The organism is uncultured Pseudokineococcus sp., assembly GCF_947499845.1.
In the GTDB taxonomy this organism is placed as follows: Bacteria; Actinomycetota; Actinomycetes; order Actinomycetales; family Quadrisphaeraceae; genus Pseudokineococcus.
Genome location: NZ_CANMPM010000009.1, coordinates 57,672 through 172,440, shown reverse-complemented (window position 1 = coordinate 172,440; position 114,769 = coordinate 57,672). Strand labels below are relative to the sequence as shown.

Here is a 114,769-nt window from a genome sequence, read left to right as displayed (position 1 = left end):
GGCTCGTCCTCGCCCCCCCCCGGCCCCCCCCCCCCCCCGAGGGCCCCCCGTGGCCCCCCCCCCCCCCCCCCCCCCCCCCCCCCCCCCCCCCCCCCCCCCCCCCCCCGCCCCCCCCCCCCCCCCCCCCCCCCCCCCCCCCCCCACCACTCTCGCTCCGTCCACAGGGCTGCGAGCGCGACGGCCGCGCGCTCGGCACCCTCCTGACGTGCGCCGCCTCCCCCTCCCCCGGGAGCTCGAGCACCTGGCCGACGCCCAGGCCCGCTGCGTCTCGCGCGAGCAGCTGCGCGAGCACGGCCTGGACGCCGACCTCGTCGCCCGGCGCGTCACCTCCGGCGCCTGGCGCGCCGTCGGCCCGCTCGCCGTCGTCCTCCACACGGGGCCGCTCGCCGCGGCGGAGCGGCGCTGGTGCGCCGTCCTCGGCACCGAGGGCGTCCTCGGAGGTCTCGCCGCGCTCGAGGTCCACGGCCTGCGCGCGTGGGAGCACGAGGAGGTCGACGTCGTCGTGCCCCGCTCGGCCGGTCGCACCGGGCCTGCGTGGGCCCGGCTGCGGACGTCGACCCGTCGGGCGGACCACGACGTCACGCGACGGGGCGGGCTGCCGGTCCACCGGGTCGAGCGGGCCGCCCTCGACGCGGCGTCGTGGTCCTCGTCGCCCCGGACGGCGGGGGGCCTCGTCGCCGCGGTGGTGCAGCAGCGGCTCACGACGGCGGAGCGCCTGCTCGCCGCCGTGGAGGAGGTGAGGACCGGACGCCACAGGAGGGAGGTGGTCGCCGTCCTCCGGGACGTCGCCGGCGGGTCCCAGGCCCTCAGCGAGGTCGACCTCGTCCGCCTCTGCCGCCGCTACCGGCTTCCCCTCCCGGTGCGGCAGGCGCGTCGCGAGGACGCCGTCGGCCGCACCCGCTACCTCGACGCCGAGTGGCTGCGCCCGGACGGGTCGCGCGTGCTGCTCGAGGTCGACGGCGTCGGGCACCTCGACGAGTCGCGCTGGTACGACGACCTGCTGAGAGCCGCCGAGGTCACCCGCACCGACGAGGTGCTCGTCCGCCTGCCGGCACGGGCGCTGAGAGCGGAACCGGAGCGCGTCGCCGCCCTGCTGCGCCGGCTGCTCGACCCGTCGGCCGGAGCTGTGCGCCGAGGTCGCGGTGCACCGCGTCCTCGGCGCACAGCTCTGCCTCTCGGCGGTCGCGACTAGCCGCGGAGCTCGATGGCGTGCCGCGCCGCGGCGCGGGCGCGGCGGCGGTCGCCGGCGGCGTCGTAGGCCAGGGAGAGGCGGTACCAGGCGGCCCAGTCCTCGGGGCGCTCCTCCACCTCGGCGCGGTAGCGGGTGAAGAGACGCTCGGCGTCCTCGCGGACCACGCGGCCCGAGGGGCGCCGCCTCAGGTCGTCCACGGGCAGCGCGCCGGCCGCCGCCAGCTCGTCGGCGAGCCGCTCGCTCGCGCGGCCGAAGAGCAGCTCGCGCACCACCGCCCAGCCGCACAGCACCGGGACGAGCAGGACGGCGAGGCCGAGGAGCACGCCCACGACCTCGCCCGTGAGCAGGAGCCGCACGCCCTGCTGCACGAGCAGCGCCAGGTACAGCGCCGAGAGCAGCAGCAGGACGACGACCACCGCCTTCGCGGGCACGCGCCGGGGGCGCCGCGCGGGCCCCCCGCCGCCGCCCGAGGGGCTGCCGGCGGGGTCCGGCGCTGCCGAGGAGCCCGGCATCAGCCGTCGAGGTCCATGAGGTGCTCCAGCCCCACGAGGAGCCCCGGGTGGTCGGCCACCCGGCGCACGGCCAGCAGCACTCCCGGCATGAAGGACTCGCGGTCGAAGGAGTCGTGCCGGATCGTCAGCTGCTCCCCCGGCCCCCCGAGGAGGACCTCCTCGTGGGCCACGAGCCCGCGCAGCCGCACGCTGTGGACGCGCACGCCGTCGACGTCGGCGCCGCGCGCGCCGTCGAGGGCGCTCGTCGTCGCGTCGGGCGACGGCCCGAACCCGGCGGCGCGGCGGGCCTCGGCGACGACGCGGGCCGTGCGCGCCGCCGTCCCCGACGGCGCGTCGACCTTGTCGGGGTGGTGGAGCTCGACGACCTCCACCGACTCGTAGAAGCGCGCCGCCTGCGCGGCGAAGCGCATGGCCAGCACGGCCCCGACGGCGAAGTTCGGCGCCACGAGGACGCCCGTCGACGGGTCCGGCCCGAGCGCCTCGCGCACGGCGTCGAGGCGCTCGTCGCTCCAGCCCGTGGTGCCGACGACGGCGTGGACGCCGTGGCGCACGCACCAGTCGACCTGCGCCGGCGCGGCGTCCGGCACCGACAGCACGACGGCGACGTCGGCGCCCGCCGCGGCGTCCATGGCGTCGCCGCGGTGCACGCGCGCGACGAGCTCGAGGTCGTCGGCCGCCTCGACCGCCCGGCAGGCGGCCGTGCCCATCCGCCCCCCGGCGCCGACGACGGCGACCCGCAGCGGCGCGCTCACGCGTGCGCCCCGGCGACGGCGCCCGGCGGCGTGCTGCGGTGCGCGGCGGCCGCGCCGGAGCGCGGGGCGACGTCGTCGAGGACGAGCGCCGTCGCGAGCGCGGCCTCGACGGCCTCGCGGCCCTTGTCCTCGCGGCTGCCCTCGAGCCCGGCGCGGTCGAGGGCCTGCTCCACGGTGTCGACGGTGAGCACGCCGAAGCCGACGGGGGTCCCGGTGCCCACGGCGACCTGCGTGAGCGCCTGCGTGGCCGACTGGCAGACGTACTCGAAGTGCGGCGTCCCGCCGCGCACGACGACGCCGAGCGCCACGAGGGCGTCGACGCGCGGGGCGAGGCGAGCGGCGGCGACGCCCAGCTCGATGGTGCCCGGCACGCGCACCTCGAGGACGTCGCGCACCCCCGCGTCGGCGAGCGCGGCGCGCGCGCCCGCGAGGAGACCGCCCATGACCTGCTCGTGCCACGACGCCGCGACGAGCCCGACGCGCAGGCGCGCCGCCCCCTGCAGCGACGGCGTCGGCGACCCCTCGCCGCTCACCGGGCCACCCCCGTGCCGGTCGTGCCGGCCCCCTGGGTCCCGTCCGTGGCCGACAGGGGCAGCAGGTGCCCCATCCGGTCCCGCTTGACCTCCAGGTAGCGGCGCGACTCCGGCACCGCCGCCACCACGAGGGGCTCCCTGCCGCTGACGACGACGCCGTGCTCGGCCACGCCCTCCTCCTTCTCCGGGTTGTTGGTGAGCAGCCGCGCGCTGCGCACGCCCAGCGCGCGCAGCACCGCCGCCGCCGCGCCGTAGTCGCGCGCGTCGACGGGCAGCCCGAGGCGCTCGTTCGCCTCGACCGTGTCCGCGCCGCGGTCCTGCTCGGCGTAGGCGGCCATCTTGGCGGCCAGCCCGATGCCGCGGCCCTCGTGGCCGCGGACGTAGACGACCACGCCGGCGCCCGCCGCGGCCACCGCCGCCAGCGACGCCCGCAGCTGCGGCCCGCAGTCGCACTTCAGCGACCCGAGCGCGTCGCCGGTGAGGCACTCCGAGTGCACGCGCACGAGCACGTCCTCCTCGGGCAGCTCGGCGCCCTCGGGCACCAGCGCCAGGTGCTCGGTGCCCGTCGCCGGCTCCGTGAAGGCGTGGGCGGTGAAGCGCCCCGCCGCCGTCGGCAGCGAGGCCACCGCCCCCGCGACGACGCGCCCGCGCTCCACGGGCGGCGCCTGCGGTGCGCCCGTCGCGCGCAGGTGCGCCGCGAGCTGGGCGATCGACACGAGCGGCAGCCCGTGCGCGTCGGCGAAGGCGCGGCACCCGTCGCGGCGCAGCATGCCGCCCTCGGGGTCGGTGTCGTCGACGAGCTCGGCGATGAGCGCCGCCGGCCGCAGCCCGGCCAGGCGGCACAGGTCGACGGCGGCCTCGGTGTGGCCGGGCCTCTCGCGGACGCCGCCGCCGGCGGCCCGCAGCGGCAGCACGTGCCCCGGCCTCCGCAGGTCGTCCGGCGCGGACGCCGGGTCGGCGAGCGCCCGCAGCGTGCGGGCGCGGTCGGCGGCGCTGATGCCCGTCGTCGTCCCGACCGCCGCGTCGACGGTGATCGTGTAGGCCGTCCCGTGCGCGTCGCCCCGGTTGCGCCGCGACCCCGCGCCCATGAGCGGCAGCTCGAGCCGGTCGGCGTCCTCGGCCGCGAGCGGCGCGCACAGCAGCCCGCTCGTCCAGCGGACGACGAAGGCGACGGTGGCCGGCTCCGCCAGCTCGGCCGCGAGCACGAGGTCGCCCTCGTCCTCCCGGTCGGCGCCGTCGAGGACGACGACGGGCCGCCCCGCGGCGAGCGCCGCGAGCGCGTCCTCCAGCGGGTCCAGCGCGACGCCGGAGTCGCCGTCGACGGCCGGCGCCGCGAGCGGCTGGTCCACGTCCTCGCCGTCGCGCGGGGGGACCACCGACGGCGTGCCCGTGGTCGCGCTCACCGGGGCCCGCCGGGGAGCGCACCGGAGGCCAGCAGCCGCTCGACGTGCTTGGCGAGGACGTCGACCTCGAGGTTGACCGGGTCACCGACCGCCCGCTCGCCGAGCGTCGTCGCGGCGAGGGTCGTCGGGATGAGCCCGACCTCGAGCCACGAGCGCTCGCCCTGCAGGTCGAGGCCGCCGGGCCCCTCGGCCGGGCCGTCGTCCCCGACGGCCGTGACCGTCAGCGAGACGCCGTCGACGGTGATGGACCCCTTCTCCGCGACGTAGCGCGCCAGGTCGGTCGGCACCGACACGCGCACCGTCTCCCAGCGCTCGAACGGGGTGCGCGCCACCACGTGGCCGACCCCGTCGACGTGCCCCTGGACGACGTGGCCGCCGAGGCGGGCGTCGGCCCGCAGGGCCCGCTCGAGGTTCACCGGGTCGCCCGGCGAGCGCGTGCCCAGGCTCGTGCGACGCAGCGTCTCGCCCATCACGTCGACGGCGAAGACGCCGTCCTCCGGCTCCCCCGTGACGGTGAGGCACACGCCGTCGACGGCGATCGAGTCGCCCTCGCGCGCGTCGCCCACCACGAGCGGACCCCTCACGCTCAGCCGCGCGTCGTCGCCCGCCACCTCGATCGCGACGACCTCGCCGCGCTCCTCCACGATGCCCGTGAACACCCGCTCCTCCTCCTGGCGTCAGCCGACGGGCCGGGGCGTCGGCGACCGGCGCGGGCCGCGGGAGGACGTGCGGGGGCAGCTCCGCCGTCGCCGGCGGTCGGTGGGAGGGGTGCGCGGACGACGCCGACCGGCGCGGGGGTGCCCGCGGCGGACGACGGCGCTGCGCGCCCCCGGGCCACCGCGTGCTGCCTCCCCTCCGGACTCTCACCGTCGGTCCCGGACTTCCACCGGGTCGGCCGCGCCGACCGGCCGCGCCTGGAGGGCGCGGGGCCGCCGCGGTTCGCGGACTGTCACCGCCGGTTCGGACTTGCACCGACCCCGGGAGCACGCGCTGGACGGGGCGCTGGCCACGTCGAGCGCCCCCATGGTGCCACTCCTGCGCCCGAGCACGCCCACCGACGACCCGCGCGGGTGACGGGGCGGCGCCGCTCGCTCCCCCGTCCACGGCGGTCGAGCCGGTGACGACCGCCGGCGGAACGGTCTCGCGGGGGCCGAGGCGCACGGCCGGGTCCGCGTCCGACGGCGCGGCGCTCCGGGCACTGGCTCGGCGCGCCGTGGTCACCCCGCGCTCGGTGCGGGGCGCCGGCCTGACGTGCCTCTCCGCGCCGCCCCGCCGGACGCTCGGGTGGCTACTCGCGCAGCCCGCCGGAGCGGGACGCCGCTCGGGGTGCCGGTAGCGGCCGCTTCCGGAGGTGAGCAGGTGGGGATGCCGGAGCCGAAGGCTCAGCACGAGCGTCCGGGGCGGTGCGGCGGAGAGGCACGTCAGGCCGGCGCCCGGACCCCCACGGCAGCCGGCCCCAGCGCGCCGAGCCAGTGCCCGGAGCCGTGCCGACCCGGACGCGGACCCGACCGAGCGCCCGCACGCCGACCCGTCAGGGCCCACGAGACCGACGAAGGGCGGGCACCCGGTGCCGGGTGCCCGCCCTCTGTCGGTCTCGCGAGCGGTCAGGGCGCGACGGCCACCGGGTCGTCGTCGAAGGGCCCGACGACGACGAGCGAGCGCGGGGCGTCGAGCAGCTCCCCCGCGAGCGCGACGACGTCGTCCGCGGTGACGGCCGCGATGCGCCCCAGCGCCTCGTCGACGCCGGTCCAGCGGCCGTGGACGAGCTCGGTGCGCGCCAGGCGCGTCATGCGGGCGCCGGAGTCCTCCATGCCGAGGACGAGGGAGCCGGACAGCTGGCCGCGGCCGCGGCGCAGCTCGTCCTCCCCCAGGCCGTCGCGGGCCAGGAGCGCCCACTGCTCGGCGAGGAGCTCGACGACGACGGGGACGCGGGCGGGCGTGCACCCGGCGTAGAGGCCGAAGAGCCCGTCGTCGGCGTAGCCGGCGTCGAAGGCGTACGTCGAGTAGGCCAGGCCCCGCTTCTCGCGGACCTCCTGGAAGAGCCGCGAGCTCATGCCGCCGCCGAGGACGGCCACGAGGACGCCCATCACCCAGCGGCGCTCGTCGGTCGCCGTGAGGCCCGGGCCCCCGAGCAGGACGTGCGCCTGCTCGGTGTCGCGCTCGACCGTGACGACGCCGCCGGGGCCGCGGCGGCTCGGGACCGGCTCGCCCGCCGTCGCGGCGCGGCGCGGCAGCGGGTCGGGGGCGTCGCCGACGGGCCAGCCCGCCTCGGCGAGGGCCCCGCTGACGAGGTCGCAGACGGCGTCGTGCTCGAGACCGCCCGCCGCGGTGACGACGAGGCCCTCGGGCACGTAGTGGCGGCGGTAGTGGTCGGCGACGGCGTCGCGCGTCGCGCGCCGGATGTCGTCCGGGGTGCCGCCGATGGGGCGCCCCAGCGGGGTGTCGCCGTGGACGGCGAGGGCGAAGCGCTCCTGCGCGACGTCCTCGTCGTCGTCCTCGGCCGCGGCCAGCTCCTCGAGGATGACGCCGCGCTCGCCGTCGACGTCCTCCGGCCGCAGCACGGCGGAGGTGACCATGTCGCAGACGACGTCCACGGCCACGGGCAGGTCGGCGTCGAGCACCCGGGCGTAGTAGGAGGTGGTCTCCTTGCCCGTGGCGGCGTTGGCGTCGCCGCCGACCTCGTCGAGGGCGACGGCGATGTCCATGGCCGAGCGGCGGCGCGTGCCCTTGAAGAGCAGGTGCTCGAGGAAGTGCGTCGAGCCCCGCTCGTGGTCGGCCTCGTCACGGCTGCCCACGCCGACCCAGGCGCCGAGCGTCGCGGAGCGCGCGCCCGGCACCTGCTCGGTGAGGACCCGGACGCCGCCGGGCAGGCGGGTGCGGCGCACGCGCGCACCCGCCCGCCCGGCGGCGTCGTGCTCGAGCCACCCGTCGGGGCCCTCGAGCGTGGTCAGCTCGACCGGCATCAGATGTTGGCGGCCTCCGCCTGCTGGCCCTGGGCGTCGCCGGAGGCGTCGCCCTCGCCCTCGGCGAGCACGGGCTCGAGGGAGAGCTTGCCGCGCGGGTCGATCTCGGCGATCTGGACCTGGACCTTCTGGCCGACGCCGAGGACGTCGTCGACCGAGTCGATCCGCTTGCCGCCGACCATCTTCCGGATCTGGGAGATGTGGAGCAGGCCGTCCTTGCCCGGGGTGAGCGAGATGAAGGCGCCGAACGTCGTCGTCTTGACGACGGTGCCGACGAAGCGCTCGCCGACCTCCGGCATCTGCGGGTTGGCGATGGCGTTGACCATCGACCGCGCCGCCTCGGCGGACGGGCCGTCCGTCGCGCCGATGTAGACCGTGCCGTCGTCCTCGATGGAGATGTCGGCGCCGGTCTCGTCCTGGATCTGGTTGATCATCTTGCCCTTGGGGCCGATGACCTCGCCGATCTTGTCGACCGGCACCTGGACGGCGATGACGCGCGGCGCGTTCGGGCTCATCTCGTCGGGCGCGTCGATGGCCTCGGCCATGACGTCGAGGATGTGCAGGCGCGCGTCGCGGGCCTGCGTCAGCGCGCCGGCGAGCACCGAGGCGGGGATGCCGTCGAGCTTGGTGTCGAGCTGGATCGCCGTCACGAACTCCTTGGTGCCGGCGACCTTGAAGTCCATGTCACCGAAGGCGTCCTCGGCGCCGAGGATGTCCGTGAGCGCCGCGTAGCGGGTCTCGCCGTCCACCGTGTCGGAGATGAGGCCCATGGCGATGCCGGCGACCGGGGCGCGCAGCGGCACACCGGCGTTGAGCAGCGACAGGGTCGAGGCGCAGACCGAGCCCATCGACGTCGAGCCGTTGGAGCCCAGCGCCTCGGAGACCTGGCGGATCGCGTAGGGGAACTCCTCGCGGCTCGGCAGGACCGGGACGAGCGCGCGCTCGGCGAGGGCGCCGTGGCCGATCTCGCGACGCTTGGGCGAGCCCACGCGGCCGGTCTCGCCCGTGGAGAACGGCGGGAAGTTGTAGTTGTGCATGTAGCGCTTGCGCGTCTCGGGGCCGAGCGAGTCGATCTGCTGCTCCATGCGGAGCATGTTCAGCGTCGTGACGCCGAGGATCTGGGTCTCGCCGCGCTCGAAGAGCGCCGAGCCGTGGACGCGCGGGAGCACCTCGACCTCGGCGCCGAGCGTGCGGATGTCGGCCGGGCCGCGGCCGTCGATGCGGACGCCGTCGCGCAGGACGCGCTGGCGCACGAGGGCCTTGGTCAGCGAGCGGAACGCCGCCGAGACCTCCTTGTCGCGCCCCTCGAAGCGGTCGGCGAGCTCCGAGCGCACGGCGCCCTTGACCTCGTCGAGGGCGGACTCGCGCTCCTGCTTGCCGGCGATGGTGAGGGCCTGCGCGAGGCGCTCCGAGCCCGCCTCCTCGACCGCCGCGTAGACGTCGTCGGAGTAGTCCAGGAAGCGCGGGAACTCCTGCGTCTCCTTGGCGGCCGCGTCGGCGACCTGCTGCTGCGCGGCGCACAGCTGCGCGATGAAGGGCTTGGCGGCCTCGAGCCCGGCGGCCACGACCTCCTCGGTGGGCTTCTGGGCGCCCTCGGAGACCAGCGTCCACGCGTCCTCGGTGGCCTCGGCCTCGACCATCATGATCGCGACGTCGGCGTCGTCACCGGAGCCGACGACGCGGCCGGCGACGACCATGTCGAAGACGGCGCGCTCCATCTGGCTGTGCTTGGGGAAGGCGACCCACTGGCCGTCGACGAGCGCCACGCGGACGCCGCCGACCGGGCCCGAGAAGGGCAGGCCGGAGAGCTGCGTCGAGAGCGACGCGGCGTTGATGGCGAGGACGTCGTAGGCGTCGTCGGGGTGCAGCGCCATCACCGTGATGACGACCTGGACCTCGTTGCGCAGGCCCGAGACGAACGACGGGCGCAGCGGCCGGTCGATGAGGCGGCAGGTGAGGATCGCGTCGGTGCCGGGGCGGCCCTCGCGGCGGAAGAACGAGCCGGGGATGCGGCCCGCGGCGTACATGCGCTCCTCGACGTCCACCGTGAGGGGGAAGAAGTCGAAGTGGTCCTTGGGGTTCTTGCCGGCCGTCGTGGCCGACAGGAGCATCGACTCGCCGTCGAGGTAGGCGGCGACGGAGCCGGCGGCCTGCTTGGCCAGGCGGCCCGTCTCGAAGCGGATGGTGCGGGAGCCGTGCGAGCCGTTGTCGATGACGGTCTCGACGGCGGTGGGGGTGGTCTCCACGAGGAGGTCTCCGTTCGTCGGGTCTGCCGCACCGGTCCTCCGGTGCAGCGGGGCGACGACGGGCCGGTGCCCAGGTGTGGGCGTCGGGGTGCGAGGCCAGTTCCCGATCGAGGCCCACGGGCCGGCGCGCTGCGCGCCTCCCGGGGGCCACCACCGAGGACCGGCTCTCCGGCTCGTCGCTGCCCGTGGGCGCGGTGCTCGGCGGGGCCGGGTCGCGCTCGGGACTGCGGTGGTGCGGTGCGGCGGTCGTGCCGCGGGTGGTGCGGCGCCCGGGCGGGCCCGGACGCACCGACGCCGCCCCCTCACCTGAGGGGGCGGCGTCCGGGGGTCAGCGGCGGATGCCGAGCCGGCCGATCAGCTCGCGGTAGCGGTTGACGTCCTGCTTGGCGACGTACTTGAGGAGCCGACGGCGCTGGCCGACCAGCAGCAGCAGCCCGCGGCGGCTGTGGTGGTCGTGCTTGTGCTCCTTGAGGTGCTCGGTCAGGTCGGTGATGCGCTTCGTGAGCATCGCGACCTGCACCTCGGGCGAGCCGGTGTCGCCCTCGTGCGTCGCGTACTCGGTCATGATCTGCTGCTTGGTGGCGGCGTCGAGGGGCACTGCTCTCCTTGGGTCCGTTGCGCGGTGCGCCGGGGCACGTCCACCCGGGCTCTCTGGGTCCGCGGCCGATCAGACGGCCCCGCCAGGGTAGCAGCGGGCGCGCCGGGGCCCGACGGCTCACCCCGGGCCGCCCCGGCCGCCGCGGTCAGGGGCGGAGTGGTCAGGCACGGAGCGGTCGGCGCCCCTCGGCGGACGCCGCGGCGGCCAGCACGTGGCGGGCCCGGTCGACGTCGCGCGCCATCTGCGCGCAGAGGGCCTCCACGCCGTCGAAGCGCAGGGTCTCGCGCAGCCGCTCGACGAGCTCGACGCGGACCCGGACGCCGTAGAGGTCGAGCGGGCTGCCGTCCGGGACGTCGAGGACGTAGGCCTCCACCCGCCGCTCGAGGCCGTCGAAGGTCGGGTTCGTGCCGATGGAGACGGCGGCGGGACGGCGCTCGCCCGGGCGGACGCCGCCGCCCGGGGCGCCGCCGTCCAGCGCGGTGAGCCAGCCGGCGTAGACGCCGTCGGCGGGCACGAGCCCCTCGGCGCCCGCGGAGAGGTTCGCCGTCGGGTACCCGAGCTCGCGGCCCCGGTGGTCGCCGTGGACGACCTCCCCGACGACGCGGTGCGGGCGGCCGAGGACGTCGGCGGCCCCGCGGGCGTCACCGGCGGCGAGCAGCTCGCGCACCCAGGAGGACGACCAGCGCCGGCCGGCGGAGACGGCGTCGTCGAGCACGACGACGTCGACGTCGAGCTCGGCCGTCAGCTCGCGCAGCACCGCGAGGTCGCCGGCGTTGCCCGCGCCGAAGCGCACGTCGTGCCCGACGACGAGCACCCGCGCGTCCAGGTCGCGGACGAGGTCCTCCGCCACCCACTCGCGCGGCGTCCGGGCTGCGAGCGCGCGCGTGAAGGGCAGGACGACGACCCCGTCGAGGCCCGTCCCGCCGAGCAGCTCGAGCCGCTCGGGCAGGCCCGTGAGGAGCGCGGGCGCGCGGTCGGGGTGCAGGACGTGGAGGGGGTGGGGGTCGAAGGTGACGGCGAGCGCCCGCAGCCCGCGCTCGCGGGCGACACGCACGACCTCCTCGAGCAGGACGCGGTGGCCGCGGTGCACGCCGTCGAAGTTGCCGACGGCGACGACCGAGCCGCGCGGCGCCGACGGCACCTGCTCCGCTCCGTACCAGCGCTCCACGCGGGGCCGCCCCTCTCACCTCCGGGCCCGTCCCGGTCGCTCCCACTGTGCCAGGCCGGGTCGGCGCGGCCCCGGCCGGTCTCCCCCGGGCGCGCCCGCCGGCGCCCGGCCCGCGCGGGGACGGCCGCCGGGCCGGAGGCGACGCCGGTCAGGTGCCGGCTCGGGCGGGCGCCGACTGCTTGTCCGTGCCCATGTCCTCGAGCTCGACGCCGTTGGTCTCGACGACCTTGGTCTTGACGAAGAGGAAGGACAGGGCCGCGAAGACGGTGTAGATGAGGTACGTCGCCCACAGCGAGACGTCCTGGGAGAGCACCGGGAACGTCACCGTCACGACGAAGTTGGCGATCCACTGCGCGGCGGCCGCGACCGCGAGGGCGGCGGCGCGGATCCGGTTGGGGAACATCTCGCCGAGCAGGACCCAGACCACGGGGCCCCAGGAGGCGCCGAAGGCGATGACGAAGAGGTTGGCGCCCACGAGGGCCACGGGGCCCCACCCGGTCGGCAGCGAGACGTCGTCCTGGCCGGGCACGACGGCGGCTTGCGTGAAGGCGAGGGTGACGGCCCCGAGCCCGAGCACCATGCCGGCGGAGCCCGCCATGAGCAGCTTGCGGCGCCCGACCTTGTCGACGAAGGCGACGGCGACGAAGGTCACGAGGACGTTGAGCACGGCCGTGAAGACGGAGATCGTGAAGGAGTCCGACTCGTCGAAGCCGACGGACTGCCACAGCGTCGTCGAGTAGTAGAAGATCACGTTGATCCCGACGAACTGCTGCAGGACCGACAGGATGATCCCGGTCCAGACGATCGGCTGGAGCCCGAGGCGCGGCCCGCGCAGGTCGCGCATCGAGGGCTCGTCCTCGCGCTGCAGGCTCTTGCGCACGGCCTGCACGAGCGCGTCCGCGTTGCGGGCGTGCAGCGAGTCGCGGAAGACGGCGACGGCCTTCTGCGTCTGCCCCTTGGCCACGAGGTAGCGCGGCGACTCGGGGATGAGCAGCGCGAGGATGCCGAAGACCACGGCCGGCACGGCCTCGGCCAGGAGCATCCAGCGCCAGGTGTCGAGACCGGCGAAGGTGCCGCCCGCCCCGCCGTCGGCCGCCCCGGCGAAGAAGGCGTCCGACAGGAGCGCCGCGAAGATGCCGAGCGTGATGGCGAGCTGCTGGAAGGACGCCAGCCGGCCGCGGATCTTGCTCGGGGAGATCTCCGCGATGTAGGCGGGCGCGATGACCGAGGCGATGCCGATGGCGACGCCGCCGACGACGCGCCAGAAGGTCAGGTCCCACGGGGTGAAGGCGAAGGCCGAGCCCACCGCCGACGCGAGGAAGAGGATCGCGGAGACGAGCATGACCCGCGTGCGCCCGATGCGGTCCGCGAGGGTCCCGGCGAACCACGCGCCGACCGCGGAGCCCAGGAGCGCCACGGCGACGACGAAGCCGATGATGAAGGGCGTCAGCTCGAACTGGCCCTGGATCGCTGAGACCGCGCCGTTGATGACGGAGGAGTCGAAGCCGAAGAGGAACCCGCCGACCGCGGCCGCCAGGGCCAGGGCCACCGCCTTGCGGTTGCTGTCGCGACGGGCCGGCGGCGCCGCGCCCCCGCTCTGCTCGCTGCTGCTCATGCCGGTCTCCGTCCGCGCACCGCGGCGCGCAGGGTGCGGCGCCGCGGCGACCGTTGTACGCCCCGCGGGCTCCCGGCGCAGCGCGAAGATCGCCGGGCGCCCGGCGGGGGCGGCGCCGTCGCTCAGCCCGCGGCGGCGCCGGGGGTCCGGCCCGGGCGGCGCGCGAGGACGAGGTCGCGGTGCACGGCCTGGTCGACCCGGTGCGCGAGGGCGCCGTCCTCCCCCGCGGCGAGCACCTCGAGCCCGTGGCGCTCGAGCAGCGCGACGAGCTCCGGGCGCGGCAGGACGTGCGTGTTCCAGGACATCGCGAGGACGCCGCCGCGCCGCAGCAGCGGCACCCAGACGGGCAGGGCCCGCTCGAGCAGGTCGTGCGGCCCCCTGTCCCTGCCGGTGGCACCGTCCCGACCAGCACCGTCCCGGCCCGCACCGCCGCTGGGTCCCCCGGCCCTGCCGCCGCGCCCGCCGGGACGGGCGCTGCCGTGCTGGACGCCGTAGGGCGCGTCGGTGACGAGGAGGTCGAACGAGCCGGCGGCCAGGACGGGGCCGACGGCGGCGGTGTCGGCGCGCAGCACCTCGAGGACCTGGACGTCGCCGGCCCGGGCGGCCTCCCTGGACGGCGAGACCTGCACCCGCAGGCGGTCGCCCAGCCGGGTCCCCGCCACCGTGAGGCGACCGGCGTCCACGGAGTGCTTGAGGCGCTTGGTGCGCAGCCACCGCACGAGGAAGGCGCGGTGGGCGTCGACCTCCCCGGCGTCCACCTCCACGCCGGTGGCGTCCATGCCGGCCATGAGGGCGAGGTGCAGCGTCGTGCCGCGCCCCGCGAGCGGGTCGAGCAGGCGCAGGCGGCGTCGGGCGGCCGGCGCTCCCCCCGCCGCACCCGCCGGGCCGTCCTCGAGCGCCGCGACGGCGAGGTCCAGCAGCAGGCGCGTGACGTGCTCGTTGGTCTTCCCCGGGTACTTGGGGATGGTCAGGAGGTCGTCGTCGTAGAGGTTGACGGCGGGCAGCGGCACCGGCACGAGGGCCTCGGCGCCGTCGGGCAGGGTGCGGCGCTCGAAGAGGGCGTGCGCGGTCGACGCCGCGGCGACGGCCCGCCGGCTCCGGTCGTCGAGGTCCCCGGGGCTCGTGAGGACGACGTAGGGCAGGCCGGCGACGTGCTCCACCGCGACGTCGGCGGGCGCCCCGCCCGCGCCCAGGACGAGGGCGAGCTCGGCGGCGAGCAGCCGGGGGGCGTCCCCGGCGTAGACGCGGTTGGCCACGGGCGTCACGAGCACCGCCCAGCGGCGCACGCCCGTCGTCCTGTCCGCCCGGCCCGCCCCGTCCGCCCGGCCCGCCCCGTCGGACGGACCCGCCCCGTCGGACGCGCCCACGCCGTTGGGGGCGCTCACGCCGGCCGCAGGACGAGCGTCGGCCGGGTCCGGCCGTCCTCGTCGCGGACGAGGGCGACGAGCTCGCCCGCCGGGTCGAGCGCGGCGACGGGACGCTCGGGCGTGCCCGTCGGGCCGTCCTCGGCCGGGGCGATGCGCCGCCCGTGGGCGAGGTCCGCGGCCTCGGCGTCGTCGACGTGGCGCACGCCGAAGGCGGCCGCGGCGGCGCGCGCCAGCGGCAGGAGCCCCGGCAGCGCGTCGGGCGTCCGCCCGGCGTCGCCGCGCGCGTCCACCGCGGCGGCCAGATCCGCCAGGGGGGCCGCCCCGGCGATGTCGTAGGGGCCGACGCGCGTGCGGCGCAGCGCGGTGAGGTGCCCCCCGGTCCCCAGGGCCGCGCCGAGGTCGCGGGCCAGGGCCCGCACGTAGGTGCCCGAGCTGACGACGGCCCGGACGTCGAGGTCGAGGACGGGCCGACCGCTCGCCCCGGTGCCCCGGGACGTCCCGCGCACCTCCAGCGCGCTGACGACGACGGGCCGGGCCGCGAGGGCGACCTCCTCGCCGTCGCGGGCCCGGGCGTACGCGCGCCGCCCGTCGACCTTGATGGCCGAGACGGCGCTGGGCACCTGGGAGATCGGCCCGCGCAGCGCGGCGAGGGCGTCCGCCAGCGCCGAGCCGTCGGGGTCGACGCCGCGCGCGCCCGCCGCCGTCCCGACGTCCGGCAGCAGCTCGCCCTCGGCGTCGTCGGTCGTCGTCGCCTCGCCGAGGCGCACGACCGCCTCGTAGGCCTTGTCCGCGCCGACGAGGTGCGTGAGCAGGCGCGTCGCGCGCCCCACGCCGAGGAGCAGCACGCCCGTCGCCATCGGGTCGAGCGTCCCCGCGTGACCGACGCGGCGGGTGCCCGCGAGCCGGCGCACGCGGGCCACGACGTCGTGGCTCGTCATCCCGCCCGGCTTGTCGACCACGAGGAGCCCGCCCGCGGGCTCGGGGCCGCTCCCCCGGCGGCTCACCGGCGGCGGGCGCGGACGTCCGGGTCGAGGACGTCGTCGCCGAGCCGGTCCGCCCCGGGCCGGGCGTCGGGGTCGTGCTCGACGTCCTCCACCTCGTCGTCGTCGAGGTCGTCCTCGTCGTCGTCCTCGTCGAGGAGGGCGGGGTCGTGCCGGTAGGGGTCGGCCTCGCCGGCCGGCTGCGCGGAGGCGGCGAGGACGGCGACCGCCGCGTCCTGCTCGCGGGCCGTGCGCAGCAGGTCCTCGATGGCCTGGGCGTTCTCCGGGACGGCGTCCTCGAGGAACTCCAGCGTCGGGGTCAGCCGGACGCCGGTGCGCCGCCCGACCTCCGAGCGCAGCACGCCCCGGGCGCTGGCCAGGGCGGCGGCGGTGGCCTGCTTCTCCACGTCGTCGCCGAAGACGGTGTAGAAGACCGTCGCGTGCTGCAGGTCGCCCGTGACCCGCGCGGCGGTGATGGTGGTGAAGCCCAGCCGCGGGTCCTTGATGCGGCGCTCCAGCGTCTCGGCGACCACCACCTTGATGCGGTCGGCGAGCTTGCGGGCCCTCGCGGGGTCGGCCATCGGTCCTCCTCGGCTGGCGGGGCGGCTCGCCCCGGTCGTGCGTCCGTGCGGTCGTGCTGGTCCGGCGGCGGCCGGCCCTAGTCGTCGGTGTCCGAGCGCAGCAGCCGGTGGGCGCCGAGCAGCTGCAGCTCCGGCCGGGCCGCGACGAGACGCTCGCAGCGGTCCAGGAGCTCGTGGCACCGGTCCGCCGTCGCGGCGACCACGGCCGCGGAGACCTCCGCGCGCCGGTGCAGGTCGAGCGAGCCCGTCTCGGCGACGGCCACCTCGAGGCGCCGCAGCTCCGCGACGAGCGGGCGGACGACCGACCGCTTGCCCTTGAGCGAGCCCACGTCGGGCGGGAGCAGCAGGTCGCAGACGAGGACGCCGACGAACACCTCGCCCCTCCTCCCCCGGACCTCCCGTGGGGTCCCGGCCGTGCCCTTCTGGTCGTGCTCGTCGAGCGGGTCGTGCGAGCGCACCGCCGGGCGCCCCCGCGGAGGGGGCGCCCGGCGGTGCCGCCGTGCGCGTCAGGCGCGCGGCTTCTCGCGCATCTCGTACGTCTCGATGACGTCGTCGACCCGGATGTCGTTGAACGACCCGAGGCCGATACCGCACTCGAAGCCCTCGCGGACCTCGGTGGCGTCGTCCTTGAACCGGCGCAGCGAGTGGATCGCGAGGTCGTTGCCGTGCACGACGCCGTCGCGCAGCAGCCGCGCCCGCGAGTTGCGCCGCACCTCGCCGGTCCGCACGAGGCAGCCGGCGATGTTGCCGAACTTCGAGGAGCGGAAGACCTCGCGCACCTCGGCGGTGCCGAGCTGCACCTCCTCGAACTCCGGCTTGAGCATGCCCTTGAGCGACTGCTCGACCTCGTCGATCACCGCGTAGATGACCGAGTAGAACCGCAGGTCGACGCCCTCGCGCTCGGCCAGCTCCGCGACCCGCGGGGCGGGGCGCACGTTGAAGCCGACGATGATCGCGTTGTCGACCGTCGCGAGGTTGACGTCGTTCTGCGTGATGGCGCCGACGCCGCGGTGGATGATCCGCAGTGCGACCTCGTCGCCGACGTCGATCTTGAGCAGCGCCTCCTCCAGCGCCTCGACCGAGCCGGACCCGTCGCCCTTGATGATGAGGTTGAGGTTGTCGACCTTGCCCTCCGCCAGGGCGGCGGTGAGGTCCTCGAGGCTGATGCGCTTGCGGCGCTTGGCCAGGAGGGCGGCGCGCTCGGACGCCTCGCGGCGCTCGGCGATCTGCCGGGCCGTGCGGTCGTCGGACGCGACGATGAACGTGTCGCCGGCACCGGGGACCTGCGTGAGGCCCAGCACCTGCACCGGGCGGGACGGGCCCGCCTCGGAGACGTTCTCGCCGCGCTCGTCGAGCATGGCGCGCACGCGGCCGTGGGCGCCGCCGGCGACGATCGCGTCGCCGACCCGCAGCGTCCCCGACTGCACGAGCACCGTCGCCACGGAGCCGCGGCCCTTGTCGAGGTGGCCCTCGATGGCGACGCCGCGCGCGTCCTTGTCCGGGTTGGCCCGCAGGTCCAGCGCCGCGTCCGCCGTCAGGAGGACCGCGTCGAGGAGCCCGTCGATGTTCTGGTTCTCCCGGGCGGAGACGTTGACGAACATCGTGTCGCCGCCGTAGTCCTCGGCGACGAGGTTGTACTCGGTCAGCTGCTGCTTGACCTTGTCCGGGTTGGCGCCGTCCTTGTCGATCTTGTTGACCGCGACGACGATCGGGACGCCGGCCGCCTGGGCGTGGTTGAGCGCCTCGACGGTCTGCGGCATGACGCCGTCGTCGGCCGCCACGACGAGCACGACGATGTCGGTGACGTCGGCGCCGCGGGCGCGCATGGCGGTGAACGCCTCGTGGCCCGGGGTGTCGATGAAGGTGATGGCGCGGTCCTCGCCCTCGTGCTCCTTCACCACCTGGTAGGCGCCGATGGCCTGCGTGATGCCGCCGGCCTCGCCCGAGACGACGTCCGCCGAGCGGATGGCGTCGAGCAGGCGCGTCTTGCCGTGGTCGACGTGGCCCATGACGGTCACGACCGGCGGGCGCGCCTCCAGGACGTCGTCGCCCTCGCCCTCGAGCTCGCCCGCGAGGTCGATGTCGAAGTCGGCGAAGAGCTCGCGCTCCTCCTCCTCCGGCGAGACGAGCTGGATGTCGTAGCCCAGCTCGGAGCCGAGGAGCTTGAAGGTGTCCTCGTCGAGGGACTGCGTGGCCGTGGCCATCTCGCCGAGGTGGAAGAGCACCGTGACGAGGCTCGCGGGGTTGGCGTCGATGCGCTCCGCGAAGTCCGTCAGGGTCGCGCCCTGGCGGATGCGGATGACCGTCGAGCCGTCGCCGCGGGGGACGCTGACGCCGCCGACCGACGGCGCCTGCATCGCCTCGTACTCCTGGCGCTTCGCGCGCTTGCTCTTGCGCCCGCGGACGGGACGGCCGCCGCTGCGGCCGAAGGCGCCCGCGGTGTTGCCGCGACCGCCGCCGCGGCCGCGGAAGCCGCCGCCGCCGGGGGGGCCACCGGGGCCGCCGCCGCCGGGACGACCGCCCGCACCGGGACGACCGCCCGCGCCGGGACGACCGCGCGCCGGGGCGCCGGGGCGCCCGACCGTGGAGCGTCCGGGCATCATGCCCGGGTTCGGGCGGGGGCCGCCGGGGCCCGCCGCGCCACCGGGGCGCGGCGCCGGACGGGGGCCGCCGGGACGGTCGCCCGCACCGGCCGCCGCGCCGGCGCCGGCCGCGCCGCCGGGGCGGGGACCGCCGCCGCGGGGCATGCCCTGGCTCGTGGCGAAGGGGTTGTTGCCGGGGCGCGGGGCGCCCGGACGGGGACCACCGGCGCTGCCGCGGTCACCGCCGGGACGCGCGCCGGCCTCGGGGCGCTCGCCCTGGCCGGGGCGGCCGCCGGGACGCGGCATGCCCTGGCTCGTGGCGAAGGGGTTGTTGCCGGGCCGCGTGGGGCCGCCCGGGCGGGCGCCGGGCGCGGGACGACCGGTCCCCCGGTCGCCGCCGCGGTCGGACGGGCGCTCGCCGGAGCGGGCCGCCGGCGCCTGGGGCGCCTGCGGGGCCGGGCGGGCGGGGCCGGGGCGGGCGCCCGGCGTCGGGGCACCGCCCTCGGGGCGCTGGCCGGCGCGGGCCGCGGGCGCCTCGGGGACCTGCGGGGCCGGCGCGGCGGGGGCCTGCGGCCCGGGGCGCGCGGGGGCCTGCGGGCCCGGGGACGGCGCGGACGCCGCGGGGCGCTGGGTCTGCGGACCCGGCGTGGGGGCGGGGCCGGACGGGCGCGGCGCCGCGGGGGCGTCGTCACGGCCGGCGGACGCGCCGGAGGTCGCCGGGGAGGCGGCCGGGCGCGCGGGGCCCGGACGGGCCGCGGTGCTGCGGCTCCCGCCCGAGGGCTTCTGGCTGGTGCTGGGGGCGCTCGCGCCGTCAGCGGCGGGGAACGCGTCCTTCAGGCGTCGGACGACGGGAGCCTCGACGGTCGACGACGCCGACCGGACGAACTCGCCCATCTCCTGGAGCTTGGCCAGGACGACCTTGCTCTCCACGCCGAGATCCTTCGCGATCTCGTGGACCCGGGGCTTTGCCACATCTCTCCTGTCCTGGCCCGGGCCTCAGGCAGGCACGAGCCGATCTACGTACGGGGGGTGCTCATCGCTGGGAGCTCATCGGGTGCCCATCAGATGCCGACCCGCTCTCGATCTCGTCCGTCGTCCCGGTGGTGCTGCTCCGTCGCCTCGACGGGGGTCTCGCGCGTCGTCCGGGGTTCCGACGCACCCGACCATGGTGCCACCTCCGCGGGGCGGCGCCGCACAGCAGTGCCGTGGACGGCTCCGCCACCGGGCGGGAGGGGGCGACGAGCGCACGCAGGCGACCCGCCGCGAGGTGCAGCGCCGCCCGGGCCCGCCTTCTTCCCGCCGCCACGGGACGAGCCGCCGGACAGGGGCCGACGCGGGTCGGCGCTCGACGGCGGTCAGCGCTCGACGGGTCAGCGGTCCGACGGCGACGGGGGGCCGACGGCGAGGTGCGCCTCGACGGCCGAGGCGTCCACCGGCGCGCCGGTGCGCAGGGCCCGCGGCAGCGCCCGGCGCCGCAGGGCGAGGGCGAGGCACGCCGGGTCGGGGTGCAGCCACGCGCCCCGACCGCCGAGCCGGCGCCGCGGGTCGGGGACGACGGCGACGGCGACGGCGACGGCGACGGGCGGTCCCGCGCGTCGAGGTCCCGCGTCCGGCGCCGCGTCCGCGCCCGTGCGCGTGCCGGTGCCGGTGCCCGGGTCCGCGTCGGGGCCACCGCCCGGGCTCGCCGTCTCCCCGTGCTCCGCGGGCGGCCGGGCGACGGCGAGCCGCAGGAGGTCGTCGGCGGACGTCGTCGTGCGGCAGCCCACGCACGTCCGCTGCGGACGGGCGGCGGGGGCCGGCCCGGCGTCGACCGGCCGCGTCACCCGCGCGGGTCGCGCGGCGGCCGGCCGCCCCCGTCGCGCGGGCCCGCGCCGCGGGGTCCGCCGTCGCGGGGGGCTCCGGTGCGGGGAGCGCCCGTCCGGGGCGCACCGGTGCGGGGGCCACCCGTGCGCGGCCCCCCCGGTCGCCCGGCCCCACCGCGCGGGTCGCGGTCGGGCGTGCGCGGGCCGCCCCGCAGCGGCTCGCGGCGCACCGACGGGTCGACCGGCGGCGGCTCGGGCGCGGTGTCGCTGCGGATGTCGATGCGCCAGCCCGTCAGCCGGGCGGCGAGGCGGGCGTTCTGGCCCTCCTTGCCGATGGCGAGCGACAGCTGGTAGTCCGGCACGACGACGCGGCAGGCGCGCGCCTCCCGGTCGACGACCTCGACGCTCGAGACCCGCGCCGGCGACAGGGCGGCGGCCACGAACCGGGCCGGGTCGTCGTCCCAGTCGACGATGTCGATCTTCTCCTCGCGCAGCTCGGCCATGACCGCGCGCACCCGCTGACCCATGGGCCCGATGCACGCGCCCTTGGGGTTGAGGCCCGCGACGTGGCTGCGGACGGCCACCTTCGTGCGGTGACCGGCCTCGCGGGCCAGCGCCACGATCTCGACGTGCCCGTCGGCGATCTCCGGGACCTCCAGGGCGAAGAGCTTCCGGACGAGGTCGGGGTGGGTGCGCGAGAGCGTGATCGACGGGCCCTTCGTGCCGCGCCGCACCGACACGACGAGGGCCCGCACGCGCGAGCCGTGCGGGTAGGACTCCCCCGGCACCTGCTCGGCCGGCGGCATGACGCCCTCGACCGCGCCGAGGTCGACGTGGACGACGGAGCGGTCGCGCCCCTGCTGCACGAGGCCCGAGATGACGTCGCCCTCGCGGCCCTGGAACTCCCCCAGCACGGCGGCGTCCTCGGCCTCCCGCAGGCGCTGGAAGATCACCTGGCGCGCCGTCGAGGTGGCGACGCGGCCGAAGCCGGTGGGGGTGTCGTCGTACTCGCGCGCGGGCGGGGGCGGGGGCGGCGGCTCCTCGCCGTCGGCCACCTCGGGCGCCGGGGGCTGCGGCTCGCGCGCCCACACGGTCACCCGCCCGGACTTCCGGTCCAGCTCGACCCGTGCCCGCGCCGCCGAGCCGGGGGTGCGCTGGTAGGCCAGCAGCAGGGCGTTCTCGATGGCGCCCACGAGGACGTCGAGGGGGATCTCCCGCTCGCGCTCCAGCGCCCGCAGCGCCGCCATGTCGATGTCCATCAGGCCCGGTCCTCGTCCTGCTCGTCGTCCGTCTCGTCCAGGTCGTCGTCGTCGCTGTCGTCGTCGACGACGTCGTCCGCGTCACCGTCGTCGTCCGCGTCGTCGTCGGGATGCCCCTCGGGGCGGCGGAACTCCACCTGCACCGCGCCCGTCCCGAGGCGCTCCCAGGGCACCGTCGTGCGCTCGCCGTCCACGTCGAGGACGACGCCGTCGTCGCCCGCCTCGACGACGCGCCCGGTGGTCCGGCGCGCCGCGCCGTCCTCGCCGGTGACGTCGACGGCGACGAGCCGCGTCCGCGCGCGCCGCCAGTGGCGGCGCTCGGTGAGGGGGCGGTCGACGCCGGGGCTGCCCACCTCGAGCAGGTACGGCTGCTCCCCGAAGGCGCCGGCGTCGTCGAGGGCGGTCGAGACCGAGCGGCTCACCTCGGCGACGCGGTCGTGGGGCACGGCGCCGACGGCGTCCTCCGGCAGGTCCACGGTGACCCGGACGACGCGGCGGCGACCCGCCGGCGTGACGCTCACGCCCTCGAGGTGCAGCCCGGCCCGCGCGACGACGGGCTCCAGGACCTCGGTCAGCTCGGCCGGCCTGCTGGGGGCGCTGCTCGCCACGTCGTCCTCCGTGTCCAGTTGTGCGTCTCGTCGGCCGGGGGCGCGCACCGCGCGCCCGGTGCACCGGCCGGGGGACGAGCGTAGCCGCCGCGCCCGCGGCGCCCGTCCCCCGCGTGGCAGCATCGCGGGCGTGCCGAGCCGACCCCCCGCCCGGCGCACGGCGCGGCCCCCCGAGCAGCCCACGGCGCGGACCACGGCGCCGTGGGCGAGCCGGCGCGCCGTCCTCCGGGCGGCCGGGCTCGTGGCGCTCGCGGCGCCGCTCGCCGGCTGCGGCGCGCTCCCCGAGATGGGGGACGTGCGCGTCGACCCGGACTGGCCGGGCACCCCGGCGCCGCCGGTCCCCGACGCCGACGAGCGGGCCCGTCGCGCGGCGGCCGCGGGCGCCCGGGACCTCGCCGCCCGTGCCCTCGGCGCCGCACCCGCCGACCTCCCCGCCGAGGACGCCCGGTCGCGCGCGCTGGCGGCGGTCGTCGCGGCCTGCGCCGTCCACCTCGAGCAGCTGGACGGAGCCCCCACCGCCCCGACCCGGCCGCCGTCGGCGCCCGGCACGGCTGCGGGTCCCGGCGCGGCGAGCGGGACCGGCGGTGACGCCGGAGCGCTGGTCGACGCCCTCGCCGCCGCGGCCCGGGGGGCGGGCGAGGACCTCGCCGGGACCTCGCCGGGCCTCGCCCGGCTGCTCGCGTCGGTCGCGGCCTCGCGCGCGCTGCTCGCGCGGCAGCTGGCCGCGGCCGTCGGTGCGCCGGAGCCCGCGCTCCCCCCGCTGCCCGACGTCGAGGGGGACGCGCGCACGACCGACGGCGAGGAGCCGGCCGCCCAGGATCCTCAGGACACCGAGGACGCGGGCGGCGGCGACGCCTCACCCGCCGAGCCCGCCGACCCCGCGGACGCGGAGGGCGCCGGCCTCGTCCGCGTGGCCGCCGGCGCGCTGGCGGCCTCGCGCGCCGCGGAGGTGGCCGCGGCGCCCCTCGACGGCGGGCCGCGCGAGCGGGCTCTGCAGCTGCGGGACGGCCTGGCGCGCGAGGCCGCGGCCCTCGGCCCGGCGATCGCGGCGTCCGGGGCCGAGCCGCCGGTCCCGGAGGCCGGCTACGCGCTGGCCTCGCCGCTGGGCGGCCCGCAGGACGCGGCGGCGCTCGTCGTCCTCGTGCTCGACCGGCTGGCCGCCACGGCGCTGGGCGCCGTCGCGGACCTGCCCGGCGACCGGCGCCCGCTGGCGGCCGACGTCCTCCTCCGGTCGGCGGCCGCCGCCGGGGCGTGGCGGCCGTCGCCCGACCCGGCGGCCCTGGCGCTGCCCGGCACCTCGACCCCCTGACGACGGACCCGCCGCTCCCCCGGCGTCCGGCGAGCGGGCGACGACGTCGCCTCCGAGGGCGAGCAGGCGACGACTCGCCCCGGGAGACGGCCTCACCGGGGCGAACAGGCGACGACTCGCCCCGAGATGCGGCCTCACCGGGGCGGACGGGCGACGGCTCACCCCGCGCGCCTCTCGGCGTCCCTAGGCGAGGCCGAGCACGTCGGCGCCCAGGCGCAGCACCAGCGCGGAGACGACGACGAGGAAGACGACGCGCACGAAGCGGCTGCCCCGCGCGACGGCGGTGCGGGCGCCGACGTAGCCCCCGAGGACGTTGGCGGCGGCCATGAGGAGCCCCAGCCCCCAGACCACGTGGCCCTGCGGCGCGAAGACGAGCAGGGCGCCGAGGTTGGTGGCGACGTTGACGACCTTCGCCGTCGCCGTCGCCCGCAGGAAGGCGAGGCCGAGCACGCCGACGAGCGCGAAGACGAGGAACGTGCCCGTGCCCGGGCCCAGCAGGCCGTCGTAGGCGCCGAGGACGGCGCCGAGCGCCGCGGCCGCGGCGACCTCGCGGGCGCCGTGGAGGCGCTGGGTCGTCGTCTCCCCGAGCCGCGGCCGGGCGACCACGACGACGAGCACGACGAGGAGCGCGGCCAGCACGAGCGGCTCGAGCGCCGCCCCCGGCAGGGACGACGCCAGGGCCGCTCCCCCGGCCGCCCCCGCCAGCGCCAGCAGCGCCATGGGCACGGCGGTGCGCACCGAGGGCCGCGAGCCCGGTGGCGCGTGCCGCAGGTACGTCGCGGCGCTGACGCTCGTGCCGGCGATGCCGGCGAGCTTGTTCGTCGCCAGCGCCTGCACGGGCGCGATGCCGGGCACCAGGAGCAGCGCCGGGAGCTGGACGAGCCCGCCGCCGCCGACGACGGCGTCGACCCACCCCGCCGTGGCGGCCGCGAGGACGAGCAGGAGCACCGTCCCCAGCGCGAGGTCGGTGACCCGCAGCGGACCGCCCGCCGCGACCGACGCCGGGGCGCTCGCGAGGAGGCCCGGCAGGGCGACGACCGACGGGAGAGGGCCCGCGAGCGCGCTCAGGACCCGTCGCCGGCGGCGGCGGCCCCGTGGGTGGCCAGCCCCTCCCCGCGGACGGCCGCGAGGACCGCGCCGGTCGTCGAGCCGCCGACGGGGACCTCGGCGACCTCGCCGGTGCGCCGGTCCTCGAGCTCGACGACGCCGTCGGCGAGGCGCCGGCCCACGCGGACGACATACGGCATGCCGAGGAGCTCGGCGTCCTTGAACTTCACGCCCGGGGAGACCTTCGGGCGGTCGTCGAGGAGGACGTCGAGGCCCGCGGCCACGAGGTCCGAGGACAGCTGCTCGGCGTACGCGAGGACGTCCTCGCCCTTGCCGGCCGCGACGACGTGCACCTGGGCGGGCGCGACGGCCGCCGGCCACACGAGGCCCTTGTCGTCGGCGCCGGCCTCCGCGACGGCGGCGAGGGCGCGGCTGACCCCGATGCCGTAGGAGCCCATCGTCACGACGACCTGCTTGCCGTTCTCGTCGAGGACGGTCAGGCCGAGCGCCTCGGCGTAGCGGCGGCCCAGGGCGAAGATGTGGCCCATCTCCATGCCGCGGGCCAGCTCCAGGGGGCCGGAGCCGTCGGGCGCCGGGTCGCCGGCGCGCACCTCCGCGGCCTCGACGACGCCGTCGGCCGTGAAGTCCCGGCCCGCCACGAGGTCGAGGACGTGGTGGCCGCCCGAGTCCGCGCCGGTGACCCACCGGGTGCCGTCGACCACGCGCGGGTCGAGCAGGTAGCGGATCGTCGAGGGCGCCCGCTCGCCGTCCCCGCCCAGCGGCGCGTTCGGCCCGAGGACGCCGGGGCCGAGGTAGCCCTTGACCACCTCGGGGTGCGCGGCGAAGTCGGCGGCCTCGAAGGGCGCGACGGTCGCCGGGGCGAGCGCGGCCTCGAGGCGCGTCGTGTCGAGCTCGCGGTCGCCGGGCAGGCCGACGGCGAGGGGCTCGCGGCGCCCGTCGGGGTGCACGACGACGACCAGGACGTTCTTCAGCGTGTCGGCGCCCGTCCACGGACGGTCCTCGCGGGGGTGCTCCGCCTGAAGGTGGGCCACGAGCGTCTCGATCGTCGGCGTCCCCGGGGTGTCCTCGACGTGCGCGGCGGGCAGCCCCTCGAGCGGCGCGGCGTCGGGCACGGGGGTCGTGACGGCCTCGACGTTGGCGGCGTAGCCGCCCGGCGAGCGCACGAAGGTGTCCTCGCCCACCGGCGTCGGGTGGAGGAACTCCTCCGACATCGAGCCGCCCATGGCCCCGGACATCGCCTTGACGGCGACGACCTCGAGCCCGAGGCGGGCGAAGACGCGCAGGTAGGCCTCGCGCTGGCGGGCGTAGCTGCGCTCGAGCCCGGCGTCGTCGACGTCGAAGGAGTAGGCGTCCTTCATGACGAACTCGCGCCCGCGCAGCAGCCCGGCCCGGGGCCGCGCCTCGTCGCGGTACTTCGTCTGCACCTGGTAGGCCATGAGCGGCAGGTCCTTGTACGAGGAGTACAGGTCCTTCACCAGGAGCGTGAAGACCTCCTCGTGCGTCGGGGCCAGCAGGTAGTCGCCCTGCTTGCGGTCCTTGAGCCGGAAGATGCCGTCGCCGTACTCGGTCCAGCGGCCCGTCGCCTCGTAGGGCTCGCGCGGCAGCAGCGCCGGGAAGAGGACCTCCTGGCCGCCGATGGCGTCCATCTCCTCGCGGACGACCCGCTCGACGTTGCGCAGCACCCGCAGGCCCAGCGGCAGCCACGTGTAGATGCCGGGCGCGGCCCGGCGGATGTAGCCCGCCCTCACGAGGAGCCGGTGGCTCGCGACCTCGGCCTCGGCCGGGTCCTCGCGCAGGGTCCGGACGAACAGGGACGACATCCGCAGCAGCACGGGGCGAGGCTACTGGGCCGGACGGGCGGGACGTCCCGGTGCGGCTCGTCGACGGCCCGGTCCTCGCTACCGTGCCGCGGTGCGCATCACCCACGTCGTCGCGACCGACCAGTTCGCCGGCCTCGAGCGCTACGTGGTGGACGTCGCGGGCGAGCAGTCCCGCCGCGGCGACGACGTGGTGGTCGTCGGCGGGCTGGGTGACGTGGTCCGCCCCCTCCTGTCGGGGACGGGCGCCCGCCACGTCCCGGGCGCCGGCCTCGGCGACGTCGTCCGCGCGCTCCGGTCGGGAGGTCGGCGGGACGTGGTCCACAGCCACCTGACGCGCGCCGACTACGCCGCCCTGCTCGCGGCCCCGACCACCCGGGGGAGGCGCGTGTCGACGCGGCACATCACCGCCCCGCGCGGTCACGGCCGCGGTGCCCGGGCGGTCGCACCGCTCGTGCGGAGGGCCCTCGCCGTGGAGGTCGCCGTCTCGGCCTGGACGAGCGAGCAGCTCGAGCGGCCCTCGGACGTCGTGCTGCTCAACGGGGTGCGCGAGCAGCCGGACGTCACGGCGCCCCGCGCGCGCACCGTCGTGATGGCTCACCGCCTCGTGCCGGAGAAGGACACCCCGACCGGCCTGCGCGCCTGGGCCGCCTCGGGGCTCGCGGACCGCGGGTGGCGGCTCGTCGTCGCGGGCGCGGGCGAGGACCGCGCGGACCTCGAGCGGCTCAGCCGGTCGCTGGGCGGTGCCGGTGCGGTCGAGTTCACGGGCTGGCACCCCGACCCGGGCGCCCTCTTCCGCGAGGCCTCGGCCCTGCTCGCCCCGGCGCCGACGGAGCCCTGCGGCCTCACCGTCCTCGAGGCGATGGCGCTCGGGACCCCCGTGGTGGCCGCCGGCGCCGCCGGCCACCTCGAGACGGTCGGGCAGCACCCCGGCGCCGCGCTCTTCCCGCCCGGCGACCACGAGGCCGCGGCGGCGCACCTGCGCCGCCTCGCGGACGACGACGACGCCCGGCGGGCCTACGGCGACGAGCTGCGGGACCTCCAGCGCCGCGAGCTGAGCCTCGACGTCCACGTGGACCGCCTGCAGCGCGTCTACGAGGACGCCCTCGCGGGCGGGCGGGGCCGCTGACCGTGGAGGTCGTCGCCGGGACCGCGCACCTCTTCGCCCTCGCCGACGAGGCGACCTCCCGGCGCCTGCTCGAGGCGGCCTGGGACGCCGGCGTCCGCCGCTTCGACACCGCCCCCCTCTACGGCGGCGGTCGCTCGGAGCTGGCGCTGGGCGCCCTCCTCGCCGACCGGGACGGCGTCCTGTCGGTGACGACGAAGACGGGCCTGGAGCCGCGGACGGGGCGTCGCAGCGCCCGGCAGCTCGCCACGGGCGTCGCGCGGCGCCTGCTGCCCACCGGACCGGCCGGCGCCCTGGACGCGGCCCTCGACCGCCGCGCCACCCGCGCGACCGGTCGCTTCCGCCCCGCGGACGTCCGCACGTCCGTCGAGCGGTCGCTGCGGCGCCTCGGCGGACGGGTCGACCGCCTGCTGCTGCACGAGGTCTCGCCCCACGACGTCGACGAGGACCTCCTCGGCGTGCTCCGCGGGCTCGTCGACGCCGGTGACGTCGGCGCCGTCGGCGTGGCCACGGCCAACCGGCTGACCGCGGCGGCGGTGGGACGCGGGCACGGCCTGCTCACCGTCGTCCACCACGAGGTCGGACCGCTCGCACCGCCCGTCGACCTCCCGCCGTCCGTCCTCGTGCGCGTCGGCCACGGCCTGCTGGGGGGCGGCGGGTCGCACCTCGCGGCGCTGCACCGGGCCCTCGAGGCCGACGTCCGCCTCGCCGGGCGCTGGAGGGACGCCGTGCGCGGCACTCCCTTCGACGCACCGGGCGGCCTGGCCGAGGCGCTGCTCGCGCGCGCGGCCCTCCTGCCCGTCGACGAGGTGCTCGTCGCGACGACGCAGCCGTCGCGCCTGCCCCGCACGGTGACGCTGGCGCGCGGCGACGTCGCCGTCCCCGCGCCCGTGGTGCAGGTGCTCGACGAGGCCGTGGCCGCCGCCCGCGCCTGACCCGGGCGTCGCCGGGGCGCCGCAGTCGGCCGCGCGTCAGGCGGCGCGGACCGCCTCGCGCCCCTCGAGCCGAGCGGCCAGCCGCAGCGCCAGCGCGACGATCGTCAGGGTCGGGTTGGCGTACCCCGAGGTGGGGAAGACGCTGCCGCCGACGACCGACAGGCCCCGGACCCCGTGCACCTCGAGGTCGGTGCCGACGACGCCGTCCGCCGGGTCGAGCGCCATCCGCGTCGTGCCGGCCGGGTGCGCCGCGTCGGTGACGGTGGACCGCCACGCGGCGTCGTCCGCCATGGACGGCAGCTCGCGCACCTCGGCGACGCCGAGGCGGCGCAGGTCGTCCGCCACCCAGCGGGTGAGCCGCCGCGTCGTCTCGAGCTCGAGGTCGTCGCAGGTCCACGTGACCCGTGCCTGGGGCAGCCCGTGCGCGTCGACCTCCTCGGCCAGCCGCACCCGGCGGTCCGGCTGCGGGGCCTGCTCCACCCACAGCTGCAGCCACACGTGGGAGGGCCGCTCGCCGATGGCCATGCCCTTCGCGAGGCGGCGGTAGGCGGTGCGGGCGACGGCCGGAGCGGCCGTGGCCGCCGTCGCCACCTCCCGCAGCAGGTGCGGCGGCGCGGTGCGGCGCCGCGCCGCCTGCAGCAGCCGGCGGCTGGCCTCGAGGCCGGGGTGGGCGTGCTCGTGGACGAACACGGCGGTCGCGTCGAGCAGGCCGTGCTCCTCCTGCGCCCGCGGCGCCAGCCGCACCTTGGGGAAGAGCCGGCGGCCGTCGCGGCGGAGCACGACGTAGCGGTCCTGCAGCACCCGGTAGTCGCGCGGGAGCACCTCGGCGGTGCGGATGATGGGGTGGTCCTGCAGGTGCCGGCCGGTGTGCTCGCGGCCCTCCCCGAGACCGACGCCTTCGGCGTCGCTCAGCTGCAGCAGCCGGGCGTTCTCGATCGAGCCCGCCGCCAGGACGACCTCGCGCGCGGCCAGCTCCCGGCGCGTGCCGTCGGGCAGCACGACCTCCAGCCCCGTCGCCGCGCCGTCGGACGTGCGCACCCGGGCGACGGTCGCGTGCAGCAGCACCTCGACGTGCGAGGAGGCGGCGAGCGCGTCGCGGTGCTCGGTCCCGAGGTACGGCTGGCGCATGTACTCGGTGAAGTCGTGCAGGAGGTGCTCGCCGTCCCACGCCAGCGGAGGCAGTCCGGGGTGCTCGGACCAGCGGTCCGGCCCGTAGCCCCGCCCCGAGACGCCGAGCCACTCCTCGGCGCGGTCGTACCAGGGGCCCAGCTCGGCCAGGGGCAGGGGCCACCCGCTGCGGGCCACCCACGGCCGGGGCGCCACGTCGATGTCGTGCAGGCGCATGCACTGGCCGTGCCAGAGCTGCGTCGTCCCGCCGAGGACCCGTGCCCGGCCCTCGCCGAGCCCGTTGAAGGGCAGCGCGTCGGCCACCCCGCCGTTGAGGACGTCGCCGCGCCCGATCGCCGTGGTGTCGGCGACGTCGCCGCCCGACTCCAGCAGCAGCACGCGGCGCCCGGAGGCTCCGAGCGCGGTGGCGAGGGCGATGCCGGCGGCCCCCGACCCGACCACGACCACCGCGTCGCCGGCGTCGGCGGGGAGGGGGGCGGTGCGCAGGTCGGTGAGCACGGGAGCACCTCGGCATGTCCGGTGGTCCGGTCGACCACGGCGTGGACGGGGCGTTCCCGGCCGCGGGCCCCGCGGCGGGCCCCCCGGCGGGCCCCGCGATGCTACGACCCGGGGAGCCGCGGGAGGGTGCCCGCAGGACGCGGGGGCGCCGACGCCCCCCGTCCGGGCGACGCGGGCCCGCCGCGGCGCCGCCGTCGCCCGGCCTGCACCAGACTGCCGCCCATGGCTCCCCCCGCACCCTCCGTCGCCCTCGTCCACGAGCGGTTCACCGAGTGGGCCGGCTCCGAGATGGTCGTCGAGCAGCTCGCGCACGAGTGGCCGTCGGCGCTCGTGCACGCGCCCGTCGTGCAGGAGGGCGTCGTCCCGGCGGACCTGCGGCCCCGGCTGCGGCCGGGACGGCTCTCGCCGCTCGCGCGGCCGGGCGGCGGCTACGCCCACCTGCTGCCCGCGCTGCCGCTGGCCCACGCCCGCACCCGGCTGCCCGACGCCGACGTCGTCGTCGCCAGCCACCACGCCTTCGCGACGCAGGTGGTGCACGCGACGAGCGCCCCGGTCGTCGCCTACGTCCACAGCCCGGCCCGCTGGGTCTGGGACGCGGACATGCGGCGCGGCGAGGTCGGCGGCCGCGCTGGCGAGGCGCTGCTCGGGGCCTTCTCGGCCGCGTTCCGCCCCGCTGACCGTCGGGCGGCGCAGCGCGTGCGCACGCTCGTCGCCAACTCCTCCGCCGTCGCCGAGCGGATCCAGCGCTGGTGGGGGCGCGAGTCCGTCGTCGTCCACCCGCCGGTCGACGTCGACGCCTACACGCCCGACCCGTCCGTCGAGCGCGAGGACTTCTTCCTGCTCGCCGGGCGCCTCGTGCCCTACAAGCGCCCCGAGCTGGCCGTGCGCGCGGCCACCCTGGCCGGCGTCCCCCTCGTCGTCGCCGGGGACGGGCGGGCGCGCGCCGACTGCGAGCGGGTCGCCGGCCCGACCGTGCGCTTCGTCGGCCGCACGACCGACGCCGAGCAGCTCGACCTCTACCGCCGGTGCCGCGCCCTCCTCATGCCGGGCGTCGAGGACTTCGGCATCGTCCCCGTCGAGGCGCAGGCCACGGGGGCGCCCGTGGTGGCGGCGGGGGCGGGCGGGGCCCTCGACACCGTGCTGCCCGGTCGCACGGGCGCGCTCGTCCGCGAGGAGCCCGACGGGGCCGTGGAGCGCTGGGCCGACGCCCTGCGCGCCTTCGACGCCGACCTCGACCCGGCGGCGGTGCGCGCCCACGCCGAGGGCTTCTCGCGCGCCCGCTTCCGGTCGCGGATGCGGGAGGTCGTCGACGCCGTCGCCTGACGCGTCGCCGTGGCCGCCGCCCGAGGACGAGGTGGCACCGCGCCGCCCGACCGCTCGTCCGGTCGGGTGCTGCGCGGCTGAGGCTCCCGCCGGCAGGTCATCCGACCGGACGAAGGTCCTACGGCGAGCGGGTGAGCCCCTCCGGTGCAGGCGGGTGAGGGACCCGACCGCTCCTCCAGCGGCGCGACGGCGCCCCCCGATGACGCGGCATGACCACCGCGACGCGTCCCACCGACCGCCATCCCCGCCGCGCGCGGAGCCTCGTCGCCGCGACCGCCCTGGGCCTCGCCGTCGGCCTCCTGCCCGCGGTGGCCCCCACCGCCGGCGCCGCCGCCGCGACCACCGCCGCGGCGACGACCGCCAGCCCGTCCGTGGGCGCCGGGTACTCCATCACCTCCGCCGGCAAGGGGCTCTACGGCACCACGCAGCCGGCGAGGGCGGTCACCGTCCTCGTCACCTCCCCGCAGGCCATCACCGGCGCCCGGATGCTCGACGGCAGCGGCCGCGCCCTCGGGACGCTGACGTCGCTCGGCCGGGACACGCGCGGCCAGCACACCGCCACCGGCACGGTCGACCTCTCCCCCGTGGCCGGCCAGCGCCTCCACCTCGTGGCCCGCCTGCTGCTGCCCTCCGGCGGCACGCACGGCATCAGCACGAACCTGCGGGTCGCGGCCGCCCCTTCGCCCACCACGGCCCCGCCCTTCCCGACGGCCAGCCCCACCCCCGTCGCCACCCCGACCCCCGTCGCCACCCCGACCCCCGTCGCCACCCCGACCCCCGTCGCCACCCCGGCCCCCGCGCCCGTCCCGGCACCCGTGAGCACCCCCACCCCCGCGACGACCTCTCCCGCACCCGCCCCCACGAGCGCCCCCACCGCGGCGCCGACGCCCACGGACCCCGGGCTGGCCCTGGCGGCCAGCGGCACGCCGCTCACCGCCTTCGGCGCGGTCGGCGACGGGCGGACCGACGACACCGCCGCCCTGCAGCGAGCCCTGGACACCGCGGCCCCGGGCACGACGCTGGTGCTGCCCGCCGGCAAGGTCTTCCGCCACACGCAGGTGCTGCGCCTGCGCCGCCCGGACCTGACGCTCGCCGGCACGGGCACCCTCCTCGCGACCGACCCGCGCCGCTCGGCCCTCCTGGTCCAGGGGGACCGCACGACGATCCGGGACATCACGCTGGCGATGCCCACGGCGACCGAGCGCCTCGGCACCTGGGACGACATGAAGCTCACGGTGCTCGGCGCGAGCGACGTCAGCGTCGAGCGCGTCCGCGTGGAGGGGTCCGCGGCGGCCGGCATCTACTTCTGGGGCGCGAAGCGCTTCTCCCTCGTCGACGCGCGCGTCAGCGGGACCCGGGCCGACGGGATCCACATCACCGGGCCCTCCTCCGACGGCGAGGTCGTCCGGCCGGTGGTCCGGGACTCCGGGGACGACGGCGTCGCCGTCGTCTCCTACGCCCAGGACGGCCAGCCCGTCCGCCGCGTCACCGTGACCTCGCCGACGGTGCTCGGCACGTCCTGGGGCCGCGGCGTCACCGTCGTCGGCGGCGAGGACATCACCTACACCGACATCCGGGTGGAGCGGTCGAACGCCGCCGCCGTCTACATCGCCAAGGAGCCGGGCTGGCGGACCTTCGCCCCGGTGCGCGTCCGCGTGTCCGGCGGCGTGGTCGTCGACGCCAACCAGTCCACGACGGTCGACCACGGCGCCGTCCTCGTCTGGGACGGCTGGGTGGACGGCAGCCGCCCCCTCGAGGACGTGGTCGTCGAGGGCCTGCGCATCTCCGGCACCCGGAGCTCGGCGAGCCGCCAGGTCGGCTTCCTGCGGGCGGCCGGCTCGACCGCCCGCGGCGTCCACCTCAACGGCTTCACCCTCCTCGGCGGCCCGGGCACCCTCCTCGTCACCCAGGCGCCCCTCGGCGACTACGAGGCCAAGGGCTGGGTCCGCGACGGCAACCCCGTCTGCGTCGAGCGCTGAGGCCGCCGCCGTCCGGGAGGGCGCGCCCCCGCGGGGTGTCCCCCTCCCGGGTGAGACGGGCCGTCGCGGGCGCGGCCGAGGGCCGCCCCCGCCGCGGGTGGGCCTACTGTGTCGGAGCCCGCACCCGGGCACCGCGACGTCGCGACCGAACCCGCCGCCGGACGCGCGCGCGTCGGCGCGCGCCACCCCGACCAGGACGGAGCCGCCGTGCCAGGGCCCAGCGCCGAGCAGGGACCGGGCGCTCCCGACCCCGGGGCGCCCCGCGCCGCCGTCGGGGAGGGGCTCGAGGACCCGGCGTCACCGCCGGGCGGCTCCTACGGCGGCGGCAGCCGCAGCCGCGTCTTCCGCGGGGGGATCTGGAACGCGGCCAGCGCCGTCCTCCCGATGGGCTCGACCCTGGCGCTGTCCATCGTCATCAGCCGCCTCCTCGGCGCCGAGGTCCTCGGCGAGCAGAGCCTCGTGGCCTACGTCTCGTCGCTGCTCGTGTCGGTCGTCATCGTCTCCTTCACCACGGCCAGCGTCCGGCTCATCGCCGCCGCGGGCGGGGCGCGCGAGGAGGCGCGACTGGCCCACCTGGCCCGCTGGAGCGGGTGGGCCCACCTCGCGGGCGGCGCCACCAGCGCCGCCGTCCTCGTGGCGGTGGGCCTCGGCCGCGACTCCTACCAGGCGCTGTGGTTCGTCGCCGCCGCGACGACCGTGGTCGACAGCCTGTGCTGGGGGAGCTCGAGCCGGCACATCGCGCGCCACGGCTGGGGACCGACGTCGGTCCGCCGGCTCGTCGCCACGGGAGCCACGCCGCTGCTCGGCATCGCGGCGATCCTCCTCGGGGCGGGCATCACCGGCGTCTTCGTCGCCCAGCTCGTGTCGGCCTCCGTGCTGCTCGTCGTGCTGCGCCGGATGGACCGGGCCAGCCCCTACCCCTCGACGCGGGACCTGCCCGCCCCGGCCTGGCCGCCCGTCCTGCGGGTGTGGGCGCTCTTCGCCCTCAGCTCGCTGCTCACCCAGGTCGTCGACCGGCGGGTCGAGCTCGTCTTCCTCGACGCCTACCGCAGCGCCGAGGAGGTGGCCCACTTCTCGGTGGCCTTCAACGTCGTCGGCATCGCCCTCGTGCTCTCCACGGCGCTCATCAGCGCCGCGATGCCGGCGATCGCCGCCGCCCACGGCGCCGGCGAGGTCGAGCGCGTCGACCAGGCGCTCGGACGGGTGCTGCGGATCGTCGTCACCCTCGCTCTCCTGCTCGCCGGGGGCGCCGTCTCCGTGGCGCCCCTCGTCGTCACCGCCGCCTGGGGCCCCGCCTTCGCGGAGTCCGGCGACCTCGTGCGGTGGCTGTCCGTGACGCTGCTGCTGTCCCCCCTCGCCGCCCTCTGCAGCGCCTACTGGACGGGCACGGGGCGCCTACGGCCCGTGCTCGCGGCCGGGGGCGCCGGCGCGACGGCCGACGTCGCCCTGGCCTGGCTGCTCGTGCCGCCGCTGGGGGTCGACGGCGCCGTCGTCGCGAGCGTCGCCGGCTCGGGCACCGCCGCGGCCGTGCTCGTCGTCGTGACGCTGCGCAGCGGGGTGCACCTCGGCCCGGCGCCGGTCGGCGTCGCGAGGGCGGCGGCCACCGCGCTCGCCGCGACGGCGGCGGCCCTCGGCGCCGACGCCCTCGTCGACGGCCCCCTCGCGCTCGTGGCGGCCCTCGTCGCCTTCCTCGCCGTCACCGCGCTGGCGGGTCGGGCCGTGGGGCTCTTCTCGCGCGAGGACACCGCGTGGTTCGCCGACACGGTCCCGGGGCCGGCGCGGCGCGCCCTGCTCGCCGTGTCCCCCGCGCGCTGGCGGGAGGGCGCGTGAGGGTCCTCGTCGTCGGCCACACCGCTCCCGGCGGGGTCTTCACCGTCGGGAGCCACCACCTGGCGCGCGAGCTCCACGCGCGTGGCCACCGGGTGGCGCACCTGTCCACCCCGGTGTCGCTGGCCCACGCCGCGCGGTGGCGCGACCCCGAGGTCCGCCGCCGCGCCGCGATGGCGCTGCGGCCGCGGACGAGCGACGACGGCGTCCCCGGGCTCGTGCCCCTGACGCTCCTGCCCACGTCCGCCGGGCCGCTGCACCTCGGCCCCCTCTCGCTGCGGACGGCCGTGCCGTCGCTGCGCCGGCGCCTGCGGGCCCTGGGGCTCGACGAGGTCGACGTCCTCCTCGTCGACCAGCCCCTCGCCGCCGGGGTCGAGCGGCTCGTGCGCGCCCGGGCGGTCGTCTACCGCTCGACCGACATCGTCGAGTCCCCGGCCAAGGTGCGCGCCGAGCAGCGGCTGCTGGGCCGCGTCGACGCCCTCGTCGCGACGTCCTCGGTCGTCCTCGAGCGGCTCCGCGCGGTCCGGCCCGACGTGCCCTCGCTGGTCCTCGACAACGGGGTGGACTTCGACCGCTTCGCCTCGCCCGACGGGACGGGCGAGCGGCGGGGGGCCGTCTACGTCGGGGCCGTCGACGACCGCTTCGACTGGGACGCCCTCACGGCCATGGCCCGCGGCCGGCCCGACCTGCCCGTCGACGTCTACGGCCCCACGACCGTGCCCGTGCCCCCGCTGCCGGCGAACGTCGTGGTGCACGGCGGGGTCGCCTACGAGCGCACCCCCGGTCTCATGCGGCGGGCGCTCGTCGGCCTCCTGCCCCTGCGGCGGACCGACGTCAACCGCGGCCGGAGCCCCATGAAGCTCTTCGAGTACCTGGCCTCGGGCCTCCAGGTCGTGTCCACGCTGCCCCCCTCGGTGCGTCCCGCCCCGCCCGGCGTCCACGTCGCCGTGGCGCCGGGCGAGGAGGACGCCGCTCTGGCGCGGGCGGTCCTCGCCGGCGTCAACCACGAGGGGGTCCGGGCCGCGCGCGGGATGGACTGGGCCGACCGGGCCGCGCGCCTGGAGGCGTTCCTCGAGGGCGTCCTCGACGGGCCGCGCCCGTGAGCGACGGGGCGGCGCCGCCGCCCCGGCCCGGGGGCGGCGAGCGCGAGGTCGTCCGGAGCGGGCTCTGGCGGGTCGCCGCCACGGTGCTGCCCATGGTCTCGGCCCTCGCCCTGTCGGTCGTGGTGAGCCGGGTCCTCGGCGCCGAGGGGCTCGGGCTGCAGAGCCTCCTCTCCTACGTGCAGGCGCTCGTCCTCAACACCTTCGTCCTGTCCCTCACGCAGGCCGGCATCCAGCTCCTGTCGGCCGCCCGGGGCGCCGGGGACGACCGCGCGCTGCACTGGCTGCGCGTGTGGTCGCTGCGGGCGCACGTCGTCACGGGCGTCGTGCTGGCCGCGGGCCTAATGGGCCTCGGCGCCCTGCGCGACGAGCCGCTCCTGCTGTGGGGCGTCATCGCGGGCACCGCCTTCGTGGACGCCCTCGCCTACGCGCTGACCGTCCGCGTCGTCGCCTTCGACGGCTGGTCGCGGGTCAGCCAGCGCCGCCTGGTGAGCCAGGGGGCCGGGCCGCTGCTCGGCGTCGTGGCCGTCCTCGCCGGCCTCGGGGTGACGGGCGTCTTCGTCGGCCAGGCCGTGGGCTCCCTCTACCTGCTCGGCGCGCTGCTCGTCCTGCAGCGTCGCGTCCCCGGCACCAAGCGCACCGGCCCGCCCGTGCCGCTGCGTCCGGTCGCCCGGCTCTGGGTCGGTTTCGTCGCCAGCCTCGCGCTGGCCCAGGTCGTCGAGCGGCGCGTGGAGCTCGTCTTCATCGACCTCTTCGGCACCGCCCGCGAGGTCGGCCTCTTCGCCGCCTGCTTCACGCTCGTCTCCGTCGCGGTCGCCGTCATGGCGGCGGTCACGGGCGCGGCCATGCCCGCCGTCGCCCGCACGCACGCCGCGGGCGGCGCCGAGCGGCTCTCCGCCGTCGTCGGTCGCGCCCTGCGCGTGCTGCTCGCCGTCGGCGTCGTGCTCGTCGCGGGCTTCCTCGCCCTGGGGCCCTCCCTGCTGGTCGCGCTCTACGGCGCCTCCTTCGGCGAGGCCGCACCGCTGCTGCGGGGCCTCTGCCTGCTGCTGCTGCCCGCCACGACGGCGGGGGCGCTGGCCGCCTACTGGCTCGGGACCGGGCGGGTGGGCGTCGCCGTCCGCGCCGCCGCCCTCGCCGCGCTCGTCGACGTGGGCGCCTGCCTGGCGCTCGTCCCGGGGCTGGGTGCCGCGGGAGCCGTCGTCGCGGCCGTGTCCGCCCAGGTCGCCTACGCCGCAGCGCTCCTGCTGGCCTCGCGCGAGCTCCCCGCGGTGCGGGACCTGCGGCCCGGCGTCCTGCTCCGCCCGGCCGTGGCCGCCGGTGCCGCCGGGCTCGTCGCCGGCGCCGTCGCGGCGACGACTCCCCCCTGGGTCGCGGTCCCGCTGGGCGCGGCCGCCTTCGGGGTCGTCCTCCTCCTGCTCGCGCCGAGGGTCGGGGTCCTCGGGCGCGACGACGCCGACTGGCTCGCCGGCGTCCTGCCCGCGCGCACGGGCGTGCTGGCGCTGCGGCTGGCGCGACGCGCACCGGGTGCCTAGCCGGCCGGCTTGCCCCGAGCGGCCCGGACGGCGGCGACCGTCTCCGCAGCCACGTCGTCCCACGTCCGCGGCGACCGTCCCGGCGCCCCGGCGTCGTGCGCGGCCCGTCCGCGGCGCAGCGCCTCCACGGTCGCCGCCACCCAGGGCCGGGGGTCGTCGCCCGGCAGGTGGCGGGCGAGGTCGCCCGTCGCCTCGACGAGCGCCGCGTCGAGCGAGGTGACGACCGGGGCGCCGAGGTCGAGCCCTTCGAGGGCGGGCAGACCGAAGCCCTCGGCGAGGCTCGGGCACAGGACCACGGCCGCCTGCTCGTAGCACCAGCGCAGCGGCGCGTCCGGCAGGCCGGTGAGGCGCAGGAGGCTGCCGGCCTCGACGAGCTCGGCGAAGCGACGGCCGTGGACCGTCTCGCCCCAGCTGTCCGGCCCCACGACGACGAGCACGGCGTCGGGCACCTGCTCGACCACCTGCGGCCAGGCGTCGACGAGCAGGGGCAGGTTCTTGCGCGGGCTGGGGTCGCCGACGACGAGGGCGAAGGGGCGCCCCCGCAGCTGCGGAACCGGCTCGGGGACGGCCCCGAGCAGCGTGGGGGACGTCGCGAGCGGCACGACGGCGGTCCGCGCGGGCGCCGACGGCACCCAGCGGGCCAGGTGCCCCGCGGTGGCCCGGCTGACGGGCGCCAGCACGTCCGCCTGGCGCAGGCTCGAGAGGTAGGGACGGCGCAGCAGCGTGCGCTTCGCCCGGTCGAAGTCCTGCGGGCGGTCCAGCAGGATCATGTCGTGCACGGTGAGCACCGACGTCGCCCCTCCGGTGCGCCGGCGCAGGGGCAGCAGGTGCTTGGTGCCCTGCACCACGTCCATGCCGCCGCGGGCCAGCGGACCGCCGCCGAGCCTCTCGACGAGAGCGGCTGCGGTCCTCGGCAGGCGCGGGGCGGCGTGGACGCGCTCGGGCGCCATCCACGTGCCGAACCACGGCCCCGCCTCGCCCGCGAGCACGTGGAGCTCGACGTCGTCCCGGCGCTCCAGGGCCCCGGCGAGCTGCGTCGTGTACCGGACGATGCCGCCGCCCTGGCCGTCCGGGCCCACGTGCGTGGCCATGACGAGCCAGCGCAAGGGCTCCCGGGCGAGCAGGGGCCCCGGACCGCTCACGACGGGCTCCCCACGACGGAGCCGGCGGGGACCGCCGGGCCGAGGTCGCCGGGCGGACGGTCCGCGCGCGAGCGGGCGCGGAGGGCGTAGAGGCTGACAGCGGCGATGCACAGCACGGCGGGCAGGACCCTTCCCTGGCTCCAGTAGACGTAGCGGGGCAGCTCGAAGACCCCCGTCGCGGCGACGGGGTAGAGCAGCAGACCGACGAGCCGGCCCTCGACGAAGGCCTGGTACGCGAGGCCGACGAGGACGCCCGCGACGAGGAGGTAGAGCAGGCCGCCCACCACCCCGAGGTCCACGACGGGGACGAGCAGCCCGCCCGGGTTGTTGAACTCCGGGTTGCCGAAGCGCTCGAGGAGGTCCTGCGACGCCAGCGGAGGGCTGGCGGACCACCGGTCGTACAGACCCAGCGAGGAGACGCCGGGGGCGTCCCAGACCATCTGCACGCTCTCGTAGGGCAGCCGCCCGGGGTAGGTGCCCTCCTCGACGCGGATGGCGCCGTTGTTGAAGGCCGTCGCGTAGTAGCCCGCCACCCGGGCGAGGACGAAGCCGACGAAGGACTGGTCCGTGCGGTCCTGGAAGAACTGCCAGCTGCGCGAGTACTCGAACGCGCCGAACACGGCGACGACGAGCGGCAGGAGGACGGCGGGGGCGAGCACGACGGCCCGGCGGGTGACGGCGCCACCGCGCCGGCGCAGCGCCACCGCCAGGACGACCACGAGGGGCACGAGCAGCTCCAGGAGGGCGAGCCGCTCGGTGTTGACGAAGGAGCGCACCAGTGCGAGCAGCAGCACGACGCCGAGCCGACGCGCCGTCCGCCCGTCCCACCGGTGGACGAGGAGGACGGACGCCATCACCACGTAGGCCAGGCCGCACTGGGTGAGGGTCGTCACGCCCGGGACCGGCGCGAGCTGGTCGCGGAACTCCGACCCGTAGTTGTCCTGGTCGACGACCGACCGGACGAGGGCCGACAGGGACAGGCCGCGCGCGGCCGCGGCGACGGCGAAGGCCGCGTACCCCACGGCCGTCAGCCAGAAGACGACGCCCGACCCGCGCTCGAGGCGCGCCAGGACGTCGGTGCCGAGCCCCGGCCAGGGGCGGACGGCCCGGCGTCGCGCGAGCGCCCGCACCGTCGCGGCACCCACCACGAAGGCCAGCGCCGCCGCGGCGGCCAGCGCCGTCGTCGTCGGTCCCAGCACCTTGGGGGTGCGCCACAGCAGGCGGTACGTGTCGTCGCCGAGGCTCGCCGCGTACCACAGGGAGGCGGGGACGACGAGCGCCAGCGCCCCCACGGGCGAGACCCACCAGAGCCCGCCGGGCAGGTGCGACCTCCGCGTCCCGACGCGCTCCGTGACCCGGGTGCCCGTCGGGGCCTCAGGCACCCGGGACCCCCGGGCGGGCGCGCACCCGCGGCGCCGAGGTCCCGGCGAGCGCGGCCCGCTCGCGCAGCGCGCGCGGCGGCCTGTCGACGAGGCCCGCCGCCAGTCCCCGCAGGTAGGCCGCGTCGGCGCGGGCGACGACGGGGCGCCCCTGGGCGGTGCGCACGGCGACGCCCGCGACCTTGCGGGCGGCGTAGTACGCGAGCTGGGAGCGCGAGAGCCCGTGCAGGCGCCACAGGTGCCCCATGCCGCAGCCGTAGCTGAGCATCTTCGCGACGAAGCGCTCGTCCGGGGCCTCGCGTGGCTCCTCCTGCAGCACCACGAGCGCGGGGTCGTAGCGGACCCGCCCGCCGGCCGCCAGCACGCGCAGCACGAGGTCGGACTCCTCCCCCGCGCCGTACCAGCCGAAGGAGCCGACCCCCATGGTCTCGTCGAAGTGACCGACGGCGTCCATGTGCTCGCGGGCGAAGAACATCGTCGACATGATCGACGTGTGGAGGAAGTTGCGCCGGGTCACCGGCCCGGCGGCCGCCTTCCAGCGGAGCATCGACGGGCGCCCCTCCTCCGTCAGCTGGCGACCGGAGAGGCCGGCGAGCCCCCCGTCGTCGGCGAAGGCCTCGACGACCGCCCGCAGGGCGCCCTCGGGGTACCAGCAGTTGTCGTCGGGGAAGCCGACGACCGGGGCGGTGGCGAGGCCGAGCCCCGTGTTGCGCCCGTGGGAGGCCCCGCGCCCGGACGTCGTCCGCGCGGTGCGCAGGAGCCGCCCGGGGGACGACGGGGGTGCGAGGCGGTCGAGCACCGCCGCGCAGGACTGGTCAGCGCTCTGGTCCACGAGGACCAGCTCCACCTGGTCGGCGAGGTCCGAGGCGATCACCGAGCGCAGCAGCCGCTCGAACTCCTGCGGGCGCCCGACGGTCGTGACGACCAGCGAGAGGGCCGGCGAGCTCACCGCTCACCGCCGCTGCCGGCGCACGCCCGGTCGTCGGCGCCGTCCCGCAGGCCGAGGTCGGCGCCGAGCGTGGGCCGCTCCTGCTCCGAAGGGTGGACGCGCCCGTCGGCGCCCGGGACCGGCGCCCGACCGCCGGCGCGGGCGGCCGGCGCGTCGTCGGTCGTGCCGCCGTGGCGGGCGGAGCGCCGCCGGGGCCCGGGGTCGGTGAGGACGACGGCCGGGGACCGGCCGTCGCGCTCGAGCGCGCGCACGCCGACGGCGACGTCCTCGCGGGCGGTCGAGCCGAGGCCGACGACGAGCGCGACGGCGTCCACCTGGCTCGCCAGGCGGGAGGCGGCGCCGGAGCGCTCCAGGGGCGGGACGTCGAGGACGACGTCGTGGCCCGTCGCGCGCAGCGCGGCCACGAGGCCGCGGTCGACGAGGTGCTCGAGGTCGCTGGCCGATCCGCCGCCGGGACCTGCGGTGACGACGAGAAGGTCCTCGACGCCGGTGCGCTGGGCCACGGCCAGGACCTCCTCCGGCGCCACGGGTGCCCGGCCGCCGGCGCGCAGGTCGAGCAGGCCGGCGGCGCCCCGGTCCACGCCGGGGAGGTGGGACCCGGCCGAGCCGGCGCCGTCGGCGGCGACGGCGTCAGCGGCGCACACGAGGAGCACGGGCGCGCGGCGGGCCAGGGCGGCTGCGTGGTGGGCGGCGACGGTGCTCGTCCCCGCACCGTCCCCCGCGCCGACGACGGCGAGGACGAAGGCGGCGTCGCCCCGCCCCGCCACGAGCTGGGCGGACTGGCGAGCGGCCGCACCGGCGAGCGGGGACGCCGCCCCGACCGCGAGGTCGTCCCCGGACGAGCGCGGCAGCCGCGGGGCGAGGACGCCGCCGACCCCGGCGAGGTCCGAGGCGTCCTGCACGGTCGTCGAGCGCCGGCGCCACAGGACGGCCGCGCCGGCGCCGACCAGCGCGCCGAGCAGCCCGCCGAGGACGGCGCCGAGGACGCCCGCGGGGACGCCGTCGGGCTCGACGAGGACGGGGGGCTGGATCACCGTCGCCCCCTGGTCGGCCGACTGGCGGGCCAGGGCGACGCTGCTCGCGAGCGTGAGGAGGCTCTCGTAGCGCCCCTGCAGCGCCGTGACCTGCCCGCCGTTCGGCGGCAGGACGGCGCCGTCGGAGGCGCTGGCGATCTGCTGGAGCACGACCTCGAGCTCGGACTGCACCGCCTGCGCCTGCGCGTCGAGCCGGTCGGCGGCCTGCTGCGTGCGCCGGTCGACGTAGCTGGAGGACGCCGCCTCGGCGGCGGCCAGGGCGGTGTCGGGCGAGCCGGCCGTCGCCGACAGCTGGACGACGTTCGACTGCTGGACCCGCGTCGCCTCGAGGTCGACGTCCTCGCCGCCGGAGGCCGCCTCGACCGCCGAGGTGAAGCGGTCGCTGCCGAGGTACACCAGCTCGGTCTGGAGGAAGGCGTCGGAGACGTCGGCCGCCGGGTCGAGCGTCGCGTCCGCGTTGGCGCTGACGGAGCTGTCGGGCTGCAGCGCCAGGAGGACCGTCGCCGTGCTGCTCGTGGGACGCGTGGCGCCGAGGACGCCGCCCACCACCGCGCCCAGCAGAGCGCCGATGAGGACGAGCGCGAGCGCCACGAGCGGGGCCCCGGGTCGGGGAGCGGTCGGTCGGCGCACGGGTGGGTCCTTCCGGTGGGGGGCCCGGCGTCCGTCGGGACGGCGGGGCTGGAGTGAGGTGCGGCACGGCGGCGGTGCGGGGAAGGGGTACGGCGGCTCCCGGCTGGCGGCTCGCCGCTTGAGAGGGTAGACGGGGCGCCGGGGCGCTGACCGCCCCGCGGGAGGGCGTCCCCGGTCGTGACGCCCGGTCGGCCCAGCGACGGGACGGCGCGCGGGGCCGTTCAGCCGGACGTGGGGTCGACGTCCTCGCCGTCGAGGGTCCAGCCCCGGACGACGAGGCCCTCGGCGGCCGGGGCCGACAGCAGGTCGGCGGGCCCGCCCTCGAGCCGGAGGTCCACGAGCTCGACGCCGGTCACCGGCTGGTCGCCGATGACGCCGACCTGGCGGCTCGCGGTCGACCGCGTGCCGCGGACGTCGAGGTCGCGCACCTCCACCGCGGAGAGGTCCGCCTCGTCGCTGCCGTCGAAGAGCAGGACCGCTCCGTGGTCGATGTCCTCGTCGGTGTTGGCGTCGACGACCCGGCCGCCCTCGACCACCACCCCGTCGGTGGAGGTCGTGAAGTACGGGTCGCCCTCCGTCGCGACGTAGACGCCGGCCGCGCCCGTGCCCTCGACGTCGACGTCGGTGATCACCACGTCCTCGCCGCCGACGACCGAGACGCCGCGCGCCGCCGAGCCGCGCACGACCGGCGACTCGATCCTCACGGCGCGGCTGGGAGCCCCGTCCTGGGCGTAGGAGACGACGGCCACGCCGTCGTCACCGGTGTCCTGCGTCGAGGCGTCCACGACCCGTCCGTCGGAGGAGCCCTGCGTGATGTGGATGCCGTCCGCGCGGGTCCCCTCCACGCGCACGCCGTCGAGGAGGAAGCCGGTGGACGCTCCGGCGACGAAGACGCCCGCCGCGGCGGACCCCCGCACCGTGACGTCGTGGAGCTCGACCCCGCTGGTGCCCCGCAGCAGGAGGCGCTGCTGGTCCTCGCTCGACCAGCGCCGCGTCGTGCCGGGCGTCGACAGCACGAGGTCCCGCAGCACCACGTCGTCGGACTCGACGCGGAAGGACGAGCGCTCCTCGTCCGTCGCCACCAGCTCGGCGGGCCCGCGGACCTCGACGTCGTCGACCGACAGGACGAGAACGTCGGAGGTGGCGTAGGTGGCGCCGTCCGCCAGCCGCAGCTGCTGGCCGGGGCGCAGCGCGTCCATCGCCTCCTGCAGCGCCGCCGTGTCGTCGGCGCGGCCGTCCCCGACCGCGCCGAAGTCCTCCGGCCGCACGACCTCCGGCCGGGTCAGCACCCAGGCGACCGCTCCGGCGACCGCGAGGGCGACCACCACAGCGGCGACCGCGAGCACGGGCCCCCGGCGTCGCCGTCGGGCGTCGCCTGCGGCGGGGGGCGCCGGGGCCTCAGCGGCCGTGCTCACCCGCCACCGCCGCGGAGGACCTCGCGGAGGGTGAGCAGGACGATCTTCGCGTCCAGCCAGAGCGACCAGTTGGCGATGTAGTAGTTGTCGTAGCGCGCCCGGTCCTGGATGGAGGTGTCCCCCCGCAGCCCGTTGACCTGCGACCAGCCGGTGAGGCCCACGGGCACGCGGTGGCGGGCCCAGTAGCGGTCGTGGTCGCGCGTGAACTGCTCCACGAAGACCGGCCGCTCGGGCCGCGGGCCGACGAGGCTCATGTCCCCGCGCAGGATGTTGAAGAGCTGGGGCAGCTCGTCCAGGGAGGTCTTGCGCAGGAAGCGGCCGATGGGGCTGACCCGCGAGTCCTGGGCGATGTTCCAATTCGTGGCGCTCTCCTCCTCGGTCGCCGGCCGCATGGAGCGGAACTTGAGGACCGTGATGGGGCGCGACCACAGACCGACGCGCTCCTGGCGGAAGAGGACCGGGAAGCCCGAGTCGACGACCACCGCGAGCGCCACGAGCGCGAGGACGGGGGCGAGCAGGACGACCGCGAGCGCGGCGGCCGTCCGGTCGACGAGGGTCTTGACCGCCCACGCCGGCGAGGACATGACGTCCGTGCGCAGCCGGACGAGGGGCGTCCCGCGCAGGCTCTCGACGTCGGGCCCGTCGTGCGTCAGCTCGAAGAGACGGGGGACGACGAGCACCTCGCAGCCGTGGGAGGCCGCGACGATGACGCTGTCGACGACCTCGGCCTCGGGCTGGGCGCTGTAGGCGACGACCACCGTCTCGACGCGGTGCTGGTCGAGCACCTCGTGCAGGCGCGACTCGTCCTCGAGGAGGACGGGCACCTCGCGCTGGTCACCGCGGGCCCCGCTGTGGCCGTCGATGAAGCCGACGGGCTCGAGGCCCTGCTCGGGGTGGCGTCGCATCGCGGCCACCAGGTCGCGCCCCACCGCGCCCGCGCCGAGGACGAGCGTGCGGCGCCGCGCCGACGGGTCGCGCCGCAGCCGACGGCGCAGGCCGGCGTAGAGGGCGACGCGCACGACCGAGCTGAGGACGAGGAAGAGCGCCAGGAAGAGGGTCGTCGGCGCGAGCAACTGGCTGCTGCCCCACAGGACCACCGACAGGCTCGCCACACCGAGCGTGAGGACCGTGCTCTGGACGACCCGCGGCATCTCGTCGAGGACGCTGAGGCCCAGCCGGCGGCGGTAGAGGCCCATGGTCGTCCGGGCGAAGAGCAGCAGCGCCGCGGTGAGCACGACCATGAGGCTGTGGAGCTCGACGACGACGCCGGCGGCCACGACCACGAGGAGGTCGGCGACGACGGCGACGACGACGCGGCGGTCGAGGCCCTGGCGGCGGCGCGAGCCGGTGGCCGCCGCGGCCGCCAGCACGCCCTCGGCGTCCGGGAAGCGGCCCCCGCCCGCGGGCGGGCGTCCCGCGGCGCGCTCGGCGACGGTCGCCAGGCGTGCGGCCGCGCGCGTCAGGGGCGCCGGGACGCCCTCGTGGGGCGCCGAGGACGACCGCTGGACCGCGGGTCGGCTCGACGTCCTCGTGCTCGTGGTGCTCGTGGCCTCGGCCATGGCGGAAGGACCCTCCGTGGGAGACGTGCTCGGGGTGGGCGGCTCCGTCGACGCCACGAGATGACTGATCGTGACACGGGCGCGCCAGGCGGACCGGCGGATGAGGAAGTTCCACCCCGTTCGGGTCATCGACAGCGCCCCCCAGGCCCCTGCGCTCGCCCACCGCTCACTGACCGTGCTCGCCGGACGTCTGATGGTCACAACTGCATCTCGTTCGGAGCAGTGCGCAGGGTGGTTTGGGGGTGCCCGGGCCGCCTCGCGCGACACGGCCGCCCCCGGCTCCGCCCGAGCGGCCGGGGCGAGGTGCTGCGGGCGGCCTCGGCGGGCCGCAGCCGGCGGGCGCCGCGGGCGCCGCGGGCGCCGCGGGCGCCGCGGGCGCCGACCCCCTCAGAACAGGACGGTCGCCAGCGTCCCGGCGCGGGAGAAGCCGGCGCGGCGGTAGGCCGCCACCGCCGCGGTGTTGAAGTCGTTGACGTACAGGCTCACCGCCACCGGCGAGGCCTCGCGGGCGAGGGCGACGACGGCGGCGGTCCCCGGCGCCGCCAGGCCCTTCCCGCGCAGCGCCGGGTCGACGTACACGCCCTGCACCTGCACGGCGCGCGAGGACACGGCGCCGAGCTCCGCCTTGAAGGCCGTCCGCACCCGCCGAGGCGTCGGCAGCGGCTCACCGTCGACGACCGGGTGCAGAGCGCTCCCCTCGCCGGCGTCCAGGCGCAGGAAGGAGCGCCCGGCGGTCACGAGCTCGGCGACCCGCGCGCGGTACGCACGACCGCCGTCCCACGCGACCGGCGAGTAGCCGACCTCCTCGGTGAACATCGCCACGCAGGCCGGGACGAGGACGTCGAGGTCCTCGGACCGCGAGCGCCGCACCAGCGGGTCGGGCGCGACGGCGGGCGGCCCGTCGAGGACGAGCAGCGGCTGGCAGCGCCGGACCTCCCGCGCGCGCCCCCAGGACGGCGTCAGCCGCTCCCACAGCCCGAGCGCCGCGTCCGCGGGCCCGACGATCGACGAGCACCGCCGTCCCTGCTGGCGGGCCCGAGCGGCGAAGGCGTCGACCGCGCGCTCGTCGGCCTCGACCGGGACGAGGTTGGCGCCCGACCAGCAGGCCGCCTCGAGCCGTCCGGGGGACCCGAGGCCCCAGACCTCCCCGCCGAGGCGCCGCGGGGAGAGCCCCGCCGCCTCGACGCGCCCGGCGACGAAGACGTTGGCCACCGGGTCGCGGTCGCACAGCTCGAGCAGCTCGTCCCGGTCGGCGTCGTCGAGCACCCTCGCCCCGGTCCGCAGCACGGCCTCATCCCACCACCTCGCCGGGGCCAGCGCAGGACACCCGGCCGGGACGCGCAGGACGTCGGGCCGCGCACGGGGCGGGGCGCCGGACGCGCAGCGCCGGTCGCGGTCGGCGCGGACCTCAGGCCAGCGGGCCCCCGCGCTCGGCCACGGACGCCAGCAGACGGTCGAGCACGGCGCCGCCGCTGGCCCGCAGGCCGTCGTGCTGCCACTCGTTGGTGACCCAGACGTCGCACCGCCCGAGCGCCCGGGCGGTGGCCAGGGAGATGTCGACGTCGACGTAGAGGTCGTCGTGGTAGGCCAGCGCCGCCACCGGCACCTCGTTCGCGGCCAGCACCTCGGGCTCGTAGAGCGGGCCCCAGTCGTCGGCCGCGTGGAGCAGCTCGGTCGCGCCGCGGAAGGGCCGCAGGGCCGCGGTCTCCTCCACCTGCCACGGGTAGGTCATCTCCCCCAGCAGGCCGAGGTGGCGCGCGGACGGCTCCAGCTCGGGCGGCAGCAGCCGCTGCGCCGCCCACGCGGTCGGCCCCTGCCCGAGCAGCGGCCCCTGCGCGTAGATCGACTCGTGCAGCACGACGTACAGGGGCCCGTCGGCGTGGCTCGTGCGCTCCTCGACGGCCGCGAGGAAGGACGGCGCCAGCGGCCCGTCCGGCGCGGCGCCGGGCCCGTCGCGGAACGCCTCGTCGAGCAGCCAGTGCAGGTCGTCCGACCCGTCCCCGCGCCCGAGCGCGATGCCGAGCGACTGCAGGCGGCGCGTCGTCAGCCGGTCGCCCGACGGCAGGCGCACGTCCTCGGCGTCCAGCCGGTCGGCGAGCGCGTCGAGCAGGTCCGCGTCCCCGGGGAAGCGGGCCAGGTGGCGCGCGTTCCGGTCGAGCACGCGCGGGTAGGTGGCCGCGTAGACGTCGTCCGCCGTCGCCGTCAGGCCCGCCAGGCCCCCGGTGACGTAGCAGGCGGCCAGGCCGTGCGGCGCCCGCGACAGGTAGGTCAGCGTGACGAAGCCGCCGTAGCTCTGGCCCAGGCTCTCCCAGCGCCGGCCGCCGTAGACGGCGTGGCGCACGTGCTCGGCGTCGGCGACGACGGCGTCGGCCCGGTGGTGGCGCAGGTGCTCGGCGAGCGCGGCGTCGCCCTCGGGCGTGCCCGCGCCGAGCTCGGCCGCCCGCGAGGCGTCGACGCGCGTGCTCCGCCCCGTCCCCCGCTGGTCGAGCAGGACGACGCGGTGCGTCCGCGTCGCGCGCGCCAGCCACCCCTGGCCGGGCACGGGCCGCGGGCTCTTGCCCCCGGGGCCGCCCTGCAGGAAGAGCAGCAGCGGCAGGTCCTCGCCCTCGCGGCGGACGTCGACCACCTCGCGGGCCAGCACCTGCAGCGTCGGCCCCGGGTCGTCGGCGGGCACGGGGCCCGACGGCGGGACGGGGCGGCCGGGGCCGCCCCGCTCCCCCAGGTCCCACCGCAGCGGGACGTCGACGACGTGGTCGGTGACGGCGAGGCCCCGCAGGAGCGTGCGGGTGGACGAGCGCAGCGGCACGCTCAGCCCACGCTGACGGTCGGCGCCCCGGCGGCGGCCGGCCCGGCGGCCTCGCCCGCGGGCTCGCCCATCTGCTCCGCCAGGCGCTCGGCCTCGGCGATGAGCGTCTCGACGATCTGGTCCTCCGGCACGGTCTTGATGACCTCGCCCTTGACGAAGATCTGCCCCTTGCCGTTGCCGGACGCCACGCCGAGGTCGGCCTCGCGGGCCTCGCCCGGCCCGTTGACGACGCAGCCCATGACGGCGACGCGCAGCGGCACGGTCATGCCCTCGAGCCCGGCCGTCACCTGGTCGGCCAGCGTGTAGACGTCCACCTGGGCGCGCCCGCACGACGGGCACGACACGATCTCGAGCTTGCGGGGCCGCAGGTTCAGCGACTCGAGGATCTGGGCGCCGACCTTGACCTCCTCGACCGGGGGCGCGGACAGCGACACCCGGATCGTGTCGCCGATGCCCTGCGACAGCAGCGCCCCGAACGCCGTCGCCGACTTGATGGTGCCCTGGAACGCCGGGCCGGCCTCGGTGACCCCGAGGTGCAGCGGCCAGTCGCCCCGCTCGGCGAGCAGCTGGTAGGCGCGCACCATGACGACGGGGTCGTTGTGCTTGACGGAGATCTTGAAGTCGTGGAAGTCGTGCTCCTCGAACAGCGACGCCTCCCACACGGCCGACTCGACGAGCGCCTCGGGCGTCGCCTTGCCGTGCTTCTCCATGATCCGCTTGTCGAGCGACCCGGCGTTGACGCCGATGCGGATGCTCACGCCGGCGTCCTTCGCCGCCTTGGCGATGGAGCCCACCTGGTCGTCGAACTTGCGGATGTTGCCGGGGTTCACCCGGACCGCCGCGCAGCCCGCGTCGATCGCGGCGTAGACGTACTTCGGCTGGAAGTGGATGTCCGCGATCACCGGGATCTGCGACTTCTGGGCGATCGCCGGCAGCGCGTCCGCGTCGTCCTGGCTCGGGCACGCGACCCGCACGATGTCGCAGCCCGTCGCGGTCAGCTCGGCGATCTGCTGCAGCGTCGCGTTGATGTCGGTCGTCGGCGTCGTCGTCATCGACTGCACGCTCACGGGCGCGTCCCCGCCGACGTCGACCGTCCCCACCTTGATCTTGCGGCTCTTGCGCCGCGGCGCCAGCACCGGCGGCGGAGGGGCGGGCATGCCGAGGGACACGGGCACCGAGGGGCTCATGTCCCGAGTATCCCCCCGGCCGCGGACCGCTCGCGAGGGCGTGCCCGCCTCCTCGGGGTCGATGTCGGGCGGTTGGGTCCGCGCCGACCGCCGGGGTCTCGACGGGCACTGGCGACGCGCCCGGTGGTCGCCCGCCGCGGTGGTCCGGGCGCTGCCTGACGTGCCCGCCGAGCCCCCACCGCTCGACGCTCGCACGCTCGTCCACCCGGCCAGGGCGCCGGTCACGGGGATGCGGTGACGCACACGGGGTGCGGGCCGGGTGGCTCCGCGGGCACGTCAGGCGAGCAGCGTGGCCGGGGCGTGAGCCCCGGCCGCGCGCGCAGCCAGTGCCCGTGGAGGCACCCGGGTCGCGCCCTCCCGACCACGCGACGACCACGGACCACCCCGGCACCTCACCCAGCAGCCCGCGCGCGCGACCACCGCCCCCGGCGAGGAGCCGCGCGGACGGTCCGGAGGTCGGGCTCAGCCCAGCAGCGAGATGGGCCGGACGACGTCGGCGTAGAGCAGGAGCAGCGACATGACGACGAGCGCGCCGGAGACGACGTAGACGACCGGCATGGCGCGGGCGACGTCGACGGGGCCGGGGTCGGCGCGGTGGCGCAGGCGCGCCACCTGGCGGCGCAAGCCCTCCCAGAGGGCGCCGGCGACGTGGCCGCCGTCGAGGGGCAGCAGCGGGACGAGGTTGAAGACGAAGAGGGCGACGTTGAGCCCGCCGAGGACGCCGAGGAGCCCGGCGACGCGGTCGGTGACGTCGAACTGGTCGATGGCGGCGAACTCCCCCGACAGGCGGCCGACGCCGACGATGCCGATGGGGCCCTCGGGGTCGCGCGGCGCGCTGCCGAAGGCCGCCTGCGCGACCTCGACCATGCGCAGCGGCAGCGTGAGGACGACGCGGCCGACGGCGACGACCTGGTCGGCGACGACGCCGGGGACCGCGGTCACGGGCTGGGCGGCGCGCTCCTGCACGGGCGTGATGCCGACGAAGCCGGCCTCCTCGGTGAGCACCGCGCCGCCGTCGCCGACGACGGGGGCGCCGCCCGCGTCCAGCTGCGGCACCTGCGTGGCGATCGGCGTGATGGTGAGGTCGACCTGCCGGCCGTCGCGCTCGACGACGAGCGGGACGGCGCGGCCGGCAGCGTCGCGGATGTCGGCGCGCAGCGCGTCCCAGCCGTCGACGGGGCGGCCGTCGAAGGCGACGACCTCGTCGCCGGGCAGCACGCCCGCCGCGGCGGCGGGGGTCGGCGGCGCGTCGGCGGGGCAGGCGGTCGCGGTCGACGTCGCGGGCAGCACGCACTCGCTGACGGCGCCGACGCGCGTCGTGGGGGCGAAGGCCGTGCCGATGGTCGTGGTCAGCACGCCGAGGAGCACGACGGCGATGAGGAGGTTCATCGCCGGGCCGCCGAGCATGATGACGACGCGCTTCGCCACGGGCAGGCGCCAGAACGCGCGGTGGGCGTCCTCGGGGCCGACCTCCTCGGCGGAGAGGCGGCGGGCGTCGTCGGCGAGGGTCTGGAAGATGCCCGTGGAGGACTCGCGGACGACCGAGGGGTCCTCGCCGCGGCGCGGGGGGAACATGCCGACCATGCGGATGTAGCCACCGAGCGGGAGCGCCTTGACGCCGTACTCGGTCTCCCCGCGCCGGCGCGACCAGACGGTGGGGCCGAAGCCGACCATGTACTGGGTCACCTTGACGCCGAACCGCTTGGCGGGCAGCAGGTGGCCGACCTCGTGCAGGGCGATGGACGCGGCGAGCCCGAGGGCGAAGACGAGGACGCCGAGGACCACGAGGGCGACGGCGCCCGGGCCCCAGGTGATGGTGAGCCCGGAGCCCTCGGCGGCGGACGCCAGGACCGGCAGGGCGCTCACCGGCGCGCCCCCGCCGCGTCCGGCGCGAGCACCTCGCGAGCGCGGGCGCGGGCCCAGCGCTCGGCGGCCAGGACGTCGTCGAGGGCGAGCTCGTCGGCGGTCGTGCCGCCCGCCACGTCGGGCGCCGCGGCGGACTCCTCGACGACCCGGGCGACGGTGTCGACGATGCTCGTGAAGCGGGTGCGGCCGGCGAGGAAGGCCTCGACGCACTCCTCGTTGGCGGCGTTGTAGACCGCGGGCGCGGTGCCGCCCGCGGACCCGACGGCGCGGGCGAGGCGGACGGCGGGGAAGGCGTCGTCGTCGAGGGGCTCGAAGTCCCAGGACTGCGCCCGGGTCCAGTCGCAGCCGGGCCCGGCGTCGACGACGCGGTCGGGCCACCCGAGGCCGAGGGCGATGGGGATGAGCATGCTCGGCGGGGAGGCCTGGGCCAGCGTGGCGCCGTCGACGAACTCCACCATCGAGTGCACGAGCTGCTGGGGGTGGACGACGACGTCGACCCGCTCCATGGGGACGCCGAAGAGCAGGTGCGCCTCGACGACCTCGAGGCCCTTGTTGACGAGCGTGGCGGAGTTCGTCGTGATGACGCGGCCCATGGCGAAGTTCGGGTGCGCCAGGGCCTGCTCGGGCGTCACCCCCTCGAGGCGCTCGCGGCTCCAGCCGCGGAAGGGCCCGCCGCTGGCGGTGAGGACGAGTCGGCGCACCTCGTCGGCGCGCCCTCCGCGCAGGCACTGGGCGATCGCCGAGTGCTCGGAGTCGACGGGCACGACGGCCCGCGCCATCCCGCCGGCCCGGGCGGCGGCCGCGAGCACGAGCGGCCCCCCGACGACGAGGGACTCCTTGTTGGCGAGGGCGAGGACGGCGCCCTCGGCGGGGCCACCGGGGGCCGCGGCCTCGAGCGCGGCGAGGGAGGGCGCCAGGCCGACGCTGCCCGTGATGCCGTTGAGGACGACGTCGGCGGGCAGCGCCGCGGCCCGCTCGACCGCACCCTCGCCCGCGTCGAGGGAGGGGGCCCAGCCGCCGAGGCCCGCGGCCCGGGCGGCGTCGGCGAGGTGCTCGCGCAGCGCGGGCAGGGCGCGCTCGTCCGCGACGGCCACGTGCTCGACCCGGGCGGCCACGGCCTGGCGGGCCAGCAGTGCCGGGTCCGAGCCGCCGGCCGCCAGGGCGACGACCCGGAAGCGCTCGGGCGCGGAGGCCACGACCTCGAGCGCCTGGACGCCGATCGAGCCGGTGGAGCCGAGGACGACGACGCGTCGCGGCCCGCTGGTCGGCGGTGACGTCGGGGAGCTCACGCCGCGATGGTGCCACCGCCGTCTGACGGCTCCCCGCGAGCACGCTGGGCGGACGTCGCGACGCCGGGCGACGGCCGCGGACGGGTCACTCGATCGGGTGACGGCGTGATCGTTCCGTGACCTGGGGTTCCGGCCGGGACGTCCTCGACCTAGCGTCGACGGCCCAGCGGCGCTCCCGCGCGGCGGCCGGGTCCGGACGACCCGGCGGTCGGGGCCGCCCCTCAGCGAGCACGTCGGAAGGGCCTCTCCCATGACGCAGCGCACCTCCTCCCCCCGCCGGTCCCGGGCAGCGGTCGGCGCGGGCCTCGCGGCCCTGCTCCTCGGCGCCCCGGTCTCCGCCGCGGCCGTGACCGGCGCGCCCGCGGCCCCGGTGGCGGGGGCCGCCGCGACGGGCGTCGACACGGCCGACCAGCGCCGGGCCGTGGCCGACTACTGGACGCCGGAGCGCATGGAGGGGGCGACGCCGGGCTCCTCGCTGGTCGAGCGGGCCGACGCCCGGCGCCACCTCGAGAGCGCGGCCGGCGCGGCGGGCGACGTGCTCGCCGGGACGCCGGAGGTGGTCGACGGGCTGACCGGCGCGGCGGGCCGCGCCGCCGGCGGGCTGCTCGCCGCCCCGACGGCCGACGCGACCGGCGTCCCCTGGGCGGGTGGGGGCCAGGTCGTCGACACGACCGGCAAGGTCTTCTTCACCCTCGGCGGGGCGGACTACGTGTGCTCCGCGAGCTCCGTCGCCGCGGACAACCTGTCCGCCGTCCTCACGGCCGGCCACTGCGTCCACGGCGAGGGCGAGTACGCGACGAACTTCGTCTTCGTCCCCGGCTACGACGAGGGGGCCGCCCCGCACGGCGTCTGGACGGCCCGGGCGCTCGTGACGACGCCGCAGTACGAGGCGTCGGAGGACCTGGACTTCGACGTGGCCTTCGCGGTGCTGTCCCCCGTCGCGGGGCGGCCGCTGGCCGACGTCGTCGGCGCCCAGGGCATCGCCTTCGGCCAGCCGCGCGGCGAGCGCACGCACGCCTTCGGCTACCCGGCCGCGGCGCCCTACGACGGCGAGAGCCTGCAGTTCTGCAGCGGCACGGCGCGCCCCGACACCCTGGGCGGCAGCGCCGACCAGGGCCTCACGTGCGCGATGACGGGCGGCTCGAGCGGCGGGCCCTGGTACTCGGGCTTCGACGAGGCCACGGGGACGGGGACCGCGACCTCGCTCAACAGCTTCGGCTACGTCGTCGACCCGACGACGATGTACGGCCCCTACTTCGGCGCGCAGGCGCGGGAGACGTACGAGGTGGCCTCGGCGTCCTGACACCGGGGCCCTGCGCACGGGCGTCCTAGGCACCTCGCGCCGGAGGTCCGTGCCGCGGCAGGCTCTGCCCCGTGGCACGGACCTCCTGCACGAGCACCGCGTCGTGAGCGACCCTGCCGACGAGCCGCCCGCAGGACCGGTGCGTCCCTCGCGCGCCCGGGTGGCTGAGGGGGGCGCGCCGTGGACGCCCGAGCGCCGGGCGGCCGCCCGCCCGAGGTCGGTGGCGCGAGAGGTGCCCGGCCCCGAGGGCGGCGACGCCCTCGTCCGCGACGCCACCGTCGAGGACGCCGCGGCCTGCGCCGCCCTGTACGCCCCGTACGTGCTCACCACGGCGGCGACCTTCGAGACCGAGCCGCCGGACGCCGCCGAGACGGCGCGGCGCATCGTGGCGTCGCAGCACGAGCACGCCTGGCTGGTGCTCGTGGACGGCGACGAGGTCGTCGGCGAGGCCCACGCCACGCCCTTCCGGCCCCGCCCGGCCTACCGGTGGACGTGCGAGACGACCGTCTACCTCGCGCCGGGGGCCACCGGCCGGGGCCTCGGCCGGCTCCTCTACGGCGCGCTGCTCGAGCGACTCGCCGGGCGGGGGCTGCTCACGGCGACGGCCGTCGTCGCCCTGCCCAACCCGGCCAGCCAGGCGCTGCACGCGACCCTCGGCTTCGCCCCCGTCGGCACCTTCGCCCGCGCGGGCTGGAAGCTCGGGGCCTGGCGCGACGTCGCCTGGTACCAGCGCCCGCTCGGGGAGGGCCCGCGCGTGGGGGTCCACCCGGTCGAGCCCTCCTGAGGCGCGGGGTCGGCCACGGGATCGGCCGGGACGCGCCTCAGGCCCGGGGCACGGGTGCGACGGCACCGTCCCGCGGACGGCGCAGGGCCGGGGGCGGTGCCGGCGCACCGGGCGGCTCGGCCGGCGCCAAGCCGTCCCGGCCCGCCGCCTTGGCGCGGTAGAGGGCCGCGTCCGCCGCGCGGTACAGGTCCGGCAGGTCTTGCGCGTGCTCGGGCGCGTGGGCGACGCCCACGCTGACGGTCGCCGCGACGCGCGCGCCCGTCGACGGTCCCGTGACGAGGGGGTTGTCCCGCACCCGCCCGACGACCTCCCGGGCGCACCGCAGGGCGTCTCGCGCACTCGTCCCGGGGAGCAGGACGGCCAGCTCGTCGCCGCCGAGCCGGCTGACGACGGCCGACGCGGGCACCACCTCGTGGACCAGCCGCCCGAGGTGCACGAGCAGGGCGTCGCCCACCGGGTGGCCGTGCGTGTCGTTGACCGCCTTGAAGCGGTCGACGTCGACGAGCACGAGGGCCGTGCCCGCGTCGGCGTCCGCCGACGTCAGCGCGCAGGCCGCCGCGTCGTCGAGCACGCGGCGGGTGACGAGGCCCGTGAGGGGGTCGACGGCCGCCTGGCGGCGGAGCTCCTCGACGAGGGCGTCGGTCCGGTGGTGCGCACGGGCGAGGACCCCGGTGAGCGCGACCGCGACGGCCGCCAGGTAGGCGCTGTCGGTGAGCGCCTCCTCGAGCGGCAGGAGGGACGCGGTCGTGACGACCTCCCCCACCACGGCGGCCGCCGTGACGACCCACGCCCCGGCCGGGCGCAGGTGGGTCGCCGCGACGAGCACGGGGAGCAGGAAGAACACCTGCCCGGCCGTCGTGGCGTCGCGGGTGAGCAGGTCGAGGCCCGCCACGAGGCCGACGGAGGCCAGCGGCACCGCGCCGTGGACCCACCGGGGCACCCGGTGCGGGGCGACGGCCAGCGCCGCCGACCCGGCGAGCAGCACCAGGACCACCCCGGCGACGGCCCACAGGGTCCACCCCGGCGGAGGGCGCAGGGCCGTGTAGGCGCCGAGCACCACGGCGGCGAGGACCAGGACGGCCCGCAGGGCGCGCAGCGACGCCCGCTCGTCGCGGGGGGAGAAGACGGTCACCCCCTCGCCATCGACCGCACGCGCGGCCGCTGCAGGGGTCGGCGGGCGGAGCACCCGACCAGGCCCCTCGCCGCCGGGGCGCGAGCCCGCGGAGGTGCCCGCGTGGCAGTCTCGGCCCGGAGCGGTCGGACGGTCCGGCCCGAGGGCGGGAGGCGCTGGTGAGCGCGGTCTTCACGGCGATGTTCGCGGTCGGGGCGGTGCCCTGGGCCCGGTCCGGCCGCCAGGGCGTCGACCTGCTCGACGAGCGTCTCGGCCCCGACGCCGGCGCGAGCGGAAGCGCGCCGCGCGCGCTCGACCTCGGCTGCGGCACCGGTGCGGACGCGACCGAGCTGGCCCGGCGCGGCTGGGCCGTCACGGGGGTCGACGACGTCCCCCGCGCGCTGGCCGCCGCCCGGCGGCGGGCGCGCGACGCCGGCGTCGAGGTGCGCCTCGTCCGGGGCGACGTCGGCGACCTCACGGGGCTCGACCTCGTCGGGCCGGCGCCGGCCGGCCAGGAGGACTTCCGGGCCGTCCTCGACGTCGGCTGCCTCCACGGGCTCGGCGCCGCCCACCGCGCCGCGGTGGCGCGGGGGCTCGACGCCGTCACGGAGCCGGGCGCCCTGCTGGCGGTCCTCGCCTGGGCGCCCGCCCGGCGCCTCCCCCCGCTGCCGCGCGGGCTCGACGCCGGGGACCTCCGGGCGTCGCTGCCGGGATGGTCGCTCGAGCACGTCGAGCCCGCCCGCGACGACCTCGTGCCGCGCTGGCTGCACCGCACCCGGCCGACCTGGCACGTCCTCGCGCGCCGCTGAGGAGCTCGCGGCAGCGGGGCGGCTCGGGGCCGGCGAGCGGGCCCACCCGCTCCCCGGCCGGTCGGCGGCTCAGATCGTCATGCCGACGTACTTCGTCTCGAGGTACTCGTCGATGCCCTCGCGGCCGCCCTCGCGGCCGAAGCCGCTCTGCTTGACGCCGCCGAAGGGCGCGGCGGGGTTGGAGACGACGCCCTGGTTGAGCCCGACCATGCCGGTCTCGACCTGCTCGCAGACGCGCAGGGCCCGGCCGACGTCGCGCGTGTAGACGTAGGAGACGAGCCCGTACTCGGTGTCGTTCGCCTGCGCCACGCCCTCCTCCTCGTTGTCGAAGGCGACGACGGGCGCGACCGGCCCGAAGACCTCCTCGCGGAGCAGGCGGGCCGACGCCGGGACGTCCGCGAGCACCGTGGGCGCGTAGAAGTAGCCGCGCCCGCCGGTCCGCTCGCCGCCGGTGAGGACGCGCGCGCCGCCGTCGACGGCGTCGCCGACGAGCTCCTCGACCTTGCCCCGCTGCCGCTCGTCGATCAGCGGCCCGACGTCGACGCCGTCCTCGGTGCCCCGCCCGACGACGAGGGCCGCCATCCGCTCGGTGAGCCGGCGGGTGAACTCCTCCAGGACGCCGCGCTGGACGTGGAACCGGTTGGCCGAGGTGCAGGCCTCCCCGACGTTGCGCATCTTGGCGAGCATCGCGCCGTCGACGGCCGCGTCGATGTCGGCGTCGTCGAAGACGAGGAACGGCGCGTTGCCGCCGAGCTCCATCGACGTGCGCAGCAGCTGCTGCGCCGACTGCTCGACGAGCGTGCGCCCCACCGGCGTGGACCCGGTGAAGGACAGCTTGCGCAGGCGCCCGTCCCGCACGATCGGCTCGACGACCTCGCCGGTGCGCGACGTCGTCACGACGTTGAGCACCCCGGCCGGCAGGCCCGCCTCGGCGAGGACGTCGGCGAGCGCGCTCATCGTCAGCGGCGTCTGCGAGGCGGGCTTGACGACCATCGTGCAGCCCGCCGCCACCGCGGGGGCGATCTTGCGGGTGCCCATGGCCATGGGGAAGTTCCAGGGCGTGACGAACAGGCACGGCCCGACGGGCTGGCGCATCGTCAGCAGCCGGGTGGCGCCGTCGGGCGAGGTCGACCACCGGCCGTCGACGCGGACGGCCTCCTCGGAGAACCACCGGAAGAACTCGGCGGCGTAGGCGATCTCGGCGCGCGACTCGGCGAGGGACTTGCCCATCTCGAGCGTCATGAGGAGGGCGAGGTCGTCGACGCGCGCGGTGACGAGCTCCCACGCCCGGCGCAGCACCTCCCCGCGCTCGCGCGGCGGGGTGCGGCCCCACTCGCCCTGCGCCGCCGCCGCCGCGGCGAGCGCCCGCTGCCCGTCCTCCGGCGTCGCGTCGGCCACGGAGGCCAGCACCTCCTCGGTCGAGGGGTCGACGACGTCGATCGTCCGGCCGTCGCCGCCCTCGACGCGCTCGCCGCCCACGAGCAGGCCCGTGGCGACAGCGCCGACGACGTCCCGCTCGCGCTGCGCCGCGTCGCTGCTCGCACCGGTGGTGGTCGTGCTCATCGCTCTCCCTCGGGGACGGCTCGCGGCGACGGGGGTGGCCGCCTCCTCGACCCTGCACCCGGGGCCGCCAGCCCGCCAGGGCGCGCTGGTGCCGCCGACGCCGCCCCGGCGGGGCCGCCCCGACCCGGCGCCGGGCTCACGGGTCGTCGGGGTCGCGGGGGCCGTCGGGGTCGCGAGGGTCGTCGGGGTCGCGAGGGTCGTCGGGGTCGCGAGGGTCGTCGGGGTCGCGAGGGTCGTCGGGGTCGCGAGGGTCGTCAGGGTCGCCGGGCGACGCGGGGTCCCCCGGCTCGTCCGGACGGCCGGGCTCGACGACCGGGCGGAGCTCGTGGGCGAGGTCTTCCAGGCGCGCCCGCCAGGGTGGAGGGGCGGTGGTCGGGGGTGGGTCGCCGGCGCGGGTGATGACGGGGCGGCCGTCGACGAGGTGGGCGACCAGGGCGCCGGCGTGGACCCGTCGGTGGTCGTGCCCGCACACCAGGGCCAGGTTGGACAGGTCCGTGGGGCCGCCGTCGGCCCAGTGCACGACGTGGTGGGCCTGGGTCCTGCTCACGGGGGCGCCGCAGTCCGGGGCGATGCACCCGCGGTCACGGATCGCCAGCGCCCGCCGCTGCGCCGGGGTCACGGTGTACGCCGCCCGGCCCACGTCCAACGGCTCCGACCGCGACCCCAGGACCGCAGGCACCACCTCGGCGTCGCACGCCAACCGCCGCACCGCCCCCGCCGACAGGGGCGCGTCGTCGACCATCAGACCAGTGCCCTGCACGGCCCCGCTGAGAGCGGACAGGTCCATCGTCACCACCACCCGCGCCCGCGCCCCACCCTCGCTCGGCAGGCCCTGCTCGCTGGCGGGTGGTGCCGACAGGGCCTTGTCCGCCAGGGCCACGAGGGCGTCGGCGCGGCGCTGCGCCGCCGACCGCAGGTCCGGGCCACCCTCCCCCGACGGCTCCGGGGCGGCGAGGGCCTCCAGCGCGGTCATCAGGGTCGCGCCGGCCTCGGGGGCCAGGCGCCCCCGCACGTGCCAGGTGCCGTGCAGGTCGGGCGAGCAGTACAGCTCCCGGCGCCGGTGCGCGCGCTCCTCCCGCCGCCCCAGCAGGTCACCGCCCTCGACCGGGGCGTCGTCGCCGGCCTCGGACAGCTCGGCGCGGGCCAGCAGCCCCGCCGCGTGGTGGCGCAGCACCGTCAACGGCACCTCGGGAGCGTGGGCGAGGAGCACCCGCTCCACCGCCGCGCGTCCTGCCGGCCCGTAGTGCTCGGGCAGGTCCAGCACCGTCCCCGCGACGACGTCCGCGGCCTCAGCGCTGAGGAGCCCCGCGGCCAGCGCGGCGCCCGTCGCGGTGCCCTCCCCCAGCCCGGCGCCGCGCCCGCCCGTGCGGGCGACCCGCTGGGCGGGCAGCCCGGAACCGGTGACGTAGGCGACGGTGGCCTGCCGGCGGGCTGCGGTCGCGGGATGCACCCCCAGCACCCCCGCGAGCTCACCGCGACCGTCACCCGCCCGCGACCGCGCGAGGACGGCCCGCTCGCCCGGCGTCAGACCGCCCGGCACCAGCGCCTCACCCCGGGCCGCGACCTCCCCCAGCACCACCACCTCCGCGGCCTGGGAGACGCGCACCAGCGACTCCAGCTCGGCCAGCACCGCCCGCAGGTCCGCGGTGGCCACCGCCCACAGCCCAAGCCCCGCCACCGCCGAACGCCCCGCCTCGAGGGCCGACCGCAACGCCGCGAGCGCGGGCACCGCGCCAGCACCGGAGACCGGTTCGTGCGCGGCGCCCGGCACGGCGTCGGGCACCCCCGCCTCCGGCCCCGGCACCGCCTCGTCCTCCACACCCACGACCGTAGGGGCGACCACTGACAACGGCTCGAACACGTGTTCGACACGGCTGTCGCCCCCGACGCGGGAGGCCGTCCTCCTCCCCGCTCGACCCGACCGCCAGCGGCAGCGGCGACCCGGCCTACGGGCGCAGCACGTCCCGCAGCCCGTCGAGCACCGACCGGTCCTCGATGGTGCCCGGCACCACGGGCTCGACGCCGTCGGCCATCTCCCGCAGCGTCTTGCGCAGCACCTTGCCGGAGCGGGTCTTCGGCAGCGCCGCGACGACGTCGACGCGCCGCAGCCGCGCCACCGCGCCGACCTCGTCGCGCACGCGCTGGACGACCTGAGCCGCGACCTCTTCCGGCGGTGTGGTCACGTCCTTGGCGAGCACGACCAGCGCCCGGGGCTCCTGGCCCACGAGCGGGTCCGCCGCTCCCACGACGGCGCACTCGGCGACGTCGGGGTGCCCGATGACGGCGGCCTCGAGCTGGCCGGCGGACAGCCGGTGCCCCGCGACGTTGATGACGTCGTCCGTGCGCCCGAGGACGTGGACGTACCCGTCCTCGTCGACGTAGCCGCCGTCACCGGTCGTGTAGTACCCGGGGTGGGCGGCGAGCGACGACGCCCGGAGCCGCTCGTCGCCTCCCCAGACGCCGGCGAGCGTCCCCGGCGGGAGGGGCAGGCGCAGGCAGAGGGCGCCCTCCTCCCCCGCCGGCACCTCGCGGCCCTCGGCGTCGAGGACGCGCAGGTCGTACCCGGGGGAGGGCACGGACGGCGAGCCGGGCTTGAGCGGCAGGTCCTGCAGCCCGCGCGGCGAGCAGGCGATGGGCCAGCCCGTCTCGGTCTGCCACCAGTTGTCGACGACGGGCACGCCGAGCCGCTCCCCCGCCCACGCCCACGTGTCCGGGTCCAGCCGCTCCCCGGCGAGGTAGAGCGCCCGCAGGTCCGAGAGGTCGTGCTCCGCCGCCAGGGCGAGGTCAGGGTCCTGCGCACGGATCGCCCGCACCGCCGTCGGCGCCGTGAAGACGACGGCCGCGCGGTGCTCCGCGGCGGCACGCCACAGGGCCCCCGCGTCCGGCGTGCCGACCGGCTTGCCCTCGTAGAGCACCGTGGTGCAGCCCGCCAGCAGCGGCCCGTACACGATGTAGGAGTGGCCGACGACCCACCCGACGTCGCTGGCCGTGAGCACCACGTCGCCCGGCGCGAGGCCGAAGAGGTTCGGCACAGACCACGACAGCGCGACCGCGTGCCCGCCGTGGTCGCGCACGACGCCCTTCGGCCGTCCCGTCGTCCCGGAGGTGTACAGCACGTACAGGGGGTCGGTGGCGGCCACCTCGACGCACTCGGCGGGCGGCGCGGCGCCCGGGCGCAGGACGTCGCGCCACGCGAGGTCGCGCCCCGGCACGAGCGTCGCCGTGGCCTGCGGCCGCTGGAGGACGACGCAGTGGGCGGGCGCGTGCTCGGCGCGCTCCAGCGCCGCCTCGAGCAGGGGCATGTACTCGACGACGCGCGTCGGCTCGAGCCCGCACGAGGCGGTGAGGACGACGACCGGCCGGGCGTCGTCGATGCGCGCCGCCAGCTCGGCGGCCGCGAAGCCGCCGAAGACGACCGAGTGCACGGCGCCGATGCGGGCGCAGGCGAGCATCCCGACGACGGCCTCGGGGACCATGGGCATGTAGACGACGACGCGGTCGCCCTTCCCGACGCCGAGCGCGCGCAGCGCGCCCGCGAGGCGGGCCGACTGGTCGAGGAGCTCGGCGTAGGTCAGGGTCCGCCGCTCGCCGGTGTACGCGCTGTGGTGGACGAGCGCCACGTCGTCCCCGCGCCCGGCGACGACGTGGCGGTCGAGGCAGTTGTAGGCCGTGCTCAGCGTCGCCCCGCGGAACCACCGCGGGAGGGCGGCGCCCTCGGCCTCGTCGGCGGCCGGGTCCAGGGCCGTCTCCGGCCGCCGGATCCACCGGACGGCGCGCGCGGCGTCGAGCCAGAAGCCCTCCGGGTCCTCCAGCGACCCGCGGTGCGCCGCCTCCCAGGCTCCGCCCGCCGTCGGGCTCCCCACCGGCTCTCGCGTCGTCATGGCGCCATCCTGGCCCGCCGCCGCTGCTGGCGCCGCGCATCGCCCCCGGGCCCGGGGGTCGGCGCGAGCGGTGCGCCGAGGACGCCGCCCACCGCGACCTCGGCGCACCGCTCGACCGGGAGCCGACGGGGCGGGGCCGCCTGGCAGGCTCGGCCCGTGAGCTCCCTCTCCGGCGTCGAGCCGACCGCGCTGCCGCCGCACGTGCTGGCCTTCCTCGCCGAGCGGCACCTCGCCACGCTGACGACGCTGCGCCGCGACGGCAGCCCCCACGTCGTCCCCGTCGGCTTCACCTGGGACGACGAGGCGCACCTCGCGCGCGTCATCACCTCCGGCGACTCGGTCAAGGCCCGCGCCGCCCGCCGCGGCGGGCGCGCGGCCGTGTGCCAGGTCGACGGCGGTCGCTGGCTGACGCTCGAGGGGCCCGTGCGCGTGCTCGACGCTCCCGACGCCGTCGAGGAGGGCGAGCGGCGCTACGCCGAGCGCTACCGGGTGCCCCGCGAGAACCCGCGACGGGTCGTGCTGGCGATCGCCGTCGACCTCGTCCTCGGCCGGGTCCCCGAGCCGGGCGCCTGACCCGATCCCCTGGACCGGACGCCTGGACCGGGCGCCTGGGGCCGGCCGCCGGGCCGGGCCGCGGCGCGACGGCGCGACGGCGCGACGGCGCGGATCAGTCCGGCGCCGTGACCATGACCTCGACGGCGCGCGCCAGCAGCGCGTCGACGGGCGCCTCGGCGTAGCCGCGCCGCCCGCGGCGGCTGCGGAAGACGGCGGTGCGCACGTCGTCGACCGCCAGCGCCTCGCCGTCGTCGAAGTAGCCGCGCAGCCGGCGGCACAGCGCGTCCACGTCCCCCACGTGGTAGCCCCGGTGGAGCCCGCCCGCGCGCGCGAAGCGGTCGCCGTCCTCGCGCCGCAGGCGGGCGGTGACGACCCGCGCGCGCCCCGCCAGCTCCTCGAGGAAGCCCTCGCGCCCCGACCGGGCGACGAGGACCTCGCGCTCGTGGCGCGCCACCGCGTCCTCGAGGCGGGCCAGCGCGGCGTCCACGGCGGCGACGTCGTAGCCGTGCCGGGCCAGGGGGAAGGAGGCCTCACGGACGTCGAGGGCGCTGAGGTCCAGCGGGGTCCCCGCGCGCGCCGCCGGCACGCCCGACGCCGCGGCGCCCGACCCGGTGCCCGAGCCGTTGCCCGACCCGGTGCTGGCCTCGGGGCCGGGGACGCTCCCGCCGAGGCGCTCGTAGGCGAGCCGGGCCTGCGCGAAGAAGGCGTCGACCTCGTCGACGTCGTAGCCGCGCGCGACCCGGCTGGCGCGGGGGAAGCTGCTCACGCGCCGCGACTCTGCCAGAGCCCGGCGGCGCGGCCGGTGAGGCGCCCCGCCGGCGCCCCGGCCGGAGGGCCGCCGCGGTGCGGCCTCAGCCCGCGGGCGTCGTCGCGGGCAGACCCAGCTCGACGGGCGCGCCGGCGCCCTGGCGGGGCTGCTCGAGGTCGGCAGCGGCCAGCTGCCCGCAGGCGCCGTCGATGTCGCGGCCGCGGGTGTCGCGCACGGTCGTGGGGACGCCGTGGGCCCGCAGGCGCTCGACGAAGGTCCGCTCGACGCGCGGGTCCGACGCCGTCCAGCGCGACCCCGGCGTCGGGTTGAGCGGGATGGGGTTGACGTGCACCCAGCCGCGCCCGCGGCGGTTGAGCTCCGTGCCGAGGAGGTCGGCCCGCCACGCCTGGTCGTTGACGTCGCGGATGAGCGCGTACTCGATGGAGACGCGACGGCCCGTGGCCTCGAAGTAGCGGCGGGCGGCGTCGAGCGCCTCCCCCACCTTCCAGCGGGTGTTGATGGGCACGAGCTCGTCGCGCAGCTCGTCGTCGGGGGCGTGGAGGCTGAGGGCGAGCGTCATGGGGATGCCCTCGCCGGCCAGCTTGTCGATGGCCGGCACGAGCCCGACGGTCGACATCGTGATGCCGCGCGCCGACATGCCCAGCCCCTCGGGCGCCGGGGCGACCATCCGTCGGACCGCCGCGATGGCCGCCTTGTAGTTGGCGAGCGCCTCGCCCATGCCCATGAAGACGACGTTGCTCACGCGCAGCGCCCGCTGCACGCCCTCGGGCCCCGCGTCGCCGGCGCGGGCGGCCAGCGACCGCGCCGCCGCGGCCACCTGCTCGACGATCTCGGCCGTCGACAGGTTGCGCGTCAGCCCCGCCTGCCCGGTGGCGCAGAAGGGGCAGTTCATGCCGCAGCCGGCCTGGCTCGACAGGCAGAGGGTCGTCCGGCCGGTGTACTCCATGAGGACGCTCTCGACGAGCGCGCCGTCGTGCAGGCGCCACAGCGACTTGCGGGTGGCGCCGCCGTCGGCCTCCAGCTCCCGCACAGGGTGCAGGAGCGTCGGCAGCAGCGCGGCGACGAGCTCCTCGCGCCGCCCCTTCGGCAGGTCCGTCATGAGCGCCGGGTCCGTGACGAGGCGCTCGAAGTAGTGCGTCGACAGCTGCTTCGCGCGGAAGGCGGGCAGCCCGAGCTCGGCGACGGCGGCGGCGCGCTCCTCGCCCGTGAGGTCGGCGAGGTGGCGCGGCGGCTTGCCGCGGCGCGGGGCGGTGAAGGTCAGCTGACCGGGTGCGGGAGGCATGGCCCCTCCAGGGTCGCACGACGGGCGGGGTGCCCACGCTCGCCGACGGCGACCGCGCTCCTCGGCGTCAGCCGCGCCAGGTGCCCCAGCGCCGGACGAGGCCCTCGCGAGTGAGCGCGCACGTGTCGGGCAGCTGCAGCCGCTCCCAGGCGTAGAGGTCCACCGGCTTGCCGGTCAGCGCCGCGACGAGCAGCGTCCAGGCCGTCCCGTGGCCCACGAGGACGAGGTCGACGTCGCCCTCGCGCCGCGCCTCCTCCACGTGGCGGCGGACGGCGGCGACGACGCGCTCCCGGGTGCTCTCCGCCGTCTCCCACCCGGGCGCCGCGGGCGCGTGCTGGACGACGAGCGAGCGGTGGATGCGCACGGCGTAGTCGTCGAGCCACCCCGCGGGGCGGGCCTGCTCCCCGAGGTCGGCGTCGGCGACCACCGGCGAGCCCGTGAGGAGGGCGGCGGTCTCGCGGGCCTTGGGCTCCTGCGAGCTCACCCACCGCGCCCCCAGCGGCAGCGCGCCGCTGGCCCGCAGGGCGCGGACGCCGTCGGTGTGCTCGGGGTCCAGACCCCACGTGGCGGGCTCGCGCGAGGGGTCGACCAGCGGGCGGCCGTGGCGCACGAGGTGCAGCACGAGGCCGGGCGGCAGCACGAGGGCGTCCTCACCGCCGGCCGCGGGCCCGTCGGGGTGCGCGCTCACGTCGCGGGCACCAGGAGCGAGAGCACCAGCCAGGCGACCGGTGCCGTGACGAGCAGGGAGTCGAGGCGGTCCGTGACGCCGCCGTGGCCCGGCAGCGTGGAGCCCATGTCCTTGATCCCGAGGTCGCGCTTGAGCATCGACTCGGCGAGGTCGCCGAAGGTCGCCGTCACCCCCACGAGCGCGCCGAGCACGACCCCGGCCCACCACGGCCCGTCGAGCAGGACGACGACGAGGACCGCGCCGACGGCGAGGGAGAGCGCCATCGAGCCGGCGAGGCCCTCCCACGACTTCTTGGGGCTGACCGACGGCGCGAGCGGGTGCCGCCCGAGCAGGACCCCCGCCGCGTAGCCGCCGACGTCGCTGGAGATGACGGCGGCGACGAAGACGAGGACGCGGGCGGCGCCGTCCGGCTCGGCGAGCAGCAGGAGCGCGAAGGCGGCGAGCAGCGGCAGCCACGAGAGCACGAGAACGCCCGCCGTGACGTCGCGCACCGCGCCGTCGCGGCCCTCCGCGACCCGCCACACGAGGACGGCCAGGCAGGCCAGCCCGTGGACCACGAGGCCGGCTCCCGGCCCGACGACGTAGGTGGCGACGAGGACGAGGGCGCCGCCGAGGAGCACGGGCGCGCGCGGCACCGCGAGGTGCCGGGCGGCGAGGGCCGTGCTGACCTCCGCGCTCGCGACGGCGACGGCGACGACGACGAGGACGAGGAAGGAGTCCTTGAGCAGCAGGAGCGAGGCGAGGGCGACCGCGCCGAGGCCGAGGCCGACCGGGATGGCCGCGCGCAGGTCGCGACCGGCGCTGCGGCGCCGCGGCGCGTCGACCGGGTGGGACGGCACGTGGCCGTCGGGCGGCGCGGTCGGGGCCTGCTGGGGGGGACTGGCGTCCTTCGCCACGGTGGTCTCCTCCGTCTCCCCGGGCCCGCCGTCGCGGCGGACGGCGGGTCCGGGTGCCGCCGCCGACGGGCGGCGGCGCTGGCTGCGCGGGTCTCGAGGAGTCAGACGTCGAGGAGGTCGGTCTCCTTGCGCTTCAGCATGTCGTCGATGGCGTCCACGTGGACCTTGGTGAGGCGCTCGAGCTCCTTCTCCGCCCGCGCCACCTCGTCCTCGCCGGCCTCGCCGTCGCGGGCGATGCGGTCGAGCTCCTCCTTGGCCCGGCGCCGCAGGCCGCGCACGGTGATCTTGCCGTCCTCGCCCTTCGTCCGGGCGAGCTTCACGTAGTCGCGCCGGCGCTCCTGCGTGAGCTCGGGGAGCTGGAGGCGGATGACGTTCCCGTCGTTGCTCGGGTTGACGCCCAGGTCGGAGTCGCGCAGCGCGCGCTCGACGGACCCGAGGGAGCTGCGGTCGAAGGGGCTCACGAGCACGGTGCGGGCCTCGGGGGCCTGCACGGAGGCGAGCTGCTGCAGCGGGGTGGGAGCGCCGTAGTACTCCACCATGATCTTCGAGAACATCGCCGGGTTGGCCCGCCCGGTGCGGATGGCGGCGAGGTCCTCCTTGGCGACCTCGACGGCCTTGTCCATCTTCTCCTCGGCCTCGAGGAGGGTGTCGTCGATCACTGGTGGCTCCTTCGTCGCGTCCGCCCCCGCGCCGGCGCGCGAGGTCACTGCTGCACCGCCGCTGCTGCGGCGCCGCCGCCCGTGCCGGGGGCCGTCACCGGCGCCCGGGAGCGCTCAGCCGGCCTCGACGAGCGTGCCGATCCTCTCACCCCGGACGGCCGCCGCCACGTCACCGCGGCCCATGCCGAAGACCACCATGGGCAGCCCGTTGTCCATGCAGAGGCTGAAGGCGGTCGCGTCGAGGACCTTGAGCCCGCGCGCGAGGGCGTCGGCGTAGGTGAGGTGGTCGAGCTTCTCGGCGGAGGCGTCCGTGCGCGGGTCGGCCGTGTAGACGGCGTCGACGCCGTTCTTCGCCATGAGGACGACGTCGGAGTGGGTCTCGAGCGCCCGCTGCGCCGCGACGGTGTCCGTGGAGAAGAAGGGCAGGCCCGCGCCGGCCCCGAAGATGACGACACGGCCCTTCTCGAGGTGGCGGATGGCCCGCCGCGGGATGTACGGCTCGGCCACCTGGCCCATGGTGATGGCGCTCTGAACCCGCGTGTCCACGCCCTTCTGCTCCAGGAAGTCCTGCAGCGCCAGCGCGTTCATCACCGTCCCGAGCATGCCCATGTAGTCCGCGCGGGAGCGGTCCATGCCCCGCTCGGACAGCTCCGCCCCGCGGAAGAAGTTGCCGCCGCCGACGACGACGGCGACCTGCACGCCCTCCGCGACGCCCTCGGCCACCTCGGCCGCCACCCGGTTGACGACGTCCGGGTCGACCCCGGTGGCGCCGCCGCCGAAGGTCTCGCCGGACAGCTTGAGCAGGACCCGGCGGGCGCGGGCGGGCGTCGTGGGCACAGGGGTCTCCTCGGGGCGTGCGCCGGGCGGGCGCGGCGGTCGGACGGCGCGACGGCGGAGCGCGCCTGTCCGGGTCGGGTCGGCCTCGCCGGTCGGCAGGGCCGTGCTGGTCGGCTTGGGGGTACGGGTCGGCTCGGCGGGGCTGTGGGCTCGGCGGGGCTGGCGGCTGCTCGTGCCGGCGGAGCGCCCGCTGGCGCGGCCGGGGCCGCGGTGCTGGGCTGGCGCTCCCGGGGCAGTCTGCCCGATCAGCGGGGGGCGCCGGGACGAGCACGGGCAGCCGGTGGCGCGCGCCCGGGAGGAGGCGACGTGGACGAGGCCCGTGAGCCCGGGGCGGCGGAGCAGGGCCCCACGGGGCCGGAGGCCCACGAGCGCACGGGGCCGGAGGCCCGGGAGCCGGGGGCCGGCGGGCAGGGCGAGCTCGTCGAGGTGGACCTCGACGACGCGGGCGGCGGCGCGGGACCGGCGACGGCCGCGCTCCCCTGCGACGACGCGCCGGGGCCCGGGCCGGGCGCCCCGGTCGTGGTCCTCCTGCACGCCTTCCCGCTGGACCGCTCGATGTGGGACGACGTCGTCCCCCTCCTCGCGCACCGCTGCCGCGTCCTCGCCGTCGACCTGCCCGGGCTCGGCACCGCGCCCGTGCCCGGCGGCGACCCCGACCTCGGCGTCGCCGTCGACGGCGTCCTGGCGCTGCTGGACGCCGAGGGCGTGTCGTCCGCCGTCGTCGCCGGCCTGTCGACGGGCGGCTACGTCGCGGCGCAGCTGGCCGGCCGGGCGCCGGAGCGCGTCGCCGGGCTCGCGCTGGCCAGCACGACGACGCGGGTCGGCCCCCCGGACGACCCCGACGAGCGCCGGCGCACCGCGGAGCGGGTCCTCGGCCGCGAGGGCCTCGACGCGGTGATGGGGTCGGTGGACGAGGGCCTCTCGGAGCAGGCCCGCGCCGAGCGCCCCGAGCTCGCCGAGCGCGTCGCCGCCACGATCGCGCGCCAGCGCCCGGCGGGCGTGGCGTGGGTGTGCCGGGCGCTGGCGGCCCGGCCGGACACGACCGACGCGCTCGCCGGCTTCCCCGGCCCGGTCCTGCTGCTCTTCGGCGAGCGGGACGGCGCCACGCCGCCGCAGGAGCGGGGGCGCCAGATGCACGACGTGCGCCCCGACGCCCGCCTCGTCGTCGTGCCCGGCTCCGGGCACCTCACGGCGCTGGAGGCGCCGCGGGAGACGGCCGACGCGCTGCTCGACCTCGTCGACGCCGCCGGGGCGGGCGGCTCCGGGGCCTGACGACCCGGCCGGGGGGATCGACGCCCCTGAGCACGGAGGACGGCACGCACGAGGGCCCGCCACCCCTCACGGGTGGCGGGCCCTCGTGCGTGCCGGCCGCGGTGGCGCCGGTCCGGCGGTGACAGGGACCAGGAGGTGAAGGCGACCAGGCGGTGCCCGACCTCAGGCGGTGGCGGCGATCAGGCGGTGGCGCCGACGCGGAAGCGCGCGAAACCGGTGACTTCGACGCCGGCCTCCTTCGCGTACGCGCCGACCGTCTTCTTGGCCTCCTTGGCGAACGCCTGCTCGAGCAGGACGTTGTCCTTGAAGTACCCGTTGACCCGGCCCTCGACGATCTTGGGCATGGCCTGCTCCGGGCGGCCCTCCTCGCGGGCGGTCTCCTCGGCCAGGCGGCGCTCGTTCGCGACGACCTCCTCGGAGACCTCGTCGCGGGACAGGAAGGTCGGGCTCATGGCCGCCGCGTGCATGGCGACGTCGCGGCCGACCTCCGCGGCGCGCTCGCCGCTCACGGCGACGATGGCGCCGATCTGCGGGGGCAGGTCGGGGCTCGTGCGGTGCAGGTAGGAGACGACCTGGTCGCCCTCCAGGCGCGCCACCCGGCGGACCTCGATCTTCTCGCCGAGCGAGGCGTTCGCCTCGTCGAGGAGCTGCTGGACGGTCTTGCCGTCGAGGTCCGAGGCGAGCAGCTGCTCGGCGTCGGCCGCGCCCACGGCGACGGCCTGGTCGAGCACGCGCTGGGCCAGCTCGCCGAAGCGCTCGCCCTTGGCGACGAAGTCCGTCTCGCAGTTGACCTCGACGAGCGTGCCGGTGCCGCCGTCGACGTGGGCCGTGACGAGCCCGTTGGAGGCGGTGCGCCCCTCGCGCTTGGTGACGCCCTTGAGGCCCTTGACGCGCAGGAACTCCTGCGCGGCGGCGAGGTCGCCGCCGGACTCGTCGAGGGCCTTCTTGCAGTCGAGCATGCCCGCGCCGGTGGTCTCGCGGAGCTTCTTGATGTCAGCGGCGGTGGTCGCCATGTGCGGATCTCCTCGGGGTGTGGGAGGGGCAGCGACGGGCGCTGCGGGGCCGACGCGCCGCACCGGGCCCCGCGGCTGCGGGGCCCGGTGCGGGCCGGCGGTCGTGCTGGTGCGCGGGGCGCGTGGTGCTCGCCCCGCGGCGGGTCAGGCCTGCGCGGTCTCGCCCTCGGCCTGCTCGGGCTGCTGGACGGTGGCGACGGCCTCCTCGGCGGAGGGCTCGCCGGCCACGGCCTCGGCCACGGACTGCGCGTCGGCGTCCGCGACGGACCCCTCGACGGCGTCGGCCTCGGCGTCGCCGCCGCGGGCCGCGTGGCCCTCGGAGGCGCCCGACTGGTCCGGGCCCTGGCCGAGGAGCTCGCGCTCCCACTCGGCGAGGGGCTCGGACTGCTCGGCCCCGCCGCGCTGGCCACCGCCGGCGCGGGCCATGAGGCCGTCGGCGACGGCGTCGGCCACGACGCGGGTGAGCAGCGTCACCGAGCGGATGGCGTCGTCGTTGCCGGGGATCCGGTAGTCGACGCTGTCCGGGTCGCAGTTCGTGTCGAGGATCGCGACGATCGGGATGTTGAGCTTGCGCGCCTCGTCGACCGCGAGGTGCTCCTTGTTCGTGTCGACGATCCACACGGCGCTGGGCGTGCGCTGCATGTCGCGGATGCCGCCGAGCGTGCGGTCGAGCTTCTCCTTCTCGCGCCGCATCATGAGGAGCTCCTTCTTCGTCCGCCCGCTGGCGGCGACGTCGTCGAAGTCGACGAGGTCGAGCTCCTTCATGCGCGCGAGGCGCTTGCTCACCGTCTGGAAGTTGGTGAGCATCCCGCCCAGCCAGCGCTGGTTCACGTAGGGCATGCCCACGCGGGTGGCCTGCTCGGCGAGCGGCTCCTGCGCCTGCTTCTTCGTGCCGACGAAGAGCACCGTGCCGCCGTGGGAGACCGTCTCCTTGACGAACTCGTACGCGCGGTCGATGTACGTCAGCGACTGCTGCAGGTCGATGATGTAGATGCCGTTGCGCTCGGTGAAGATGAAGCGCTTCATCTTCGGGTTCCAGCGGCGGGTCTGGTGCCCGAAGTGGACACCGCTCTCCAGCAGCTGGCGCATCGTGACGACGGCCATGGGTGGTCCTCTCACGCCGCGCGGGTGCGCGGCTCCGGTTGGTCGCGGGACCCCCTGCGGGTCCCGCCCTGGCGTCCGCGGCGCACCTGCTCCTCGCCGCGGCGCGGCTCGGACCGGGAGGTGCGCCCCCGCTGCGAGCAGCGGTCCGCGGGCGCGCGAAGTAGGCCGGCGCGAGCCGACCCCGCGCCCAGAGTACGCCCTCCGCGCCCGCACCCCGACCGCTCGCCCCGACCACTGGACCCGACCACTGGACCCGACCGCTGGCCCCGACCGCGGACGGAGGGAAGGCCGCCCGGGGCGGCTGTCCGCCCGGTGCGCACCGGTGCCCTCCCTCGCGGCGTCGTCCCCAGGACGCCCGGGCGCCGCCGACGCGCCTCCCCGCCCGGACCAGCCTCGCCGTGTGCCCGTCGCCCGCGTCCGCGCCCTCCTGCTCGCCCCGCTCCTCGCCGCCGCCCTGGTCGCGGCCCCGGCTGCCGCCCCCTGCGCCGCACCCGGCTCCGGGCGGGCGGCCGTCGCGGCGCCCGACCCGGGGTCGGCGCCGCCCCGCCCGGCCGCGGGGACGGGCGCGACGCCGGCACCGCCCGTCGCGGTGGCGCGCACGGCGCGGGGCGCGGCCGGCACGACGCCGTGGCGACCGCCCGTCGCCGGGCCGCTCGAGGTCCTGCGCGGCTTCGCCGCCCCGGCGCAGCGGTGGTCGCCGGGGCACCGCGGCGTCGACGTGGGTGCCGGGGCCGGGCAGGAGGTGCTCGCGCCCGCCGACGGCGTCGTCGGCTTCGCCGGCCCGGTGGTGGACCGCGGCGTCCTCGTGCTCGACCACGCCGGGGACCTGAGGTCGTCCTTCGAGCCGGTCGTGCCGCTGCTCGCGGTCGGGACGACGGTCCGCCGGGGCGAGGTGGTGGCGCTGCGCGCCCCGACGGCGCACGCGGGGTGCGCGACGGCGGGCTGCCTCCACTGGGGCGTGCGCCGCGGCCGGGGGCCGGCGGCCGCCTACCTCGACCCGCTGCTCCTGCTCGCGCCTCCCGAGCCGCCCGTCCTCCTGCCCCTCGCCCCGGCGCGGCCCCCCGGGTAGGAGCTGGAGCGGGAGCGGCAGCAGGCGCCCTGTCCGGACGCGCCGAGGGCCGCGGCGACGGGTCCGCGGGGGTCGCGCCGGCGCGCGGGGTGGTGGCCCGCCGCGGGCCGGGCGGCGTCAGCTGACGTCGGCGAGCTTGGTGCGCAGCTGCAGGACGGCCTTGGAGTGCATCTGGCAGATGCGCGACTCCGTGACGCCGAGGATCCGCCCGATCTCGGCGAGGGTCATGTTCTCGTAGTAGTAGAGCGTGACGACGATCTTCTCCCGCTCGGAGAGCTGGTCGATGGCCCGGGCGAGGAGGAACTTCGTCTCCTCGCCCTCGAAGGCCATCACCGGGTCCTCGGCCCGCGTGTCCTCGAGCGTGTCCCCCAGCGAGAGGCTGTCGCCCTTCTCGCCGCCGGAGAGCAGCTCGTCCAGCGCGACGAGGTTGACGTAGGAGACCTGGCTGAAGATGTGGTGCAGGTCCTTCAGCGGGATGCCCATCTGCGCCGCGACCTCGGGCTCAGTGGGCGTGCGGTGCAGGCGCGCCTCGAGCTCGGCGTAGGTCTTCTCCACCTCGCGGGCCTTGCTGCGGACCGACCGCGGGATCCAGTCGAGGGCGCGCAGCTCGTCGATGATGGCGCCGCGGATGCGCTGGATGGCGTACGTCTCGAACTTGATGGCGCGCTCGAGGTCGTACTTCTCGATGGCGTCGATGAGGCCGAAGACCCCGTAGGACACGAGGTCCGCCTGCTCGACGTTGGAGGGCAGGCCCACGCCGACGCGACCGGCGACGAACTTGACCAGCGGCGAGTAGTGGAGGATCAGCCGCTCGCGGACGGCGGCGTCCCCCGTCGTCTTGAACGCGACCCAGAGCTCGCGGACGGCGGCCTCGGCCTCCTCCGCGGGTGTGAGGGCGCGGGCCGGCTCCTCCACCTCGACGCCGTCGTCGGTCCGGGGCTGCTCGTCGCTCCCGCCGGCGGCGGCGCCCGCGGCCGCTCGCTCCCGTGCGGGGGCGGGGCGGCCCGGCGAGGGCGTGCGCTGGGTCACGAGCTCTCCTCCGGTCGGGGCTCCCCGGCGCGTGCGGGGGCCTGGCGTAGCGGGCGGCGCGGGGCGGCGGCGTCAGGCACGGGGGTGCGCCTGGTGGTAGCTCGAGCGGAGCCGCTCGACGGAGACGTGCGTGTAGAGCTGGGTGGTGGCCAGGCTGGCGTGCCCCAGCAGCTCCTGGACGCTCCTCAGATCAGCCCCCCCGTCGAGCAGGTGTGTCGCCGCGCTGTGACGCAGCGTATGTGGAGTCACGTGTCGTGACACAACTTTCCCGCTGATCCGTTCCACGACGCCTCGGACGGCGCGCTGGTCGAGGCGCCCCCCGCGGGCGCCGAGCAGCAGCGCGGAGCCGCTGCGGGGCCCGGCCAGGGCGGGACGCCCGCGTCCGAGCCAGCGTCCGAGCGCCGCGTCGGCGGGCGCGCCGAAGGGCACGACGCGCTCCTTGGCGCCCTTGCCCATCACCCGGACGGTCCAGCGCGAGCGGTCGACGTCGTCGACGTCGAGGCCGACGAGCTCGCCCACGCGGACGCCCGTGGCGTAGAGGAGCTCGAGCGCCGCGGCGTCGCGCAGGGCCACGGGGCCGCCCTCCTCCGCCGCCTCCTCGGCGGCCGCGAGGACCTGGGCGACGGCCCCGGCCGCGAGCACGCCCGGCAGCGCGCCCGACAAGCGGGGCGCGCGCAGCCGCACGCCGGCGTCCGCCCCCGCGGCGCCGGTGCGCGCCAGCCAGGCGGTGAAGGCGCGCGCCGACGCCGCCCGGCGCGCCGTCGTCGCGCGCGCCGCCGGCCCCGGCGCCGCACGGGGACCCCGGGCGCCGGCCACGGCGTCGGGGACCGCGCGGGCCTCGCCCGAGAGCCACGCCCGCAGGAGCGCGAGGTCGACGTCGGCCGGGTCGCCGCCGCCGCGGCTCCGCGCTGCGGCCAGGAGGTCGCGCACGTCGCCCACGTAGGCCCGCACGGTGTGCGGCGAGCGACCGCGCTCGACCGCGAGGTGCTCCGCGAAGGCCTCCAGGAGGCGCGCGGCGCGCTCGTCCGCCCCGGGGTCGGCACCGGACCCCGACGCGGGCGCAGGTCCCGCCGGCGGCCCGGACCCCGCGGAGGGAGCAGCCGGGCGCGGCGCGCGCTCCCCCGTCCCCGCGACCACGGACGCACGCTCCCGCACCCGCGCGCTCGGGGCAACCACCCGGCCCGCCGTCGCCCGGTGCTGTGAGGTCGGGACGTCGGTGGCCTGTGGTCGGTAGCCCGTGGTCCGTGGTCCGTGGTCCGTGGTCGGTGGTCCCGCACGGCCGTCGCGGACCCGTCGCCCGGACGAGCTGCTGCGCGGCCGCCGCTCCTCGGCGGCCCGGGACGGTCGACGGCGGCAGCAGGGGCCGTGACCGGCGACGGCGGTCGGTGGCGTCGACGGGCGACGGCGTCGCCGGGCGACGGGCGGCCGCGACGAGGGTGGAGGGGCTAGCCGCGCGGAGCCGCGCGGCGCCACAGCGGCCCCCGGTCGTCGGCGCCGACCTCCTCGGCGTGCCCGCTGAGCGCCAGGCGCCCGAGGCACGCCAGGACGGTCCGCTCGGAGAGCCCCGCGGCCCGGGCGACCGAGACGACGGGCGCGCCCCGGCGCACGGGCAGGGCGTCCGCGACCCGCAGGTCCTCCCCCTCGAGGCCCGCCAGCGGGCGCCGGCGCCCCGACCGCTCGCGCTCGGGCGGGACGGGCACGGCCTCCCCGGAGGCGGCGTCGACGAGCTCGAGCACCTCCGCCGCGTCGGTCACGCAGGTGGCCGCGAGCTCCCGCATCACCCGGTGGCAGCCGGCCGACGTGCTCGAGGTCACCGGTCCCGGCACCGCGCCGAGCGGTCGGAGCAGCGCGGCCGCCCGGGTGGCCGTGCTGAGCGCTCCCGAGCGCCAGGCCGCCTCGACGACGACGACCGCCGAGGACGCGGCCGCGATGAGCCGGTTGCGCTCGAGGAACCGCCACCGCGTCGGGGAGGCCCCCGGCGGCTGCTCCGCGACGACGACGTGCTCGGCCGCGATGCGCGCCAGCAGCGCCTCGTGCGCCGCGGGGTAGGCGCGGTCGACCCCGCAGGCGAGCACGGCCGCCGTCGCCCCGCCGACGGCCAGCGCCGCGCGGTGGGCGGCGGCGTCGATGCCGAAGGCGCCGCCGGAGACGACCGCGACCCCGCGCTCGGCGAGGCCCGCGGCCAGGTCGGCCGCGACGTGCTCGCCGTAGGCCGAGGCGGCGCGCGAGCCGACGAGGGCGACCGACCTCTCGACGAGGGGGCCCAGCGCCCCCGCGCCGCGCACCCACAGGCAGGGAGGTGCGGCGTCGCCGAGGTCGGCCAGCCGCCGGGGCCACTCCTCGTCCGCCGGGACGACGAGGCGCCCGCCGAGGCGGCCGAGCACCTCGGCGTCGCGGCGCGGGTCGAGCCCGTCGAGCCGCGGCCGCCACCGGTCGAGGCCGGCCCGCAGGGCGGCGCGGGCCCGCGGGGTCCCGGCGTCGCCCGGGAGCACCGGGACGTCGGTCCCGGCGAGGACGACGTCGAGCGCGGCCACGGGCCCGAGGGCCGACCGCAGCGCGGCCGCCACCGCGTCGCCGGGCTCGGCGAGGCGGCTCCACGCCGCCCGCGCCCACCGGTCCTCGGCGGCCCAGGCCGGCGTCGCACCCGGCAGCGGGAACTGCTCCCCGCCGCTCACGCCGCGGTCCCGCGCAGGCGGAGCAGCAGCGCCTGCCCCACGTGGTCGCGGTCGGGCGCGTCGGCGCCGTCGAGGTCGGCGAGGGTCCACGCCGTCCGCAGGCACCGGTCGTAGCCGCGCAGCGTCAGCCGCCCGCGGTCGAGGGCCGTGTCGAGGTCGCCGACGACCCCGGGCGCCGGGCGCAGCCGCCCGCGCAGCAGGGTCCCCGGCGCCTCGCCGTTGCAGCGGGCGCCCGAGCCGGCCAGGCGCGCGGCCTGCGCCGCGCGCGCGGCGCGCACGCGGGCGGCCACGACCGCCGTCGTCTCCCCCTCCGCCCCGAGCACGAGCGCGGCCCGCGAGGGGGCCGCCACCTCGACCTGGAGGTCGACCCGGTCCAGCAGCGGCCCGGACAGCCGGGCGAGGTAGCGCCGGCGCTCCACCGAGGCGCACGTGCACGCGTCGCCGCGCCCGCTCGCGCGCCCGCACGGGCAGGGGTTGGCCGCGAGCACGAGCTGGAAGCGCGCCGGGTAGCGGGCCGCCCCGCCGGCCCGCGCGATGACGAGGCTGCCGTGCTCGAGCGGCTGCCGGAGCGCCTCGAGGACGTCCTTGCGGAACTCGGGGGCCTCGTCGAGGAAGAGGACGCCCCGGTGCGCCCGCGAGGCGGCGCCGGGGCGGACGACGCCGCTGCCGCCGCCGACGACCGAGGGCGTCGTCGCCGTGTGGTGCGGGTCCTCGAAGGGCGGGCGGCGCAGCAGGCCGCCGGCCGCGTCGAAGGTGCCCGCGACCGAGTGCACCGCGGTGACCTCGACCGCCTCCTCGTCGTCGAGGTCGGGCAGCAGCCCCGGCAGGCGGGCGGCGAGCATCGTCTTGCCGGCGCCCGGCGGTCCCACGAGCAGCAGGTGGTGCCCGCCCGCGGCGGCCACCTCGACGGCTCGCCGCGCCTCGTCCTGGCCGACGACGTCCGCGAGGTCCGGCGTCGTCGCCGTCACCGGGGCGGGACCGGGCCGGCGCGCGGGCGGCTCGTCGGGGTCGCAGGCCGCGTCGACCTCGCCGCCGTGCCCGCGGACCACCGCCGCGAGCGACGAGGCCGCGCGCACCTGGGCCCCCGGCACGAGCTCCGCCTCCGCCGCGTTCTCCTGCGGCACCACCACGCGCGGCGAGCCGGCGCGGACGGCGGCGACCACCGCGGGCAGGACGCCCCGCACGGGGCGCAGGCTCCCGTCGAGGCCGAGCTCCCCGAGGTGCGTCCAGCCGCGGACCGCCTCGCGCGCCACCCCGCCCTCCGCCGCGAGGACGGCGACGGCCACCGCGAGGTCGAAGCCGGCGCCCTGCTTGGGCAGCGAGGCGGGCGAGAGGTTCACGGTGACGCGCCGCGACGGCAGCGAGCACCCGATGCCCGCGAGCGCCGCCCGGACGCGGTCGCGCGACTGGCCGAGGGACGTGTCCGGCAGGCCGGTGACGACGAAGGCCGGCAGCCCCGGGGTCACGAAGGCCTCGACCTCCACGACGGCGCCGGCGAGCCCGACGAGGGCGATGCCGCGCGTGGCGCCGAGCCCCATCACGCCACCCCGCGCAGGTGCTCGACACGGGCGGGGCCCGCGGGCGGGCGCAGCACGGCGACCGCGTCGACGCGCAGGCTGCCCGCCCGCTCCCCCGAGGAGTCGGCGAAGGCCACGAGCAGTCGTCGCACGCGCGCGGCCTTCACGGGCGTGACGGCCTCGAAGGGGTGCCCGGCGCCCGGCGTCCCCGCGGGTCCGCAGCGGCGGGTCTTCACCTCCACCGCCACGAGGGCGTCGCCGTCACGGGCGACGACGTCGATCTCCCCGCGCACCGGGCTCGCGCAGCGCCAGTTGCGCGCCACCACCCGCATCCCGGCGGCCTCCAGGTGCGCCACCGCCACCTGCTCGCCGTACCGGCCCACCGCGTCGCTCGTCCGCACGAGAACCACCTCCGCGCCGCAGCGTGCGCGGCGCGGGCCGGCGGCGGTCGGGGGCGGCCTCGGCTGTGGAGGGCGGGGCCCGGCCGGGGGCTGTGCGCACCGGGCGGACGCGCGGCGGGCCGCGCGCGGGGGTCGACCCGGCGCGGGCGGCGGGGCGGGGCCGGCGGGGCGCAGCCGGCGGCTCAGCCGGTCGTCACGTCTCCGGGACGGTGAGGTCGGACTTCGCCAGCTCCTCGACGTTGACGTCCTTGAAGGTGACGACGCGCACCTGCTTGACGAAGCGCGCCGACCGGTAGACGTCCCACACCCACGCGTCGGTGAGCGTCAGCTCGAACCAGACCTCGCCGTCGGTGCTGCGCGGCACGAGGTCCACGGAGTTGGCGAGGTAGAAGCGGCGCTCCGTCTCGACGACGTAGGCGAACAGGCCCACGACGTCGCGGTACTCCCGGTAGAGCGCGAGCTCCATCTCGGTCTCGTAGTCCTCGAGGTCCTCAGCGCTCATGGGCCCTTCCGCGCGCTCGGGGCCGGCACCGCCACCGGCAGGTCGCCGTCCATCCTGCCCGACGCCGGGGGCCGGTCCCGACCGGCGGGCGCCTGCAGCGGCAGCTCCGCGAGGGCGGCCGCGACGGCGGGCGCGGGCTGGCACCCCGGCAGCCGCCAGCTGCGCCGGTGGTGGACGCAGGGCCCGTGGCGCCGCAGCGCGGCCAGGTGGTCGGGGGCCGAGTAGCCCTTGTTGCCCGACCAGCCGTAGCGCTCGTCGCGGGCGCCGAGGTCGCGCAGCAGCGCGTCGCGCTCGGTCTTGGCGAGGACGCTGGCGGCGGCCACGGCCGCGCAGCGCAGGTCGGCCTTGACCTGCGTGCGCACGAGCCACGGGTCGGTCCGGGCGCCGCCGCGGGGCACGGGGGTCGACAGCCAGTCGTGCGAGCCGTCGAGCAGCACGACGTCCGGGACGACGCCCAGCTGCTCGAGCGCCCGCCGCCCGGCCAGCCGCAGCGCGCGCACGATGCCCAGGGCGTCGACCTCCCCCGCGCTGGCGTGCCCGACGGCGTGCGCGGGCGCCCAGCGGCGCAGGCGCGGGGCGAGGGCCTCGCGCGCCTCGGGGGCGAGGAGCTTGGAGTCCCGCAGCCCGGCCGGGGCCGTCCGCGTGGCCGCGTCCACGACGGCGACGCCGACGCTCACGGGGCCGGCAAGGGCGCCGCGGCCCACCTCGTCGACCCCGGCCACGAGGAGGTGGCCCTCGCGCAGGAGCGCGCGCTCGGCCCGCAGCGTGGGGGTCGCCCCCCGGGTCCCCCCGCCCCGCGAGGGGGCACCGCCCCGCGAGGGCGCAGGGCGCTGCGCCGCAGGGCGGCCCGGGGCCGCGCCGGCCTCGCTCACGAGCCGGCGACCGGAGCCGTCGGCGTCGCCCCGCCCTGCTCGACGCCGGTCCCGCTCGCGGCGGGCGGGGGCACGCGCCGGAAGGCGTCCTCGCCCTGGCCGAGCCAGTCCCACCGGTCGAGCGGCCACACGAGGAGCACGGCGCGGCCCACGACGTCGTCCAGCGGCACGGTGCCCCCGCCCTCGAGCTGGGTGTGGGCGCGGCTGTCGAGGGAGTCGGAGCGGTGGTCCCCCATGACCCAGATGCGTCCCTCGGGGACGACGACGGAGAAGGCCTCCGCGCTGGGCAGGTCGCCGGGGTAGACGTAGCGCTCCTCGACGGGCTCGCCGTTGACGACGAGCTCCCCCGTGCCGTCGGCGGAGACGGTGTCGCCCGGCAGGCCGATCACCCGCTTGATGAGGTGGTCGCCCGAGTCCTCCGGCAGGACGCCGACGAAGGACAGGACGTCCGCGACGGCCGCGCCGACCGGCGTCCGGTCGGGGGCGGGCGCCTGGTCGAGCCACCCGCCGGGGTCGGTGAAGACGACGACGTCGCCGCGCTCGAGCTCGAACGGGCCCGGCGTCAGCCGGCTGACGAGGACGCGGTCGCCCACCTCGAGGGTCGGCTGCATCGACTCCGAGGGGATGTAGAACGCCTGCACGAGGAAGGTCTTGATGAGCAGCGAGAGCACGAGCGCGGTGACGACCACGACGACGACCTCGCGCAGCGCGCCCGTCAGGCCGCCGCCGCGGCGCGGCTCCTCCTCGGCGGGCGGCGCTCCGCCCGCCACGGGCCTCTCGTCGCCCCGACCGTCCACGGGCCCGCCCTCTGCGCTGCTCACGCACGTCCTCCACCCTCGTGGCCCTCGCGGCCCCGTCACGTCCCCCGCCGCCCGCACCGGCGGACCGCCCTCGACCGGGCCGGCTCCGGCCGCCCCGACGGCCCAGCCTCGCACCCCCCGGGCCCGGCCCGCGCCGGTGGCGCGCCCGGGCGCCCCCGGGCGGGGGACGACGACGGGCGGCCGCGGGACGGGCGCGGACGACGACGCCCCCGCCCGCGACGGTCGGGAGGACCGTGCGGACGGGGGCGTGGCGCGGGCGCGGCCGTGCGGCCGGCCGGGTCAGCGCGAGACGGGCTCGCGCTTCTCCTTGATCTTGGCGGCCTTGCCGCGCAGCTCGCGCAGGTAGTACAGCTTCGCCCGGCGGACGTCGCCGCGGGTGACGACCTCGATCCGCTCGATGGCGGGGGTGTGCACCGGGAAGGTGCGCTCCACGCCGACGCCGAAGCTCACCTTGCGGGCCGTGAAGGTCTCGCGGACGCCGTCGCCCTGGCGGCGCAGCACGACGCCCTGGAACAGCTGCACGCGCGAGCGGGTGCCCTCGATGACCTTGACGTGCACCTTGACGGTGTCGCCGGGCCGGAACTCGGGGATGTCGTCGCGCATCGAGGCTGCGTCGAGCCCGTCCAGTGTCTGCATCGTCTGCTGCTCTCCCGCGCACCGCCGCAGGCCGGTCGCGCACTCGTGGCGGGGCCGCGCCCCGTCGTCCTCGTGGTGGTCCGAGCCGCCGGGCGGCTCGCGCCGGTCTCCTCCGGGCTCCGCTCGCCCCCTGCGGCAGGGGCGGGCCCGTCGTCCGGCTCGGCGGGCCAGTCTGCCACAGCCCGGCCGCCCCGCCGACCGGCTGGGCGGGCGCCCCGACGTCGGCGCCCCGACCTCGGCGCCCCGATGTCGGAGGGCGGCGGCTCAGCTCCCGGGCGTCCAGCCCTCCTCGGCGAGGACGGCGAGGTCGGCGGCGTCGAGCGCCGCCGGGTCCCGCGCCACGAGCGCCGCCAGGAGGTCGGGGCGGCGGCGCGCCGTGCGGCGCAGCCCCTGCTCGCGGCGCCACCGGGCGACCTGGCCGTGGTGGCCGGACAGGAGCACGTCCGGCACGTCGAGGTCGCGCCACCGCGGCGGGCGCGTGTAGACGGGGTGCTCGAGCAGCCCCTGCTCGTGGGACTCCTCGAGGAGCGAGTCCGGGTTGCCGACGACGCCCGGCAGGAGCCGGCCGACGGCCTCGACGAGCGCGAGGGCCGCGACCTCGCCGCCGTTGAGGACGTAGTCGCCGAGGCTGAAGGGCTGCACGCGGTACCGCTGCGCGGCGTCGACGAGGACGCGCTCGTCGATCCCCTCGTACCGCCCGCAGGCGACGACCAGCCGCGGCTCGGCGGCCAGCGCGTGCGCCGTCGCCTGGTCGAGCGGGCTGCCGGACGGGCTGGGCACGAGCAGCAGGGGCGGCTCCGCGCCGTCACCCTCGGGCGGGAGGGCGCCGACGGGGCCGTCCGGGCCCTCGCCCCGGTGCACCGCGTCGAGGGCGCGGCCCCACGGCTCCGGGAGCATGACCATGCCCGCGCCGCCGCCCGCCGGGGTGTCGTCGACGGTGCGGTGGCGGTCCTCGGTCCACCCGCGCAGGTCGTGCACGTGCAGGTCGAGCAGCCCGAGCCGCTGCGCGCGGCCGATGAGGGACAGCTGCAGCGGGGCGAGGTAGTCGGGGAAGATCGTGACGACGTCGACGCGCACGTCAGCGGTCCGCCGCAGCGGGTCCCTCGGCGCCCGCTCCCCCGGCGTCCTCTCCCTGCCCGTCGCCCTCAGCCCCGTCGTCCGCCGCCTCGTCGTCCTCCGCGGGCACGGCCTCCAGGAGGCCGCCGGGCGGGTCCAGCACGACCCGGCCCCCGGGGACGTCGACCTCCGGGACGATCGACCGGACGAAGGGGACGAGGGCGGTGGCGCCGGAGGGCTGCCGCAGGACGAGCGCGTCCTGGGCGGGCAGGTGCTCGAGGCCGACGACCTCGCCGACGTCGCGCCCGTCGACCGTGGTCGCCCGCAGGCCGACGAGCTGGTCGCGGTGCCAGGCGTCCTCCTCGACCTCGGCCGGGTCGTCGGGGTCGACGTCGACGAGCAGCAGGACGCCGCGCAGCTCCTCCGCGGCGGTGCGGTCGGCGACCTCGGCGAAGACCACGAGCGGCCGCCCCTGGTGCTCGCGGGAGCTCGCGATCGTCAGCACCCCGACGTCGGGGTCCGTGCGCAGGCGGGCGCCGACGGCGAGCCGGCGGCCCGGGTCGTCGGTGCGGACCTCCAGGGCGACCTCGCCGCGCAGCCCGTGCGGGCGGCCGGCGCGGGCGACGACGAGCTCCACGGCGCTCCTCGGGGTCGGGGCCGGCGGGCGGCCCGGGTGGGACGTGCGGGTGGTGTCGTTCGGCTGCGACCGGGGACCCGGGGCCGCAGACGGCGCGAGCCCCGCCCGCCGTGCGGGAGGGGCTCGCGCCAGGTGCTGCGGTGCTGCGACGACCGCGCCGGTGGTCCGGCGGGTCAGCGAGCGCGGTCGACGTCGACGACGTCGACGCGCACCGGGCCCTCCCCGCGCGAGAGCGCGGAGAGGACGGTCCGCAGCGAGGTGGCCGTGCGCCCCGACCGGCCGATCACGCGGCCCAGGTCGTCGGGGTGCACCCGCACCTCGAGCACCGTCCCGCGCCGCACCGGGCGGTCGGTGACCCGCACGTCGTCGGGGTTGTCCACGATGCCGCGGACGAGGTGCTCGAGGGCGTCGGCGAGCACGTCAGGCCTTCGCGACCGGGGCGTCCTCGGACGGCGCCGACTCGGAGGCCTTCTCGCCCGAGCCCTTGGCCGTCGCGTCCTTCTTCGGGGCGAGCTCGGCCGGGCCGCTCTCGCGGGCCGCGGCCTCGAAGGCCGCGCGGCGGTCCGCCTTGGGCTCGGCCGTGCGCAGCGTGCCCTCGGCGCCCGGGAGGCCCTTGAACTTCTGCCAGTCGCCCGTGATCTTGAGCAGCGCGGCGACCTGCTCGGTCGGCTGCGCGCCGACGCCGAGCCAGTACTGGGCGCGCTCGGAGTCGATCTCGATGAACGAGGGCTCCTGGGTCGGGTGGTACTTCCCGATCTTCTCGATCGCGCGGCCGTCGCGCTTGGTGCGCGAGTCGGCGACGACGACGCGGTAGTACGGGGCCCGGATCTTGCCCAGGCGCTTGAGACGGATCTTGACTGCCACGGTGGAGGGGTTCTCCTGGTTCGTCTGGGGTGAGCGCGCCCGCCCGGCGTGGGGCCCGCCGGGGCGTCGGTGCTGCAGGACTCGCGCGCCGCGGGTGAGAGGGTCCCTCGGCGCCCGGTACAGCGGGCTAGTGTGCCAGACGCCGTCCGGCCCGGGCGACCTGCCGCCCGCGCAGGACGACGGCGGACGGCGCGGCGAGCACGGCGACGTCGCGCCGCGGGTCCTCGGGCAGCACGAGGAGGTCGGCGCTCGCGCCCTCCTCCAGGGCCGGGTGGCCGAGCCACCGCCGCGCCGACCAGCACGCCGCGTCGAGCGCGGCCGCGGGGCCGAGCCCGGCGGCCGCCATCTCGGCCACCTCGTCGGCGAGGATCCCGTGCGGCAGCGTGCCGCCGGCGTCGGTGCCTGCGAAGAGCGGGACGCCCGCCTCGTGGGCCAGCGCGACCGCCTCGCGGCGGCGCGCGTGCAGCCGCCGCATGTGGGCCGCGTACCGGGGGAACTTGCCCTCGCCCCGTGCCGCGATGTCGGGGAAGGTGCCGATGTTGACGAGCGTCGGCACGACGGCGGTCCCCCGCTCGGCCATGAGCGTCACGTCGTCCGGCCCCATCGCCGTCGCGTGCTCCACCCCGTCGAAGCCCGCGGCCAGGACGTCGGCCAGCGCCTCCGCGCCGAAGACGTGCGCCGTGATGCGCGCCCCCTCGGCGTGGGCGGCCGCGGCCGCCGCCGCGAGGTCCTCCCGCGACCAGCAGGGGGCGAGGTCGCCGGCCTCGCGGTCGATCCAGTCGCCGACGACCTTGACCCAGCCGTCGCCGCGGCGCGCCTGGCGGCGCACCTCGTCGACGAGCTGCGGCGGCTCGACCTCCTCGGCGAAGCCGCGCAGGTAGCGGCGCGTGCGGGCGACGTGGCGGCCCGCCCGCACGAGCCGGGGCAGGTCCTCCCGCTGCTGCACCCACCGCGTGTCGGCCGGGGACCCGGCGTCGCGCACGAGCAGCGTCCCGGCGTCGCGGTCGGTGCGCGCCTGCTCCTCGGCCGTGGCCCGGTCGACCTCGCCGCCCGCGCCGAGGCCGATGTGGCAGTGCGCGTCGACGAGCCCGGGGACGACCCACCCCTCGAGCGCGGTGACGTCGTGGTCCCCCGCGGGCGGCGACGTGCTGACCCGCCCGTCGAGCACCCACAGGCCCTGCACGGCGTCCTCGTCGGACCCCGTGCCGGGACCGTGCAGGACCCGGCCGGTCAGGTGCAGCACCTGCCCCACGGCGGCGCTACCGGCCGAGGAACTTCTCGAAGCCGGGCGGCAGCTCGAGGTCCTCGGGCATCTGCTGGCCCTGCTGGCCGAGGCCGAAGGAGGACCCGGGCGCCTGCGCGCTGCGGGCCGGGGCCGCCTGCTGCTGCTGCGCGCGCTTGGCGGGGTTGCCGGACTTCGCCTTGCCCTTCTTCGGCGGCGGCGCTGTCCGGCCCCGGGACTTCTTGCCCCCGCCGGGCAGGCCTGGCATCCCCCCACCGGGGCCGCCGCGACCGCCGCCCATGCCGGGGAGGCCGCCCATGCCGGGCATCCCGCCGCCCTTGCGCATCGAGCGCATCATCTTCTGCGCGTCGGCGAAGCGGTCGAGGAGCTGGTTGACGTCGGTGACGGTGCGGCCCGACCCCTTGGCGATGCGCGCGCGGCGCGAGCCGTTGAGCACCTTGGGCGAGCGCCGCTCGAGCGGCGTCATCGAGCGGACGATCGCCTCGATGCGGTCGATCTCGCGCTCGTCGAAGCTCTCGAGCTGCTCGCGCAGCTCGCCCATGCCGGGGAGCATCCCGAGCATCTTCTTGATCGAGCCCATGTTGCGCAGGCCCTGCATCTGGGTGAGGAAGTCGTCGAGCGTGAAGTCCTCGCCGCTCGCGAAGCGGGTGGCGAGGTCCTGCGCCTGCTCGGCGTCGAAGGCCTTCTCCGCCTGCTCGATGAGCGTGAGGACGTCGCCCATGTCGAGGATGCGCGAGGCCATCCGGTCGGGGTGGAAGACCTCGAAGTCCCCCAGCCCCTCGCCCGTCGAGGCGAACATGACGGGCCGGCCCGTCACCGAGGCGACCGACAGGGCCGCGCCGCCTCGGGCGTCGCCGTCGAGCTTCGACAGCACGACGCCCGTGAGGTCGACGCCGTCGAGGAAGGCCTGCGCCGTCACGACGGCGTCCTGGCCGATCATCGCGTCGACGACGAAGAGCACCTCGTCGGGCTCCGTGGCGGCGCGGATGTCGGCGGCCTGCTGCATCATCTCGGCGTCGACGCCGAGACGGCCGGCCGTGTCGACGACGACGACGTCGTGCTGGCGCTCGCGCGCGGCGGCGACGCCGCGGCGGGCCACGTCCACCGGGTCGCCCACGCCGTTGCCCGGCTCGGGCGCGAAGACGGCGACGCCCGCCCGCTCGCCCACGACCTGCAGCTGGGTGACGGCGTTGGGCCGCTGGAGGTCCGCGGCCACGAGCAGCGGCGCGTGGCCCTGCTCGCGCAGCCACCGGCCGAGCTTGCCGGCCAGCGTCGTCTTCCCGGCGCCCTGCAGGCCCGCGAGCATGATGACCGTCGGGGGGTTCTTGGCGAAGCGCAGGCGCCGCGTCTGCCCGCCGAGGACGCCCACGAGCTCCTCGTGGACGATCTTGACGACCTGCTGCGCCGGGTTCAGCGCGCCCGAGACCTCCGCCGACAGCGCCCGCTCGCGCACCGAGGCGGCGAACTGGCGCACCACGGGCAGGGCGACGTCGGCGTCGAGCAGCGCCCGGCGGATCTCGCGGACGGTGGCGTCGACGTCGGCCTCGGACAGGCGGCCCTTGCCGCGCAGGCCCTTGAAGGTCGCCGACAGCCGGTCGGAGAGGGAGGAGAACACGCGCCGAGGCTACCCGCCGCCCCCGCCCGCCCCGCCCGCCCGCGGGGCGGCGGCCCCGGCCGCGCGCGCGGGGACGGACCCGCCGGTGGACCCGGCGGACGCGCCGGCGGGAGCGGGCTCGCCGGAGGCGGCGTCGGTGAGCACCCCGACGACGCGAGCGGTGCGGCCGGGGCTCAGCGGGCCGCCGCCGGGCTCGCACAGGTAGAGCACGTCGACGGCCCGCGAGGAGTGCGTCGCGACGTGGGCGCTGCGGACGTCGACCCCCTCCTCGCGCAGCGCGCTGCCGAGGCGGTGCAGCAGCCGCGGGCGGTCCGGCGCCCGCACCTCGACGACCGTCGCGTCCTCCGAGGCGCCGGGCACGACGAGGACGCGGGGCGCCGCGTCGCCGCCCAGGCGCGGGGGGCGCCAGCCGGCGTCCCGCCGCGCGAGGCGCTCCAGCACGGAGGCGTCGCCGGCGCCCAGCCGCAGGAGCTCGGTCCGCAGGACGGCGGGGTCGGGCACGCCGCGGCTGCCGTGGACCCACCACGTGTCGACGGCCACGCCGTCGACGGTGCGCACGAGCGCCGAGCGCACCGCCAGCCCGTGCGCGGCGAGCAGCCCCGCCACGTCGCCGAAGAGGCCGGGCCGGTCGGGGGCGACGACGGTGACGCCGTGCAGCCCGAGGAGCGGGCTCGTCTCGACCCGCGGCGTGCCGTCGAGGAGGACGGCGGCGACGAGTCCTCGCTCGGCCGCGGTGAGCGGGGCCGGCCCCGGGGGCTCGCGGCCCTGGAGGGCGGAGCGCGCCCGGGCGACGAGGTCGTCGACGAGGCGCCGCCGCCACGCCGTCCACGCCGCGGGCCCGGCCGCGCGGGCGTCGGCCTCGGTGAGCGCGCGCAGCAGGTCGAGGACGTCCTCGCGGCCGTCGACGACCTCCACGAGCTCGGCGACCGTGCGCGGGTCGTCGGGGTCGCGCCGCGTGGCCAGGTCGACGAGCGCGAGGTGGTGCCGCACGAGCCGGCGGACGACGGCGACGTCCTCCTCGGGCAGCCCGGTGCGCCGGGCGACGGCCTCGGCGAGGGGCGCGCCGACCTCGCTGTGGTCGCGGGCGCCCGCCGTCTTGCCGAGGTCGTGCACCAGGCAGGTGAGGAGCAGCAGGTCGGGGCGGGCGACGTCCCCCAGCCGCTCCTCGGCCTGCACGCACGTCTCGACGAGGTGGCGGTCGACGGTGTGCCGGTGGACGACGGTGCGCTGGGGCCGGTTGCGGACGGCCCGCCACTCGGGGAACCAGGCGGTCACGAGCCCCGCCTGGTCGAGGGTCTCCCACACGGGCACCTGCCGCTCCCCCGTGCCGAGCAGCTCGAGCAGCGCCGTGCGGGCGGGCGCCGGCCACGGCGTCCCCGGCACCGGGGACCCCGTGGCGAGGTGCCCGGCCGTGACGGGCGACAGGGGCAGCCCCTCCTTGGCGGCGGCCGCCGCGGCCCGCAGCGCCAGGGTCGGGTCGCTCGAGGGGCGGGCCGCCGCGCCGAGGCAGAGCTCGCCCTCGTGCTCGACGAGGTCGACCTCGACGGCGCGCTGCACGGGCCGGCGCCGGCGCCAGCCGCGGCGCGTGGTGGCGGCGCCGGTGGCGCGGCGCGCGGTGACGTCGAGGGACCACGCGAGGGCGCGCGCGGCGAGGGCCACCTCGGCGAGCAGCGCGTCGGCGTCCTCGAGCCCCATGGCCACGGCGACCGCGTCCTGCTCGTGCAGGAGCAGCCGCTCCCCCGGCCGCCCCGTGACGGCGTGCAGCGCGTCGCGGACGTCGAGCAGCCGCAGCCGGGCCTCGCCCGAGCTGCCGTGGGGGGCGTCGGCCAGCCAGCTCGCGACGATGGACTGCAGGACGACGGCGTCGCGCAGCCCGCCGCGGGCCTCCTTGAGGTCCCCCTCGAGGAGGTAGGCGAGCTCGCCGTGGGAGGCCGCCCGCTCGGCGGTGGAGGCGAGGAGCCCGGGGAGGCGCTGGCGCGCGCCCCGCCGCCAGTCCTCACGCAGCGCCTCGCGGGCGTGCAGCGCCATGGCCGCGTCCCCGGCCACGGGCCGCAGGTCGAGCAGGCCGACGGCGGCGGTGACGTCGTCGGCCGCGACCTGGCGGCAGTCCGCCACGGAGCGGACGGAGTGGTCCAGGCGCAGGCTCGCGTCCCACACGGGGTACCAGACCCGGTCGGCGACCTCCGCCAGCTGCTCGGGCGCCCAGGTGCGCCCGTCGTGGAGGAGCACGAGGTCGAGGTCGCTCGCCGGCCCGGCCTCCCGGCGGGCGTGGCTCCCGACGGCGACGAGGGCCACCCCGGTCGTGCCCGCGCCGGCGCGCGCGCCGACGGAGGCCGCGGCGCCCTCCCACACCTCCTCGAGCCAGCCGTCGACGAGGCCGGCGAGCCGCTCGCGGCGCGCGGGCCCCGCCGTGCGGTCGTCCAGGCCCGCGCGGACCGCGAGCGCGAGCCGCTCGGTCCGCAGGTCCCTGCGCCGCGGCCCGTCCGGTGCGGTCGTCGCGCTCCCGGTGGCTCCCATGGCCCCTCCGTCCCTGCCGGGCGATCCCGCCCGTCGCTCGTCGTGACTGGCCCGTGGTGCCGCCGTGGTGCCGCCGCCCCCGCAGGCCCCGCGGGCGAGGAGCACGGTGCGGCACCGTGCGTGGTCACCGTCACCCGGAGTGCTCGACGCCCGACGCGCCGACGGCGCGGGCCCGCGTCGTCCGCAGGCCCGCGCCGTCGGGTGGGGTGCCGCCGGGGGCTCCCGCGCCTAGAGGGCGTCGACCCCGCGCTCGCCCGTGCGGACGCGGACCACGTCCTCGACCGGCACGACCCAGACCTTGCCGTCGCCGATGCGGCCGGTGGAGGCCGCGCTGACGACGGCGCCCACGACGTCGGCCCCGTCGACGTCGTCGACGACGACCTCGACGCGCACCTTCGGCACGAGGTCCACGGTGTACTCGGCCCCGCGGTAGACCTCGGTGTGGCCGCGCTGGCGGCCGTAGCCGCTGGCCTCGCTGACGGTCAGCCCCTGGACGCCGAAGGCCTCGAGGGCCGCCTTCACGTCGTCGAGCTTGTGGGGCTTGATGACCGCGGTGATGAGCTTCACGCGGAGACCTCCTCGTCGGTGGTGCGGCGGTGGCTGACGGCCGAGCGGGGGCCGGCCCCGGAGCCGAAGGTGCCGAAGTCGTAGCCCGACTCGGCGTGCTCGGCCTGGTCGATCCCGCCCTCCTCGGCGGCCTCGTCGACGCGGAAGCCCATGGTGGCCTTCAGCACCGACGCGATGACGAAGGTCACCACGAAGGAGAAGACGAGGACGGCGAGCGCGCCGACGACCTGGCGCCAGAGCTGGTCGACACCGCCGCCGAAGAGGAGGCCGTCGACGCCGGCCGGCGAGGTGGCCGTGCCGAAGACGCCGATGAGGACCGTGCCGACGATGCCGCCGACGAGGTGGACGCCGACGACGTCGAGCGAGTCGTCGTAGCCGAGCTTGTACTTGAGGCCGACCGCGAGGGCGCACAGCGCGCCGGCGATCGCGCCGATGAGCATGCCGCCGACGGGCGAGACGGCGTTGCAGGCGGGGGTGATGGCCACGAGGCCCGCGACGATGCCGGAGGCCGCGCCGAGCGACGTCGGGTGCCCGTCGCGCAGGCGCTCCACGAGGAGCCACGCGAGGGCGGCGGCGCCGGTGGCGCAGAGCGTGTTGACGAAGGCGACGGCCGCCGTGTTGCCGGCCGACAGCGCCGAGCCGGCGTTGAAGCCGAACCAGCCGAACCACAGCAGCCCGGCGCCGAGCATGACGAGCGGGAGGTTGTGCGGGCGCATGGGCTCGCGGCCGAAGCCGCGGCGCTTGCCGATGACGAGCACGAGGGCGAGGGCCGCCGCGCCGGCGTTGATGTGGACGGCCGTGCCGCCCGCGAAGTCGAGGGCGCCGAGGGTGTTGGCGATCCAGCCGCCCGTGACGCCGTCGCCGTCGAAGGCGAAGACCCAGTGGGCGACCGGGAAGTAGACGACCGTCACCCAGATCGCCACGAAGACCATCCACGTGGAGAACTTGGTGCGGTCGGCGATGGCGCCGGAGATGAGGGCCACGGTGATGATGGCGAAGACCATCTGGAAGGCCACGAAGGCCATGACCGGGTAGGCGGCCTCCGGGTCCTCGGTCATCATCCCGGCCAGCCCGAAGAACTCCGCCGGGTCCCCGAGCAGACCCAGGCCCACGTCGTTCCCGAAGGCGAAGGAGTAGCCGTAGAGCACCCAGAGGATGCTCACGAGCGCCATGGCGCCGAAGCTCATCATCATCATGTTGAGGACGCTCTTCATGCGGACCATGCCGCCGTAGAAGAGCGCGAGGCCCGGGGTCATCAGCAGCACCAGCGCGGCGCTGGTGAGGATCCAGGCGGTGTCGCCGGTGTTCACTCGTCCTCCTGAGGTCGGGTGCCGGGCCCGCGGGGCGCGGGCCGGGGGCGGCGCCGGGCGGGCGCTGCGGGGACGAACATCCCGGTGGGCCGTTACGGCCCCTGCCGCGCCGTGTTACGGGCGCGTGTCGTCGCAGCGGCCCAGGTAAGACGTGCGTGAACGGCCCGCGGCCGCCCGCCGGCTGGTCGCGGTCGGTGAGCGCTCGTCGCCCTCCGCACCCGACGCGGCCCCCGCGACGACGTGCGCAGCGCGGGCCCGCGCCCCGGCCGTGACGCGCACGTGGGCCGCCCTCGTGGGCGCGGACCTCGCGGGACGGCGCGCCGTGCCACCACCGGGGGCGCGGACTCCGCGGGACGACGCGCCGAGCTCGAGCCCGCGAAGTCCGCGCTCAGGGCCGCGTCCCCGCCGGGAGCGCCGCGCCGCCTCATCGCGGTGGACGGCCGACGGGTGGCCTCCGTCCGACGTCGAGCGCCGGCGTCAGCCCCGCTCGCGCAGCAGCTCGCGCACCGAGGAGCGCCGGTCGGTCCGCAGCAGCGACCGCTCGTAGAGCCGGGCGCCGACGCGCACGAGGACGACCGCGGCGAGGAGCACGAGCCCCGCCGAGACGAGGGGCTCCCACCAGGCCGCCTCGCCCGCGACGAGGCGCGTCGGCATGGCCACCGTCGAGGCCACGGGCACGTAGGACGCGACGACGAGGACCCAGCCGCTGCCGAAGATGCCGGCGTAGAAGGCGGCGAGGAGCGCCACGAGCAGCGGCGTCGTCGTCCCCTGCAGGTCCTCGGTGCGGGTGGCGACCGACCCGGCCACGGCCCACACGCAGGCCAGGGCGACGAAGCCGAGCACGAAGAAGACGACGAACCACAGGACGGGCGCGCCCACGGCGCCCAGCAGCTCGCCCTCCCCGGTGGCCGCGAGGCCGACCAGGACGACGCCGGCGAGGGCGGCGACCTGCGCCAGCGCCAGGGCGCCGTTGGCGACGACCTTGCCCAGCAGGAGCGAGCGCAGAGGCACCACGGCCGCGAGGATCTCGACGACGCGGCTCTGCTTCTCCTCCACGACGCTCTGGGCGATCGCCATGCCGAACTGGATGGCCACGAGGTAGAAGAGGAAGCCGAAGACGAGCGGCGCGAGCGTGGTCGCGACGGGGTCCGCCTCGGAGGGGTCGAGGAGCCGCTCCTCGACCGCCGCGCCGGACAGGAGCTCCTCCGGCGTCGTCCCCGCCGCGGCGGCGCTGCGCTCGAGGGCGTCGCCCTCGGCGGCGACCGGCACGAGCGTGGACAACGACCCGGCCACCTCCTGGTCGCCGACGAGCTCGAGGCCGTCGCCGCCCGGCGCCGCCAGGAGCGCCGCGTCCGCGTCTCCCGCCGCCACCAGCGCCTCCGCCGCGCCCGCGTCGGGCGCCTCGACGACCTCGAGCTCGTCGTCCGGGCCGAGGAGCGCCCCCGTGGCGGCGGCGACGGCGGCGACCCGCTCGTCCCCAGCGACGACGGCGAGCTGCGTCGTGGACGTGCGGCCGCCGAGCACGGCCCCGAGGACGACGCCCGCCACGGCCAGGACGAGCAGCACGAGGAAAGAGCCGACGAAGACCTTGTCCCGCAGCTTGACGGCGACCTCGCGCTCGGCGACGACGCGCCACGCGGCGCGACCGCCGGGGCGGCGGCCGGTGGCCCCCTCCCGGGGGCCGGGGGCGGGGACGGACGTGGTGGTGGGCGCGCTCATCGGACGACCTCCCGGAAGACCTCGGACAGGGACGGCTCGTCGGGGGCGAAGGCGCGGACGGGGCCGCGGCGCAGCGCCTCGGCGAGGACGCGCTGGTCGGCGCCCGGCTCGGCGGCGGTGAAGAGAGCGCGCGGGCCGTCGACGTCGAGCACGTCCACCCCGGCGACGTCGCGCAGCCACCCGAGGTCGCCGACGTCGCCGCCCGCCCCGGGGCCCACCTCGAGGCGGGTGCGCGCGCCACCGCGGGCGCGGAGCTCGGGGACCGTGCCCGCCGCCACGCGCCGGCCCTGCGCGAGGACGACGACGTCGTCGCAGAGCCGCTCCACGAGGTCGAGCTGGTGGGAGGAGAAGAGGACGGGCACCCCGCGCGCGACCTCCTCGCGCAGCAGGGCCGCCATGGCGTCGACCGCGAGCGGGTCGAGGCCGCTGAACGGCTCGTCGAGGACGAGGGCGGACGGGCCGTGGACCAGGGCCGCGGCCACCTGCACGCGCTGCTGGTTGCCCAGCGAGAGGCTGTCGAGGCGGTCGTCGGCGCGCCCGGCGAGGTCGAGGCGCTCCAGCAGCGAGCCGACGGACGCCCGGGCCTCCTGCGTCCCCAGGCCGTGCAGGCGGCCGAGGTGCACGAGCTGCTCGGCCACGCGCTGCTTGGGGTAGAGGCCGCGCTCCTCGGGCATGTAGCCCATGTCGCGCCGGTCGGCCGCCGTGACCGGGCGCCCGTCCCAGCGGACCTCCCCGGCCGAGGGCGCCAGCACGCCCAGGAGGATCCGCATGGTCGTCGTCTTGCCCGCGCCGTTGGCCCCCACGAAGCCCGTCATGCGCCCGGGGAGGACGTCGAGGTCCACCCCGTCGAGCACGACCGCGTCGCCGAACCGCCGGACCAGGCCCCGTGCCGAGAGCACCGCCGCGCCCCCTCCTCGTCGTCGTCCACGGGCCGCTCCCGGCCCGTGCCGCGACGCTAGGCCGCTCGGGCGCGGCGGCGCGTCCGCCGCGGGGACGACGCGCCGCTCCCCCGCGCGGCGGACGGCGCGCCCCGGCCCTCCGCCGGGCGTCCTGCTCCTGCCGCGTCCTGCTCCTGCGGCGTCCTGCCCCTGCTGCGCGTGCCGGGACCCGCGCCCTCGCGCCGGCGACCCCTCCTGCTCAGCCGCCGTCGCCGGGGCGCACGAGGCCGCTCTCGTAGGCCAGCACGACGGCGCGGACCCGGTCGCGCACCCCCAGCTTGAGGAGCACCCGCGAGACGTGGGTCTTCACCGTCGCCTCCCCGAGGACGAGCTCGGCGGCGATCTCGCCGTTGGACAGGCCGCGCGCGAGGAGGACGAGCACGCCGCGCTCGCGCTCGGTGAGGCCGGCCACGAGCTCGGGCCGGAAGGACGCCCCCGAGGGCGCCGCGAAGCGCTCGACGACGCGCCGGGTCACCGCGGGCGCCAGGAGCGCGTCGCCCCGCGCGACCGCGCGGACGGCGGCGACGAGCTCGTCCGGGTCGGCGTTCTTCAGCAGGAAGCCGGAGGCGCCCGCCCGCAGGGCCGCGAAGAGGTGGTCGTCGGTGTCGAAGGTCGTGAGGACGACGACGCGCCCCGTGCCGGCCGCGACGACCCGCTCCGTCGCGGCGACGCCGTCGAGCCCGGGCATGCGCACGTCCATGAGGACGACGTCGGGGCGCAGCTCGGCGGCCGCGGCGACGCCCGCGGCGCCGTCGGCGGCCTCGCCCACCACCTCGAGGTCCGGCTCGACCTCGAGGATCATGCGGAAGCCGCTGCGGACGAGCGCCTGGTCGTCCACGAGCAGGACGCGCACCGGCGGGCTCACCGCGGCGGCCGGGCGGGCTCGGCCAGCGGGTAGCGGGCGCGCACCCGGTAGCCGCCGCCGGGACGGGGGCCCACCTCGACCCAGCCGCCGGCGAGCGCGGCGCGCTCGCGCATGCCGACGTGCCCGAGGCCCGTGCCCGTCGAGCGCTGCGCCGCCGAGCGGGCGGGGCCGTCGTCGACGACCTCCACCTCGACGTGGCCCTTCTCGAGGTGGCCCTCCTCGACGTGACCCTGCTCGACGTGACCCTCCTCGACGTGACCGGGCGGGCGGGCGTGGCCGCCGTCCGGCACCCACCGGACGACGACGCGCGCCGCCCCGGCCGCGGAGTGTCGGGCGACGTTGGCGAGGGCCTCCTGCACGAGCCGGTGGAGGCTGGTGCCCGTCGTGCCCGGCAGCGGGGCGGGCTCCCCGACGACGACGAGCCCCACGTCGAGCCCGCAGGCGCGGACCTCCTCGACGAGCCGCGGCAGGTCCGCCGGCGACGGCTGCGGCAGCTCGCGCGGGGCCTCGCCCGGCGGCACGTCCGCGGGCCCGGCGCCGGCGTCGCCGTCGGGGTCCGCACCGGGGTCGCGCAGGACGCCCAGGAGGTCGCGCATCTCGGTGACGGCGGAGCGGCTGCCCTCCTCGACCTCCCGCAGCGCCGCGGCGGCGCGGGCGACGCCCGTCCCGTCGTCGGCGCCCCGCTCGAGCACCCGGCGGGCCGCCGCGGCGCGCACGCCGGTGGTGCTCACGTGGTGGGCGACGACGTCGTGGAGCTCGCGGGCGATGCGCAGGCGCTCGGCGACGACGGCGGCCCGGGCGGCGCGCTCCTGCTCGCGGCGCAGCTGCGCGGCCGTGCGGTGCAGGGCGGCGCTGTCGCGCGCGCCCCGCCACAGCGCCCGCCCGCCGAGGAGGGCCCCCGCGAAGTACACGACGTTGATGAGCGCGGTCAGGCCCACGAGGGCGGCCGACGTGGGCCCGGTCCCGACCGGCAGGAGCACGACGCGCAGCAGGTACCAGCCGGCCATCGCCGTGAGGACGACGACCCAGACGACCGCGAGCCTCCGGCGGTCGCGCGCCCACGCCGTCCCGGACAGGAGCACGAGGAAGAGGACGAGGTTGAGCGTGAAGGTCGACGCCGAGGCGAGGTGCCGCTCGCCGAGGGCGACGAAGGCCCCTGTCGAGACGACCATCGCCGTCAGCGGCAGCAGGCGCCGGACGGCCAGCGGCGCGGCGACGAGGACGGTCCACGCGACGTCCTCGACCCGGGCGGGCGCCGCCTGCGGCAGCGCGTCGGAGACGGCCCGCGTCAGCTCCAGGCCGAGGACGCACGTCGTCGTCGCGACCGCCCCCCAGCCGACGTCGGCCAGGAGCGCGCGCCGCCCGGGGCGGGGGCGCACCCAGCCGGTGCCGTCCGCCCTCTCGTCCCCGGCCTGCCGCTCGTCGTCCCCGGTGGACGGCGAGGTCGCCCCGTCGGCCCCGTCTCCCCCGTCGGCCACGACTCGGACGCCCCCGCGGGCCGTCAGGCGAGGAGGGCGTCGACGAAGGCCCGCGGCTCGAAGGGCGCGAGGTCGTCCGCGCCCTCGCCGAGCCCGACGAGCTTGACCGGGACGCCCAGCTGGCGCTGGACGGAGACGACGATCCCGCCCTTGGCGGTGCCGTCGAGCTTGGTGAGGACGATGCCGGTGACGTCGACGGCCTCGGAGAAGACCTTGGCCTGCTGCAGCCCGTTCTGGCCGGTCGTCGCGTCGAGGACGAGGAGCACCTCGTCGATGGTCCCGGCGCCGTCGAGGGCCTTCTCGGCCACCCGCTTGACCTTGCCCAGCTCGTCCATGAGACCGACCTTGTTCTGCAGCCGGCCCGCGGTGTCGAGCAGCACGACGTCGACCTCGCCCTCCCGGCCGGCCCGCACGGCGTCGAAGGCGACCGAGGCGGGGTCGGCGCCGTCGGTGAAGGAGCGGACCGTCGGCACGCCGACGCGCTCGCCCCACGTCTGGAGCTGGTCGGCGGCGGCGGCGCGGAAGGTGTCGGCGGCGCCGAGGACGACGTCCTTGTCCTCCGCCACGAGGACGCGCGCCAGCTTGCCGACGGTCGTCGTCTTGCCCGTGCCGTTGACGCCGACGACGAGGACGACGGCGGGGCGGCCGTCGTGCGGCGTCGTGGCGAGGGACCGGTCGACGTCCGGGCCGACGAGCTCGAGGAGCTCTTCCGCGAGGAGGGACCGCAGCGCGTCGGCGTCGCGGGTGCCGAGGACGCGGACCCGCTCGCGGAGCCGCTCGACGAGCTCCTCGGTCGGGCCGGCCCCCAGGTCCGCCAGCAGGAGGGTCTCCTCGACCTCCTCCCAGGTGGCCTCGTCGACGCGCTCGCGCGACAGGAGGGCGAGCAGGCCCTGGCCGAGGGCGGTGTTCGAGCGGGAGAGCCGCTCGCGGAGGCGGACGAGCCGCCCGGCCGCCGGCTCGGGGCGCTCCAGCTGGGGGCCCGCCTCCGCCTCGACCGGCGCCTCGGAGGCGTCGACCTCGTCGAGCGCGGGCAGCTCCTCGACCGTGCGCGTCGGCGTGTCCCGGGGCTCCTGGTCGTCGTCGCCGACGCCGGGGGCGTAGTCCAGGCCGGGGCGCGGTCGCGAGGGCGGCAGCTCCTCGACGTCGCGGCCGCGCGCGCGGCGCACCAGCGCGGCGGCCGCGCCGCCGAGGACGAGCACCGCCGCGACGGCGATGCCGATGATGAGCTCGAGGTACTCCACGGCTCCGATCCTCGCAGACGCCGGAGGAGCCGACCCCTCCCTCAGCCCGCGCCGACGGGCCCCGTCCGGCCCGCCGCCGACGCCGGCGGGCGCCGGGGACGGCCCTACCCGGCCAGGCGGTCGCGCAGCTCGTCGGGCAGGCGGTCGCGCCGCGGGTCGGCGGCCTCGGCGCCCGCCGTCGTCCGGTCGTGGTCCTCGGCCGGCGGCGCGGCGGGCTCCGCGCCGCCCTCGGTCGGGGCGGGAGCGGGCCGGGACCACGGCCTCCCCGGCCGGCGGCGCTCGACCCGGGCGCCGCCCCCGCGGGCGGCGTCCCCGCGCACGCCCTCCTCGACCGGCACCTCCTCGACCGGCACCTCTGGGACCGGGGCCTCCTCGGCCGGCACCTCCTCGGCCGGGCTCCCCTCGACGGAAGGACGGGCGTGTGCGGGGCTCTCGGGCGAGCGGGCCTCGCCCTGCGCCGCCAGGCGGCCCGAGAGGGCGCCGGCCCCCCGCGCCACGGCGTCGAGGGCACCGGCGGCCGCGGACCGGGCGCGCGCCGCGACCCGGGGACCGCGCTCGGGGCGCGCGCCGCCCCCGGCCGGGGCGTCGCCGCCGGTCGAGGCGTCGTCGGTCGGGGCGTCGTCGGTCGGGGCGTCGTCGGTCGGCGTCGCCCCGCTCCCGGCGTCCGCGGGGGTTCGGGGCTCGAGCAGGGAGCGTCCCGCTGCCGCCGCGCGGGCGCCGCCGGCCTCGAGGCCGCGCATGAGGGGCGCGAGGGCGCGGCCGAGCCGGTCGCCCCGCGCGCGGCGGCCCTCGAGCTGCGCCCAGCAGGCGACCGCGACCACCACGAGGGCGAGCAGGACGGCGAAGAGCGTGTAGGCGGCCACCACGGTCGCGCCCCCCAGAGTCATGAGCACAGCGTCACCCACGAACGACGCAGGGTCACGGCGCCACGCGCGACCGAGCCCGGATCGCAACGTCCGCGCCGGCCTGGGACGGGGGTGGCGGAGGGGACGGCGGCCGCCCTCAGGCGGGGGCGACCTCGCGCAGCCGCTGGCTGACGACCGTCGTCACGCCGTCTCCGCGCATCGTGACGCCGTAGAGGGCGTCGGCGACCTCCATGGTGCGCTTCTGGTGCGTGATGACGACGAGCTGGCTGGAGGCGCGCAGCTCCTCCATGACGTCGATCAGGCGGCCGAGGTTCGTGTCGTCGAGCGCCGCCTCGACCTCGTCGAGGACGTAGAAGGGGCTCGGCCGGGCCGTGAAGATCGCCACGAGGAACGCGACGGCGGCCAGCGAGCGCTCGCCGCCGGACAGCAGCGACAGGCGCTTGACCCGTTTGCCCGCGGGCCGCGCCTCGACCTCGATGCCGGTGGTGAGCATGTCGCCGGGGTCGGTGAGCACGAGGCGCCCCTCGCCGCCGGGGAAGAGGCGGGCGAAGACGCGCTCGAAGGCGGCGGCGACGTCCTCGTAGGCCTCGGCGAAGACCCGCTGCACGCGGGCGTCGACGTCGGCGACGATCCCGAGCAGGTCCTGGCGCGAGCGCGTGAGGTCGTCGAGCTGCTCGACGAGGAAGGCGTGCCGCTCCTCGAGCGCGGCGAACTCCTCCAGCGCCAGCGGGTTGACCCGCCCGAGCTGCGCGAGCGCGCGCTCGGCCCGGCGCAGGCGCTGCTCCTGCTCGGCGCGCACGTACGGGGTCGTGGGCGGCTCACCCGCGTCGTCGTCATCGGTCGCGTCGTCGGGGTCGCCGCCCTCGCCGCGGGCGACCGGCCGCGGGGCGGCGCCCTCGCCCCCGTCCGCCTCGTCGGCCCCCGGCGGGTCGACGGCGGCCGTCGCCTCGGAGAGCACCGGCACCGGGCGGTGGGGGCCGTGCTCCTCGACGAGGACGTCCGGGTCGGTCCCGAGCTCGGAGAGGCTGCGCTCCTCGAGCTGCTCGAGCCGCAGCCGCTGCTGGGCGCGCGCCACCTCGTCGCGGTGCACGGCGTCGGTGAGCTCGGCCAGCTCGGCGGCGAGGGCGTCCTGACGGCGCCGGGCGCCGGCGGACGCCTCGGCCCGCTCCCGACGCCCCTCCTGGGCCCGCTCGCGCTCGTCCCCGGCGCGGGCGAGCGCGCTCGCGCACCGCTCGAGGGCGGTGCGCGCGGCCGCGGCGACGGCGGACGCGGTGGCGGCGTCGCGGCGCCGGGCGGCGGCGCGCTCGGCCGCGCGGGCCCGCGCCTCCTCCTCGCGGCGGCGGGCGCGCTCGGCGCCCTCCACGCGGCTCGCCACGGCGCGGGCGCGCTCCTCTCCCGTGCGCAGCGCCAGGCGGGCCTCGGTCTCGGCGGCCCTGGCCGCCCGGGCCGCCGCGGCGAGCTCCTCGCGCCGGGCCCGCTGCGCGTCGGCGTCCTCCCCCGCCGCGGGGGCGGGCTGCTCGGCGGCGCGCGCGTGGCGCTCCTCGAGGTCGGCCAGGGCGCGCTCGTCCTCCTCGACGCCCTCCTGCGCGACGCTGACCGTCCGCTCCAGGCGCTCGGCCTCGGCGGCGGCGGAGCGGGCCGCGGCGCCGAGGGCCCCCAGCCGCTCGGCGACGGCCGACAGCCGGGCGTCCGACTCGTGCAGGCGCTCCAGCGCGGCCTCGACCGCCTCGGAGGCCTCCGCCCGGGCCGCGGTCGCCGCCGCCACGGCGAAGCGCGCGCGCTCGCCGCGGGCCGTCGCGTCCGCCTCCGCGGCGCGGGCCTCGTCGGCCGCGGCCTGCACCCCGAGCAGGCTCGCCTCGGCGGAGCTGCCCCCGCGGGCGCGGTCGCGGTCGAGCACGTCGCCGTCACGGGTGACGACGAGGAGGTCGACGCCGGCGCTCCCGGCCCGCTCCAGCAGCGCCCGGGCCTGCGCGAGCCCGGGCACGACGACGGCCCGCTCCAGCAGGCGCGCGAGCGCCGCGGCCGCCTCCGGGCGCGCCCGCACCACCTGCAGGGCGGGCACGGCCTCGTCCTCGGGCCGGGCCACGTCCGCCAGCAGGGCGGCGGTCGCGTCCGGGTCCGCCACCGGGTTCGCCCCCGCGGGGCCCGCCGCCTCGGGGCCCGCCGCCACGAGCAGCGAGGCGGTGCCCGCGTCGTCCTCGTGGAGGAGCCGGAGGGCGTCGACGGCGACGCCCAGGCTCTCGACCGCGACGCCGTCGGCCGCTCCCCGCAGCGCCGCGGCGACGGCGTCCTCCCACCCGGGCTCGACGGCGAGCAGGCCCGTCACGGGACCGAGGACGCCGGGCAGCCGGTCACCGGCGTCCAGCAGCGCGCCGGAGCCGTCGCGGCGGGCGAGGCCGAGCTCGAGCGCCTCGGCGCGGGCGGCGGCGCTGCCGCGGTCGCGCTCGGCGGCGCGCTCCTCCTCCCGGGCGCGCTCGAGGTCGGCGCCGGCCGTCTCCAGGGCGTCGGCGGCGCGCTCGTGCTCCTCGTCGAGGCCCTCCTCGCCCTCCTCGACGTCGGCCACCTGCGTCTCGAGCAGGGCGTGCTCGCGCTCGGCGTCCCCGCCGCGGGCGCGGGCGCCGGCCAGCGCCTCGCGCAGCCGGCCGACCTCGGCGCGTCCCGCCTCGAGCCGGCTGCGGCGCGCGCTGACCTGCCCCGACAGGCGGGCCAGCCCCTCGCGGCGGTCGGCGGCGGCGCGCTCCAGCGCCGCCACCCGCCGCTCGGCGTCGGCGAGCTCGTCCTCGGCGGCGGCCCGCGCCCGCTCGGCCCGGCCCAGCGCGTCGCGCGAGGCGCCGACCTCCTCCTCCAGGGCGGCCGCCTGGGCGCGCAGCCGCTCGGCCTGGGCCCCGAGCTCCGCGGGGTCGGGCCCGGACGGCGGGGCCTCCTCGGCGCCCAGCAGCCGCCGGCGCTCCTCGGCGAGCTCGGCCGTGCCGCGCAGGCGCTCGCGCACGCGGGCCAGCCGGTGGGGCGCCTCCTCGGCCGCGGCGAGGGCGGGCGCCGCGGCGGCCGCGGCGGCCTCGACGTCCGCGAGGTCGCGGCGCACGTCCGCGAGCTGCTCCTCCACCTCGGCCCGGCGCGCGCGGGCCGCGGAGTCGTCGGCCGCGTCCTGCTCCAGCAGCGCGCGCATCTGCGCGATGTCGTCGGCGAGGAGCCGGGCGCGGGCGTCGCGCGCCTCCAGCTGCACGAGCTGCGCCCGCCGGGCCGCCTTCGCCTGGCGCCCGAGCGGCCCGAGCTGGCGGCGCACCTCGCCGGTGAGGTCCTGCAGCCGGGCCAGGTTGGCCTGCATGGCGTCGAGCTTGCGCACGGCCCGCTCGCGCCGACGCCGGTGCTTGAGGACGCCGGCGGCCTCCTCGACGAAGCCCCGGCGGTCCTCCGGCGTGGCGTGCAGCACCGCGTCGAGCTGCCCCTGCCCGACGATGACGTGCATCTCGCGGCCGATGCCGCTGTCCGAGAGCAGCTCCTGCACGTCGAGCAGGCGCGCCGGCGACCCGTTGACGGCGTACTCGCTGCCGCCGCTGCGGAACATGGTCCGCGAGATGGTGACCTCGGTGTAGTCGATCGGCAGGGCGCCGTCGGTGTTGTCGATCGTCAGCGAGACCTCGGCGCGGCCCAGCGGCGGCCGGCCCGGCGCGCCGTCCCGGCCCGCGGTGCCCGCGAAGATGACGTCCTGCATGGACCCTCCGCGCAGGCTCTTCGCGCCCTGCTCGCCCATGACCCAGGCGAGGGCGTCGACGACGTTGGACTTGCCCGACCCGTTGGGGCCGACGACGCACGTGATGCCCGGCTCGAGGCGCAGGGTCGTCGTCGAGGCGAAGGACTTGAAGCCCTTCATCACGAGGGTCTTGAGGTGCACGGGCGCCCCTCCCCGGTGATCCGTCGCGCTGCTGCGGCCGCCCTGGCGGGCCGCGCAGGACTGTAGCCGTGGTGGGCGGCCGATCCGGCGGGTGACGGGCGCAGGAGACGCGACGCGGGGCGGGGCGCCGCGGGCGACGGGAGGAGGGCGACCGGCGGACGGGTGACCTGCGGAGGGTCGTGCGGCGCCGGAGCGCGCACGATGGGCCCGTGCAGGAGGACGGGTGAGCCGCGACGCGCTGGGCGGGCCGGGCGCCGGCCCCCACCCCTGGGCCGGTGCAGGCGGCGGCGGCCCGAGCGGCGGCGCCGGTCCCGGCGTCGGCGGAGACGCCGGGCAGCGGCCGCAGGGTCCCGGGGCGCCCGAGGACCTCGACGCGCCCGCCGCGGCCGGCGGCGCCGGGACGGGCGGAGCCGACGGGCGCACGAGCGGGGTGCGACGGCGCAGGGCCGGCGCCGCGGCGGTCGTCGTGGCGCTGGTGGCGGGCGGCTTCGCCCTCGGGCGGGTCACCGCCCCCGCTCCTGTTGCGGGGCCCGGCGCGGCGACGGCGTCCCTGGCGACGGTGCCGCCCCCGACCGGGGAGGACGCGCTGGTCGCCGGCGCCCGACCGGCCGGCGAGGACGCCGGGACGCCCGCCGCCTACGCCGAGCTCTTCCCCGACGCCGGCGACCGCCGCTCGTCGACGGTCGTCGTCAGCTGGGCCGGCGTGCCCGCGCTGCGCCAGGACGAGCGGGTGGCCGTCGCCGTGGTCGTCGACGAGCGCACCCGCGTCGTCGGGGCGCGCCTCGGCGACGACGCGCCCGGCAGCGCGGGCGTGGGCCTGGACCGCGGGGACCTGGCCCGCCACGTCCTCGAGGCCGCCGGCGAGCGCACCACCACGGGCTCCCCGGTCGTCCACGTGAGCCGCAGCAGCGGCACGGTCGCCGTCGAGCTCGTCGACGAGGGCTACGAGGGCTACGACCTCACCGTCGCGACCACCCCGCGCGTGCACCTCGCCGTCGTCCGGGGCACGGTCGTCCAGCAGCTCCTCGCCGTCCCGCTCGCCGGGCCCCGCCCCCGAGGCTGAGGGTGCGGGGCAGACGGGGCGGGGCTGACGGCCCGGGGGCGACGGCGAGGCGTCGACGGCGCCTCAGAGCTCGACGAAGCCGCCCGGCAGCTCGCGCGGGGCCAACCACTGCGCGGCCACGCCCCGCACCGCGCCGGGCCGCCGGCGCGCGGCCTCCGCGCCGTCGGGGGCCTGCAGGAGCCCCAGCAGCTCCGCGCACGCCGCGCGGGGGCCCTGCGCCGTCACCTCGACGCGCCCGTCGGGGAGGTTGCGGGCGGCGCCGTCCAGGCCGAGCTCGAGCGCCCGGGCGCGGGTCCACCAGCGGAAGCCGACGCCCTGGACGTCGCCGCGCACGTGGGCGAGGAGCCGCGCCGGGTCGGCGCCCGACCCCGCCCGCCCGGGCTCCGACGACCCCGGGCTCACCACCGGGCCCGCCGGGGCACCGGCTGGCAGCGCGGGCAGCGGTAGGAGCTGCGGTTCATGAAGGCCTCCCTCGTGACGGGCGCGCCGCACCGCGGGCACGGCTCGCCCTCCTGGCCGTAGGCCGCCAGCGAGCGGTCGAAGTAGCCGCTGGCGCCGTTGACGTTGACGTACAGCCGGTCGAAGCTCGTGCCGCCCTGGGCGAGCGCCTCCTCCATGACGGCGGCCACGTCGGCGACGAGGCGGCGCACCACGGGGCGGGTCAGGCCGTCCGTGGGGCGGGCGAAGTGCAGGCGCGAGCGCCACAGCGCCTCGTCGGCGTAGATGTTGCCCACGCCCGAGACGAGGGTCTGGTCGAGCAGGGCCCGCTTGACGCCGGTGCGGCGGGCGCGGACCCGCTCGACGAGCCGCTCGAGGTCCAGGTGCGGGTCGAGGGGGTCGCGCGCCACGTGGGCGACCTCGGGCGGCAGCAGCGGGGCCGAGGGACCGCCGGCCGCGGCCCCGGCCGGCAGCCCGTCGGGCGTCGGCACGAGCGGGGCGACGAGCAGCCCTCCGAACATGCGCTGGTCGACGAAGCGCAGCTGCGCGCCGTCGTCGAGGTCGAGCCGCACGCGCAGGTGCCGCTCATCCGGGGCCTCGGGCCGCTGCACGAGCATCTGCCCGCTCATGCCGAGGTGGGCCGACAGCGCGTCGCCGGTGTCGAGCTGCAGCCAGAGGTACTTGCCGCGGCGGACGGCGGCGTCCACACGGGCCCCCGCCAGGCGGCCGGCGAAGTCGAGCGGGCCGGCGAGGTGGCGCCGCACGGGCCGGGGGTGCAGCACCGCCACGTCGGTGACCGTGCGGCCGACGACGTGCGCGTCGAGGCCGCGCCGGACCACCTCGACCTCGGGCAGCTCGGGCACGCGTCAGGCGCCGCGGGAGGGGGCGCCCTCGGCGGGGGCGCCGTCGGTCAGGACGCCGGCGGCGCGGGCGAGCTCGTCCTCGCCGGTGCCGCCCAGGGCCCGCCACGCGGCCTCGGCGGCCCGCTGCTCCGCCTCCTTCTTGCTGCGGCCCTCGCCCTGGCCCTGCGGCACCCCGCCCACGAGGACGAGGGCGGTGAAGGTGCGGGCGTGGTCCGGGCCCTCGCCGGTGACCTCGTAGACAGGCGGGCCGTCCTCGCGCGCCGCCGCCAGCTCCTGCAGGCTCGTCTTCCAGTCGAGGCCGGCGCCGAGGGCGGCCGAGGACGCCAGCAGCGGGTCGACGAGGCGGTGCACCAGGGCGCGGGCCTCGTCGAGCCCGGCGGACAGGTAGGCCGCACCGATGACCGCCTCGACGGTGTCGGCGAGGATCGACGTCTTGTCGCGCCCGCCCGTCGAGCGCTCCCCGCGCCCGAGGAGGACGTGCCCCCCGAGGTCGAGGCCGCGGCCCACGCCCGCGAGGGCGCGCGAGCTGACGACCGAGGCGCGCAGCTTCGCGAGCTGCCCCTCGGGCAGGTCGGGGTGGCGCCGGTAGAGGGCGTCGGTGACGACGAGCCCCAGCACGGCGTCGCCGAGGAACTCCAGGCGCTCGTTCGTGGGCTCCGCGTCGTGCTCGTAGGACCACGACCGGTGCACGAGGGCGCGCAGCAGCAGGCCCGGCTCGACCTCGAGGCCGAGCCGGGCCTGGAGCTCCGCGGCGCGCGGGACCAGCTCGAGCAGGCGCGCCCCGGCGGGGGCGCCGCCCTGCCCGGCGGCGGTGGTGCTCAGAGGTCCTTGACCTTGCGGCCCTTGTACTCGAGGTACAGGGGCGTGCCCTGGGAGTCGGTGACGACGCGCGCGTGGTGGCTGCGCGCGTACGTCGTGCGCCCGTTCTCGACGGTCGCGACGAGCGGCGTGGCCTCGGCCTTCCACTGCGAACGGCGGTGGCGGGTGTTGCTGCGGGACATCTTCCGCTTCGGGACGGCCATGGTCAGTCCTCCTCGGTGCGCTGGCCCCGGTCGGAGGCCATGCTCTGGAGCGCCGCCCACCGCGGGTCGACGCTGTCGTGCTGGTGGCCCGGCTCCGCGTCCGCGAGGCGGACCCCGCAGTCGGCGCACAGGCCCGGGCAGTCCGGCGAGCACACCGGCTGGAACGGCAGCGCGAGCACCACCGCGTCCCGGAGCACGGGCTCGACGTCGACGAGGTCGCCGTCCAGCTCGTGCAGGTCGTCCTGGGTGCCGTCGGGGTCGTCCTCCGGCGCCCGGCCCGGGTAGGTGTACAGCTCCTGGAGGTCCACGACGAGCTCGCGCTCGACCGGGTCCAGGCACCGCACGCACTCTCCGGTGGAGGTCGCCCGCGCCGTCCCCGACACGAGCACGCCCTCCATCACCGCCTCGAGCCGCAGGTCGAGCTCGACGGGGCTGCCCTCGGCCACGCCCACCACCGCGGTGCCGAGGTCGGCCGGTGCCTCCACGGTCCGGCGCACCGTCCGCAGGGAGCCGGGACGACGACCGAGCTCCCGCGTGTCGAGCACGAGCGGCGAGCGGTGGTCCAGCGTGGTCACGGCGTTCCTCCTCCACCGGCGCGCGCTGGGCGGCGCCGGGTGGTGGTGCGGGGTGCCCCCGCCCCGGCGGACCGGTGCGACGGCGGTGCGGTCGGGCGTGAGGGGCCCTGGTCGTCCTCGGCCTGCCGCGGTGGGCGGCGGACCGACCGGCAAGGCTACCGCAGGGGCCGACCCGCCCCGTCCGCGCTCGGTCCGCCGCGGCCACGGCGGGACCGGCGCTGCTGGCGGCGGCGCACGGACCGCCCCGCGAGGAGCACCACCGCGGTCAGCGCGACCCAGCCGACGAGCCCCGCCGCGAGCGCGGCGAGCGGCGGGCCGGGCGCGTCACCGGCGTCGGCACCCTCGACGGGCGGGCGGGCGCCCTCGGGGCGGGCCGCGGCGACCTGCGCCGTGGTCGCCACGGCCGCGACCGGACGCCCCTCCCCGACGACGAGGACCGAGCACACGGACGCGTGGTCGCCCCGCAGCGCCAGGAGGTAGGTGTCGCCCTCCACCAGCTCGACGTCGCCGGACCCCTCGGCACCGCGCCGCGTCTCGCCCGTCGTGATGCGCACCCGCGGTGCCCGGTCCTCGCCCGACCAGACCTCCTCGACGGCGAGGACCACGCGGTGGCCGTCGACGTCCGCGGCGCGCGCCAGGACGACACCGCCGTCCTGCGCGAGCAGCGAGGAGGGCGTCGCCGGCCCGGCGCACGAGGCGGCCGCGGGGCCGGGGAGCAGCAGCGGAGCCGCCAGGGCGACGGACACCGCGGCCGTGCGGGCGCCGGCCGACGTCACGTCCCCGCCAGCGCCTCGTGCACCGCCGCGGCGACGGCGGGCGGCACGAGGTCGTCGACGTCGCCGCCCAGGCGGGCGATCTCCCGGACGAGCGAGGACGCCACGTGCTGCCAGCGGGGGTCGCCCGGCAGGAGCAGCGTCTCGAGGCCGGAGAGGTGGCGGTTCATCAGCGCCTGCGGCACCTCGGCGTCGACGTCGGCGCCGCCGCGCACGCCCTTGACGACGCACGCCGCTCCCGCCCGGCGGCAGGCGTCGACGAGCAGCCCTCCCGGCACGAGCTCGACCCGCACCCGCTCCGCGGCCGCGCCCAGCGCCCCCGGCAGCACCTCCTCGAGCAGGGCGGCCCGCCGCTCGGGCGCCAGCAGCCCGCGCTTGGACGGGTTGGGGACGACGAGCACGACCACCTCGTCGAAGAGGGCCGCGGCCCGGGCGACGACGTCGAGGTGCCCGTGCGTCACGGGGTCGAAGGAGCCGGGGCAGGCCGCGGTGGTCACGGGCGCGAGTCTGCCCGTCGGGGACGCCCGGCACGGTGCGCCCGGTCGTCCGGGGGCGTTGCCCGGCCCACGGGGAGGGAGGACGGTGGCCTCCGTGCCGACTCCTGCGCCCGACGGGCCCCCCTCCGCCCCCCTGCCCCCGGACCCCTCCTACCTCGCGGCCGTGCAGGCGCAGGTGGACGCAGCCGCGCGCGCCGCGGAGCCGCTCTCCTCGTCGGCGCAGGGCGCGCCGGAGGACCTCGTCCGCGCCGTCGTCGACGCCGTCGAGGCGCTCGGCCCACGGCTCGTGGCGCTGAGCCACGACCTCGCGGAGCACCCCGAGACGGCCTTCGAGGAGCACCGGAGCGCGGGCGTGCTGGCCGACCTGGCCGCCGAGCACGGCCTCGACGTCGAGCGGGGCGCCCACGGCCTGCCGACGGCGCTGCGGGCGGACGTCGCGGGCGGCGGTGGCACCGGCACGGGCCGGGGTGGGGCGCCCGTCGTCGCCGTCATGAGCGAGTACGACGCCCTGCCCGGCATCGGCCACGCCTGCGGGCACAACGTCATCGCCGCCGCGGGCCTCGGCGCCGTCCTCGGCCTCGCGGCGCTCGGCGACCGGCTGCCGGGCGGCGTCCGGTGGCTCGGCACGCCCGCCGAGGAGGGCGGCGGCGGCAAGGAGACGATGGCCCAGCACGGCGCCCTCGACGGCGTCGAGGCGGCCGTCATGGTCCACCCCTTCGGCTACGACGTCGCCGACCACCTCTTCCTCGGACGCCGCCAGCTGCGGGCCACCTTCACGGGCGTCACCGCCCACGCGTCCGCCCAGCCGTTCATGGGCCGCAACGCCCTCGACGCCGTCGCGCTCGCCTACCAGGGCGTCGGGCTCCACCGGCAGCAGATGCCGCCGTCGGACCGGCTGCACTGCGTCGTCACCGAGGGCGGGGACCGCCCCAACGTCGTCCCGGGACGGGCGCAGGTGCTCTTCTACCTGCGCTCCGAGCGCCCGGAGACCCTCCGGGTCCTCTCCGAGCGGCTCGACGCGATCTGCCGCGGAGCCGCGCTCATGACCGGCTGCGGCGTCGACCTCGCCTGGGACGAGAACCCCGCCACCCTGCCCGTCCGGGCCAACGCCGCGCTGGCCGGCCGCTGGGGCGCCCGCATGGCCGAGCGGGGGCGTCCCGTCCTGCCGTCCGGCGTCGTCCCGGCGCTGCTCGCGGCGTCGACGGACTTCGGCAACGTCAGCTACCGCGTGCCGTCGCTCCACCCGATGATCGCCGTCTCCGACCCGGGCACGTCCCTGCACACCCGGGAGTTCGCCGCCGCCGCGGCCGGGCCCGACGGCGACCGCGCCGTGGTCGACGGCGCCGTCGGCCTCGCCCTCGTCGTCCTCGACCACCTCGCGGACCCCGACCTGCGGGCCGCCGTCCACGCCGACTTCGCGGCCGCCGGCGGAGCCGTCGACGTCGCCCGCTACTTCGACGCCCCGACGCCGGCGCCGGCGCCGGGGGGCGCCGCGTGAGCGCCGCGGGCGCGGCCTCGGCGACGCGCGCCGACCGGGTCCTCGGGTGGGTCGAGCGCACCGGCAACCGGCTGCCCGAGCCCTTCGTCCTCTTCCTGGGGCTCTTCGTCCTCGTCGCGCTGGTCTCGACCCTCGGCGCCGTCCTCGGCGTCAGCGTCACCGTCCCGGGCTCGGACGACGCCGTGCCCGTCCGCGGGCTCTTCACGGCCGAGGGGCTGACGTGGCTGACGACGAACCTGGGCGCCAACTTCATCGGCTTCCCGCCGCTGCTCACCGTCCTCACCATCCTGCTGGCGATCGGGGTCGCCGAGCGCTCCGGCCTGCTCTCCGCCGTCATCCGCCTGCTCTTCCACTCCGCCCCCCGGTGGGCGCTCCCCTACGTCGTCGGGGTGGTCGGCGTGACGGCCTCGGTGATGTCCGACACGGCCTTCGTCGTCGTGCCCCCGCTGGCCGCCATGGTCTTCCGCGCGGCGGGGCGCCACCCGGTCGCCGGCCTCCTGGGCGGCTTCGCAGCGGTCGGCGCGGGCTACTCGACCTCCTTCGTCGTGACGAGCCTCGACGCCCTCTTCGCCGGCATCACGACCGCCGTCGCGCAGGTGCTCCCCGACCCGGGCACGCCCGTGACGCCCGTCTCCAACTACTTCTTCAACCTCGTCTCCGCGGCCGTGCTCACCGTCATCACCGGGCTCGTCATCACCCGCGTCCTCGAGCCGCGCCTGGAGCGCACGGGCGTGCCGCGCGAGCAGGTCGTGGACGAGGACGACGCCGCACCCGCCGAGGACGGCGGGACGGGCGGCGGCGAGGCCGACGGGACGGCCGACGTGTCGCCCCGCGAGCGACGGGCCGTCGGAGCCGCCGCGCTCGCCGGCGTCCTCGTGGCCGTCGTCATGCTCGTCGCGGTGCTCCTGCCCGGGTCGCCGTGGCGCGGCGAGGGCGGCGGCTACCTGCCGGATTCCCCGCTGCTCGACAGCATCGTCTTCATCGTCTTCGTGCTCTTCCTCGTGCCCGGGCTCGTCTACGGGCGGGTGTCAGGCTCGCTGACGAGCAGCGCCGACGTCCCCCGCTTCATGCAGGGGGCGGTCCGCGACCTCGCGCCGTTCATCGCGCTGGCCTTCGTGCTGGGCAACTTCGTCGCGCTCTTCACCTGGTCGGGCGTGAGCACCTGGCTCGCGGTCAAGGGGGCGGCCGGGCTCGAGGCCATCGGCCTCACCGGCTTCCCGGCCGTGCTGGCCTTCGTGCTGCTGGCCTCGCTGCTCAACCTCGTCATCATCTCGGGGTCGTCCTTGTGGACGCTCATGGCGGCCGTCTTCGTGCCGCTCTTCGCGCTGCTCGGCTTCGAGCCCGCCTTCACGCAGGGCGCCTTCCGCGTCGGCGACTCCGCGACGCAGATCCTCACCCCGCTCAACCCCTACATGGTCGTGCTGCTGACGATGCTGCGCCGCTACGAGCCCGGGGCCGGCCTCGGCAGCGTCATCTCGCGGATGCTGCCCTTCACGCTGGCCTTCTGGCCGGCGTGGGTGGCCGTGCTGACCCTCTTCTACGTCACCGGGACACCCATGGGTCCCGGGGCCGGGGTGCGCCTCGGGTAGTGCCCCCCTCGCCCGCCCGAGCGGTGCGCCGACGTCGCGGTGCACCGCGTCCACGGCGCACCGCTCGACGCGCACGCCCGCGCCGCGACGGCCCCTAGCCTCGGGAGCGTGACCGCACCTGCGCCGACGACGGTGGTCTTCGACCTCGGGAACGTGCTGGTGCGGTGGGAGCCCGCACGGGTCTGGGAGCAGCTCGACCCCGGGGCCGTGGAGGCGTTCCACGCCCGCGTCGACTTCGGCGCCTGGAACCTCGCCATGGACGCCGGTCGCTCGACGGCGGGGTCGGTGGCCGACGTCGCCGCGAGCGCCCCCGGCCACGAGCCGGTGGCGCAGGCCTACGTCGACCGCTTCCTCGACACCCTCGCGGGCCCCGTCCCCGGCGCGCGGGAGGTCGTCGAGGAGCTGGCCGCCGCGGGCGTCCGGCTGCTCGCGCTGACGAACTGGTCCGCCGAGCTCTTCGAGCGCGCGCGACCGCTGCTCGAGGAGGTCGTCGGGCTGTCGGCCTTCGAGGCGGTCGTCGTCTCGGGCGTCGAGCGGCTCGTCAAGCCCGACCCGGCGCTCTTCACCCGGGTGGTCGAGCGCTTCGCCCTGGAGCCGGGGCTGACGGCCTTCGTCGACGACAGCCCGCGCAACGTCGAGGGGGCCGCCGCCGTCGGCCTGCGCGCGGTGCGCTTCACGACGGCCGAGGCGCTGCGGCGCGACCTCGCCGCCCTGGGCCTGCCGGTGCGCTGAGAGACCCGGCACCTCCCCGCTCGGCCACCGGCACGGTCAGCCGTCCGCCGCCTCGGCGAACCACACGACGGTCTCGCCGTAGCGCCGGGAGGCGTACCGCTGCAGGCGCTCCGGCCAGGTCGGCTCCGGCGAGCGCGACGAGCGCTCGACGACGACGACCGCCTCGGGGGCGAGCCAGCCGCGCCCCGTCAGGGCCGCGAGCACGGACGCGAGGGCCTCCTCGGCGACGTCGTACGGCGGGTCGACGAGCACCAGGTCGGCCCCGGCCTCGAGCGGGGGACCCGGCTCCCCCGCCAGCACGCGCTCGACCGGCGCCTCCCGCACCTCGACGCCCGCCAGTCCCGTGACGGCCGCATTGCGCCGGCAGGCGCGCGCGGCCTCGCGGCCGGCGTCGACGAGGACGACGGCGTCCGCGCCCCGGCTCGCGGCCTCCAGCCCGAGGGCGCCCGAGCCGGCGTAGAGGTCGAGGACGCGGGCCCCCTCCAGGAGCCCCTCGTGCTCCAGCCGGCTGAAGAGGGCCTCGCGCACGCGCTCCGACGTGGGGCGCGTCGCGGAGCCGCGGGGGACGACGAGGGTGCGGCCGCCGGCCGAGCCGGCGACGACGCGGGTCACGCCCGCCCCCCCGCGGCGGAGGCGGCGTCCGAGCGCGACGCCCCGGGCCGCTCGGGCGCCCGGGGGCGCGAGCCGGCCGCGGCCGCAGCCCCCAGCGCCGTGCCCAGCAGCAGCGCCACGACGGCGAGCGACAGCTCGGCCGCCGGCAGCAGGCGCCCGCCACCCGCGAGCGCCAGGGTGCCGACGGCCAGCGGCAGGAGCGCCACGACGGCGAGGTCGGGCCCTCGCGTCAGGCTCGTGATGACCCCGATCGGCAGCGGGCCGGCCTGCGTCGACACGACGGCCGAGCCGGGGTCGAGCTCGGGGCGCGCGGCGCCGCGCAGGGCGGCGGCGGCCAGGGCCGGGCCGGACGCGACGACGAGCACGAGCGGCAGCACCCCGGGCGCCAGGAGCGCCAGGGCGCCCGCCGCCACGGCCGAGGCCGCGGTGGTGAGCAGGGCGAGCGCGAGCAGGTGCGCGGCGGCCGCCCGCCCGGGGGCGACCGGGAGGACGGCGTCGAGGCCGGGGGCGAGCACCCGCACGCGCACCGGCTCCGCGAGCGCGGTGGCGGCGCCGTACCCGCACGCCAGCACGGCGAGGAGCACGACGACGCGCGAGTCGCCCGAGGAGGCCGCGAGCCCCGCGGGCACGACCGCGAGGACCGCGGCGGTGAGCACGCGGCGCGGGCTGCGGAGCACGGCCAGGAGGTCGGCGACGACGAGGGCGCCCAGCGGGCCGCGGACGAGCCCGGCGCGGGTCCAGCGGCTCGAGCGCCGCCGCGCGGTCCGCCGCGCCGCGCCGGGCGGCTCGGCGAGCGCCCGGCCGACGGCGCGGGTGTCGAGCAGCGCGCCGGAGCCGGCGACGTGGGCGGACAGGGCGCCCGCCGAGGCCAGCGACGCCCCGGGGGCGGCGCCGGCGCGGCGGACGAGGACGGCGACGAGCGCGACGCCGACCGCGAGGAGCAGCGCCGTCCCCCACCGGGCGGGCGCACCGCCGAGGGAGGCCACCGCCCCCTCGAGGGCGGCACCGGCGCCGGCGCCCCGCTCGAGCAGCGCGGCGGCGAGGACGAGCAGGGGGGCGAGCAGCACCAGCGCGTCGGCCGCCCGCACGGCGGCGGCGCCGCCCCGTCGTCCCTGGCCCAGCCCGGCCGCGCCGAGCAGCACCAGGGCCACGCCGGCCGCGGCGAGCCCGGCCGCCGCGAAGGGCCCGGCGCCGCTCGAGGCGGGGAGCAGGAGCAGGACGGCGAGCGCGCCGCCCGCGCCCGCCGCGACGGCGGCCAGGGCGGCCCGGCGGAGCAGCCCGGGGCGCAGCAGCGGCCCTCGCGCCACCGGCAGCGGCAGCCACCACGCGGCCTGCGGGGGCGACAGCGAGAGGGGCCCGAGCCGGCCCAGCAGACCGGCCGTCGCGCCGACGACGAGCAGCAGCGCCGCGGTGACGAGCACGGGCGGCGGCACGTCGGCGCCGGGGAGCGGCTCGCCCAGGGCGCTGACGCCGCCGAGCGCGCCGAGGCGGCCGCGCGAGCCCGACAGCACGAGCAGCGCCAGGGCGACGGCGAAGACGCCCGTGTAGACGTCGCCGAGGAGGTCGCCGAGCGTGGCCCCGCTCGCCCGCCGCGCGGCGCGGCGCACCGTGGCGCGCAGCTGCGCCGCGCTGCTGCCGGGGCCGTCCGCCACCGGCCGCAGCACGTGCTCGGGGAGCCCGCCGGGGCCCCCGTCCCCGCTCCCGTCCTCCTCGTCGCCCGGGCCGTCGTGCCGGCCGTGCGCCTGCGCGTGGCCCGCACCAGGACCGGGGCCACGGGCGTGGGAGGCGCTCACCGGCCGAGCTCCCGCGCCGCCTCGGCCGCGGACACCCGGCGCGCGCCGTCGGCCGCGAGCAGGAGCACCCGGTCGGCGACGGCCTCGAGGAGGAGCGGGTCGTGCGTGGCGAGGAGCACACCGACGCCGGCCTCCTTCTCCTCGAGCAGCCGGTCGACGACGTCCTCGCGCCCGGCGAGGTCCAGGCGCTGCTCGGGCTCGTCGAGCACGAGGAGGCGCCGCGGGCGCACCAGCGCCGCGGCCAGCAGCATCCGCCGCCGCTGCCCCGAGGACAGGGCCGAGGGCAGGTGCTCGGCCACCGGCTCCAGGCCCAGGTCGGCGACGGCCTGGTCGACGACGTCGTCGGCGTCGCGCACGCCGTGCCCGCGGGCCACGAGGTCGAGGTGCTCGCGCACCGTGAGGCCCGGGAAGTGGGCGTCGACGTCGAGCACGCTGGCGACGTCGCGCCGGAAGGCGACGGAGCGCTCGTCGACGGGGCGCCCCAGCACCTCGAGCGTGCCGCCGACCGGTACCAGCTGCCCCAGGACCGCCTTGAGCACCGTCGTCTTGCCGGCCCCGTTGAGACCGACGAGGGCCAGCGCGCGCCCCGGGTCGAGGCGGAAGGTCGTCGGCGGGGACACGGGCTCGCCCGTGTAGCCGACGAGCAGCCCGTCGGCCCGCACGAGGGCCTCCCGGTCGCGGCGGCTCACCCGCGCTCCAGGAAGGACTCGTGCTGCGGGCGCAGCAGCTCGGTCACCGCACCGGCGAGCGCCGGGTGGCGCCGGAGCTCGGGGTCGACGGCGAGCACCTGCGCGGCGTCCGCCCGCGCCTCCTCGATGACGTCGACGTCGCGGACCACCCGCAGCAGGCGCAGCGAGGAGCGGACCCCGGACTGGCGGGCGCCGAGCACGTCGCCCTCGCCGCGGGTCTCGAGGTCGAGCTCGGCGAGGGCGAAGCCGTCCGTCGTCGCCGCCACCGACTTGAGCCGCGCCACACCGGGGGCGTGCTCGGGCAGCGGCGAGAGGAGGAAGCACGTCCCCGCGTGACCGCCGCGCCCCACGCGCCCGCGCAGCTGGTGCAGCTGGGAGATGCCGAAGCGGTCGGCGTCCATGACCACCATGCACGTGGCGTTGGGGACGTCGACCCCGACCTCGACGACGGTCGTGGCGACGAGGACGTCGAGCTCGCCGGCCGCGAAGGACCGCATGACGGCGTCCTTCTCCTCGGGGGGCATGCGCCCGTGCAGGACGCCGCGGCGCACGCCCGCGAGCGAGGGCTCCTCGGCGAGCAGGGCCTCCACCGCCGCGGTCGAGACGAGGACGCGGTCCTCCTCGCGCCCGCCCCCGCCCGGCGGCTCCTCCGCCGGCCCGTCCGCGCTCGGCCCCTCCCCCGGGCCGGGCCCGGCGCCCTCGTCGTCGCC

99 protein-coding genes (1 of these 99 running past the window's edge) are annotated in these 114,769 nt (G+C 78.1%); 19 read left to right on the top strand and 80 right to left on the bottom strand.

From position 1 onward, the window contains the following. Positions 1–205 precede the first annotated feature (205 nt). A complete protein-coding gene (locus Q0789_RS10610; protein ID WP_298804929.1) occupies positions 206–1,192 on the top strand; it encodes a hypothetical protein in 987 nt (328 codons plus the stop codon). Here the strand turns inward: Q0789_RS10610 and Q0789_RS10605 are convergent. The 18 genes from Q0789_RS10605 to rimP form a co-directional block, all read right to left on the bottom strand. Then, a complete protein-coding gene (locus Q0789_RS10605; RefSeq protein WP_298804927.1) occupies positions 1,189–1,623 on the bottom strand; it encodes a hypothetical protein in 435 nt (144 codons plus the stop codon). The two genes, Q0789_RS10610 and Q0789_RS10605, sit on opposite strands and share 4 nt — an antisense overlap. An 80-nt stretch (positions 1,624–1,703) precedes the next feature. Further along, positions 1,704–2,456 carry a 4-hydroxy-tetrahydrodipicolinate reductase gene (gene dapB / locus Q0789_RS10600; protein WP_298804925.1) on the bottom strand — a complete coding sequence of 251 codons (753 nt, stop codon included), beginning with the start codon at positions 2,454–2,456 and terminating at the stop codon, positions 1,704–1,706. Next, positions 2,453–2,989, bottom strand: coding sequence for a 6,7-dimethyl-8-ribityllumazine synthase (gene ribH / locus Q0789_RS10595; RefSeq protein ID WP_298804923.1), 537 nt, complete (start codon positions 2,987–2,989; stop codon positions 2,453–2,455). The genes dapB and ribH overlap by 4 nt, the downstream gene beginning before the upstream one ends. Then, positions 2,986–4,392: a GTP cyclohydrolase II gene (ribA, locus tag Q0789_RS10590; protein WP_298804921.1), complete on the bottom strand. Its 1,407-nt coding sequence runs from the start codon at positions 4,390–4,392 to the stop codon at positions 2,986–2,988. Before ribA ends, ribH begins: the two co-directional genes overlap by 4 nt. Then, entirely contained in the window at positions 4,389–5,051 is a 663-nt protein-coding gene (locus tag Q0789_RS10585; protein WP_298804919.1) for a riboflavin synthase, read from the bottom strand. The genes ribA and Q0789_RS10585 overlap by 4 nt, the downstream gene beginning before the upstream one ends. Positions 5,052–5,996: 945 nt before the next feature. Next, on the bottom strand, positions 5,997–7,355 hold the full coding sequence (locus Q0789_RS10580) for a pitrilysin family protein (RefSeq protein ID WP_298804917.1): 1,359 nt from the start codon (positions 7,353–7,355) through the stop codon (positions 5,997–5,999). Beyond that, positions 7,355–9,601 (bottom strand): polyribonucleotide nucleotidyltransferase, encoded by a 2,247-nt coding sequence (locus Q0789_RS10575; protein WP_298804915.1) that lies wholly within the window; start codon positions 9,599–9,601, stop codon positions 7,355–7,357. The genes Q0789_RS10580 and Q0789_RS10575 overlap by 1 nt, the downstream gene beginning before the upstream one ends. Before the next feature lie 328 nt (positions 9,602–9,929). Beyond that, positions 9,930–10,199 (bottom strand): 30S ribosomal protein S15, encoded by a 270-nt coding sequence (gene rpsO, locus Q0789_RS10570; protein ID WP_171203167.1) that lies wholly within the window; start codon positions 10,197–10,199, stop codon positions 9,930–9,932. Positions 10,200–10,359: 160 nt separating this feature from the next. Then, positions 10,360–11,367 (bottom strand): bifunctional riboflavin kinase/FAD synthetase, encoded by a 1,008-nt coding sequence (locus Q0789_RS10565; protein ID WP_298804913.1) that lies wholly within the window; start codon positions 11,365–11,367, stop codon positions 10,360–10,362. 148 nt (positions 11,368–11,515) lie between these two features. Continuing rightward, on the bottom strand, positions 11,516–12,982 hold the full coding sequence (locus Q0789_RS10560) for a sugar porter family MFS transporter (protein ID WP_298804911.1): 1,467 nt from the start codon (positions 12,980–12,982) through the stop codon (positions 11,516–11,518). A gap of 122 nt (positions 12,983–13,104) precedes the next feature. Then, positions 13,105–14,268 carry a hypothetical protein gene (locus tag Q0789_RS10555; RefSeq protein WP_298804909.1) on the bottom strand — a complete coding sequence of 388 codons (1,164 nt, stop codon included), beginning with the start codon at positions 14,266–14,268 and terminating at the stop codon, positions 13,105–13,107. A 95-nt stretch (positions 14,269–14,363) separates the two neighbouring features. Then, positions 14,364–15,353, bottom strand: coding sequence for a tRNA pseudouridine(55) synthase TruB (gene truB / locus Q0789_RS10550; RefSeq protein ID WP_298804907.1), 990 nt, complete (start codon positions 15,351–15,353; stop codon positions 14,364–14,366). Beyond that, positions 15,350–15,910: a 30S ribosome-binding factor RbfA gene (gene rbfA, locus Q0789_RS10545; protein WP_298804904.1), complete on the bottom strand. Its 561-nt coding sequence runs from the start codon at positions 15,908–15,910 to the stop codon at positions 15,350–15,352. Before rbfA ends, truB begins: the two co-directional genes overlap by 4 nt. A 77-nt stretch (positions 15,911–15,987) precedes the next feature. Beyond that, positions 15,988–16,284 carry a DUF503 domain-containing protein gene (locus Q0789_RS10540; protein ID WP_298804902.1) on the bottom strand — a complete coding sequence of 99 codons (297 nt, stop codon included), beginning with the start codon at positions 16,282–16,284 and terminating at the stop codon, positions 15,988–15,990. Positions 16,285–16,416: 132 nt separating this feature from the next. Next, on the bottom strand, positions 16,417–19,464 hold the full coding sequence (infB, locus tag Q0789_RS10535) for a translation initiation factor IF-2 (RefSeq protein WP_298804900.1): 3,048 nt from the start codon (positions 19,462–19,464) through the stop codon (positions 16,417–16,419). Between the two features lie 398 nt (positions 19,465–19,862). After that, a complete protein-coding gene (locus tag Q0789_RS10530; protein WP_298804898.1) occupies positions 19,863–20,258 on the bottom strand; it encodes a DUF448 domain-containing protein in 396 nt (131 codons plus the stop codon). A 53-nt stretch (positions 20,259–20,311) separates the two neighbouring features. Beyond that, positions 20,312–21,553 (bottom strand): transcription termination factor NusA, encoded by a 1,242-nt coding sequence (gene nusA / locus Q0789_RS10525; RefSeq protein WP_298804896.1) that lies wholly within the window; start codon positions 21,551–21,553, stop codon positions 20,312–20,314. Continuing rightward, the gene (gene rimP / locus Q0789_RS10520) at positions 21,553–22,161 is read right to left on the bottom strand and encodes a ribosome maturation factor RimP (RefSeq protein ID WP_298804894.1); all 609 of its coding nucleotides are present in this window, start codon (positions 22,159–22,161) and stop codon (positions 21,553–21,555) included. The genes nusA and rimP overlap by 1 nt, the downstream gene beginning before the upstream one ends. Positions 22,162–22,291: 130 nt before the next feature. Here rimP and Q0789_RS10515 point away from each other — a divergent pair, with 130 nt between their 5' ends. Then, the gene (locus tag Q0789_RS10515; protein WP_298804892.1) at positions 22,292–23,470 is read left to right on the top strand and encodes a DUF4439 domain-containing protein; all 1,179 of its coding nucleotides are present in this window, start codon (positions 22,292–22,294) and stop codon (positions 23,468–23,470) included. Positions 23,471–23,653: 183 nt separating this feature from the next. Here the strand turns inward: Q0789_RS10515 and Q0789_RS10510 are convergent, their stop codons facing one another. Both Q0789_RS10510 and Q0789_RS10505 read right to left on the bottom strand, forming a co-directional pair. Continuing rightward, on the bottom strand, positions 23,654–24,418 hold the full coding sequence (locus tag Q0789_RS10510; protein ID WP_298804890.1) for a TSUP family transporter: 765 nt from the start codon (positions 24,416–24,418) through the stop codon (positions 23,654–23,656). 116 nt (positions 24,419–24,534) lie between these two features. Beyond that, the gene (locus Q0789_RS10505; RefSeq protein WP_298804888.1) at positions 24,535–26,370 is read right to left on the bottom strand and encodes a proline--tRNA ligase; all 1,836 of its coding nucleotides are present in this window, start codon (positions 26,368–26,370) and stop codon (positions 24,535–24,537) included. 79 nt (positions 26,371–26,449) lie between these two features. On the opposite strand from Q0789_RS10505, the gene Q0789_RS10500 reads away from it, so the two are divergent. Further along, complete coding sequence (locus Q0789_RS10500; RefSeq protein ID WP_298804886.1) at positions 26,450–27,484, top strand: glycosyltransferase family 4 protein; 1,035 nt, start codon at positions 26,450–26,452, stop codon at positions 27,482–27,484. A 2-nt stretch (positions 27,485–27,486) separates the two neighbouring features. Then, complete coding sequence (locus Q0789_RS10495) at positions 27,487–28,416, top strand: aldo/keto reductase (protein ID WP_298804884.1); 930 nt, start codon at positions 27,487–27,489, stop codon at positions 28,414–28,416. A 36-nt stretch (positions 28,417–28,452) separates the two neighbouring features. Here the strand turns inward: Q0789_RS10495 and Q0789_RS10490 are convergent, their stop codons facing one another. Continuing rightward, positions 28,453–30,042, bottom strand: coding sequence for a GMC family oxidoreductase (locus Q0789_RS10490; RefSeq protein ID WP_298804882.1), 1,590 nt, complete (start codon positions 30,040–30,042; stop codon positions 28,453–28,455). A gap of 222 nt (positions 30,043–30,264) precedes the next feature. Here Q0789_RS10490 and Q0789_RS10485 point away from each other — a divergent pair, with 222 nt between their 5' ends. The 5 genes from Q0789_RS10485 to Q0789_RS10465 all read left to right on the top strand — a co-directional run bounded on the left by Q0789_RS10485 (position 30,265) and on the right by Q0789_RS10465 (position 37,803). Continuing rightward, a complete protein-coding gene (locus tag Q0789_RS10485; protein ID WP_298804880.1) occupies positions 30,265–31,365 on the top strand; it encodes a glycosyltransferase in 1,101 nt (366 codons plus the stop codon). 209 nt (positions 31,366–31,574) lie between these two features. Next, positions 31,575–33,344, top strand: a complete 1,770-nt coding sequence (locus Q0789_RS10480; protein WP_298804879.1) for a glycosyl hydrolase family 28-related protein — start codon at positions 31,575–31,577, stop codon at positions 33,342–33,344. Between the two features lie 207 nt (positions 33,345–33,551). Beyond that, positions 33,552–35,174 (top strand): lipopolysaccharide biosynthesis protein, encoded by a 1,623-nt coding sequence (locus Q0789_RS10475; RefSeq protein WP_298804877.1) that lies wholly within the window; start codon positions 33,552–33,554, stop codon positions 35,172–35,174. Continuing rightward, entirely contained in the window at positions 35,171–36,274 is a 1,104-nt protein-coding gene (locus Q0789_RS10470) for a glycosyltransferase (RefSeq protein ID WP_298804875.1), read from the top strand. The genes Q0789_RS10475 and Q0789_RS10470 overlap by 4 nt, the downstream gene beginning before the upstream one ends. Beyond that, complete coding sequence (locus Q0789_RS10465) at positions 36,271–37,803, top strand: lipopolysaccharide biosynthesis protein (protein ID WP_298804873.1); 1,533 nt, start codon at positions 36,271–36,273, stop codon at positions 37,801–37,803. The genes Q0789_RS10470 and Q0789_RS10465 overlap by 4 nt, the downstream gene beginning before the upstream one ends. Here the strand turns inward: Q0789_RS10465 and Q0789_RS10460 are convergent. From Q0789_RS10460 to dxr, 11 genes are all read right to left on the bottom strand, one after another. Next, entirely contained in the window at positions 37,800–38,945 is a 1,146-nt protein-coding gene (locus Q0789_RS10460; RefSeq protein WP_298804871.1) for a glycosyltransferase family 1 protein, read from the bottom strand. The genes Q0789_RS10465 and Q0789_RS10460 overlap by 4 nt on opposite strands. Then, positions 38,942–40,327, bottom strand: a complete 1,386-nt coding sequence (locus Q0789_RS10455) for a hypothetical protein (protein WP_298804869.1) — start codon at positions 40,325–40,327, stop codon at positions 38,942–38,944. Before Q0789_RS10455 ends, Q0789_RS10460 begins: the two co-directional genes overlap by 4 nt. Continuing rightward, on the bottom strand, positions 40,320–41,273 hold the full coding sequence (locus Q0789_RS10450; protein ID WP_298804867.1) for a glycosyltransferase: 954 nt from the start codon (positions 41,271–41,273) through the stop codon (positions 40,320–40,322). Before Q0789_RS10450 ends, Q0789_RS10455 begins: the two co-directional genes overlap by 8 nt. Further along, entirely contained in the window at positions 41,270–42,937 is a 1,668-nt protein-coding gene (locus Q0789_RS10445; protein ID WP_298804865.1) for a hypothetical protein, read from the bottom strand. The genes Q0789_RS10450 and Q0789_RS10445 overlap by 4 nt, the downstream gene beginning before the upstream one ends. Before the next feature lie 221 nt (positions 42,938–43,158). Continuing rightward, complete coding sequence (locus Q0789_RS10440) at positions 43,159–44,283, bottom strand: right-handed parallel beta-helix repeat-containing protein (RefSeq protein WP_298804863.1); 1,125 nt, start codon at positions 44,281–44,283, stop codon at positions 43,159–43,161. A 65-nt stretch (positions 44,284–44,348) separates the two neighbouring features. Further along, complete coding sequence (locus Q0789_RS10435; RefSeq protein ID WP_298804861.1) at positions 44,349–45,911, bottom strand: sugar transferase; 1,563 nt, start codon at positions 45,909–45,911, stop codon at positions 44,349–44,351. 387 nt (positions 45,912–46,298) lie between these two features. Then, positions 46,299–47,198, bottom strand: a complete 900-nt coding sequence (locus Q0789_RS10430) for a GNAT family N-acetyltransferase (protein WP_298804859.1) — start codon at positions 47,196–47,198, stop codon at positions 46,299–46,301. Positions 47,199–47,319: 121 nt separating this feature from the next. Further along, positions 47,320–48,717 (bottom strand): alpha/beta fold hydrolase, encoded by a 1,398-nt coding sequence (locus Q0789_RS10425; protein WP_298804856.1) that lies wholly within the window; start codon positions 48,715–48,717, stop codon positions 47,320–47,322. Positions 48,718–48,719: 2 nt separating this feature from the next. Further along, positions 48,720–49,874, bottom strand: coding sequence for a flavodoxin-dependent (E)-4-hydroxy-3-methylbut-2-enyl-diphosphate synthase (gene ispG / locus Q0789_RS10420; protein ID WP_366917715.1), 1,155 nt, complete (start codon positions 49,872–49,874; stop codon positions 48,720–48,722). 492 nt (positions 49,875–50,366) lie between these two features. Further along, a complete protein-coding gene (locus tag Q0789_RS10415; protein WP_366917714.1) occupies positions 50,367–51,719 on the bottom strand; it encodes a site-2 protease family protein in 1,353 nt (450 codons plus the stop codon). A gap of 47 nt (positions 51,720–51,766) precedes the next feature. Then, the gene (dxr, locus tag Q0789_RS10410) at positions 51,767–53,059 is read right to left on the bottom strand and encodes a 1-deoxy-D-xylulose-5-phosphate reductoisomerase (protein WP_298804851.1); all 1,293 of its coding nucleotides are present in this window, start codon (positions 53,057–53,059) and stop codon (positions 51,767–51,769) included. 250 nt (positions 53,060–53,309) lie between these two features. Here dxr and Q0789_RS10405 point away from each other — a divergent pair, with 250 nt between their 5' ends. After that, positions 53,310–54,362 carry a hypothetical protein gene (locus Q0789_RS10405; RefSeq protein WP_298804848.1) on the top strand — a complete coding sequence of 351 codons (1,053 nt, stop codon included), beginning with the start codon at positions 53,310–53,312 and terminating at the stop codon, positions 54,360–54,362. Between the two features lie 103 nt (positions 54,363–54,465). Beyond that, complete coding sequence (locus Q0789_RS10400; protein ID WP_298804846.1) at positions 54,466–55,146, top strand: GNAT family N-acetyltransferase; 681 nt, start codon at positions 54,466–54,468, stop codon at positions 55,144–55,146. A gap of 37 nt (positions 55,147–55,183) precedes the next feature. Here the strand turns inward: Q0789_RS10400 and Q0789_RS10395 are convergent, their stop codons facing one another. Further along, positions 55,184–56,278: a GGDEF domain-containing protein gene (locus Q0789_RS10395; protein ID WP_298804844.1), complete on the bottom strand. Its 1,095-nt coding sequence runs from the start codon at positions 56,276–56,278 to the stop codon at positions 55,184–55,186. A gap of 158 nt (positions 56,279–56,436) precedes the next feature. On the opposite strand from Q0789_RS10395, the gene Q0789_RS10390 reads away from it, so the two are divergent. After that, positions 56,437–57,066, top strand: a complete 630-nt coding sequence (locus Q0789_RS10390; protein WP_298804842.1) for a class I SAM-dependent methyltransferase — start codon at positions 56,437–56,439, stop codon at positions 57,064–57,066. 69 nt (positions 57,067–57,135) lie between these two features. On the opposite strand, the gene Q0789_RS10385 is transcribed toward Q0789_RS10390, so the two are convergent. The 3 genes from Q0789_RS10385 to Q0789_RS10375 form a co-directional block, all read right to left on the bottom strand. Then, entirely contained in the window at positions 57,136–58,629 is a 1,494-nt protein-coding gene (locus tag Q0789_RS10385) for an NAD-dependent succinate-semialdehyde dehydrogenase (RefSeq protein ID WP_298804841.1), read from the bottom strand. A gap of 136 nt (positions 58,630–58,765) precedes the next feature. Next, a complete protein-coding gene (locus Q0789_RS10380; protein WP_298804839.1) occupies positions 58,766–60,448 on the bottom strand; it encodes an HNH endonuclease signature motif containing protein in 1,683 nt (560 codons plus the stop codon). A gap of 127 nt (positions 60,449–60,575) precedes the next feature. Further along, positions 60,576–62,510: an AMP-binding protein gene (locus Q0789_RS10375; protein ID WP_298804837.1), complete on the bottom strand. Its 1,935-nt coding sequence runs from the start codon at positions 62,508–62,510 to the stop codon at positions 60,576–60,578. Positions 62,511–62,666: 156 nt separating this feature from the next. Between Q0789_RS10375 and Q0789_RS10370 the strand changes: the two genes are divergently transcribed. Further along, a complete protein-coding gene (locus Q0789_RS10370; RefSeq protein WP_298804835.1) occupies positions 62,667–63,083 on the top strand; it encodes a TIGR03618 family F420-dependent PPOX class oxidoreductase in 417 nt (138 codons plus the stop codon). A 94-nt stretch (positions 63,084–63,177) separates the two neighbouring features. Here Q0789_RS10370 and Q0789_RS10365 read toward each other — a convergent pair whose 3' ends face one another. The 6 genes from Q0789_RS10365 to pyrH form a co-directional block, all read right to left on the bottom strand. Beyond that, complete coding sequence (locus tag Q0789_RS10365; protein ID WP_298804833.1) at positions 63,178–63,831, bottom strand: DivIVA domain-containing protein; 654 nt, start codon at positions 63,829–63,831, stop codon at positions 63,178–63,180. 85 nt (positions 63,832–63,916) lie between these two features. Next, positions 63,917–65,116 carry a 23S rRNA (adenine(2503)-C(2))-methyltransferase RlmN gene (gene rlmN, locus Q0789_RS10360; RefSeq protein WP_298804832.1) on the bottom strand — a complete coding sequence of 400 codons (1,200 nt, stop codon included), beginning with the start codon at positions 65,114–65,116 and terminating at the stop codon, positions 63,917–63,919. Between the two features lie 67 nt (positions 65,117–65,183). After that, complete coding sequence (locus tag Q0789_RS10355; protein WP_298804830.1) at positions 65,184–65,804, bottom strand: histidine phosphatase family protein; 621 nt, start codon at positions 65,802–65,804, stop codon at positions 65,184–65,186. Next, a complete protein-coding gene (locus Q0789_RS10350) occupies positions 65,801–66,700 on the bottom strand; it encodes a phosphatidate cytidylyltransferase (RefSeq protein WP_298804828.1) in 900 nt (299 codons plus the stop codon). The genes Q0789_RS10355 and Q0789_RS10350 overlap by 4 nt, the downstream gene beginning before the upstream one ends. Positions 66,701–66,801: 101 nt before the next feature. Next, positions 66,802–67,359, bottom strand: a complete 558-nt coding sequence (frr, locus tag Q0789_RS10345) for a ribosome recycling factor (RefSeq protein WP_171202288.1) — start codon at positions 67,357–67,359, stop codon at positions 66,802–66,804. Between the two features lie 114 nt (positions 67,360–67,473). Further along, positions 67,474–68,196 carry a UMP kinase gene (gene pyrH, locus Q0789_RS10340; RefSeq protein WP_298804825.1) on the bottom strand — a complete coding sequence of 241 codons (723 nt, stop codon included), beginning with the start codon at positions 68,194–68,196 and terminating at the stop codon, positions 67,474–67,476. Between the two features lie 306 nt (positions 68,197–68,502). Between pyrH and Q0789_RS10335 the strand changes: the two genes are divergently transcribed. Next, positions 68,503–69,468 (top strand): alpha/beta fold hydrolase, encoded by a 966-nt coding sequence (locus tag Q0789_RS10335; protein WP_298804822.1) that lies wholly within the window; start codon positions 68,503–68,505, stop codon positions 69,466–69,468. Between the two features lie 179 nt (positions 69,469–69,647). On the opposite strand, the gene tsf is transcribed toward Q0789_RS10335, so the two are convergent. After that, positions 69,648–70,481: a translation elongation factor Ts gene (gene tsf, locus Q0789_RS10330; RefSeq protein WP_298804820.1), complete on the bottom strand. Its 834-nt coding sequence runs from the start codon at positions 70,479–70,481 to the stop codon at positions 69,648–69,650. Positions 70,482–70,625: 144 nt separating this feature from the next. After that, entirely contained in the window at positions 70,626–71,585 is a 960-nt protein-coding gene (gene rpsB / locus Q0789_RS10325) for a 30S ribosomal protein S2 (RefSeq protein WP_171202285.1), read from the bottom strand. 400 nt (positions 71,586–71,985) lie between these two features. Here rpsB and Q0789_RS10320 point away from each other — a divergent pair, with 400 nt between their 5' ends. Further along, complete coding sequence (locus Q0789_RS10320; RefSeq protein ID WP_298804817.1) at positions 71,986–72,654, top strand: M23 family metallopeptidase; 669 nt, start codon at positions 71,986–71,988, stop codon at positions 72,652–72,654. A gap of 117 nt (positions 72,655–72,771) precedes the next feature. Here Q0789_RS10320 and whiG read toward each other — a convergent pair whose 3' ends face one another. From whiG to smc, 25 genes are all read right to left on the bottom strand, one after another. Next, positions 72,772–73,569: an RNA polymerase sigma factor WhiG gene (whiG, locus tag Q0789_RS10315; protein ID WP_171204316.1), complete on the bottom strand. Its 798-nt coding sequence runs from the start codon at positions 73,567–73,569 to the stop codon at positions 72,772–72,774. A gap of 186 nt (positions 73,570–73,755) precedes the next feature. Then, positions 73,756–74,688, bottom strand: coding sequence for a tyrosine-type recombinase/integrase (locus Q0789_RS10310; RefSeq protein ID WP_366917713.1), 933 nt, complete (start codon positions 74,686–74,688; stop codon positions 73,756–73,758). 440 nt (positions 74,689–75,128) lie between these two features. Then, the gene (gene dprA, locus Q0789_RS10305; RefSeq protein ID WP_298804811.1) at positions 75,129–76,358 is read right to left on the bottom strand and encodes a DNA-processing protein DprA; all 1,230 of its coding nucleotides are present in this window, start codon (positions 76,356–76,358) and stop codon (positions 75,129–75,131) included. Then, the gene (locus tag Q0789_RS10300) at positions 76,355–77,896 is read right to left on the bottom strand and encodes a YifB family Mg chelatase-like AAA ATPase (RefSeq protein WP_298804809.1); all 1,542 of its coding nucleotides are present in this window, start codon (positions 77,894–77,896) and stop codon (positions 76,355–76,357) included. The genes dprA and Q0789_RS10300 overlap by 4 nt, the downstream gene beginning before the upstream one ends. After that, positions 77,896–78,276, bottom strand: a complete 381-nt coding sequence (locus Q0789_RS10295) for a YraN family protein (protein ID WP_298804807.1) — start codon at positions 78,274–78,276, stop codon at positions 77,896–77,898. The genes Q0789_RS10300 and Q0789_RS10295 overlap by 1 nt, the downstream gene beginning before the upstream one ends. A 193-nt stretch (positions 78,277–78,469) precedes the next feature. Continuing rightward, the gene (locus Q0789_RS10290) at positions 78,470–78,778 is read right to left on the bottom strand and encodes a DUF2469 domain-containing protein (protein WP_171204143.1); all 309 of its coding nucleotides are present in this window, start codon (positions 78,776–78,778) and stop codon (positions 78,470–78,472) included. Continuing rightward, entirely contained in the window at positions 78,775–79,542 is a 768-nt protein-coding gene (locus Q0789_RS10285) for a ribonuclease HII (RefSeq protein ID WP_366917712.1), read from the bottom strand. Before Q0789_RS10285 ends, Q0789_RS10290 begins: the two co-directional genes overlap by 4 nt. A 104-nt stretch (positions 79,543–79,646) precedes the next feature. Further along, positions 79,647–80,471, bottom strand: a complete 825-nt coding sequence (gene lepB / locus Q0789_RS10280; protein ID WP_298804804.1) for a signal peptidase I — start codon at positions 80,469–80,471, stop codon at positions 79,647–79,649. Between the two features lie 279 nt (positions 80,472–80,750). Further along, on the bottom strand, positions 80,751–81,107 hold the full coding sequence (gene rplS / locus Q0789_RS10275) for a 50S ribosomal protein L19 (protein ID WP_171203602.1): 357 nt from the start codon (positions 81,105–81,107) through the stop codon (positions 80,751–80,753). Between the two features lie 264 nt (positions 81,108–81,371). After that, positions 81,372–82,184 carry a tRNA (guanosine(37)-N1)-methyltransferase TrmD gene (gene trmD / locus Q0789_RS10270; protein WP_298804802.1) on the bottom strand — a complete coding sequence of 271 codons (813 nt, stop codon included), beginning with the start codon at positions 82,182–82,184 and terminating at the stop codon, positions 81,372–81,374. Between the two features lies 1 nt (position 82,185). Next, positions 82,186–82,800, bottom strand: coding sequence for a ribosome maturation factor RimM (gene rimM, locus Q0789_RS10265; protein ID WP_298804800.1), 615 nt, complete (start codon positions 82,798–82,800; stop codon positions 82,186–82,188). A gap of 173 nt (positions 82,801–82,973) precedes the next feature. Beyond that, on the bottom strand, positions 82,974–83,219 hold the full coding sequence (locus Q0789_RS10260) for an RNA-binding protein (RefSeq protein ID WP_298804798.1): 246 nt from the start codon (positions 83,217–83,219) through the stop codon (positions 82,974–82,976). A gap of 1 nt (position 83,220) precedes the next feature. Further along, positions 83,221–83,664 (bottom strand): 30S ribosomal protein S16, encoded by a 444-nt coding sequence (rpsP, locus tag Q0789_RS10255; RefSeq protein ID WP_298804796.1) that lies wholly within the window; start codon positions 83,662–83,664, stop codon positions 83,221–83,223. Between the two features lie 127 nt (positions 83,665–83,791). Then, a complete protein-coding gene (locus Q0789_RS10250; protein ID WP_298804794.1) occupies positions 83,792–84,907 on the bottom strand; it encodes an amidohydrolase family protein in 1,116 nt (371 codons plus the stop codon). Positions 84,908–84,923: 16 nt separating this feature from the next. After that, on the bottom strand, positions 84,924–86,522 hold the full coding sequence (gene ffh / locus Q0789_RS10245) for a signal recognition particle protein (protein WP_298804792.1): 1,599 nt from the start codon (positions 86,520–86,522) through the stop codon (positions 84,924–84,926). Between the two features lie 9 nt (positions 86,523–86,531). Further along, entirely contained in the window at positions 86,532–89,039 is a 2,508-nt protein-coding gene (locus tag Q0789_RS10240) for a [protein-PII] uridylyltransferase (RefSeq protein ID WP_298804790.1), read from the bottom strand. A 228-nt stretch (positions 89,040–89,267) separates the two neighbouring features. Next, complete coding sequence (locus Q0789_RS10235) at positions 89,268–89,606, bottom strand: P-II family nitrogen regulator (RefSeq protein ID WP_298804789.1); 339 nt, start codon at positions 89,604–89,606, stop codon at positions 89,268–89,270. Then, complete coding sequence (locus tag Q0789_RS10230; RefSeq protein WP_298804787.1) at positions 89,603–90,916, bottom strand: ammonium transporter; 1,314 nt, start codon at positions 90,914–90,916, stop codon at positions 89,603–89,605. Before Q0789_RS10230 ends, Q0789_RS10235 begins: the two co-directional genes overlap by 4 nt. Positions 90,917–91,393: 477 nt before the next feature. Further along, positions 91,394–92,635: an ABC transporter permease gene (locus Q0789_RS10225; RefSeq protein WP_298804786.1), complete on the bottom strand. Its 1,242-nt coding sequence runs from the start codon at positions 92,633–92,635 to the stop codon at positions 91,394–91,396. Then, positions 92,632–93,534, bottom strand: a complete 903-nt coding sequence (locus tag Q0789_RS10220; RefSeq protein ID WP_298804783.1) for an ABC transporter ATP-binding protein — start codon at positions 93,532–93,534, stop codon at positions 92,632–92,634. Before Q0789_RS10220 ends, Q0789_RS10225 begins: the two co-directional genes overlap by 4 nt. A 238-nt stretch (positions 93,535–93,772) precedes the next feature. After that, on the bottom strand, positions 93,773–94,438 hold the full coding sequence (locus Q0789_RS10215; RefSeq protein WP_339568867.1) for a response regulator transcription factor: 666 nt from the start codon (positions 94,436–94,438) through the stop codon (positions 93,773–93,775). Further along, on the bottom strand, positions 94,435–95,916 hold the full coding sequence (locus tag Q0789_RS10210; protein ID WP_298804779.1) for a histidine kinase: 1,482 nt from the start codon (positions 95,914–95,916) through the stop codon (positions 94,435–94,437). Before Q0789_RS10210 ends, Q0789_RS10215 begins: the two co-directional genes overlap by 4 nt. Before the next feature lie 23 nt (positions 95,917–95,939). After that, the gene (ftsY, locus tag Q0789_RS10205) at positions 95,940–97,157 is read right to left on the bottom strand and encodes a signal recognition particle-docking protein FtsY (protein WP_298804777.1); all 1,218 of its coding nucleotides are present in this window, start codon (positions 97,155–97,157) and stop codon (positions 95,940–95,942) included. A gap of 104 nt (positions 97,158–97,261) precedes the next feature. Beyond that, positions 97,262–98,044, bottom strand: coding sequence for a hypothetical protein (locus Q0789_RS10200; protein WP_298804775.1), 783 nt, complete (start codon positions 98,042–98,044; stop codon positions 97,262–97,264). A gap of 115 nt (positions 98,045–98,159) precedes the next feature. Continuing rightward, the gene (gene smc, locus Q0789_RS10195; RefSeq protein WP_298804773.1) at positions 98,160–101,915 is read right to left on the bottom strand and encodes a chromosome segregation protein SMC; all 3,756 of its coding nucleotides are present in this window, start codon (positions 101,913–101,915) and stop codon (positions 98,160–98,162) included. 223 nt (positions 101,916–102,138) lie between these two features. Here smc and Q0789_RS10190 point away from each other — a divergent pair, with 223 nt between their 5' ends. Further along, complete coding sequence (locus tag Q0789_RS10190) at positions 102,139–102,978, top strand: hypothetical protein (RefSeq protein WP_298804771.1); 840 nt, start codon at positions 102,139–102,141, stop codon at positions 102,976–102,978. A gap of 63 nt (positions 102,979–103,041) precedes the next feature. Here Q0789_RS10190 and Q0789_RS10185 read toward each other — a convergent pair whose 3' ends face one another. The 7 genes from Q0789_RS10185 to coaD form a co-directional block, all read right to left on the bottom strand. Further along, positions 103,042–103,380, bottom strand: coding sequence for an acylphosphatase (locus tag Q0789_RS10185; protein WP_298804769.1), 339 nt, complete (start codon positions 103,378–103,380; stop codon positions 103,042–103,044). Then, positions 103,377–104,279 (bottom strand): bifunctional DNA-formamidopyrimidine glycosylase/DNA-(apurinic or apyrimidinic site) lyase, encoded by a 903-nt coding sequence (gene mutM / locus Q0789_RS10180; protein WP_298804767.1) that lies wholly within the window; start codon positions 104,277–104,279, stop codon positions 103,377–103,379. Before mutM ends, Q0789_RS10185 begins: the two co-directional genes overlap by 4 nt. A 3-nt stretch (positions 104,280–104,282) precedes the next feature. Further along, complete coding sequence (gene rnc / locus Q0789_RS10175) at positions 104,283–105,053, bottom strand: ribonuclease III (protein ID WP_366917711.1); 771 nt, start codon at positions 105,051–105,053, stop codon at positions 104,283–104,285. A 44-nt stretch (positions 105,054–105,097) separates the two neighbouring features. Then, on the bottom strand, positions 105,098–105,301 hold the full coding sequence (gene rpmF / locus Q0789_RS10170) for a 50S ribosomal protein L32 (protein ID WP_171202927.1): 204 nt from the start codon (positions 105,299–105,301) through the stop codon (positions 105,098–105,100). A gap of 2 nt (positions 105,302–105,303) precedes the next feature. Then, positions 105,304–105,876, bottom strand: a complete 573-nt coding sequence (locus Q0789_RS10165) for a YceD family protein (RefSeq protein ID WP_298804765.1) — start codon at positions 105,874–105,876, stop codon at positions 105,304–105,306. 155 nt (positions 105,877–106,031) lie between these two features. Then, entirely contained in the window at positions 106,032–106,652 is a 621-nt protein-coding gene (locus Q0789_RS10160; RefSeq protein WP_298804764.1) for a hypothetical protein, read from the bottom strand. Next, entirely contained in the window at positions 106,649–107,146 is a 498-nt protein-coding gene (gene coaD / locus Q0789_RS10155) for a pantetheine-phosphate adenylyltransferase (protein WP_298804763.1), read from the bottom strand. The genes Q0789_RS10160 and coaD overlap by 4 nt, the downstream gene beginning before the upstream one ends. Before the next feature lie 94 nt (positions 107,147–107,240). Between coaD and Q0789_RS10150 the strand changes: the two genes are divergently transcribed. The 3 genes from Q0789_RS10150 to Q0789_RS10140 all read left to right on the top strand — a co-directional run bounded on the left by Q0789_RS10150 (position 107,241) and on the right by Q0789_RS10140 (position 110,965). Beyond that, complete coding sequence (locus tag Q0789_RS10150) at positions 107,241–108,644, top strand: M20 family metallopeptidase (RefSeq protein WP_298804761.1); 1,404 nt, start codon at positions 107,241–107,243, stop codon at positions 108,642–108,644. Then, positions 108,641–110,233 carry an AbgT family transporter gene (locus Q0789_RS10145; RefSeq protein WP_298804759.1) on the top strand — a complete coding sequence of 531 codons (1,593 nt, stop codon included), beginning with the start codon at positions 108,641–108,643 and terminating at the stop codon, positions 110,231–110,233. Before Q0789_RS10150 ends, Q0789_RS10145 begins: the two co-directional genes overlap by 4 nt. A gap of 108 nt (positions 110,234–110,341) precedes the next feature. Continuing rightward, complete coding sequence (locus Q0789_RS10140) at positions 110,342–110,965, top strand: HAD family phosphatase (RefSeq protein WP_298804757.1); 624 nt, start codon at positions 110,342–110,344, stop codon at positions 110,963–110,965. A 36-nt stretch (positions 110,966–111,001) separates the two neighbouring features. Here the strand turns inward: Q0789_RS10140 and rsmD are convergent, their stop codons facing one another. The 4 genes in view from rsmD to recG are tightly spaced (each overlapping or abutting the next) and all read right to left on the bottom strand, a layout consistent with a single transcriptional unit that may run on beyond the window. Continuing rightward, positions 111,002–111,577, bottom strand: a complete 576-nt coding sequence (gene rsmD / locus Q0789_RS10135) for a 16S rRNA (guanine(966)-N(2))-methyltransferase RsmD (protein ID WP_298804755.1) — start codon at positions 111,575–111,577, stop codon at positions 111,002–111,004. Beyond that, entirely contained in the window at positions 111,574–113,370 is a 1,797-nt protein-coding gene (locus Q0789_RS10130) for a DUF6297 family protein (RefSeq protein WP_298804753.1), read from the bottom strand. Before Q0789_RS10130 ends, rsmD begins: the two co-directional genes overlap by 4 nt. Continuing rightward, a complete protein-coding gene (locus Q0789_RS10125; protein WP_171203837.1) occupies positions 113,367–114,059 on the bottom strand; it encodes an ABC transporter ATP-binding protein in 693 nt (230 codons plus the stop codon). The genes Q0789_RS10130 and Q0789_RS10125 overlap by 4 nt, the downstream gene beginning before the upstream one ends. Then, positions 114,056–114,769 carry the 3' end of an ATP-dependent DNA helicase RecG gene (gene recG / locus Q0789_RS10120; protein ID WP_366917710.1) on the bottom strand. Its footprint extends 1,578 nt past the window's final position, so only the last 714 of its 2,292 coding nucleotides appear in the window; its start codon lies beyond the right edge, outside the window; the stop codon is at positions 114,056–114,058. Before recG ends, Q0789_RS10125 begins: the two co-directional genes overlap by 4 nt.

Bases quoted from the DNA above. Each gene is read 5' to 3' on its own strand.
- rplS (WP_171203602.1), bottom strand. From the start codon at position 81,107: ATGCAGACACTGGACGGGCTCGACGCAGCCTCGATGCGCGACGACATC.
- rpsB (WP_171202285.1), bottom strand. From the start codon at position 71,585: ATGGCCGTCGTCACGATGCGCCAGCTGCTGGAGAGCGGTGTCCACTTC.
- Q0789_RS10290 (WP_171204143.1), bottom strand. From the start codon at position 78,778: ATGAGCGCTGAGGACCTCGAGGACTACGAGACCGAGATGGAGCTCGCG.
- rpmF (WP_171202927.1), bottom strand. From the start codon at position 105,301: ATGGCCGTCCCGAAGCGGAAGATGTCCCGCAGCAACACCCGCCACCGC.
- ispG (WP_366917715.1), bottom strand. From the start codon at position 49,874: ATGCCCGCCCCTCCGCCGCCGGTGCTGGCGCCGCGGCGCAAGAGCCGC.
- rlmN (WP_298804832.1), bottom strand. From the start codon at position 65,116: ATGCCTCCCGCACCCGGTCAGCTGACCTTCACCGCCCCGCGCCGCGGC.
- Q0789_RS10560 (WP_298804911.1), bottom strand. From the start codon at position 12,982: ATGAGCAGCAGCGAGCAGAGCGGGGGCGCGGCGCCGCCGGCCCGTCGC.
- Q0789_RS10225 (WP_298804786.1), bottom strand. From the start codon at position 92,635: ATGAGCGCGCCCACCACCACGTCCGTCCCCGCCCCCGGCCCCCGGGAG.
- Q0789_RS10375 (WP_298804837.1), bottom strand. From the start codon at position 62,510: ATGACGACGCGAGAGCCGGTGGGGAGCCCGACGGCGGGCGGAGCCTGG.
- nusA (WP_298804896.1), bottom strand. From the start codon at position 21,553: ATGGACATCGACATGGCGGCGCTGCGGGCGCTGGAGCGCGAGCGGGAG.
- Q0789_RS10405 (WP_298804848.1), top strand. From the start codon at position 53,310: ATGACGCAGCGCACCTCCTCCCCCCGCCGGTCCCGGGCAGCGGTCGGC.
- Q0789_RS10385 (WP_298804841.1), bottom strand. From the start codon at position 58,629: ATGAGCACGACCACCACCGGTGCGAGCAGCGACGCGGCGCAGCGCGAG.
- Q0789_RS10485 (WP_298804880.1), top strand. From the start codon at position 30,265: ATGGCTCCCCCCGCACCCTCCGTCGCCCTCGTCCACGAGCGGTTCACC.
- rbfA (WP_298804904.1), bottom strand. From the start codon at position 15,910: ATGGCCGACCCCGCGAGGGCCCGCAAGCTCGCCGACCGCATCAAGGTG.
- Q0789_RS10480 (WP_298804879.1), top strand. From the start codon at position 31,575: ATGACCACCGCGACGCGTCCCACCGACCGCCATCCCCGCCGCGCGCGG.
- Q0789_RS10200 (WP_298804775.1), bottom strand. From the start codon at position 98,044: ATGACTCTGGGGGGCGCGACCGTGGTGGCCGCCTACACGCTCTTCGCC.
- Q0789_RS10580 (WP_298804917.1), bottom strand. From the start codon at position 7,355: ATGCCGGTCGAGCTGACCACGCTCGAGGGCCCCGACGGGTGGCTCGAG.
- Q0789_RS10300 (WP_298804809.1), bottom strand. From the start codon at position 77,896: ATGGGGCTCGGCGCCACGCGCGGCATCGCCCTCGTCGGGCTCGCCGGC.
- Q0789_RS10435 (WP_298804861.1), bottom strand. From the start codon at position 45,911: ATGGCCGAGGCCACGAGCACCACGAGCACGAGGACGTCGAGCCGACCC.
- Q0789_RS10240 (WP_298804790.1), bottom strand. From the start codon at position 89,039: ATGGGAGCCACCGGGAGCGCGACGACCGCACCGGACGGGCCGCGGCGC.
- tsf (WP_298804820.1), bottom strand. From the start codon at position 70,481: ATGGCGACCACCGCCGCTGACATCAAGAAGCTCCGCGAGACCACCGGC.